Here is a 115,343-nt window from a genome sequence, read left to right on the forward strand (position 1 = left end):
CGCGGAGCTCGGTCTCGGCTCCGAGGGCGCCGACCTGTCGCTGCTCGACCACGAGCGCGAGGGTGAGCTGATCCGCACGATCGGCGAGTACCCGCGCATCCTCGCCAAGGCCGCCGAACTGCGGGAACCGCACCGCGTCGCGCGGTACCTCGAGGAACTCGCCGGCGCCTACCACCGCTTCTACGACTCGTGCCGCATCCTGCCGCAGGGCGACGAGGAGCCGGGACCGCTGCACACGGCGCGGCTCGCGCTGTGCGCGGCGACCCGCCAGGTCCTCGCCAACGGACTCGGACTGCTCGGCGTCAGCGCCCCGGAGCGGATGTGAACGCGCACCCCGCCGGTCCCCGGCACGCCGAGATCCCGCACGCACCGGGCCTGACCGAGCGGCCGGCGAACGCCGCCGAACTGAACCTGCTGCACCCGAACGTGTGGCCACGCAACGCCCGGCGCGGCGACGACGGCGTCGTGACGATCGCCGGTGTGCCCGTCACCGAACTCGCCGAGCGGTACGGCACCCCGCTCTTCGTCGTCGACGAGGACGACTTCCGCTCTCGATGCCGGGAGATCGCGGCCGCGTTCGGGCCGGGCGCGAAGGTCCACTACGCGTCGAAGGCGTTCCTGTGCACCGAGATTGCGCGCTGGGTCGACCAGGAGGGCCTGTCCCTCGACGTCTCGACCGGCGGTGAGCTCGCCGTCGCGCTGCGTTCCGGGTTCCCCGCCGGGAAGATCGCCATGCACGGCAACAACAAGTCCGTGGCCGAGCTGCGGACCGCCGTCGCCGCGGGCGTCGGGCACATCGTGCTGGACTCCATGTCGGAGATCGACCTGCTCGACGCGGTCGCCGGCGAACTCGACGTCGTGCAGGACGTGCTGATCCGCGTCACCGTCGGCGTCGAGGCGCACACCCACGAGTTCATCTCCACCGCGCACGAGGACCAGAAGTTCGGCCTGTCGCTGGCCGGCGGGGTGGCCATGGCCGCCGTCCGCAAGGTGTTCGCGAGCGATCACCTGCGCCTGGTCGGCCTGCACAGCCACATCGGCTCGCAGATCTTCGACGTCGACGGATTCGAGCTCGCGGCGCACCGGGTCATCGGCCTGCTGCGCGACGTCGTCGACGAATTCGGCGTCGACAAGACCGCGCAGATGAACATCGTCGACCTCGGCGGCGGCCTCGGCATCTCCTACGTGCCCAGTGACGACCCGCCGCCCGTGGAGGAACTCGCCGCCAAGCTGCGGCACATCGTGCAGACCGAGTCCACCCTCGCCGGTCTGCCCGAACCGACCCTCGCGGTCGAGCCCGGCCGCGCCATCGCCGGCCCCGGCACCGTGACCCTCTACGAGGTGGGCACCATCAAGGACGTCGCGGTGGGCGCACACCAGATGCGCCGATACATCAGCGTCGACGGCGGCATGAGCGACAACATCCGCACCTCGCTGTACCAGGCCGAGTACGAGACCCGCCTGGTGTCGCGGGCCGGCGACGCCGAACCGGTCGTGTCCCGCGTCGTCGGCAAGCACTGTGAGAGCGGCGACATCGTCATCCGCGATGCCTGGATGCCCGCCGACCTCGAAGCCGGCGACCTGTTGGCCGTCGCCGCGACCGGTGCATACTGCTACTCGATGTCCAGCAGGTACAACCTGCTGCCCCGTCCCGCCGTCGTGGCGGTCAAGGACGGCGCCGCCCGCGTCGTCCTGCGTCGGGAAACCGTGGAAGATCTGCTCAGCTTGGAGGTTACGGAGTGACGACCGAAGCGGTGACCAGCGAACCGGGGCAGCGCCCGATCGGTGTGGCTGTGCTCGGGCACGGCACCGTCGGAGCCGAGGTCGTGCGCATCATTCGCGACGATGCCACCGATCTCGAGGCGCGCATCGGTGCGCCGCTCGAGCTGCGCGGGGTGGCCGTGCGCACCGTCCGCGACGACCGCGGCATCCCACAGGACCTGCTCACCACGGACGCCGAGGGCCTGATCACCCGCGACGACGTGGACATCGTCGTGGAGGTCATCGGCGGCATCGAGCTGCCGCGCAAGCTCGTGCGCGCGGCTCTCGACTCGGGCAAGTCCGTGGTCACCGCCAACAAGGCGCTGCTCGCGGAGTACACCGGCGAACTCGCCGAGGCCGCCGAGGCCAAGCGCGTGGACCTGTACTTCGAGGCGGCCGTCGCGGGCGCCATCCCCGTAATCCGGCCCCTCACCCAGTCGCTGGCCGGTGACAAGGTGAACCGGGTCCTCGGCATCGTCAACGGCACCACCAACTACATCCTCTCGGCCATGGACGAGACCGGCGCCGACTACGCCGAGACGCTCGCCGAGGCGGTCCGGCTCGGATACGCCGAGGCCGACCCCACCGCGGACGTGGAGGGCTTCGACGCCGCATCCAAGGCCGCGATCCTGGCCTCGATCGCGTTCCACACCCGCGTCACCGCCGGTGACGTCTACCGCGAGGGCATCTCGAAGATCACCGCCGCCGACCTGACCACCGCGCGGGCACTGAACTGCACCGTCAAGCTGCTGGCCATCTGCGAGCGGATCACCACCGACGGCCGGGACCGGGTCTCGGCGCGCGTCTACCCGGCGCTGGTGCCGCGTGAGCATCCCCTCGCCGCCGTCAACGGCGCCTTCAACGCGGTCGTCGTCGAGGCCGAGGCGTCGGGACGCCTGATGTTCTACGGCCAGGGAGCCGGCGGCTCGCCCACCGCGTCCGCCGTGATGGGCGACCTGGTGATGGCTGCCCGCAACCGGGTGCACGGGGGCCGGGGGCCGCGGGAATCACGGTACGCGGACCTCGAGATCGCCCCGATGAGCGACATCGTCACCCGCTACTACGTCAACCTGCAGGTCGCGGACCGGGCGGGTGTGCTCTCGGCGGTGGCCGCCGAGTTCGCCAAGCGGGACGTGAGCATCGCCGCCGTGCGCCAGGAGGGCGCCGGTGAGGGCGCCCGCCTCGTGGTGCTGACGCACTGCGCGACCGACAAGGCGCTGTCGGACACCGTCGCAGCGCTCGACCAACTCGAATCCGTGATCGCTGTGACCAGCGTCCTGAGACTGGAGGGATCCGCCGAATGAGCGCGCCCGAGAAGAACACCGCCACCCCCGTGCACACCCCGTGGCCGGGTCTGATCGAGGCGTACCGCGACCGGCTCCCGATCGGTGACAACTGGAAGACCGTCACCCTCCGCGAGGGCGGCACCCCGCTGCTGCCGGCCGCACACCTGTCGGAGCTGACCGGCTGCGAGGTCCACCTGAAGGTCGAGGGCCTGAACCCGACCGGTTCGTTCAAGGACCGCGGCATGACGATGGCCGTCACCGACGCCCTCGCCCGTGGCCAGCAGGCTGTGCTGTGTGCCTCCACCGGCAACACCTCCGCGTCCGCGGCCGCATACGCCGTCAAGGCCGGCATGGGCTGCGCGGTGCTGGTCCCGGACGGCAAGATCGCGATGGGCAAGCTGGCCCAGGCGGTCATGTACGGCGCGAAGATCATCCAGGTCCAGGGCAACTTCGACGACTGCCTCGAGCTCGCCCGCAAGACCACCGCCGAGTTCCCCACGATCGGCCTGGTGAACTCCGTCAACCCCGTGCGCATCGAGGGCCAGAAGACCGCGGCGTTCGAGATCGCCGACGCGCTCGGCGACGCGCCCGATGTGCACGTGCTGCCGGTCGGCAACGCCGGCAACATCACCGCCTACTGGCGCGGCTACACGGAATACTTCGCGGACGGTCTGACCACCCGCAAGCCCCGCATGCTCGGTGTCCAGGCTGCGGGCGCGGCGCCGCTGGTGCACGGTGCCCCCGTCAAGGACCCGGAGACGATCGCCACCGCCATCCGGATCGGCGCCCCGGCGTCGTGGCACGGCGCCGTGACCGCCAAGGAGGAGTCCGGGGGCGCGTTCCGGGCGGCCACCGACGAGGAGATCCTCGAGGCGTACCGGCTCGTCGCCGCCACCGAGGGTGTGTTCGTCGAACCGGCGTCCGCCGCCTCGATCGCCGGTCTGCTCGCCGCCCGCAAGGAGGGCTGGCTCGATTCCGGGTTGAAGGTCGTGTGCACCGTCACCGGCAACGGTCTGAAGGATCCCGACACGGCACTGCTCGGGATGCCCCAGGTGGAGCCGATCCCGGTCGACCCGGTCGCGGTGGCCGCAGCGCTCGAGCTGGCCTAGTGACGGCCGCGCCCTCCTCCGTTGGGAAAGACGACATGACGCAGACGCTGCCCGTCGGGATCTCCGTGACCGCCCGGGTCCCGGCCTCGAGTGCGAATCTGGGACCGGGTTTCGATTCGCTCGGGCTGGCTCTCGGGTTGTACGACGAGATCACGGTCACCACAACCGCATCGGGTCTCGAGGTGCGCGTCGAGGGCGAGGGCGCCGAAGAGGTGCCGTGGGGGCCGTCGCACCTGGTGGTGCGGGCGGTCGAACGCGGCCTCGAAGCCGCCGGCGTGTGGGCGGACGGCCTGGACGTGTTGTGCCGCAACGTTATTCCGCATTCGCGCGGACTGGGTTCGTCGGCGTCGGCGGTCGTCGGGGGCCTGGCGGCCGCCAACGGGCTCGTGCGCAAGGTGGCGCCCGAGCGTGTGCTCGGCGAGTCGCAGCTCGTCCAGCTCGCCTCCGAATTCGAAGGCCACCCGGACAATGCCTCCGCCAGCATCCTGGGCGGGGCGGTCGTGTCGTGGTGCGAATCGACCGTCGGCGACGAGCAGCGCACGTACCGCGCGGTGCCGCTCACGGTCCACCCGACGGTGCGGGTCGTCGTGCTGGTGCCGTCGTCGCGCTCGTCCACCGCCCACACCCGCGGACTGCTCCCGGATCTCGTACCGCACCGCGATGCAGCGTTCAACGTCAGCCGCGCGGCGCTCGCCGTCGTCGCCCTCACGGAGCGTCCGGACCTGCTGATGCCGGCGACCGAGGACCTCCTGCACCAGGCGCAGCGCGCGCCGGCGCTGCCGGCGACCACCAAGTGGATCGCGACCCTGCGCGCCGCGGGGATCCCCGCCGCGGTCTCCGGTGCCGGCCCCACGGTGCTCGCCCTGACGACCGAGCCGTTCCCCGCGGACCTGCGGGCGGCCGCGGAGGCGGACGACATGACCGTGCTCGAACTCGATGTCGCGGACGGCGTGCAGGTCGTGTGACCGAGCCCCAGGGCCTGTCGGGTCGGGTGCCGACCCACGGCGACACGTCCGGGGGTTCTCCTTGCTCAACGTACAGTTCGTCGCTATTCTGTGCTTAGTCCGCACGTCGTGCGTTTCCGTCGCTGGCTTTCCAGGGCATTCACTCCAGATCCATCGGGGCGATCGATCCTGGATCGATCCTCTCCTGACATCGTTTCGGGAAGACGGACCGACCGCATCTGCCGGAGGATGGCGTGATGGCGGACGTGCCGACCGTTCGATCCGTGAACACGTACGGCAATCCCAGATCGACGCCAGATCTGGAACGAACCCTCGACTCTGCGTGGCGCGAGTGAGGGAAGGAAAGGATCTCCGTGACAGATACGGACCTGATCGCTACGCCTGTTCTCGATACCACGGATTCGTCCGCGGGAGCGCAGGCCACCGATCCTGCACAGACTGCACCGCGCGCCGGCGGCCGGCGTGGCGCCGGTCTCTCCGGCATGGTGCTGGCCGAGCTGCGGACTCTCGCGGCCGAACTCGGCATCAAGGGAACCTCCGGGATGCGTAAGGGCGATCTGATCGCCGCCATCAAGGAGCGCCAGAGCGGCGGAGCCGCCGAGCCGGCCCCTGCGGCGGAGCAGCCGGCCCGGCCGGCGCGGACTCGTCGCGCCCGGGTCGCTGCCCAGGACACTGCTTCCACGACCGCCGTCGCCGAGCCGGCCGCGGCTGCGCCGGCCGCGACGACGGCGGCGCCGGAGAAGCCCGCCGAGGCGCCCGAGCAGCCCGCCGAGGGCGAGGCCGAGGGCGGTCGCCGTGGTCGCCAGCGTCGCGGTCGCCGCGGCGGTGACCAGACCGCCGAGACGGTCGAGGCCCCGAAGGAAGCCGCCCAGGTGCGGACCGACGAGAAGCCGCGCGCCGAGGAGAAGACCGAGGAGAAGGCCGAACCCTCCGAGGGGCGGCGGGAACGCGGCCAGCGCGACGGTCAGCGGGACCAGCGCGAGGCTCAGCGCGACGGTCAGCGGGACCAGCGCGAGGCTCAGCGGGACGGTCAGCGGGACCAGCGCGAGGCTCAGCGGGACCAGCGTGACCAGGGCGAACGCGGTCGTGAAGACCGGGGGCCCCGTCAGGACGGCCGTGGCGGCGACGAGGAGGACGGCCGCGGTCGCCGCGGTCGCCGCTTCCGTGAGCGTCGTCGCGGACGCGACCGCGGTGAGGTCGGCGGCGACACCCGCGAGCCCGAGATCCGCGAGGACGACGTCCTGCAGCCGGTCGCCGGCATCCTCGACGTCCTGGACAACTACGCGTTCGTCCGGACCTCCGGGTACCTGGCCGGTCCCAACGACGTGTACGTCTCGATGAACATGGTGCGCAAGAACGGCCTGCGCCGTGGCGACGCCATCACCGGCGCGGTCCGCGTGCCGCGTGAGGGGGAGCAGGGCAACCAGCGGCAGAAGTTCAACCCGCTGGTCCGGCTCGACACGGTCAACGGCGGCGACGTCGAGGCCGCCAAGCGCCGCCCGGAGTTCAACAAGCTCACCCCGCTGTACCCGAACCAGCGGCTGCGGCTCGAGACCACCCCGAACATCCTCACCACCCGAGTGATCGACCTGATCATGCCGATCGGCAAGGGCCAGCGTGCCCTGATCGTCTCGCCGCCGAAGGCGGGCAAGACGACGGTGATGCAGGACATCGCGAACGCGATCACGACCAACAACCCCGAGTGCTACCTGATGGTCGTGCTGGTGGACGAGCGGCCCGAAGAGGTCACCGACATGCAGCGTTCGGTCAAGGGCGAGGTCATCGCCTCGACCTTCGACCGCCCGCCGTCGGACCACACGTCGGTCGCCGAGCTGGCCATCGAGCGGGCCAAGCGGCTCGTCGAGCAGGGTCGCGACGTCGTCGTCCTGCTCGACTCGATCACCCGGCTCGGCCGCGCGTACAACAACTCGTCGCCGGCGTCGGGCCGCATCCTCTCCGGTGGTGTCGACTCGACCGCCCTGTACCCGCCGAAGCGGTTCCTGGGCGCGGCTCGCAACATCGAGAACGGCGGCTCGCTCACCATCATCGCCACGGCCATGGTGGAGACGGGTTCGACGGGCGACACCGTGATCTTCGAGGAGTTCAAGGGCACCGGCAACGCCGAGCTCAAGCTCGACCGCAAGATCGCCGAGCGGCGCGTGTTCCCGGCGGTGGACGTCAACCCCTCCGGCACGCGCAAGGACGAGCTGCTGATGAGCCCGGACGAGTTCGCGGTGGTGCACAAGCTGCGCCGCGTGCTCTCCGGCCTGGACTCGCACCAGGCCATCGATCTGCTCATCGACCGGCTCAAGAAGAGCAAGAGCAACATCGAGTTCCTCCTGCAGGTGTCGAAGACGGCGCCGGGAGCACTCGACGACTGATCGCCGCAGCCGCGGCGGGGCATGCCCCGGGACGGAATTTCTCGTCCCGGGCATGCGTTTGGCATAATCGAACAGCTCAGTCCGGTCCCGGTTCACGTCTTCGATCCGCGAAGGCGACCCGGCGGCCACGAAAGGGACACCATGAAGGCAGGAATCCACCCGAACTACGGGACGACCACCGTCGTCTGCGGTTGCGGGAACACGTTCGAGACGCGCAGCACCGCGGAGTCGGGACGGATCACCGTCGAGGTCTGCTCGCAGTGCCACCCGTTCTACACGGGCAAGCAGAAGATCCTCGACACCGGCGGACGCGTCGCCCGCTTCGAGGCTCGCTACGGCAAGCGCACCTCCAAGAAGGACGCTGCCGACCAGTAGCTGTCTCGCCGACGCCCGGTTCTGTCTCAGTCACAGACCGGGCGTCGGCTTTTTTCTCCGGATCCGTGCGCGGCACGGACCGGCACGACGGACGAGTGGAGCGAATCACATGGCGGGGCAGACCAAGCCGTCGGCCATCGACGACATCCTGGCCGAACACGCCGGACTCGAGCAGCAGCTGTCCGACCCGGCGCTGCACAACGACCCGGCGGCAGCACGCAGGGTCGGCAAGCGGTTCGCCGAGCTCGCCCCCGTCATGGCCACCTACACCAAGCTGCGAGCCGCGCGCGACGATCTCGAAGCCGCGCGGGAACTCGCCGCGGACGACGCCGCGTTCGCCGCCGAGGTGCCGGCACTCGAAGAACGCGTCGGCGAGCTCGACAAGACCCTCACCGACCTGCTCGCCCCGCGTGACCCGCACGACGGCGACGACGTCGTGCTCGAGGTCAAGTCGGGGGAGGGCGGCGAGGAGTCCGCGCTGTTCGCCGCCGACCTCGCCCGCATGTACATCCGGTACGCCGAACGGGCCGGCTGGCGCGTCGAGGTCCTCGGCGCGACCATCTCCGACCTCGGCGGCTACAAGGACGCGACGCTGTCGATCAAGTCGAAGAGCGATGTGCGCGACGGCGTCTGGTCCCGCCTGAAGTTCGAGGGCGGCGTGCACCGCGTCCAGCGCGTCCCCGTCACCGAGTCCCAGGGCCGCGTGCACACCTCCGCGGCCGGCGTGTTCATCTACCCCGAGCCGGACGAGGTCGAGGAAGTCCAGATCGACGAGTCGGATCTGCGCATCGACGTGTACCGCTCATCCGGCAAGGGCGGCCAGGGCGTCAACACCACCGACTCGGCGGTGCGCATCACGCATCTGCCCACGGGCATCGTCGTCACCTGCCAGAACGAGCGGTCCCAGCTGCAGAACAAGGCACGGGCGATGCAGGTCCTCGCCGCGCGGCTGCAGGCGGCGGCGGAGGAGGCCGCCGAGGCGGAGGCGTCCGCGGGACGGGCCAGCCAGGTGCGCACGGTGGACCGCTCCGAACGCATCCGCACCTACAACTTCCCCGAGAACCGGATCACCGATCACCGCATCGGCTTCAAGGCCCACAACCTCGACGCGGTGCTCGACGGTGACATGGACGCCCTGCTCGATGCGCTGGGCACCGCCGACCGGGAGGCCCGGCTCACGGCGGAATGACGCGTGAGCCGGGTACCGGTCCGTTACGGAGCGGGCTCGCCGGGCTCGTCACCCGGGTCGTCGTCCCCGGGCACCTGCGAGATGTCGATGCCGGGAAGCAGGAAGCAGTTCTCGCCCTTCGCGTTCTGATGCGGTCCCCAGACGGCGGACACGACCGTGCCGGGCCCGGTGTCCAGCAGCGCGATCGGGACGTCGCTGCTCTGCGGCGACGCGGTCAACGAGGCGCCCCCGGTCTGCCAGGTGGCCGTGTTGACCCAGTTGAGCTGCCCGTTCTGCGCCTTCTGCTCGCCGACCGCGAAGAACAACCGACCCTCCTCGAGGGCGTCGCTGTCCGTCTCGGTCACGCTGTGGACCGGCGCGACGTAGCTGCAGAGCAGCGGGGTGGGCTGGACGTCGATCGGCGACGCGGACGCGAGTTCGGGCGCCGCGAGGGCGCCGGCGGCGGCGAATGCGACGACGGACGCTGCCCGAACCGTGGATTTCGACTTCGTCACTGGAAGATCCTCTCCGTGGTTCCGTAGTCCTGAGTTCCGTAGTCCAGGTCCGGATCGGACCTTCTCGATCATGCCGCAGACCGAGCCGATGCGTGACCTGTCCGTTTCCGTGGCGTGACCGGCATGGCAGTCTGTACGCCGTGACTCGTCAACCCCTGCGCCTGGCGATCCTCGAAGCGGTGTCGGTGCTCGAGGAAGCCGGTGTCCCCAGTCCGCGTGTGGACGCCGAACTGCTCGCCGCGCACCTGCTCGGCATCGAGCGCACCCGTCTCGGTCTCGTGCCACTCGTCGACCCGGCCATGATCGATGCGTACCGGGCGATGATCGCGCAGCGCGCCAAGCGGATCCCGTTGCAGTACATCACCGGCAGCACGGGGATGGGGGAGATCGACATCGAGGTGGGTCCCGGCGTCTTCGTCCCGCGGCCCGAAACCGAACTGCTGCTGGCCTGGGCGCTGGCGCACCTCGAGGGCCTCCAGGAACATCCGCCGGTCGTGCTCGACCTGTGCACCGGCTCGGGTGCCCTCGCGCTGGCGATCGCGCATGCCCGGCCCGACGCGATCGTGCACGCGGTGGAACTCGAGCCCCACGCCCTCGCCTGGGCACGGCGGAACGCGGAGCGGTGCGCGGCCGCCGGAGACACACCGATCCTCCTGCATCAGGGAGACGTGACGGACCGCAACCTGCTCACCGCCCTCGAGGGCCGGGTCGACGTCGTGGTGTCGAACCCGCCCTACATTCCCGAGGGAACCGACCTTCCGCCCGAGGTGATCGAGCACGATCCGCACACCGCGCTGTTCGGCGGACCGGACGGGATGTCGGTGATCAAGCCGATGGTCGCGAACATCGCCCGCTGGCTGCGCATCGGCGGTGCGGTCGGCATCGAGCACGACGACACCAACGGACCCCTGGTCGCGGAGCTGTTCGCGCAGCGCCGCGTGTTCGGTGAGGTGACCGAGCACCCGGATCTGGCGGGCCGGCCCCGGTTCGTCGTCGCCCGCCGGGTGCCGACCGACGTGGAGGCCCGACGTGCCCGAGCCCAGGGTGAGGCCGGTGTGTGATGCCGGACTCGTTCGCCGCAGTGGAAGGATGAACCCGTGAGCACCGTCTACGACTGCAACAGCCCCGATTCCCGGGCCGCCGGCCTGACGGCCGCCAAGGGCGCGCTGAAGGCAGGCAGGCTCGTCGTCGTCCCCACCGACACGGTGTACGGACTCGCGGCGGACGCCTTCGACAGCGATGCGGTGACCAGCCTGCTGCGTGCCAAGGGCCGGGGCCGGGACATGCCGGTGCCGGTGCTCGTCGGGTCGTGGAACACGATCGACGGTCTGGTGAGCACCGTCCGTCCGCAGGCGCGGGAACTGATCCGCGCATTCTGGCCCGGTGGCCTGAGTCTTGTTGTGCACCAAGCTCCCTCGCTCGCGTGGGACCTGGGGGATACCCGTGGCACCGTGATGCTGCGCATGCCGCTGCACCCCGTGGTGCTCGAGTTGCTGCGCGAGGTGGGCCCCCTGGCGGTGTCGAGCGCGAATGTCTCCGGCCGGCCGCCGGCCACCACGGTGGACGAGGCGCGCGCCCAGCTCGGCGGATCGGCCAGCGTGTACCTCGACGGCGGCCCGGCCGAACACGCCGTCGCCTCCACCATCGTCGACCTGACCGCCGATCGTCCGCGCGTGCTGCGCGAGGGGGCCGTGGCGGTCGAGGACATCGCGGAGGTGCTGGGCGAGGACCCGGCGCAGCTGCGTACCGGCGGGGAGTGACGGCGGGGACCGGACGAAGTGACTGTCGCCGACACGGCATCCCTGGTACTGGCCCAATCGGGCCGCGGCGCCGGCGTGCCCATCCGTGAGCTGCTGCTCGTGCTCCTCACCGCCGCGGTCGTCACCTTCCTCTCGACGGGGGCCGTGCGGATCGCCGCGATCCGGTTCGGCGCCGTCGCGGTACCCCGGGACCGGGACGTGCACGTGCAGCCGACACCGCGCCTGGGCGGCGTCGGAATGTACATCGGCCTGGTGGCGGGCCTGCTGTTCGCCCAGCAACTGCCTGCTCTGACCCGAGGTTTCGAGTACACCCCCGACATGGGGGCGGCGCTGGTGTCGGGCACCATCATCGTGATCGTCGGGATCATCGACGATCGGTGGGGACTCGACGCGCTGACCAAGTTCGTCGGGCAGGTCACGGCGGCGGGGGTGCTCGTCGTCATGGGCGTGAGCTGGATCGTCATCTACGAGCCCTTCGGTGGCAGCACCCTCATCCTCGACCAGTTGCAGGCGGGACTGTTCACCGTCCTGGTCGCGGTGGTGATGATCAACGCGATGAACTTCGTCGACGGCCTCGACGGGCTCGCGGCCGGTCTCGGGCTGATCGCGGCCGTCGCGATCTGTGTGTTCTCCGTCGGACTGCTGCACGATCAGGGCGGGGACGTCGGTGCGTATCCGCCCGCCCTGATCGCCGCGGCCCTCGCAGGGGCCTGCCTGGGCTTCCTACCGCACAACTTCCAGCCGGCCCGGATCTTCATGGGCGACTCCGGGTCGATGCTGATCGGCCTGATGCTGGCGGCGATCTCGACGAGCGCGTCGGGACGCATCCCCTTGGCCGCCTACGGCACCCGCGACCTGCTCGGTCTGCTCTCCCCGCTGATCCTCGTGGGTGCGGTCATGTTCATCCCCATCCTCGACCTGCTGCTGGCGATCGTCCGGCGCACCCGGGCCGGGGTCAGTCCGTTCAGTCCCGACAAGATGCACCTGCACCATCGGCTGCTGCAGATCGGGCACTCGCATCGCCGGGTGGTGCTGCTGATCTACCTGTGGGTCGGGGTGCTCGCCTTCGGCGCCGTCGGTTCCTCGCTGCTCGACCGCCGGGCCGTCGTGCTGCTCGTGGCGGGCGGACTGGTGTTCGCGCTGGTCGTCACGGCGGTGCCGTCGCTGCGTCACGACGACGCCGGCCGTCCCCGGCGGCGGCGGCGCCGCGGACGGGTCCGTTAGGCTTGACTCCCGTGACCTCCCCGGATCAGCCTCTGCCCGCCCTGCCCGACTCCTCCGCGCCGATGCGCGCCGCCGTCCGGTACGGCGTGCTCGGGCTGATCGTGCTGACGGTCGTCGCCACCGTCATCGGTGGCCTCGTCGCCGGCCTGCCGGGGGTGTGGGGTGCGCTGATCGGCGCTGCCGTGGGCGGCGGCTTCATCCTCTTCACCGCGCTCGGCGTGCTGCTCACCGCCCGCCTTCCGGCGACGACGGCGGGTGCGGTGCTGCTGGGCACCTGGCTGCTCAAGCTGATCCTTGCGATCGTGGTGATGATGCTGCTCAGGCCGCTCGACTTCTACGACAAAGGTGCGCTCGTACTCACGATCGTCTTCGCGTTGCTCGTCGTCCTGGGCGCCGAGACCTACGGAGTCTTGTCGCAGCGCGCGCTCTACGTGGAGCCTGCCGGTAGCGCTGAGCAGGGGAACAACGACGAACGGTAGTACCGTCGTTGTCAATGACCTCGCGGTACGGGCACCCGCCTACACAACGTCGTAGAAGTGTTGATAAGGTCGTCCCAAGCGAGTGCGACTGCCTGCGATTCCCGAGGAGTCGAGTGCGGTTGTGTCCTCGCAGGCGGTCGTGTTCGAATGGCCGCCGAGTCGACGAGAGTCGCCGACACCGACAGACGCTGGCCCCGATCGGGAGCCGACAGCAGCTGGCGAATACGCGAGCCGACCTGGTCGACTTGTTGGATCGTCAATGTCCGATCGAACCGCAGACGGCAATGCCTGCGGCCGACTACGGGAGAGAGCGCTGAGCGTCACCACCTTGGCTGCCGGAGAATTCCACGCGCCGTCACTAGCCGATTTCTTCCCCCCAGCAGTTCTGTTCGAAGGCACCCCCTTCGAAATGGACCGCCTGATGCTCATCCGCGTCGTCGTGGCCGTGCTCGTGGCGCTGTTCTTCGCGCTCGCGATGCGCAGCCCGAAGATCGTGCCCCGCGGTGTGCAGAACGTCGCCGAGATCATGATCGACTTCGTGCGGATCAACATCGCCGAGGACATCCTCGGCAAGCAGCAGGGCCGCCGATTCCTTCCGGTTCTCGTGACCATCTTCTTCCTCGTGGTCGGACTCAACCTGACGTCGGTCATCCCGTTCCTGAACATCTCGTCGAACGCGCGTATCGGAATGCCGATCGTGCTGGCGGCCCTCGCCTACGTCGTCTTCAACTACGTGGGCATCAAGAAGTACGGGTTCTTCCGCTACGTCAAGAGCAGCATCGTCGTGCCGAACCTGCCGCCCGCGCTGCACGTGCTGGTCATCCCGATCGAGTTCATCTCGACGTTCCTGCTGCGCCCGTTCACGCTCACCATCCGTCTCATGGCGAACATGCTGGCCGGCCACATCATGCTGGTGCTGTTCTTCAGCGCAACCCAGTTCTTCTTCTTCAGCGCCGACGGCGCGATGAAGATCTTCGGTATCGGCTCGCTGATCGGTGGCATCGCGTTCACCTTCTTCGAGCTGCTGGTGATCGTCCTGCAGGCGTACATCTTCGCGCTGTTGACTGCGGTGTACATCGACCTGGCGCTGCACGCCGAAGAGCACTAGCACGCCGACCGGCACTACCCACACAACACACAGACTGACTCGGTTGCCGATCCCCGGGGCCGAGCCACAAGAAAGGGAATGGAACACCAATGAGCGTTGCGCTTCAGGCAGTTGACGTCCTCGCCCAGACGGAGAGCACCATCAGCGGTCTCGGTGCGGTCGGCTACGGCCTCGCGGCCATCGGCCCCGGCATCGGCATCGGCATCGTCGTCGGCAAGGCGATCGAGGGCATGGCCCGCCAGCCCGAGATGGCCGGCCAGCTGCGCACCACCATGTTCCTCGGTATCGCGTTCACCGAGGCCCTGGCGCTGATCGGTATCGTCGCCGGCTTCATCTTCTGATCTGACGACCATGGCTGACAGCATCCTGTTGCTCGCGGCGGAGGCGGAGGACCAGAATCCTCTGCTCCCTGCGACGTACGACATCGTCTGGTCGCTGGTCGCCCTGATCATCGTCGGGCTCGTCTTCTGGAAGTACGTGCTTCCGCTGTTCCAGAAGGTGCTCGACGAGCGTTCGGAGCTGATCGAAGGCGGCATCAAGAAGGCCGAGGAAGCTCAGGCCGAGGCAAAGGCCGCGCTCGAGCAGTACCGCGCGCAGCTCGCCGAGGCCCGCACCGAGGCGGCGCAGATCCGTGAGGAGGCCCGCGCCCAGGGCCAGCAGATCATCGCGGACATGAAGGCCCAGGCCCAGGAGGAGAGCGACCGCATCGTCGCTGCCGGTCACAACCAGCTGCAGGCCCAGCGCCAGCAGATCGTGACCGAGCTGCGCGGTGACCTCGGCCGCACCGCCGTGGATCTGGCCGAGAAGGTCATCGGGGAGTCCCTCTCCGACGACGTCAGGCGTGCCGGCTCGATCGACCGCTTCCTCAGCGAGCTCGACTCCCTCAGCGCTGACTCTGCATCCCGAAAGTGAGCACCATGTACGCAGCAAGCCGTGAGGCACTCGCTCAGACGCGTTCCGCGCTGCAGGGCGCGTTGGCGTCGAGCACCGCATCCGCTGCCGCGGGTGCCGCAACTGCAGCTGCGGCGCAGGCCGGCTCCGAGCTGTTCTCGGTGGTCGAGGTGCTCGACGATCAGCGCACCCTGCGGAGTGCGCTGGCCGACGCCTCGGCCCCGGCAGCCGGCCGGCAGGCGCTGGCCGAGCGGGTCTTCGGGAGCAAGGTCTCGCCCGTCACCCTCGCGACCCTGAAGGAGGCGGCAGGGCAGGACTGGTCGACCCAGTCCGACCTGACCAACTCCCTCGTTCAGCTGGGTCGCGAAGCCCTCCTGACGGCAGCGGCCGACCAGAATCAGCTCGACACCGTCGAGGACGAGCTGTTCCGGCTCGGTCGCATCGTGGCCGGCAACGCCGAACTCGAACAGGCCCTCTCCGATCGCACCAAGCCGCTGGCGGCCAAGCGCGAGTTCCTCTCGCGGCTGCTCTACGGCAAGTCCACCGCGATCACCGAGGCCCTGGCCGTGCAGGCCGTCGGACGGCTGAAGGACAAGGCCCCGGCCGATGCGTTCGACGAACTGTCGAACCTCGCCGCCACCCAGCGGGACCGCGCCGTCGCCCACGTGCGCAGTGCGGCACCCCTCAGCGCGGCGCAGACCGAACGGCTCACCGGTATCCTGACCAGAACGTACGGCAAGCCGGTCACGGTGCACGTCGAGGTGGTTCCCGAGCTTCTCAGTGGATTGGTCGTCCGGGTGGGCGACGAGGTCATCGACGGCACCGCCGCGGGTCGACTCGCCGCAGTGCGCAAGAGCCTCACGTAGTCCACTACCGAACACACACACATTGCGATCTTTTCGAAGACCAGATACCGAGAGCAGGAAGAACATGGCGGAGCTGACGATCTCCTCCGACGAGATCCGTAGCGCGATCGACAACTACACCGCGAGCTACTCCCCGGAGGCCTCCCGCGAGGAGGTCGGCGTGGTCGCCGACACCAGTGACGGCATCGCGCACATCAGCGGTCTGCCGTCGGCGATGGCCAACGAGCTGCTGGAGTTCCCCGGCGGTGTGCTGGGCGTGGCCCTGAACCTCGACGCCACCGAGATCGGTGCCGTCATCCTCGGCGACTACCAGGACCTCGAAGAGGGCCAGGAAGTCAAGCGCACCGGCGACGTTCTGTCGGTGCCGGTCGGCGACGGCTACCTCGGCCGCGTCGTGAACCCCCTGGGTCAGCCGATCGACGGCCTCGGCGACATCGAGGCGACCGAGAACCGGGCACTGGAGCTGCAGGCCGCGACCGTGCTGCAGCGTCAGCCGGTCGAGGAGCCGCTGCAGACCGGCATCAAGGCCATCGACGCGATGACCCCGATCGGCCGCGGCCAGCGCCAGCTGGTCATCGGTGACCGCAAGACGGGCAAGACCGCCGTCTGCGTCGACGCGATCCTGAACCAGAAGGCCAACTGGGCCACCGGCGACCCGAAGCAGCAGGTCCGCTGCATCTACGTCGCGATCGGCCAGAAGGGCTCCACCATCGCGGGCGTCAAGGCTGCCCTCGAGGAGCACGGCGCGATGGAGTACACCACCATCGTCGCGGCCCCCGCGTCCGACTCCGCCGGCTTCAAGTGGCTCGCCCCCTACACCGGTTCGGCCATCGGCCAGCACTGGATGTACCAGGGCAAGCACGTGCTCATCGTGTTCGACGACCTCACCAAGCAGGCCGAGGCGTACCGCGCGATCTCCCTGCTGCTGCGCCGCCCGCCGGGACGTGAGGCCTACCCGGGCGACGTGTTCTACCTGCACTCGCGTCTGCTGGAGCGCTCGGCCAAGCTGTCCGACGAGCTCGGCGGCGGTTCGCTGACCGCCCTGCCGATCATCGAGACCAAGGCCAACGACGTCTCGGCCTACATTCCGACCAACGTCATCTCCATCACCGACGGCCAGGTCTTCCTCGAGTCCGACCTGTTCAACAAGGGCATCCGTCCTGCCATCAACGTCGGTATCTCGGTTTCCCGAGTCGGTGGCGCCGCGCAGACCAAGGGCATGAAGAAGGTCTCCGGTTCGCTGCGTCTGGAGCTTGCGCAGTTCCGCGAGCTCGAAGCGTTCGCCGCCTTCGCCTCCGACCTCGACGCGGCCTCGAAGGCGCAGCTCGAGCGCGGTCAGCGTCTGGTCGAGCTCCTCAAGCAGGACCAGTACGCCCCGGTCGCCGTCGAGGACCAGATCGTGTCGATCTACCTCGCCGGCCAGGGTGTCTACGACTCGGTGCCCGTCGGTGACGTGCGCCGCTTCGAGACCGAGCTGCTCGAGGACCTGCACCACAGCGCGTCGGGTGTCTACGAGCAGATCGCCGGCGGCAAGGCGCTGACCGACGACTCCGCCTCCGCGCTGCTCGCCGCGACCAACAAGTTCAAGGAGGGCTTCATCGCCTCCGACGGAACCCGCGTCGTGAACGAGGCCGAGGCCGAGGCCCTGGGCGCCGACGAGGTCGAGCAGGAGCAGGTTTCCGTCAAGCGCACCACTGTTCGCAAGTGAGCGTGGAGACCATGACCCAGCGTCCTGTGAAGGGAGTGTGATCGACGAATGGCAAGCCTGCGCGAGCTCCGTTCGCGGATCAAGTCGGTCAACTCGACCAAGAAGATCACCAAGGCGCAGGAGCTGATCGCGACGTCGCGGATCACGAAGGCTCAGGCCCGAGTGGCAGCATCCAAGCCGTACGCCGAGGAGATCACCAAGGTGCTCTCCGAGCTGGCGAGTGCGTCCGCGTCGCTGGATCACCCCCTGCTCAACGAGCGGCCCAACCCGAGGCGTGCTGCGGTCCTGGTCGTCACCAGCGACCGCGGCATGGCCGGTGGCTACAACGCCAACGTCCTCAAGGAGGCCGAGGAGCTGCGTCAGCTGCTGGTCAGCGAGGGCAAGGAACCGGTGCTCTACGTGCTCGGTGCCAAGGGCCTGAGCTACTACACCTTCCGCGGCCGGCAGGTCGCGGGGGCGTGGACCGGGTTCTCGCAGGAGCCGCGCTACACCGATGCGGCCAAGGCGAGCCGTCACCTGGTGGAACTGTTCATGGCCGGCTCCGGCAACGAGGTTCCCGCACCGAACGGTGAGGGCACGATCGAGGGCGTCGACGAACTGCACATCGTCTACACCCGCTTCGTCTCGATGCTGACCCAGTCCCCCGAGGTGCGCCGCATGGCGCCGCTCGAGGTGACCGTCACCGAGGACGAGATCGACCTCGGCGAGGACATGCTCACCGACGGCCGGCACGTCGGCAGCAACGGCGGTCCGCGGCCCGGCTACAACTTCGAGCCGGAGGCCTCGACGCTGCTCGCGGCCCTGCTGCCGAAGTACATCAGCACCCGGATCTTCGCGTCGCTGCTCGATGCCGCGGCGTCGGAGTCGGCCGCTCGGCGTACCGCCATGAAGGCGGCCACCGACAACGCCACGGAACTGGTGAACACCCTCAGCCGCCAGGCCAACCAGGCCCGCCAGGCCCAGATCACCCAGGAAATCAGCGAGATCGTCGGCGGTGCCAACGCGCTCGCCTCGAGTGCAGGAAGTGACTAAGCACATGACCGCAGCAGCAACCGATAACTACGGGGCGGGGGCGGCCTCGGCCACTGCCGGCCGCGTCGTTCGGGTCATCGGGCCCGTCGTGGACGTCGAGTTCCCGCGTGGTGCCGTTCCCGATCTGTTCAACGCCCTGCACGCAGAGGTCACTCTGCCGTCCGTGGCGAAGACCCTGACCTTCGAGGTCGCGCAGCACCTGGGTGACAACCTGGTGCGCACGATCTCCATGCAGCCCACCGACGGCCTGGTGCGTGGCACCTCGGTCGTCGACACGGGCCGCCCGATCTCGGTGCCGGTCGGCGACGTCGTCAAGGGCCACGTGTTCAACGCCCTCGGTGACTGCCTGGACGCCCCGGGCACCGGCCGCGACGGTGAGCAGTGGGGCATCCACCGCAAGCCGCCGGCCTTCGACCAGCTCGAGGGCAAGACCGAGATCCTCGAGACCGGCATCAAGGTCATCGACCTGCTGACCCCGTACGTCAAGGGCGGCAAGATCGGTCTGTTCGGTGGTGCCGGTGTCGGCAAGACCGTTCTGATCCAGGAGATGATCACCCGTATCGCGCGTGAGTTCTCCGGCACGTCGGTGTTTGCCGGCGTCGGCGAGCGCACCCGTGAGGGCACCGACCTCCACCTCGAGATGGAGGAGATGGGCGTCCTCCAGGACACCGCCCTCGTCTTCGGCCAGATGGACGAGCCGCCGGGAACGCGTATGCGCGTCGCCTTGTCCGCGCTGACCATGGCGGAGTACTTCCGCGATGTCCAGGGCCAGGACGTGCTGCTGTTCATCGACAACATCTTCCGCTTCACGCAGGCCGGCTCCGAGGTCTCGACCCTGCTCGGCCGCATGCCGTCGGCCGTGGGTTACCAGCCGACCCTCGCGGACGAGATGGGTGAGCTCCAGGAGCGCATCACCTCGACCCGTGGACGTTCGATCACCTCGCTGCAGGCGATCTACGTGCCCGCCGACGACTACACCGACCCGGCGCCGGCCACGACGTTCGCGCACCTCGATGCGACCACTGAGCTCTCGCGTCCGATCTCGCAGATGGGTATCTACCCCGCTGTGGACCCGCTGACGTCGACCTCGCGCATCCTCGAGCCCGGCATCGTCGGTGCCGAGCACTTCCGGGTCGCGAACGAGGTCAAGCGGATCCTGCAGAAGTACAAGGAACTGCAGGACATCATCGCCATCCTCGGTATGGACGAGCTCTCCGAGGAGGACAAGGTCCTCGTCGGCCGCGCCCGTCGCCTGCAGAAGTTCCTCGGCCAGAACTTCATCGTCGCCGAGAAGTTCACCGGCGAGCCCGGCTCCGTGGTGCCGCTTCGCGACACCATCGAGGCGTTCGACCGCGTCACCAAGGGTGAATTCGACCACCTGCCCGAGCAGGCGTTCAACAGCTGCGGTGGACTCGACGACGTCGAGGCCGCCGCCAAGAAGATCGCCGGGAAGTAGTCCGCGATGGCTGAAATGACCGTGGACCTCGTTGCCGTCGAGGAGCGCCTCTGGTCGGGTACCGCCCGGCTGGTCAGCGCCCAGACGACCGAGGGTGAGATCGGTGTCATGCCGGGCCACGAGCCGGTCCTCGGCCAGCTCGTGGAAGGCGGTGTCGTCTCCATCACCACCGCCGACGGCGAGCGGGTCGTCGCGGCCGTGCACGGCGGTTTCCTCTCGGTGACCGCCACGACGGTGACGATCCTCGCGGAGGCTGCGGAGCTGACGGAGAACATCGACGTCGAGTCCGCGCGCGCCGTCCTGAGCGACAGCCAGGACGAGGCCGAGATCGCGGCGGCCCGGGGCCGACTCCGGGCCGTCGAGCGGGCCTGACGGATACGACAAGCCGCGACGGAGCCGACGAGCAGTGTCAGTTGGAATGATCGTTCTCATCGTTCTGGTGATACTGCTCGCGGTTGCCGTCGCGGCTTTTCTGTATCGGCTCCTCACCCTGCGGAGCGGGGGCACCGCAGCGATACTGCGTCGGCTGCCCAACGGCGCCGGCGCCGGATGGCGGCACGGCGTCATCCGTTACGGCGAGCGTTCGCTCGTCTTCTACAAGCTCTCGAGCCTGCGTCCGGGTCCGGACTCGCGGCTGGCCCGGCAGGGCGTCGAGGTACGCAACCGTCGTGCGCCCGAGGGCAGCGAGCACGACATCATGACCGAGGACATTGTGATCCTCGAAGTCCAGGACGGCGCAAGCAGTTTCGAGATTGCGCTCGACAGCGGCGCACTGACCGCCTTCCTGTCCTGGATCGAATCCCGTCCGTCGGACCGTTCCGTGCGCGGTCGGCCGAACTGACGTCCGGCCGACCGTCCTTCACGCGCCCGCGCCCGGCTTCCAGAGCACATCTCCGTCCGGGTTCGCGACCCGACCGAGGATGAAGAGCAGATCCGACAGCCGGTTGAGGTACTTCGCCGGCAGCACATTCGTATCGTCCGGATGAGCGGCCACCGCCGCCCAGGCCGAGCGCTCCGCCCGCCGTGCCACCGTCCGCGCCGTGTGCAGCTGGGCCGCCAATACGGTGCCGCCGGGAAGTATGAAGGAATCGAGCGGCGCCAGACCCTCGTTGAACTCGTCGCACCAGCGTTCGAGCCGATCGATGTACGCCTGGGTGATCCGCAGCGGCGGATACTTCGGCTCGGGTACCACCGGGGTCGACAGGTCTGCTCCGGCGTCGAACAGGTCGTTCTGGATCTGGCGCAGGACAGGTGCGATCCGCTCCGGTACGTCGGCCGAGGCCAGCGCCACACCGAGCGCCGCGTTCGTCTCGTCGCAGTCCGCGTACGCGATCAGTCTCGGGTCGTTCTTCGATACCCGGGAGAAGTCGCTGAGGCCCGTCGTACCGTCGTCGCCGGTGCGGGTGTAGATCCGTGTGAGGTGGACAGCCATGCAGGTCACGGTACCGCTCCCGTATTCCCGCAGTGTGGTCGATAGGCTGTGGCGTTGTGAGTGATCGCTTTCTTGTCTCCGGTGGTAACCGGCTTGTCGGTGAGGTCGTCGTCGGGGGCGCCAAGAACAGCGTGCTCAAGCTGATGGCAGCCGCCCTCTTGGCGGAGGGGACGAGCGTCATCACCAATTGCCCGGACATCCTCGACGTCCCGCTGATGGCCGAGGTCCTGCGCGGGCTCGGGTGCGAGGTCGAGCTCGAGGGCGACGAGGCGCGCATCACGACACCCGCACAGCCGAAGTACCAGGCCGATTTCGCCGCCGTCCGGCAGTTCCGGGCGTCGGTGTGTGTCCTCGGACCGTTGGTGGCCCGATGCCGCAAGGCCGTCGTCGCGCTGCCGGGCGGAGATGCGATCGGTTCACGCCCACTCGACATGCACCAGACGGGGCTCCGACTGCTGGGGGCGCACAGCACCATCGAGCACGGCTGCGTGGTGGCCGAGGCCGACGCCCTGCACGGCAATGCGATCCGGCTGGCGTTTCCGTCGGTCGGGGCCACCGAGAACATCCTGATGGCCGCCGTCCTGGCGAACGGCGAGACCACGATCGACAATGCGGCCCGGGAGCCGGAGATCGTGGACCTGTGCAACATGCTCGTTCAGATGGGTGCCCGCATCTCCGGGGCCGGCACCTCGACACTGACGATCACGGGCGTTTCGCGTCTCGAACCCACCACCCACCGTGTCATCGGCGATCGCATCGTCGCGGCGACATGGGGGATCGCGGCGGCGATGACGCGCGGTGACGTGCGCGTGCGGGGCATCAACCCGAAGCACCTGAGCCTTGTGCTCGACAAGCTCCGCTCCGCCGGAGCGGAGGTGACGCCTGAAGTCGACGGATTCCGGGTCGTCCAGCACGACCGTCCCCGAGCGGTCAACTTCGCGACCCTGCCGTATCCCGGATTCCCCACCGACCTCCAGCCCATGGCGATCGGTCTCGCGGCAGTCGCCGACGGAACGTCGATGATCACGGAGAACGTCTTCGAGGCGCGGTTCCGGTTCGTCGAGGAGATGATCCGCCTCGGCGCCGATGCGCGTACCGACGGACATCACGCCGTGGTCCGCGGAGTCGAGGAGTTGTCGAGCGCGCCGGTGTGGTCCTCCGACATCCGAGCCGGCGCCGGACTGGTTTTGGCCGGACTGTGTGCCGACGGCGTGACCGAGGTGCACGACGTGTACCACATCGATCGCGGCTACCCGAGGTTCGTGGAGATCATCGAAGAACTCGGTGGCGTCATCGAACGGGTGAACTCCGAGTCCTGAGGCCGTTCCTTGAAAGCGCATGTGCGGCAGGGATTTTCGGGTACCGCGGCTGAGCGGACGCTGTTTCGGTCCCAAGTGTGCCGCGCATCACGAGGGACGGATGACGCGACGACGGGGCCGACGACGCCCGGCCACCTGGGAAAACAGCCCGACATACGGGCTTGACCAGCGGATTTGGCGTCCTGTTGTTCCTCCCGTAACTTATTGCAGGTCAGAGCGACACGGACACCGACCCGGCCCGCAGGGGCTCGGGACAACGAGGTTGGACGCAGGCGCCTGATTGTTCGGTTCGGGATCTTCTGGTAGGGTTCTGGGCCGTTGCTGATCCCACCGAGTGCGTCGGGTTTGTGCCCGTCGGGTGGTGTGGGTAGGCTGGAACGGTTGCCCCGGAGCGCCGCGGACGTTGGTTCGCGGGGTGATGGTGTGTGCGTGTTCTTTGAGAACTCAACAGTGTGCCGATGAATGTCAGTGCCAAATATTTTTGGTGCGGCCGCCCCACAGTCTTGTGGGGTGGTTGTTGCTGGACATCGCATTCTTCCGTCTGTGATGGTCCAGTGTTTTTGCTAGTTTGAGTTTTTTGCTAGTGATTCGGCTCTACGCTTATGGCTGATCAGCCCTTCGGGGTTTGGTTGAGAGTCTTCAACGGAGAGTTTGATCCTGGCTCAGGACGAACGCTGGCGGCGTGCTTAACACATGCAAGTCGAACGATGAAGCCCAGCTTGCTGGGTGGATTAGTGGCGAACGGGTGAGTAACACGTGGGTGATCTGCCCTGCACTTCGGGATAAGCCTGGGAAACTGGGTCTAATACCGGATAGGACCTTCTGCCGCATGGTGGGGGGTGGAAAGGTTTTCCGGTGCAGGATGGGCCCGCGGCCTATCAGCTTGTTGGTGGGGTAACGGCCCACCAAGGCGACGACGGGTAGCCGGCCTGAGAGGGCGACCGGCCACACTGGGACTGAGACACGGCCCAGACTCCTACGGGAGGCAGCAGTGGGGAATATTGCACAATGGGCGCAAGCCTGATGCAGCGACGCCGCGTGAGGGATGACGGCCTTCGGGTTGTAAACCTCTTTCAGTACCGACGAAGCGCAAGTGACGGTAGGTACAGAAGAAGCACCGGCCAACTACGTGCCAGCAGCCGCGGTAATACGTAGGGTGCGAGCGTTGTCCGGAATTACTGGGCGTAAAGAGCTCGTAGGCGGTTTGTCGCGTCGTCTGTGAAAACCCGCAGCTCAACTGCGGGCTTGCAGGCGATACGGGCAGACTTGAGTACTGCAGGGGAGACTGGAATTCCTGGTGTAGCGGTGAAATGCGCAGATATCAGGAGGAACACCGGTGGCGAAGGCGGGTCTCTGGGCAGTAACTGACGCTGAGGAGCGAAAGCGTGGGTAGCGAACAGGATTAGATACCCTGGTAGTCCACGCCGTAAACGGTGGGCGCTAGGTGTGGGTTTCCTTCCACGGGATCCGTGCCGTAGCTAACGCATTAAGCGCCCCGCCTGGGGAGTACGGCCGCAAGGCTAAAACTCAAAGGAATTGACGGGGGCCCGCACAAGCGGCGGAGCATGTGGATTAATTCGATGCAACGCGAAGAACCTTACCTGGGTTTGACATACACCGGACCGCCCCAGAGATGGGGTTTCCCTTGTGGTCGGTGTACAGGTGGTGCATGGCTGTCGTCAGCTCGTGTCGTGAGATGTTGGGTTAAGTCCCGCAACGAGCGCAACCCTTGTCCTGTGTTGCCAGCAAGTAAAGTTGGGGACTCGCAGGAGACTGCCGGGGTCAACTCGGAGGAAGGTGGGGACGACGTCAAGTCATCATGCCCCTTATGTCCAGGGCTTCACACATGCTACAATGGCCGGTACAGAGGGCTGCGATACCGCGAGGTGGAGCGAATCCCTTAAAGCCGGTCTCAGTTCGGATCGGGGTCTGCAACTCGACCCCGTGAAGTCGGAGTCGCTAGTAATCGCAGATCAGCAACGCTGCGGTGAATACGTTCCCGGGCCTTGTACACACCGCCCGTCACGTCATGAAAGTCGGTAACACCCGAAGCCGGTGGCCTAACCCCTCGTGGGAGGGAGCCGTCGAAGGTGGGATCGGCGATTGGGACGAAGTCGTAACAAGGTAGCCGTACCGGAAGGTGCGGCTGGATCACCTCCTTTCTAAGGAGCAACTCCTCGTGCACCCCGAACAGTCGGGGACGGTAAACGCACGCAGGCAGAGCCACTTCGGATTCACACGTAATCCGGTGGTGCTCACGGGTGGAACGCTGACAAGTACTTCTCATCGATTCTTCTCCATGCAGAAGAATCCGGGAGGTTATATCGGTGCACTGTTGGGTCCTGAGAGAACACGCAATGTGTTTTGTCAGCGACGATGACCGGGAACGGGAAGGGTGTTCTTTCTCCAGTATCGGTTGTTGTGTGTTGTTTGAGAACTGCACAGTGGACGCGAGCATCTTTGTTGTAAGTGTTTATGAGCGTACGGTGGATGCCTTGGCACCAGGAGCCGATGAAGGACGTGGGAGGCTGCGATATGCCTCGGGGAGCTGTCAACCGAGCTGTGATCCGAGGATTTCCGAATGGGGAAACCCAGCACGAGTGATGTCGTGTTACCCGCGCCTGAATATATAGGGCGTGTGGAGGGAACGTGGGGAAGTGAAACATCTCAGTACCCACAGGAAGAGAAAACAACATGTGATTCCGTGAGTAGTGGCGAGCGAAAGCGGAAGAGGCTAAACCGCGGGTGTGTGAGAGCTGGCAGGCGTTGCATCCGTGGGGTCGTGGGGCCCTTCTTCCCATCACTGTCATGGTGGGCGAGAGTAAGAAACCGGTGTGTTAGTCGAAGTGGTCTGGAACGGCCTGTCGTAGAGGGTGAGAATCCCGTAGACGAAAACACGCCGGCTCTCGTGGAGGGTACCCGAGTAGCAGCGGGCCCGTGAAATCTGCTGTGAATCCGTCGGGACCACCCGATAAGCCTGAATACTCCCTGGTGACCGATAGCGGACTAGTACCGTGAGGGAAAGGTGAAAAGTACCCCGGGAGGGGAGTGAAATAGTACCTGAAACCGTGCGCTTACAATCCGTCGGAGCCTTCGAGCAGTTTGGTCTGCTGGGGGTGACGGCGTGCCTTTTGAAGAATGAGCCTGCGAGTTAGTGGCATGTCGCGAGGTTAACCCGTGTGGGGTAGTCGTAGCGAAAGCGAGTCCGAACAGGGCGTATCAGTGGCATGTTCTAGACCCGAAGCGGAGTGATCTACCCATGGCCAGGGTGAAGCGACGGTAAGACGTCGTGGAGGCCCGAACCCACTTAGGTTGAAAACTGAGGGGATGAGCTGTGGGTAGGGGTGAAAGGCCAATCAAACTCCGTGATAGCTGGTTCTCCCCGAAATGCATTTAGGTGCAGCGTCGCGTGTTTCTCACCGGAGGTAGAGCTACTGGATGGTCTAGGGGGCCCACAAGCTTACCGAAATCAGCCAAACTCCGAATGCCGGTGAGTGAGAGCGCGGCAGTGAGACTGCGGGGGATAAGCTTCGTAGTCGAGAGGGAAACAGCCCAGATCGCCGGCTAAGGCCCCTAAGCGTGTACTAAGTGGAAAAGGATGTGGGATCGCTGAGACAACCAGGAGGTTGGCTTAGAAGCAGCCACCCTTGAAAGAGTGCGTAATAGCTCACTGGTCAAGTGGTTCTGCGCCGACAATGTAGCGGGGCTCAAGTACACCGCCGAAGCCGCGGCACTCACACAACACCCACTCGTTCCTGCGGGGACGGGTGCAGTGGTGTGGGTGGGTAGGGGAGCGTCGTGCCGCCGGGGAAGCGCCGGAGTGATCCAGGTGTGGAGGCGGCGCGAGTGAGAATGCAGGCATGAGTAGCGAAAGACGAGTGAGAAACTCGTCCGCCGAATGACCAAGGGTTCCTGGGCCAGGTTAATCCGCCCAGGGTGAGTCGGGACCTAAGGCGAGGCCGACAGGCGTAGTCGATGGACAACGGGTTGATATTCCCGTACCCGTGTGAACGCGCCCCTGGTGAATCAGTGATGCTAACCGTCCTGAAGCCGGCCGGTTCCTTCGGGAATCGGTTGTGTGGATGCACGGGACCCGATCTGGTAGTAGCCAAGCGATGGGGTGACGCAGGAAGGTAGTGGGGCCGGTCAGTGGTTGTACCGGTGTAAGCCTGTAGGGCGTGACATAGGCAAATCCGTGTCACATCAAGCCTGAGAGGTGATGCGTAGCCGAATGAGGCGAATTCCATGATCCTATGCTGCCGAGAAAAGCCTCTAGCGAGCTTTCACACGGCCCGTACCCCAAACCGACACAGGTGGTCAGGTAGAGAATACCGAGGCGATCGAGAGAACTGTGGTTAAGGAACTCGGCAAAATGCCCCCGTAACTTCGGGAGAAGGGGGACCACGCCCGGTGAAGACCTTCGCGGTCGGAGCTGGGGGTGGTCGCAGAGACCAGAGAGAAGCGACTGTTTACTAAAAACACAGGTCCGTGCGAAGTCGTAAGACGAGGTATACGGACTGACGCCTGCCCGGTGCTGGAAGGTTAAGAGGACCGGTCAGCGGAGTTCACTCCGCGAAGCTGAGAATTTAAGCCCCAGTAAACGGCGGTGGTAACTATAACCATCCTAAGGTAGCGAAATTCCTTGTCGGGTAAGTTCCGACCTGCACGAATGGCGTAACGACTTCTCTGCTGTCTCAACCACAGACTCGGCGAAATTGCATTACGAGTAAAGATGCTCGTTACGCGCGGCAGGACGAAAAGACCCCGGGACCTTCACTACAGCTTGGTATTGGTGTTCGGTTCGGTTTGTGTAGGATAGGTGGGAGACTGGGAAGCCCGCACGCCAGTGTGGGTGGAGTCGTTGTTGAAATACCACTCTGATCGTATTGGACCTCTAACCTCGGACCCTGATCGGGTTCAGGGACAGTGCCTGGTGGGTAGTTTAACTGGGGCGGTTGCCTCCCAAAATGTAACGGAGGCGCCCAAAGGTTCCCTCAGCCTGGTTGGCAATCAGGTGGCGAGTGCAAGTGCACAAGGGAGCTTGACTGTGAGACCGACAGGTCGAGCAGGGACGAAAGTCGGGACTAGTGATCCGGCACCGGCATGTGGAAGCGGTGTCGCTCAACGGATAAAAGGTACCCCGGGGATAACAGGCTGATCTTCCCCAAGAGTCCATATCGACGGGATGGTTTGGCACCTCGATGTCGGCTCGTCGCATCCTGGGGCTGGAGTAGGTCCCAAGGGTTGGGCTGTTCGCCCATTAAAGCGGCACGCGAGCTGGGTTTAGAACGTCGTGAGACAGTTCGGTCTCTATCCGCCGCGCGCGTTAGAAACTTGAGGAAGGCTGTCCCTAGTACGAGAGGACCGGGACGGACGAACCTCTGGTGTGCCAGTTGTCCCGCCAGGGGCACGGCTGGTTGGCTACGTTCGGAAGGGATAACCGCTGAAAGCATCTAAGCGGGAAGCCTGTTCCAAGATGAGGTTTCTCACCCCCTCGAGGGGGTAAGGCCCCCGGCAGACCACCGGGTTGATAGGCCGGAACTGGAAGTGCGGCAACGCATGCAGGTGACCGGTACTAATAGGCCGAGGACTTACCACGAAGAAGCTACGCGTCCACTGTGCGGTATCTGAAACAGCACACTCGATTCACACGCTTTCCGTGAATCGAGTGAGGGCGAAGCCCCCCAGAAAGGGGGGAACAGCGTTCACTCGATCATTCACGAGCGAAGCGAGTGAGTGTGTGTCGTTTCGCAGAGTTACGGCGGCCATAGCGACAGGGAAACGCCCGGTCCCATTCCGAACCCGGAAGCTAAGCCTGTCTGCGCCGATGGTACTGCACCCGACAGGGTGTGGGAGAGTAGGACACCGCCGAACACCCGTTACCGGAAGCCCCCCGACACTGTCGGGGGGCTTCCGGCATTTCCGGGTCTGTCCGTTGTCTCGACGGACCCTACTCGACCGACCCTGTCGGTGCCGGCGGTATCACTCCGCCGCCGGCACCGCGAGGCGGGTGACTTCCGACCGTCCGCGCAAGGTCACTTCGCCTTGCGGCGACCACCTCGTGCGCTCGTGTTCGGCGGCCGCCCGAACCGCCCGGGACGAGGCGACGACGTGGCCGGGGATCGTCTTGGCCAGATCCGAGAGTCGCGCAGCCTCGTTCACCGGGTCACCGATGACCGTGTACTCGAATCTCTCGTGAGCCCCTACGTTTCCGGCCACCGCGAGTCCGGCTGCGACCCCGATACCGGCCTCGCACTCGGGGACGTCGGTGCGCAGTCGCCGTGCCATCGTCCGGGCTGCCGCGAGGGCGTTGCCTGCGGGATCGTCCATTGCCACCGGTGCACCGAAGATTGCCAGGGCCGCGTCGCCCTCGAACTTGTTGACGAAGCCCCCGGCCCGGTGGACCTCCTCGACTACGACCTCGAAGAAGCGGTTGAGCAACTGTACGACCTCGGTCGGCGGACGATCCGCCGCCATCGCCGTCGAACCGATGATGTCGATGAACAGCACCGCGACATCACGTTCTTCGCCGCCGAGGCGCGGTGACGACGCCAGCGCCGCCCGGGCGACGTCCTGACCGACGTGCCGACCGAAGACATCGCGGATCCGCTCGCGCTCGCGCAGGCCGTCGACCATGCGATTGAATCCGGCCTGCAGCTCTCCGAGTTCCGTCCCGTCGTAGACGACGACCTCCGCATCGAGGTCACCCCGCTCGATACGGGCCATGCCGGCCCGCACGGACTCGATCGGCGCGACGCTCCTCCGGGCGGTGAGGAACATGAGCAGCGATCCCAGCACCAACGCCAGTCCGCCGATCGTCAGGATTGTCACCGCGAAGCGTACGGGCGACACGGGACGGACGAAGCTGAAGACCGCGACGAGCATCAATCCGATGACGGGAACGGCGCTGCCCAGCACCCACGCCACCATGATGCGTCCGCTGGTACCGGTGAGGCGGCGCCGCGGGGTCGCGCCGGCCTCGAGGGCCCGGGCCGCGATCGGCCGCAGTGCGAACTCGCTGAAGAGGAAGACGAAACCGCACACCGTCAGTCCCGCGAGAGCGATGGTGAATGCGACCTTCGGGATGGTGCGCGGATCGAGCACCCCGAAGGCGGTCGCGAACAGCACCAGCCCCAGGACCCAGAACGCGCCCTGCTGGGCGGTGAGCCGCATCGGCAACCGCATGGTGGCGCGACGTTCCTCCGGTGTGGGATCCCGGTCCTCGAGGATCCAGCGCAGTTGCGCGAGCCCACGCCGCGTCCCGACGATCGTTCCCAGGACGATCGCCCCCACGACGTAGACCGGCGCGACGACACCGGTGACGACGACGAACTCCGGGCGCAGCACCGAGGGACCCGGGATGACGACATTGATCAGCACCGCCGTGATCGCGGCTCCCGCGATGTTCGTGCCGAGCAACAGCAGGGTGAGCAACGTCTGCACGCGAACCCGTTGGCGCTGGACGGATTCCGCGGGTGCGCCGAGCAGCGGCGAGCCGAGTGGCGAGATGCGGCGAGTGCGAGGCATGGTCGTTCGAGAGTAGTCCGGGGCGATCCTCTAGGGTGGCAACGTGCGCCTTGTGATTGCCCGCTGTCGAGTCGACTACATCGGACGTCTGACGGCACACCTGCCGATGGCGCGTCGGCTGCTCCTGGTCAAAGCCGACGGATCGGTCAGTGTGCATGCCGACGACCGCGCCTACAAGCCCCTGAACTGGATGAGTCCGCCGTGTCGGCTGGTCGAGGAGTCTGCGGAGGAGGCGCACGCTCTGTGGGTGGTGACGAACAAGGCGGGTGAGCAACTGCGCATCACCATCGAGGAGATCGAGCACGATTCCAGCCACGAACTGGGCGTGGATCCCGGCCTGATCAAGGACGGGGTGGAGGCGCACCTGCAGGAACTGCTGGCCGAGCACGTCGAAACCCTCGGGCGCGGCTACACCCTCGTCCGGCGTGAGTACCCGACGGCCATCGGCCCGGTGGATCTGCTGTGCCGGGACGCGGACGGCGGCACGGTAGCCGTCGAGATCAAGCGACGCGGCGAGATCGACGGCGTCGAACAGCTCACGCGCTACCTCGAGCTGCTCAACCGGGACCCGCTGCTCGCCCCGGTCAGCGGAGTCTTCGCGGCACAACAGATCAAGCCGCAGGCCAAGACCCTGGCGACCGACCGCGGCATCCGCTGCCTCGTACTCGACTACGAGGCGCTGCGCGGCACCGAGAGCAACGAGTTCCGGCTGTTCTGAGATGCCTCGCCGCAACACCCCCCGATCACAGCGCAGGCGCCGGCCCGAGACCGGCACGTCGACGTTCTCCGGGGCGACGTCCCGTACCGAATCGGGCCCGTCGGGTGCGGAATCCGAGCGCTACACCGTGCGCACTGTCCCTGGCTCGCGAGCCACGAAGGCCTACCGGTGCCCCGGATGCGATCACGAGATCGCGCCGGGAACGCCGCATGTGGTCGCCTGGCCCACCGACGACATAGGGGGAGCAGACGAACGCCGGCACTGGCACAACGGCTGCTGGGCCGGCCGCGGGACCCGCGGCCCGACCCGTCGTTGGTCCTGACGGCTCGCCGTCGTTGGTCCTGACGGCGACTCAGTCGTGGTCCTGACGGCGACTCAGTTGCGGACCTTGCTGGCCACCGCGGGTGACCGGCCGAGCCGGTCGGTTGCAGGTGCTTGTGCTTCGTTGCCGGTTCGCTTCTCCTGCTCGCCCGCGCCGCTCTTCCGGCCGCTGTCCTCGGACGTGCCGCCCGCCGGTAGTTCCTTGGTGGCCGGTTCCTTCTCGGATTCTTCGGTGGCGATCTCCGTGGTCGCCTCGGTGTCGCCGTCGGTGGTGGATGTGTCCCGGTCGCGGTCGAGCAGCTCACCCTCGCGCGTCACAGCCGCCAGCATCGACGGCACCGCCTCGAGCTGACCGCGCACCCCGTCCAGCTGGCTGAGGATGCGGCCACGCAGCACCCGCAGCTCCTCGGTCAGATCGCGAGCGTTGGCGACCTTCCGTTCGGACTGTTCGGTGGCGATCTCGAGCCGGCGCGCCGCCTCGCGTGAGGCGATCTCGAGACGCTGTTCGGCCTCGGCCTTGCTGGATCGTTCGAGTTCGTCGAGAGCGCCGAGGACCTTGCTGCGGCGCTCGCTCATGGCGATCTCGAAATCCTGCTGAACCTGGTCCCGCTTGGCCTCCGCCTCCGCCGCGAGACGATCGCGCTCGGCTTCGGCGGCCGCAATGATCCGGGCGGCATGGGCACGCGCCTCGGACATCGTCCGGGCATGCTCGGCTTCGAACGCCTTACGCCGCTCGGCGAGCTCGGCGATCATCGCCTCGTAGTCCCCGCGCAACCGGATGCCCTCCTGTTCGGCCAGGGAGATCATCTCGGCGGCATCGGCCTCGGCCCGGGCCCGCAGCTCGGACGCTTCGTCGGAGGCGAGGCGCAGCATGCGGGAGATTCGGTCGCTCATACCCTCGGCCGTGGTGGGCGGCACCGAGAGACGATCGACATCCTTGCGCAACTCGTCGATCTCGTTGCGAGCGTTCTCCAGCTGTCTCGCCAGGTCGCGAGCCTGGGCGGCGGCCGCATCCCGGTCCGTCGCGGTCACGCGCAGCTCGGCTTCGAATCTGGCGAAGTAGTTGGTCACCTCGTCGCGGTCGAAACCCTTGCGCACGATGGAGAAGGGCAGGTGGCTGGGGGTGCGATCGCGATCGAAAACCATGGCGCCAATCTACCTGCTCGCGGCAGCCGGAGCTGCGCGTGCCGCGTCGTTGTGCTAATGCTGCGGCAGCGCAAACCGGGTGGGTCGGCCGGGCGAGACGCGGGTTGTCAGTGCGATCCGTGTGCGGCCGGTTCGACGAGTTCGACCAGTACGCCGCCGGCGTCCTTGGGGTGGAGGAAGTTGATGCGCGAATCGGCGGTGCCACGTCGCGGGGCGTCGTAGAGCAGGCGCACGCCCCGAGCGCGGAGCTCGGTGGACACGGCATCGATGTCGCTGACGCGGTAGGCGAGCTGCTGCAGGCCGGGGCCGCTGCGGTCGATGAACTTCGCGATCGTCGAGTTCTCGTTCAGCGGGGCGAGCAGCTGGATCGCGGTCGCGCCCGCCGGCGAGCCGGGAACCGACAGCATCGCCTCGCGCACGCCCTGCTCCTCGTTGACCTCCTCATGGGTCGAGACGAGTCCGAGGTTCTCGGCGTACCAGGTGAGAGCGGCGTCGAGGTCGGGGACCGCGATGCCGACGTGATCGATGGCGGTCACGAGCCCGGAGCTCAGAGCCGCAAGCGGAGTCGAAGTGGGGGACGTCTCAGTCATGAACAAAGACGTTAGCGCTAACGTTAGATCAGTATGCGTCGGGATGGGGCTCGTCCGCCCGCAGCCCCGCGCAGGAGCCGTGACCCCACCACCGGAGGAACCCTCGTGACCAGTTCTGTCATCGTTGCCGGAGCCCGGACCCCGATGGGGCGTCTGCAGGGCGCCTTGAAGGACTTCTCCGGCTCGGACCTCGGCGGGGTCGCCATCGCCGGGGCCCTGGCCAAGGCCGGGGTCGCCCCCGAGCAGGTCGAGTACGTGATCATGGGGCAGGTGCTCACCGCCGGCGCCGGGCAGATCCCGGCCCGGCAGGCCGCCGTCGCCGCCGGCATCCCGATGGACGTCCCCGCCCTGACCATCAACAAGGTGTGCCTGTCGGGCATCGACGCGATCGCGATGGCCGACCAGCTCATCCGCGCGGGCGAGTTCGACGTCGTCGTCGCCGGCGGCCAGGAATCGATGAGCCAGGCCCCGCACCTGCTCGAAAAGTCCCGCGCCGGGTTCAAGTACGGCGATGTCACCCTGCGCGACCACCTGGCCTTCGACGGGCTGCACGACATCTTCACCGACCAGGCCATGGGCGCCCTGACCGAGTCCGCCAACACCGGCGCGGCGGCGGTCTCGCGCGCCGAGCAGGACGCCTTCGCCGCCGCCAGCCACCAGCGGGCGGCCCGCGCGCACAAGGACGGGCTGTTCGACGCCGAGGTGGTGCCGGTGTCGATCCCGCAGCGCAAGGGCGACCCGCTCGTCGTCGCCGCCGACGAGGGCATCCGCCCGGACACCACCGCCGAGTCCCTGGCGAAGCTGCGTCCGGCGTTCGCCCCGGACGGCACCGTCACCGCCGGGTCGGCCTCGCAGATCTCCGACGGCGCGGCGGCGGTGGTGGTGATGTCCAAGGCCAAGGCCGAGGAACTCGGGCTGTCCTGGCTGGCCGAGATCGGCGCGCACGGGGTGGTCGCCGGTCCGGACTCGACGCTGCAGTCGCAGCCGGCGCGGGCGATCGCGAAGGCCTGTGAGCGGGAGGGCATCGACCCGAAGGATCTGGACCTGGTGGAGATCAACGAGGCGTTCGCCGCGGTGGGGATCGCCTCGACCCGCGAGCTGGGCCTGGACCCGGAGCGGGTCAACGTCAACGGCGGGGCGATCGCGCTGGGGCACCCGCTGGGGATGTCCGGGGCGCGGATCGTGCTGCACCTGGCCCTCGAGCTGGCCCGCCGCGGCGGCGGGGTCGGGGCCGCGGCCCTGTGCGGCGGCGGCGGGCAGGGCGACGCCCTCATCGTCCGCGTCCCCAAGGCGTAAACCGCTACTCACTACTCCTGTCACGGCCTCGGCGCAGCGCGTCGGGGCCGTGACGTCTCTCACAGCGACGACAGGTCGTCGTAGTCGATCGGCACAATGGTGTACATGGCGAACTTCTTCGATCTCAGCACCCCGGCCAAGCGGTTCCGCTTCGTCGCAATTCTCGAGGCCTTCACCTGGGCCGGCCTGCTCGTCGGTATGGCGTTCAAGTACCTGCCGGAGAACGGCAACGAGATCGGCGTGAAGATCTTCGGGCCGCTGCACGGCGGCGTGTTCGTCGCTTTCGTCCTCGTTGCTCTCCTCACCGCACGGGCGCTGAAGTGGAACCTGGTCACCACGGGCTTGGCTCTGATCTCGTCCATCCCGCCGTTCGGCACGATCGTCTTCGAGTGGTGGGCCGTGCGTACCGGGCGTCTCGCGGAGTTGTCCGCGCAAACGCGTCCGGCCGACGCGCCCGCACTCGCCTGACCTGCTGTCACCTGTCGCGCGGAACGTGACAGACTGGACACCGTGACTCGACCAGGTTCCCGTCCGTCAGCACGTTCCGCCGCGACCGCCGCGGCAATGTCCGGCGCGGTGGATCTCGCGCCCCTCAAAGAGCGGGCCACCGCACCCCCATCTCCGCCGCCGTCCGACTCCGGCGCCGGCACCGCGACCGGCCTCGCGCCCGTCGTCGACGTCACCGAGGCCACGTTCGAGGCCGAGGTGCTGCAGCGCTCGATGCAGGTCCCGGTCATCGTGGACCTGTGGGCCACCTGGTGCGGCCCGTGCAAGCAGCTCTCACCGGTTCTCGAGAAGCTGGCGCACGAGGGCGGCGGCAACTGGGTTCTCGCGAAGGTCGACGTGGACGCCAACCCGCGGATCGCTCAGGCGTTCGGCGTGCAGTCCGTGCCGACCGTCGTCGCGATCGCCGCGGGACAACCCCTCGCCGACTTCCAGGGCGTCCAGCCCGAACCGCAGCTCCGGCAATGGCTCGACGCCATCCAGGACGCGGTCGCCGGCAAGCTGTCCGGTCCGCCCGGTGCCGACGCCGCGGAGGAACCGGCGGAGGATCCGCGATTCGTCGCCGCCGAGCAGGCCCTCGAAGCGGGGGACCTGGCCGGTGCCGAAGCGGCGTACGAGCTGATCCTCAACTCCGAGCCCGCCAATGCCGACGCTCTGGCCGCGTTGCGGCAGGTCCGGTTCCTCGCCCGCGCGCAGTCGGTGCCGGCCGACGCGATCGCCCGGGCGGACGCCGCCCCGGCCGATCTCGAGTCGCAGCTCGCTGCGGCCGACGCCGAACTGTTCGCGCAGCAGCCCGAGGCCGCGTTTGCGCGGCTGATCGGGTTCGTGACCCGCAGTGCGGGTGACGAGAGGAACGCCGCCCGTGCGCGGCTGCTCGAACTGTTCGAGCTGTTCGACCCGGCGGAGCCGTTCGTCGTCGCGGCGCGGCGCAAGCTGGCGTCGGCACTGTACTGAGGCGTCCCCTGTGCGGTGGGCGGTCCGTTTTCCGGATCGTCCACCGCACTGAGTTCTTTCAGCGGTGGCGTTCTTTCAGCGGGGGCGTTCTTCAGCGGTGGCGGATCAGTGGTAGCGCCCTGAGCAGGCGGCCTCCCCGCCGAGGACTCCGGTGCGGAACGCGTCGACCCGGGAGAATCCGCTCGGGACGGTGTTGCCGTTGACATCGCTGGCGGCGAGACCGTCGGCCAGCAGACCGGAGACGGCCTCGTCCAGGTCTCCCGGCGACAGCCACACCATGTCCTCGGCCGGTTGCGAGCCGGTGCTGTCGGGGCTCAGTTCGGCGCTGATCACACCGGCGAGGCAGGCCGCCCGCAGCGCCGTGCGTGGCTCGACGAGCGACTGACCGGCGGCGTTCTGCACTGCCAGCGCGTAGCGCGAGGCGAGCAGGACGTACGCGGCGTAGTCGCCCCGCACGTCGGTCGTGATGCCCCCGGCGCCGGTGTGCAACGGGGTGCCGCGGTCCGCCAATTCCTCGACGTCGACGCCGATGGTGTTCGTGGCGGGACAGTACGACACGGGCGACGTGGGCTTCGCGTCCGGACAGCCGAGGTCGGCCCCGGACAGGTCCAGTTCCGGCTGCTGCGGCAGATCGAACACCCGGCGGAACGACGCCATCAGCGCCTCCACCGATTCCTCGGTCACCGGAAGCTCGCCGTCGTCGGAACTGTCGAAGAACTGCGGCAGATCGGCACGCCGGGACTCGATCTCGCCGGCGTCGATGCGGGTGCACGATCCCGCACCGTCGGTGAAGCCGATCTGGAACGCGGTGACGCGTTCGAATGCCGACCCGTGGATCGCGCCCGGGTCGTTGGGGTCGCTGTCGCGGAAGGACACCATCGACGCCAGCACCGAGTTCAGCCCGTCCGAGGTGTTGAGCCGGAAGTGCTCCGAGTTGCCGGCGGCGACGTGCCGCATGAATGCGCCCGCGAAGCAGTCCGCCTGTTGTTCGAACACGATGCCCGGATCGTCCTCGGCGACCGTCCCGGCCTTGAACTGCACGGCGTGGCCGTACTCGTGGGCGAGCACTGTCACGGCCGCCATGGGACCGAACGTCTCGATGAGCTGCGGCATCAGGTAGGTGCGGTCCCAGCCGATGACGTCGTCGCGGTTGCAGTATGCGGCGTTGACGAATTCGAAGGTGGATTCCCCGCAGAACTTCGGGCCGCGCTCGTCGGGATCCCACGAGACGATCGTGCCGACGGGCTCGAACCCTCCTCGGGCGATGCGGGGGAACTCTTCTTCCCAGTAGGCCTCGATGTCGGCGACGGCATTGCCGGCGAGCACGTCGACGTCCCCGCCGTCCGAGTTCTCGATCGTCACCTGCGCGTCCGTGGCGCCGGGCCGCGGACCGCTGGGGCCCGAGGACACCGGCAGGCCGGCCACGGAGAACGGGTTGTCGTAGATGGACATGGCGGTGCCCTCGATGCGAGCGGCACATCCGGCGAGCACCATCACGGCCAGCGCCGGTACCGCGAGGCGGAACGGCAGCCGCGTCCGAGTCACCTGGTCTTCTCCTGTCGTCCGAGGACGGCGGTCACCGCTGCAGCGTCAGCCAGATCGCACCGTAAGCAGGCAGCGTCACCTCCGCCGACGCCGGGCGCCCGTGCCAGGAGCGTGCCGTGGCCGTCACGGAACCGAGGTTGCCGATGCCGTTGCCCTGGTAAGCCGTCGAATCCGTGTTGAGGATCTCCGACCACTGTCCTGTTTCGGGTAATCCGACACGATAGTCCGAATGGGTCGATCCGGAGAAGTTGAACAGACACGCGACGACCGAACCGTCGCTTCCGTGCCGCAGGAAGCTCAGCACATTGTTGGCCGAGTCGTTGGCGTCGATCCACGAGTACCCGCTCGGCGAGGTGTCCAGCGTCCAGAGTGCGGGATGCTCCCGATAGATCCGGTTGAGGTCGGCCACGAGCCGGTGGACGCCCTGGTGCAGCGGTCCGTTGTGCGGATCGTCGAGCTGCCACCAGTCCAGGCCCCGCTCCTCGGACCACTCCGCAGTCTGGCCGAACTCCTGTCCCATGAACAGCAGCTGCTTGCCGGGGTGGGCCCACATGTACGCGAGCAGTCCGCGCAGACCGGCGGCCTGCTCGCGGTCGCCGCCCGGCATCCGGGTCCAGAGCGTGCCCTTGCCGTGCACGACCTCGTCGTGGCTGATGGGCAGGACGAAGTTCTCACTCCACGCGTACACCAGGGAGAAGGTGATCTCGTGATGGTGGTACGTGCGATGCACAGGGTCCCGGCCGATGTACCCGAGCGTGTCGTGCATCCACCCCATGTTCCATTTCATGGAGAAGCCGAGACCGCCCGCATGGGTCGGCCGGGTCACGCCGGGCCAGGCCGTGGACTCCTCGGCGATCGTGACGACACCGGGGTGGAGCTTGTGCACGGTCGCGTTCATCTCCTGCAGGAACGCCACCGCTTCGAGATTCTCCCGCCCGCCGTACACGTTGGGTGTCCAGCCGCCCTCGGGCCGCGAATAGTCGAGGTAGAGCATCGAGGCGACGGCGTCGACACGCAGACCGTCGATGTGGAACTCGTCGATCCAGTACAGCGCGTTGGCGACGAGGAAGTTTCGCACCTCCCGGCGCCCGAAGTCGAACACGTACGTGCCCCAGTCCAGCTGTTCGCCGCGGCGCGGGTCCGGATGTTCGTAGAGGGCGCTGCCGTCGAACCGGGCCAGCGCCCACTCGTCCTTCGGGAAATGCGCGGGCACCCAGTCCACGAGCACGCCGATGCCGGCGGCGTGCAGCCGGTCGACGAACGCACGGAACTCGTCGGGCGTGCCGAACCGCGCCGTGGGTGCGTAGTACGAGGTGACCTGGTAGCCCCACGAGCCGCCGAAGGGGTGCTCGGCGACTGGCAGCAGCTCGACATGGGTGAAACCAGCCTCCGCGACGTAGTCGGCGAGTTGGTCGGCCAGCTCCCGGTATCCGAGACCGGGACGCCACGAGCCGAGGTGCACCTCGTAGACGCTCATCGGCTCCTGCCACGGGCGCGAGTCGGCCCGGGCGGCGAGCCACGCGTCGTCGCTCCACTCGTAGCTGCTCTCGTTGACCACCGAGGCCGTCGCCGGTGGTACCTCGGTGGCGAACGCCATCGGGTCGGCCTTGTCCTGGACGGAACCGTCGCGGCCGTGGATCCGGAACTTGTACAGCGCACCCGGCTCCACGTCGGGCAGGAACAGTTCCCACACGCCGCTGGAACCGAGGACCCGCATCGGCGCGAGCCGGCCGCCCCAGCCGTCGAAGTCGCCGACGACCGTGACGCCGCGCGCGCCGGGCGCCCACACCGCGAACGACGTGCCCCGGACCGGGCCGTCCGGGGTCTCGTACGCACGCTGATGCGCCCCGAGGATCTCCCACAGCCGCTCGTGCCGGCCCTCGGCGAACAAGTGCAGGTCCAGCTCCCCGAGTGTGGGCAGGAAGCGGTACGGGTCCGCGACGACGACGGTGTGCTCGAACGGGTAGGTCACCACGAGCCGGTAGTCCGACAGGTCGTGCACCGGGACGAGTGCGCTGAAGAGGTCGTGACCGAGGGGCTCGAGCGGATGATCGATGCCACCGATGCGCACTGCCACCTTCTCCGCGTGCGGACGCAGAGCCCGGATGATCGTGCCTTCGGGATGTGGATGGGCGCCGAGCACCGAGTGCGGATCGTGGTGCTCGCCGGCCGCCAGCCGGGCCAGGTCGTGCGGGCTGGGGGAGTGGCGTCGAATCGGGGGCACGGTCACGAGTTCCTCCTGTAGGCGAGGGTGGTTCGCGTCGGCACCCCGATCGGCGGCAACGCCAGAATGTGCGCGACCGCGCGCCAGGGTTCGAGCCGGACGAAATTGGCCTGACCCCACGAGTACTGCGCGCCGGACACCTCGTCGAACACCGTGAGCTGGTCGTGCCATTCGTGACCGAGCGCCGGCATGTCCAGCCAGATGGTGCCCTGCTCGGCCCCGAAAGGGTTGAGGTTGATCACGGTGAGAACCGAATCCCCGGTCCGGGGATCGAATTTCGAGTACGCGATCAGGGCGTCGTTGTCGATGTGGTGGAAGTGGATGTTGCGCAGCTGCTGCAGTGCCGGGTGGGCCCGCCGGATGCGGTTGAGCGTCGCTATCCACGGCTCGAGCGACTCCCCGCGGCGGCGGGCCTCGTCGAACCGTCGCGGACGCAGCTGGTACTTCTCCGAGTCCAGATACTCCTCGCTGCCAGGTCGCAGCGGGACGTGCTCGTAGAGTTCGTAACCGGAGTACACCCCCCACGACGGGGCGAGCGTGGCGGCCAGTGCCGCGCGCAGCGCGAACATTCCGGGGCCGCCGTGCTGCAGCGTCTCGTGCAGGATGTCGGGGGTGTTGACGAACAGGTTCGGCCGCGCCTCGTCCGCCTTCGCCGCGATCTCCTGACCGAACTCGGTCAGCTCCCACTTGGCGACGCGCCACGTGAAGTACGTGTAGGACTGCGTGAACCCGCGCCGGGCGAGCCCGTACATGCGGGCGGGCCGGGTGAAGGCCTCGGACAGGAACAGTACGTCGGGGTCGGTGCGCTTGACCTCGGCGATCAGCCACTCCCAGAAGTTCGGTGGTTTGGTGTGCGGGTTGTCGACGCGGAAGATCTTGACGCCGAGGCTGATCCAGTGCCGCACCACGCGCAGTACCTCGGCATAGATGCCGTCCGGATCGTTGTCGAAGTTGACCGGATAGATGTCCTGGTACTTCTTGGGCGGGTTCTCCGCGTAGGCGATCGTGCCGTCCGGCAGGACCGTGAACCACTCCGGATGCTCCTTCGCCCACGGGTGGTCCGGGGCGCACTGCAGCGCCAGGTCGAGGGCGACTTCGAGATCCAGTTCGCGCGCACGTGCGACGAAGGCGCGGAAGTCGTCCTCCGTGCCGAGCTGGGGATGGATCGCGTCGTGGCCGCCCTCGTCGGAACCGATGGCCCAGGGCGAGCCCACGTCGTCGGGGCCGGCGGTGAGGGTGTTGTTCGGCCCCTTCCGATTGATCTTGCCGATGGGATGGATGGGCGGCAGGTACACCACGTCGAATCCCATCGCGGCGACCCGCGGCAGCTCCGCCGCGGCGGTGGCGAAGGTACCGTGCCGGGGTGTGCCGTCCTCGTTCCAGCCGCCCGTCGAGCGGGGAAAGAACTCGTACCAGGAACCGAACAGGGCCCGTTCCCGGTCGACCACGGCGGTGTACGCCTTCCCGCGGGTGACCAGCTCACGTAGGGGATTGGCCCGCAGGATCTCGGTGATGTCCGCGGCGAACGCGGGCGCGATCCGGTCGGACAGCGGCCGCTCCGAACGCAGCGCCGCGGCGACGGCGAGCAGGGCCGGCCGATTGGGACGCGGCGCGGTCCTGGCGGCCTTCTCGAACAACCGGGCGCCGGTCTCGATGTCGTTCGCCAGGTCTTCCGGGCCCTGCCCGGCGTCGACCTTCGCGTCCACCGCGTGCCGCCACGTGGTCACCGGGTCGCTCCAGGCCTCGACGCGGTAGGTCCACAGTCCCGGACTGGTGGGGGTGAACACGGCGTGGAAGGTGTCGGGTGCCTCACCGGGAACCATCGGGATCCGGATCAGCTTTCCCTCGCTCTCCGGGTCCGAGCCCGGGCCGCGCACGGCCAGGGTGGCGGCGACGGCGTCGTGGCCCTCTCGCCACACGACCGCCGACACGGGAAGCACCTCCCCGACAACGGCCTTCACCGGATGTCGCCCTCCCGAGATGTCGGGACGGACATCGTCGATGCCGATTCGACCTGTCACGCTCGCTCCGTTCCGTCTGTCACGCTGGCTCCGTTTCCTCGCACGGACTGCTGACGAGCCCGTCGGACGCGGCCCGTCTCCAACCGTAGTGGAGGGGCGCACCGCCGTCCCCTCGTGCGACGTGCTGTGTCGCCGGAGTTCCGACACAGCTGTTACCCGGGGTCGACGTGACTAAACGAAAGGAACGTCGGCACGTTCGTCGGGATCACCCGGTGGCACGAACCGCCCCGTCGAGACGCGGTGCGGAAACGCCCCCGGCCTGTCCTCCGAACACCCGGCCCGGCCGGCGGACACCTGCCGTATTTGCCGGTCTTCGCATACGGCGGATTGTCGGTAGTCTTCCCGGGGTGAGAGCCTTGCGTCGGTTCACCGTACGAGCCCACCTTCCCCAGCGGCTGGCCGGACTGGGCCCGCTCGCCGTCAACCTGCGCTGGTCGTGGCACACGCCCACGCAGGACCTGTTCGCCTCGATCGATCCCGGCCTGTGGCGCCGCGTCGAGCAGGACCCGGTGCGGATGCTCGGCGAGGTGCCGCCGGCCCGCCTCGACGCGCTCGCCGCGGACGAGGAGTTCCTCGCGCGGCTCGACGCCGAGTCGGCCGATCTCGACGACTATCTCGCGAGACCGCGCTGGTACCAGCACGAACAGAACGAGGGCGTCCGGCTGCCGTCCGGCATCGCCTACTTCTCCATGGAGTTCGGCGTGTCCGAGGTCCTGCCGAACTACTCCGGCGGACTCGGCATCCTGGCCGGTGACCACCTCAAGGCGGCCTCGGACCTCGGGCTGCCGCTCATCGGTGTCGGCCTGCTCTACCGTTCCGGCTACTTCCGGCAGTCCCTGACCGCCGACGGATGGCAGAGCGAGCACTACCCGAACTACGACCCGCAGGGACTGCCGTTGCGGCTGCTGACCGAGGCGGACGGCACCCCCGCGCTGATCCAGGTCGCCATGCCCGGCCATCGCACCCTCACCGCCAGAGTGTGGATCGCCCAGGTCGGTCGCGTCCCGCTGCTGCTGCTCGACTCGGACATCGCGGAGAACGACGAGGAGCTGCGCGGGGTCACCGACCGTCTCTACGGCGGCGACCAGGACCATCGCATCAAGCAGGAGATCCTGGCCGGGGTCGGCGGCGTGCGCGCCGTCCGGGCCTACACGCGCATCGCGGGACTGCCCGATCCCGAGGTGTTCCACATGAACGAGGGACACGCCGGGTTCCTGGGCGCCGAACGCATCCGCGAACTGGTCACGGGCGCCGGTCTGGACTTCGACGAGGCGCTCGCCGCCGTCCGCGCCGGCACCGTCTTCACCACGCACACCCCGGTTCCCGCAGGCATCGACCGGTTCCCTGCGGACCTCGTCCGGCACTACTTCTCCGGCCCGAACGGCGAGAACGAGTCGGCACTGCTGCCGGGCCTGGGGGTGGACCGCATCCTCGCCCTCGGCCGGGAATCGGATTCCCGGGTGTTCAACATGGCTCATCTCGGTCTGCGGCTCGGCCAGCGCTGCAACGGCGTGTCGAAGCTGCACGGCCGGGTCAGCCGCGAGATGTTCGTCGAGCTGTGGCCCGGCTTCGACGCCCGCGAAGTCCCGATCGGGTCGGTGACCAACGGCGTGCACGCGCACACCTGGGCCGCCCGTGAGTGGCTCGAGTTCGCCAACCGCCTCGCCGGTCCCGACCGGGTGGAGGAGGCCAAGGGCTGGGAACTGCTGCAGACGGTCGAACCGCGCGAGCTGTGGGCCACCCGCAACACGTTGCGCGCGCAGCTGGTGGAGGAGATCCGCCGGCGGCTGCGCCGGTCCTGGCTCCAGCGCGGCGCCACCGAGGCGGAACTCGGGTGGGTGGACGGGGTGTTCGACCCGCACGTCCTCACCGTCGGTTTCGCGCGCCGGGTGCCGACCTACAAGCGGCTCACCCTGATGCTGCGCGACCCGGAACGACTGCGTGCCCTGCTGCTCGACGAGGAACGCCCCGTGCAGCTCGTCGTCGCCGGCAAGAGTCACCCGGCCGACGACGGCGGGAAGGCACTGATCCAGCAGGTGGTGCGGTTCGCCGATGCCGCCGACGTGCGGCACCGCATCGTCTTCCTGCCGGACTACGACATGTCCATGGCCCGGTACCTCTACTGGGGCTGCGACGTGTGGCTGAACAATCCGCTGCGCCCGCTCGAGGCATGCGGGACGTCCGGGATGAAGTCGGCCCTCAACGGCGGGCTCAACCTCTCCATCCGCGACGGCTGGTGGGACGAGATGTACGACGGCGAGAACGGGTGGGCCATTCCCACCGCCGACGGGGTGATGGACGAACATCGCCGGGACGATCTCGAGGCCAGTGCCCTGTACGAGTTGCTCGAGCGGTCGGTCCTGCCGCGGTTCTACGACCGGGACGGCAGCGGGGTGCCCACGCGATGGATCGAGATGGTGCGGCACACGCTCCAGAACCTCGGTCCGAAGGTGCTCGCTTCCCGCATGGTCCGGGACTACACCGTGCAGTACTACGCGCCGGCCGCCGCCGCCGCACGGGAGGCGGTCGCCCACGGGTTCGCGGGGGCGCGGCAGCTCGCCCACTACCGGCGCCGCGTCGAGGCCGCATGGCCGGCCGTGCGGGTGGCCCAGGTCGACAGCGCCGGACTGCCGGACATCCCGGAAATCGGGTCCAAGCTCGCCCTGACGGCTCACGTGTACCTCGGCGGTCTGCGCGCCGACGACGTAGTCGTGCAGGCCGTCGTCGGCCGGGTCGGGCCCGACGACACCCTGTCCGACGTGGTGACGGTGCCGATGCGGCACACCGGTACGGACCCGCTCGGCGAGGTCTTCGAGGTCGAGGGCGCGTTGCCGATGGCGGGGTCGGTCGGCTACACGGTGCGGGCGCTGCCGCATCACGAGCTGCTCGCGTCGGACGCCGAACTCGGCAAGGTCGTGCTCGCCTAGCTAGCCCGCGGGCCCGCGGCCGCTCGCGTCGAGCAGGACGCACGCGGCATCGCGGGCCTGCCGGGCGACGGCGGGAGAACCGGAGATCGCCGCCGTTGCCATCGCCCCGTTGGCCAGGATCGCCAGCTGGTCGCCCAGTTCCGGCGGACTGCCCGCGTCCGCCACGAGTCCGCGCAGGTAGCGCCGGAATGCGTCCTTGTGCGTGCGGGCGATCTCGGCGACCTCGCTGGAGATTCCGCCGAGTTCGCCGAACGTGTTGATGAACGTGCAGCCGCGGAAGTCGCTGCAGGCGAACCATTCCTCGAGAAAGTCGAACACCGCGAGGACCCGTTCGCGCGGATCGGTACGGGCGTCGACATACCGGCGCAGATCCGTGAGCACGGTGTGATCGCGCCGGGTCAGCACGGCCTCCACGAGCCGGTCCTTGGCGGGGTAGAGCTGATAGAGACGCTTGAGCGACACTCCGGAGCGGGACCGGATCGTGTCCATGCCGACGGCCTGGATGCCGTGCTCGTTGAACAGTTCCTCGGCGGCATCGAGCAGCCGGGTCTGCGCGGTGTCCGCGTCCATCGGAGCCCTCCCTCTTGCATCGAGAACCATCGTTCTCTACGCTACACCCTGTAACGGAGAACGACCGTTCTCCAGCTGATCCGAGGAGGACTCCATGTCCGCTTCTGTTGTCCGACACCGCACCGAGACCATCGACGGGCTCGCCGTCGCCTATCGCGAGGCCGGAGACCCGGGTGCGCCGGCTCTCGTTCTGTTGCACGGCTTCCCGTCCAGCTCGCACATGTTCCGGAACCTGATCGCCGACCTCGCCGACACGTACCACCTCGTCGCTCCCGATCACATCGGATTCGGCCGATCGGCGATGCCCGCCGTCGACGAGTTCGACTACAGTTTCGACCGCCTCGCGCAGATCACCGCCGCGCTACTCGACCGGATCGGGCTCACGCGCTTCGCCCTCTACCTCCACGACTACGGCGCCCCGATCGGCCTGCGGATCGCGGCCGCGAATCCCGAGCGTGTCACCGCGCTGATCAGTCAGAGCGGCAATGCCTACCGCGAGGGGTTCACCCCGTTCTGGGAGGTTCTCTTCGCCCACGCGCAGGACCGCGCCGCCCACGAACCCGCCGTCCGTGCCCTCCTCGAGCCCGAGGCCACCCGGTGGCAGTACGCCCACGGCGTCCCTGAGGACCGGCTCGACCGGATCGCGCCGGAAGCCTGGCTGCTCGACCAGCTGGGCCTCGATCGGCCGGGCAACAAGGAGATCCAACTCCAGTTGTTCTGGGACTACCAGTTCAACCTGGACGCGTACCCGGCGTTCCAGGAGTACTTCCGCACCTGGCAGCCGCCGACCCTGGTGGCGTGGGGCCGTGGTGACGAGATCTTCGGTCCCGCCGGTGCGGAAGCATTCGGCCGCGACCTCCCCGAGGCGGAGATTCACCTGCTCGACGCAGGGCACTTCGCCCTGGAGACCCACGGGCCGGAGATCGCGGACCTCGTCCGGGGATTCCTGAGCCGCACCCTGACCGGCCGCACACTGACCGGCCACACCCTCTGAGACCGAAGGAGTGGAATCGGATGCCACCGCTTCTCGGCGAGGCGCCGGACCGGTCCCGCCGTGCCCTGGCGGCCGCCCTCGCCCCGGGGGCCGTCGCGCTCGGCTCGGCCGGCGCGCTCGCCGCCCTCGAGAACCTCGCACACTGGGCGGTGTTCGGGCTGCCGTATGTCGCCTCGGCAGCCCTCATCGCCCTCGCACCCGGCACCCCGGCCGCCCGGCCCGGAGCGATCGTGCGGGCCTATCCCGCGGCCGCGGCCGCGGCACTCGTCGTCGCGGCCGTCACCGGTCCGTCGCAGGCAGGTGCCGCCGTCGCGGCGGGACTCGCGGTCGTCGCCATGGCGCTGCTGCGGGCACCGCATGTGCCCGCCGCCGTGTGCGCCGGGGCGATCGGGCTCACGGACCCGGGAATCGGCTACGTGGGAACCACGCTGGTGCCGGCGCTTCTCGTCGTCGTCGTCGCGACCGTCGCCGGGCGGGTGCTGCCCGGATTCGTCTATCCGGTGCGGGTCGCCCAGGCCGGCTGACCCGGACGGGCGCCCGGCGCTGTGCGCACGTCGAGGCATAGCACCGCACGGCGGTGGGTATACACCCGTTGCGCCCGACTGGGTGTATCGGAGATCCGAGGAGGAGGATGTACTCGCGAGAAGGCTCGCCAGCGTTCACATCGACCGGGTTGTTCTACCGCGGGGTCCGCGCCGAGCCGGGCCAGGTGACGATGCTGCGTCAGGCTCTGGACCGCTGGCTCGGCCGCCTCCGTCTCGGAGCGGAAGTAGGCCAGGACGTGCTGCTGGCAAGCTACGAAGCGCTGGCCAACGTCGTCGAGCACGCCTACTCCGACGGGCATGGAGATCGCCTCGGTGCGGTCGACCTGGAGGCCGTGTACCGACCCGACGAGTGCTCCGTCGAGGTGATCGTCACCGACCACGGCCGATGGCGTACCCCGGACGACGCGTCCGGCGACAGCTGCCGGGGCCGCGGGCTCGCGCTGATCCGGACTCTGACGTCGCACACTGATGTCGTCTCCGTCCCCGACGGCACCTCGGTCACGATGAAGTGGGACGTGTCGGGTTGTCCCGCGCTCGTCGCGGCACCGTGACAGTGACGGATCACCGGCTTCCGTTAGCGCCCCCCTGCGGCGCTGTCCGGAAGCCGGTGATCCGGTCGGAGACCACCGGCGCCGGGAGAACGCCGGTGGTCAGCTTCCGGTGCCGCGCCGGCTCGACGCCCATCCCGGGCGCCGCCGGGCCGCGGCGGGTGTGCGGTCGGCGCGCGTGTGGTCGTCCGCGAACATCGCGTCGATACGAGCCTTGATTTCGATCGTGCTCATCGCCGAACCCGGGGCTGTGCTCCGGTGGGCGAGGTGATCAGGGTGGTTCATCGCGTCCTTGCTCGGGTGGGCCCGGCAGAGCCGGTCGGATCGGGTGATCAGGGGCGGATCATCAGGGCCGCGCCCGCGACGGTTGCGACGGTGAGAAGCGCCGCAAGCACGCCGAGGGCGAGAGACTGGCTGATCGCGACGACGAGCCCGCACGAGAGGGCGCCCGCGCCGGTGACGATCACCGGCACCGAGAGCAGCGGCGAGCCGTCGGTGTGAGTCGAGCGAGGAGCGACGTAAACCATGGGTGTTCCTTCTTCGCGGAGCATGTCCGGGAGGTACACCGACGTGGAACGGCGAGCAGCCGGCCTGGCGCGGTGTTCTCCGAGACCTGTCCACACGATGCGTGGAGAGCGAGAGGGGGAGCACCGGGGGTCGGGGCGGCTCCGATTCGAGCGTCGCCGGGATCTGGGGCGGAAGCTCTGGCTACCAGGGTAGAGGATGTGATGTAGGCGGTGCCAGGGAACTTGTGTGATTTGTGTCACTATCGAGGGGGTGACCGGAAGGAGCGCACCGGTGTTCGACCAGGACGAATTCATGGCGGTACTGTCTCGATTTGCGCGCCGGCTGCCGACCTCCTATGACGTCGGCGCGGCCCTCGACGAACTCGTCGACGGCGTGACCGCCGTTCTGGGCCTGCTCGGTTGCGGGGTGAGCCTGCAGTGCGAGGGCCGGCTGCAGTTCGTCACCGCGGCCGCGGAAGTGGTCGGGAAGATGGAACGCTGCCAGGAGGACGCCGGTGTAGGACCGTGCCGGTACGCGTTCGATCGGGGCGAACCCATCGCGGTCGCCGATGTACGGACACGGCCGGACCTGTGGCCGGAGTTCGCGGAGAAGGCGCGGGAGTACGGAATCGCGGCGGTGGCCGGGATCCCGATGCAGCTCGCGGACGACAAGATCGGCGCCCTCGACATGTACGCCTGCGAACCGCGTGACTGGGCGGATCGCGAGATCGCGGCGGCGCAGGTGTGCGCCGACATGGCCACCGGCTACATCGTCAACGCCAACAAGCTTCGGCAGCACGAGCAGTTGAACGCGCAACTGCAGGCCGCGCTCGATTCGCGCATCGTCATCGAACAGGCGAAGGGCGTCATCGCGCAGGCCCGGAACATCACCCCGGACGAGGCGTTCCAGCTGATCCGTGGCCACGCCCGGCGGAATCAGGCACCCGTGCGATCGGTCGCCGAGGCCGTTGTCGAGGTGGGCCTGCGGGTCTGAATGTCGTGGCGACGGCCGCGGTTCTCACACCGGGCGGACGTTCTCCGCCTGAGGGCCCTTCACACCCAGCCCGACCTCGAACTCCACGCGCTGGCCTTCCTCCAGCGAGCGGAAGCCCGTGCCGGCGATCTCCGAGTAGTGGACGAAGATGTCGGGGCCCCCGCCGTCCTGGGCGATGAACCCGAACCCCTTTTCCTCGTCGAACCACTTGACGATGCCCTGTGGCATATCCGAAAGCCCCCTGTCCCTGCGCCCCTTCGAAACCGGCCGCTGCACCTTCTCCGATGCTGCCGCGAAATAGCCGTAAATTCAGGGGATCTCGGGAACATCTCGGGATCGGACCTGTGACGGCACGATCAGCCGCGCAGCCGGGTGAGCGCTTTGCGCACCACCTGTGGATCGGCGGTCTCCCAGAACGGCGGCAGCGACGCGCGCAGGTATCCGCCGTACCGTGCGGTCGCCAGGCGGGGATCGAGCACCGCCACGACCCCCCGATCGTCCGTGCTCCGCAGCAGCCGCCCGACGCCCTGCGCGAGCAGCAGCGCCGCATGGGTGGCCGCCACCGACAGGAAACCGTTGCCCCCGCGCGCCTCCACGGCCCGCTGCCGCGCGACCAGCAGCGGATCGTCCGGCCGCGGGAACGGAATCCGGTCCAGGATCACGAGTGAGAGTGACGGCCCCGGGACGTCCACGCCCTGCCACAGCGACAGAGTCCCGAACAGCGACGTCGGTTCGTCCGCTGCGAACCTGTCCACCAGGGCGCCGGTCGCGTCCTCGCCCTGGCACAGAATGGGTGTGTCCAGACGCTCCCGCATCGCCTCCGCGGCCGCCTTCGCGGCCCGCATCGACGAGAAGAGGCCGAGCGTGCGCCCACCGGCCGCCTCGACCAGCTCCGCGATCTCGTCCAGGTACGCGGGGGAGAGCCCGTCGCGGCCCGGCGGCGGCAGATGCCTGGCGACGTACAGGATGCCGGACTTGGCGTGGTCGAACGGCGATCCCACGTCCAGGGAGTTCCACCGCAGGTCCCCGTCGTCCGACGGAGGTTCGGTCCCCGACGCTGCACCCGTGTCGCTGCGTGCCGGCGACTCCGGCGGCAGCCCCCAGTTGACGGCGAGCGCGTCGAACGAACCGCCCACCGTCAACGTCGCCGACGTCAGGACGACCGTCGCCTCGGCGAACAGCCGGGAGCGCAGCAGGCCACCGACGGACAGCGGCGCCATCCGCACCGTGTGACGGACGTTGCCGCGGAACTCGTCGGCGGCGTGCCACACGACGTCCCGACGCGCGGCGGGATCGGTCTCCTCGAAGGCGGTCAGCACCCGCACCGCGCAGTCGTGCACCTCGTCGACGTCCGCGAGCGCCTGGTTGCGGGCGGCGGCGGCCTCGGCGTCGAGGCCGGGCTTGGGCGGCCCCAGCGCGGTGCGCACGGACCAGGCCGCGTCCCGGATCGCGGCCAGTGCCGCGCCCGCCCCCTCTGGCAACTCGTCCCACCGTCCCGGCGGCAGCTCCTCGAGCAGCGCCTCCCAGTTCTCGGCGGCGCCCTCGAGGCGGTCCACGTCCGCGTCCTCGATCAGTTTCACGCAGCGCCGGGCGGCGGCCGAGACGGTGCCGCCGGACAGCTCGGCCGTCGCGACCCCGGTGACGCGGTCCACGAGCTCGTGCGCCTCGTCGACCACCACCACGTCGTGCTCGGGGAGGATCGACAGACCGCTGATCGCATCGATCGCCAGCAGGGCGTGATTGGTGACGACCACGTCGACCTGCCCAGCCTCGGCCCGGGCGATCTCCGCGAAGCAGTCCTCACCGACCGGGCAGCGCGACTTGCCCAGGCACTCGCGGGCACTCACACTCACCTGACGCCACGCCTGATCCGACACGCCCGGGACGAGGTCGTCCCGGTCGCCGGTGTCGGTGGTCGACGACCACTCCGTGACCCGCCGCACCTCCCGGCCGATCCGCGACAGCGCGAACGCGTCGAACAACTGGTCGTCCGCCGGAGGCTCCTCCGCCAGACCGGTGTGAATCTTGTTCAGGCACAGGTAGTTACCGCGGCCTTTGAGAATCGCGAACCGGGGGCGCCGGCCCAGCTCCGTCGCCAGCGCGTCGGCCAGTCGCGGCAGATCCCGGTCCACCAGCTGGCGCTGCAGCGCGATCGTCGCGGTGGAGACCACCACGGTCCGGCCCGTCTGCACCGCATACCGCACCGCCGGCACGAGATAGGCGAGCGACTTGCCGGTGCCGGTGCCGGCCTGGACGGCCAGGTGCTCACCGGTGTCCAGCGAATGCGCCACGGCCGACGCCATGGTCAGCTGGTTGCGCCGTTCCTTGCCGCCCAGCGCGTGCACCGCGGTGCGCAGCAGTTCCGGCACATTCGGGAGTTCGGGCACCGCGCCAGGGTACTGGGCACCACCGTCAGGCTCGCGGACCGACCTGTCCCACCAGCTCCACACCCGCCTCCCGGAGCGACGAGAGTGCCGACTCGACGGTCGTCGCGCTCACCCCCGCGGTGTACGGCAGCAGCACGCGGGTCTCGAACCCCGCGGCCGCCGCGTCGAGCGCGGTCGCGCGCACGCAATGATCGGTAGCGATGCCCACGACGTCGACCTCGGTGACGCCGTGCCGGCGAAGCCACTCGTCGAGCGACTCGCCCGTGTCGTGACTGCCCTCGAAGCCCGAGTACGCGGCCTCGAACGCCCCCTTGGAGAAGATCGCCTCCACGCGGGTGGTGTCGAACGCCGGGTGGAACTCGGCACCCGGGGTTCCCACGCGGCAGTGCGGCGGCCACGAGTCGACGAAGTCCGGCTCGTCGGAGAAGTGCGCCCCCGGATCGACGTGGTGGTCCCGGGTGGCGACCACGTGCGCGTAGTCCTGCGCGTGCGCGGTCAGGTACCGGCTGATATCGGCGGCGACCGCGGCGCCGCCGGCCACGGCCAGCGACCCGCCCTCGCAGAAGTCGTTCTGAACGTCGACGACGACCAACGCCCGCGACATCGTCCTCACCTCACGAATCGGGTCGGCACCGCCGCGTCACCCGCCGACAGGGTCAGGCCCTCCCAGGGGAGACTGATCAGCCCGTGGGCGAGCAACGCCCGGCTCTCCTCCAGCGTAGCCACGTCGTCGACCCGTTCGCCGTCGCAGATCAGAGGCACCATCAGCTCGTGCACCACCTCGCCGTCACCCTCCGGGACGGGTGCTTCCGCCGGGTAGATCACCTCTTCCACCAACGTGCCGGTCGGGCGCGCGAACCGCACCGCCCGCTTGGCGCCGCCCCGGGACTCCTTGTGGGCACTGCGCTTCTCCACCGGGATGCCGTCGACCTCGACCAGCTTGTAGACCATTCCCGCCGTCGGTGCGCCCGACCCGGTGACCAGCGACGTGCCCACGCCGTACACGTCGACCGGCTCGGCGCGCAGACCCGCGATCGCGTACTCGTCCAGGTCACCCGACAACACGATCTTCGTGTTCGTCGCGCCCAGCCCGTCGAGCTGCTCACGCACCTGCCGGGCCAGCACGCCGAGATCACCCGAATCGATCCGGACGGCCCCGAGACCGGTGCCGGCCACCTCGACGGCCGTGCGCACCCCGTTGGTGATGTCGTACGTGTCCACCAGCAGCGTGGTTCCCACCCCGAGCGTCTCGACCTGGCTGCGGAACGCCGCCGCCTCGTCGCGACCCGCACCCGTCGTGTGCACCAGCGTGAATGCGTGCGCCGCGGTACCCGTGCCCGGCACCCCGTGCCGGCGCACCGCCTCGAGATTCGACGTCGCATCGAAGCCCGCCAGGTACGCGGCCCGCGCACACGCGACCGCCGCCTCCTCGTGGGTGCGGCGCGACCCCATCTCGATCAGGGTGCGGCCGTCCGCGGCGCTGACCATCCGGGCCGCCGCCGAGGCCACCGCGCTGTCGTGATTGAGGATCGACAGGATCAGCGTCTCGAGCAGGACGCACTCGGCGAACGTGCCGCGCACCGCCAGCACCGGCGAACCGGGAAAGTAGAAGTCGCCTTCGCGGTAGCCCTCGATGTCGCCGGAGAACCGGTAGCCCCGCAGCCACTCCACGGTCGACGCGTCGAGGAACCGTCCCGCCACCGCGAGTTCCTCCTCGCCGAAGCGGAACGTCTCGAGCGCATCGACGAGCCGGCCGGTCCCACCGACCACGCCGTACCGGCGCCCGGGCGGCAGACGCCTCGCGAACACCTCGAACGTGCAAGGGCGGGAACCGGTACCGTCCGCAAGCGCAGCCTCGAGCATCGTCAGCTCGTAGACGTCCGTGAACAGGGCGGTACTCGCCGTCGTGGTCGACCGAAGAAGGGAATCGGGCACCCGCTCACTGTAGAGGGGCACGGTGGGATGCCGCTGTATCGGCGGGCGCGGACGCCGTACCCTGGAGACATGGCGATGTGTTCCTCGACAAGCCCGTTCGACACCGCCCCCACGGAGCTGTCCGACGCAGTTACCGTGGCCTCGTTCCCCACGGTCACCCTGGCGGCAGGGCAGGCAATGCCGGCGGAAGCCGAAGCCGTCGAGGAGATCGAAGCCGTCGACCGGCCCTGGGTCACCGTCGTATGGGACGACCCGGTCAACCTGATGCACTACGTCGCATACATATTCCAGAAGCTGTTCGGGTACAGCAAGGCCAAGGCCACCGAACTGATGCTCAAGGTGCACAACGAAGGCAAGGCCGTCGTCTCGAGCGGTTCGCGTGACAAGATGGAACACGACGTGCAACGCCTGCACGCCGCCGGGCTGTGGGCGACGATGCAGCGGGCCGAGTGACCGGCCGCCCGCTCGCCGACAATTCCGACCGCGGAGCCAGGAGGAGCCGACCGACGTGCGGCAGTGGAGCAGGAAGAACTCGCTCGGAGGCGTGAAGCTGCGATCCGAGATGGACGCACACGAAGCGTCGGTGCTGCGCTCGCTCGTCGCATCCGTACTCGGCATGCTCGAGGAACGCGCCGCCGGCGCCCCACAGGACGACCTCGCCGCGCTCACCGGTCTGCGCACCGGCAACTCCACCCCGCCGGACGTCCCCGCCCTGCAACGGCTGCTGCCCGACTTCCACCGACCCGACGCCGACGCCACCGTGCATCCCGACGACGAATCGGCCGACCTCAACGGCGCCCTGCGCAGCCTGCACGAACCCGACATCATCGACGCCAAGCTCGCCGCCGGAGCTGTCATCCTGCGCACCGTCCCCGAATCCGGTGGGAAGGTGGTTCTCAGCCCCGAGCAGGCCGACGCCTGGTTGTACGGGCTCAACGACCTGCGGCTTGCGCTCGGCACCACCCTCGGCATCGACGACGACACCCCCGAAGTGCTCGACGAGGACGACCCGCGAGCCCCCCACCTCGACGTCTACCACTGGCTGACCTGGATGCAGGACTCCCTCGTCCAGGCGCTCATGCCGTGACGGCCGCGCCCGGACCCACCGACTCGCTCACCGACGTCGCGGGTATGCGCGTGGGGCACTGGCACGCCCTCGACACCGACGTCACCCTCGGCTCCGACGACACCTACGGCACCGGACGGGCCACCGGGTGCACCGTCGTCGTCCCCGACCGCGCCGCCACCGCCGCCGTCGACGTCCGCGGCGGCGGCCCCGGCACCCGGGAAACCGACCTGCTCGACCCCAGCCACTCCGTGCAGCGCGTCGACGCCGTACTCCTCACCGGCGGCAGCGCCTACGGTCTCGCCGCCGCCGACGGCGTGATGCGGTGGCTCGAGGAACACGGGCGCGGCATCGCGATGGGACCGCCGGGAGCCGTCGTGCCCATCGTGCCGGGCGCAGTCGTCTTCGACCTGCCCGTGGGGGAGTGGACCGCGCGCCCCTCCGCCGACAGCGGATACCGGGCCGCCGCGGCCGCCGGCACGACCGTCGCGCGCGGCACCGTCGGCGCCGGGGTCGGCGCCCGCGCCGGCACCCTCAAGGGCGGCATCGGCACCGCGAGCCTGGCCCTGACCGACGGCCCCGCCGCCGGCGTCACCGTCGCCGCACTCGTCGTCGCCAACCCCGTCGGGGCCGTGTTCGATCCCGAAACGGGCCTGCCGTGGGGCCTCGGGCCCACCCGGGCCGCTCAGCTCGGACTCGTCGCCCCGGCCGCCGCCGAGATCGCCGCCGCCAACGCCCTCGCGCCGAAGGGCACCGCCCTCAACACCACCATCGGCGTCGTCGCCACCGATGCCGACCTGACCGCCGCCGCCTGCCGCCGGGTCGCCGTCGCCGGACACGACGGACTCGCGCGGGCCGTTCGCCCCGCGCACTCCCCGCTCGACGGCGACACCCTCTTCGCCCTTGCCACCGGCACCGCGACGGTGCCCGCGTCGGCACGTCCGATCCCCGACGCCTTCGCGCCCGAACTACCCGTGCTGGCCGCCGTCTGCGAGGTGGCCGCCGAGGTCGTCCAGCGCGCCGTCGTGGACGCGGTGCTGCACGCGACCGCGGTCGCAGGCATCCCCGCCTACCGCGACCTGTTCCCCTCCGCCTTCGCGACCGGGACCACCACGTCGCGCTGACGCGCTCAGCCCGGCGCACCCTCCGACACGCGCTTCATCTGGCCACCGCAACAGATCTCCGAATGTGCCATCTCCTCGTTGCACGGGCACGCCTTCTCGTAGACGAGCTGCGCACCGCACTTCTCGCAGATGTAGCGATCTCCGACGCTTCTGGGCACGACTGCCTCCCCGGGTCGACGGTGACCTCCACGGTAGCCACCGCACCGCCGGGATAGTGCGGTTTCACGCGGTCGCGCCCGGTGCCGAGCAGGGCGCCCACGCCCGGTGCCGATCAGGGCCCCCGTCGGTAGGCTCGAAAGTCAGGAACACCATGCAGGACACACGCGAAGGGCGAGCGCATGACCGTACCCGACGGTTCCCGTCCCGGGCTCCGGCCCGTCTGGCAACGCGCGGCGCTGCTGATCGCCGGGTTCGTCGCCCTGCTCTACGCAATCGAGGCCGTCGACGCCGCCGCGCCCGCCGAGCTCGACACCGCCGGCATCGAACCGAGAAGCGCCGACGGACTGTGGGGCGTGCTGTTCGCCCCCGTGCTCCACGCCGACTGGGCGCACCTGAGCGCGAACACCATCCCCCTGCTCGTGCTCGGATTCCTCGTGCTCGTCTCCGGAATCGGCCGCGGCCTGGCCGCCACCGCGATCATCTGGGTCGTCGGGGGACTCGGGACGTGGCTCACCGCCGGAGCCGGCTTCGTGCACATCGGGGCGTCCATCCTCGTCTTCGGATGGCTCACCTACCTGATCACGCGCGGCATCTTCACCCGGCAGGCGAATCAGATCGTCATCGGGGTGATCGTGCTGTTCGTCTACGGCAGCATCCTGTGGGGCGTGCTGCCCAGCGACCCCCGCGTCTCTTGGCAGGGGCACCTCTTCGGTGCCGTCGGCGGCGTCCTGGCCGCCTGGCTGCTCTCCGCCGACGAGCGTCGCCGGCGGCGTTCCCCAGCTGTGCCGAGCTCCCCGTTCGGGTGAGACGCACCCCCGCCAGGCAACTGACCGATCGGTAGGATCACAGCGTCGGCGCGACTGTGACATCTCTCGATCAAAACCCGTGTTGGCTTCGTCGCAACCACAGGGACGTGGCAGCATGAGCCCATGCGCATGACCGTCCTGGGGTGTTCCGGCAGCGTGGCCGGGCCGGATTCCGCCGCGTCGGGCTACCTGATCACCGCCCCCGGCACCCCGCCCCTGGTGATCGACTTCGGTCCCGGGGTCCTCGGGGCCCTGCAGCGGTACGCCGATCCCGGCGAGGTCTCGCTGTTGCTCTCGCACCTGCACGCCGACCACTGCCTCGACATACCGGGCCTGCTCGTCTGGCGGCGCTACTCCCCGAACCGCCCGACCGGACGCACCCTCGTCTACGGCCCCGCGGACACCAGCGTCCGCGTCGGAGCCGCCTCCGCCGAGATCGCCGGTGAGATGGACGATGTCAGCGACACCCTGGACGTGCGAACCCTCGCGGACGGGGAAGCCTTCCGCTTCGGCGCGCTCACCATCCGCCCCGGCCGGGTCAACCACCCGCCCGAGGCCTACGGATTCCGCATCACCAGCGACTCCGGACGCACCGTCGTCTACACCGGTGACACCGGCATGTGCGACGAGGTCGTCGACCTCGCGCGCGGTGCCGACGTCCTGCTGTCCGAAGCCTCCTGGACCCATGCGCCCGATGACCGGCCCGACGGCATCCACCTCTCCGGCGCCGAAGCCGGGCTCGTTGCCGCGCGTGCCGAGGTGGGAGAGTTGCTGCTCACCCACATCCCGCCGTGGACCTCGCGCGAGGACGTCATCGCCGAAGCCAAGGAGCAGTATTCCGGGCCCGTCCACGCGGTGTCCGCCGGAGACGTCTACCGCATCTAATAGGCTCGTCCGGGTGACCACACGAGAAGACGGCAGAGCGGACGACGAACTCCGCCCCATCCGGATCACCCGAGGATTCACCAACCACCCCGCGGGCTCGGTGCTCGTGGAATTCGGCCAGACCCGCGTCATGTGCACCGCCAGCGTCGAAGAGGGCGTACCGCGCTGGCGCAAGGGCTCCGGTCTCGGCTGGCTCACCGCCGAATACGCGATGCTCCCCGCCGCCACGCACACCCGTAGCGGACGCGAATCGGTCAAGGGCAAGCTCGGCGGCCGCACCCAGGAGATCAGCCGCCTCGTCGGCCGCGCCCTGCGCGCCTGCATCGACCTCGCCGCCCTCGGCGAGAACACCATTGCCATCGACTGCGACGTCCTGCAGGCCGACGGCGGCACCCGCACCGCCGCCATCACCGGCGCCTACGTGGCGCTCGCCGACGCCGTCACCTGGCTGAGCGCGGCAGGGCGCCTGACCGACCCGCAGCCCATCTCCTGTGCCATCGCCGCCGTGAGCGTCGGCGTCGTCGACGGCCGCGTCCGTCTCGACCTGCCCTACGAGGAGGACGTGCGCGCCGAGGTCGACATGAACGTCATCGCCACCGACACCGGCACCCTCGTCGAGGTCCAGGGCACCGGCGAAGGCGCGACGTTCGCACGCTCCACCCTCGACAAGATGCTCGACTCCGCGCTCGCCGGCATCGCCGAACTGTGCGAGATCCAGAAGCAGGCGCTCGAAGCGCCCTACCCGGGCACGCTCCCGCAGCCCGTGACACCCGAGCGCACCCGGAAGAAGTTCGGTGTCTGAGATGGTGCGGGTGCTCGTGGCCAGTCGCAACGCGAAGAAGCTGCGCGAGTTGCAGCGCGTCCTCGACTCCGCCGGAATCGACGGGATCGACCTCGTCGGCCTCGACGCGGTGCCGCCCTACGACGAAGCGCCCGAGACGGGCGCGACGTTCGAGGAGAACGCGGCCGCCAAGGCGCGCGACGGCGCAGCAGCAACCGGAATGCCGTGCGTCGCAGACGATTCCGGTATCGAGGTCGACGCGCTCAATGCGATGCCCGGGGTGCTGTCCGCCCGCTGGTCGGGACGGCACGGCGACGACCACGCCAACACCGAACTGCTGCTCGGGCAGCTGCAGGACGTCCCCGACGAGCGGCGCGGCGCGGCATTCGTCTCCGCCTGCGCCCTCGCCGTCCCCGGTGACGACGGCGAGATCGCGGTGCACGTCGTGCGCGGGGAGTGGCGCGGCGCCATCGTCCACAGCCCCCGCGGTGGCAACGGGTTCGGCTACGACCCGGTGTTCCGGCCGGAAGGCGAGGACCGCACCGCAGCCGAACTCAGCGCCGAGGAGAAGGACGCGTCGTCGCACCGCGGGCGGGCGCTGGCGCAGCTCGTACCGGACCTCGCCGCGCTCGCGCGCTAGAGGACCGTCGCGCCGAGCTGGGATTCGAGCGGAGAATCGGAATCCGCCTACGCCGTGGCGTGGGCGGATTCCGGTCGATCGCGTAAATATGGGCCGGCGTCAGACGCCGAAGTCGGACTTGACCTGCTTAGTGCGCTGGTGCTCGACGAAGAACGACAGGAACGGGATGGTGCCGGCGAGGAGGGTGCCGATCGTGCGGCCCGCGGGCCAGCGCACCTTGATCGCCAGGTCGAGCGTGAGCACGAGATACACCGCGTAGACCCAGCCGTGGACCACGGCGATCCAGCCGGGAACGTTCTCGACCTTCAGGATGTACTTCGCGACCATCTCGCCGGTGAGCACGAGCAGCCACACGCCGGTGATCCAGGCGAGCGCGCGGTACCGGGTCAGGGCCGAGGCGATCTTCTTCCGGTCGGCTTCCGGTCGGGACTGCGGCGCGGTCGAACCGCCCGTCTGGTCGGGTGCCTGCTCGGGGGTCGTGCTCACTGAGCGCTCCTATCGGACCTGCGCGCCAGCTGCGCGAGGTAATCGTTGTACTCCAGCATCTGCCGGGCCTCGGGGTCGTCCGGATCGACATCCGCATTCGGGTCAATCTGTGCTCGGGGCCGCTGGGGGAGGAGATCCTCGGGAATCTCGGTGGGTTCCTTCGGTTCCGACGCGCGCGGCGCTCCCGTGGCCTGACTCTCGGCGTCCTCGGTCTCGAGCTTCACGAACCGGCGGTAGGCGTAGATGCAGAAGAAGGCGAACGCGGGCCACTGCAGTGCGTAGCCGAGGTTCTGGAACGTGCCGCCCACTGCCTCGAACCGCGTCCACTGCCAGAAGCCGAGACCGAGACAACCGGCCGCGGCGACCGTCACCAGTACGACGAGGGCAAGGCGACGCGGCGGACGGTTTTCGGACACGTCATCAAAAGTACCCGAGCGGCCCCTCGACCTGCCAAGAGCGGTCGAGGGCCGTGGGGGAGGTCACGTGGTGCGCGAGGGGGGACTCGAACCCCCACGTCCTTTCGGACACCTGGACCTAAACCAGGCGCGGCTGCCGTTACGCCACTCGCGCAAGCACGTGTCACATTACGCGATATCGCTGTCCGGGCACGATTCGGCACTCCGATCCCCGAAGCGCCGCCGCCCGGCCCAGGTAGGCGTCTGGCTGTGGCAGTTGGGGCAGAGGAAGCGGACGTTCTCGGGACGGGAGTCGTTCGGATTGCCGTCGATGTGGTCGACGTGGAGCGTCAGGCTCCTCCCGTTCCAGTGTGGCTCGATGCCGCACGATTCGCACTGGTGGGGACGGCCGGACTCGAGCAATGCCCGGCGAAGCATCTTGGGTTTCGCGCGGGCCGCGCCGATTGGTTTGCAGACGAGGACAGCGGTCCATTCCATGCGGTTCCGCGGCGGTCGGCCAATCATGTGTCCTTGACCTGTGAAGTGGGAGGTGTCGATTCCGAACTTCTTGATTCGCCGGCTCAGATGCGCGTGAGCACCGCCGCTCGGGACCAGTCCGAGATAGCGCATGACCCCCGCCACGCTCACCGACTCGGCCACGGCCTCCTCCAGGACTTCCCGCGTGTACTTCATCCATACCCCCCTGGATCGAATGTGTGTTCGATACGAGGATCGTATCCGGCTGTTCTGACAAACCGCGGAAAACGCCCTCATGCACGCGTTTCACGGCCCGTCAAGATGGTAACGATTGTGTAACGATAAACGTGAGGCTTCCCTCAGGTTGATGGACGTCCACGTAGCCGTGCAGCCTGCGCCGACTCTCCCTACCGGCGAGTCACTTCTCTCGGCCGCTGTGAGTGATCTCACGCGCCCTTCCGCTGCCGGTAACCCGCGCGGAACAAAACATGAGGAACCCCTCATGATTTTGTGTCACTCTTGGGTAGCCCGAACGAGCAGATCAGAGCCATCAGAACGCCAACGGCGGCGCGGGCGGCCAACGAGAGAACCACGCCCTCGAGGTGTTCAGGAGAGGAACTACACGCGTGACGATCGACGAGACCACACCAGCCGACAACGGACGGAACTCGAAGGCATCACGACGCACCAGCGACCGGGGGATCGGCCCCGCCTCCCGAAAGGGTGCGCTGGTCGACAAGCTCCTCGCCGGGGAGCCGTACGCCCTCGCCTTCGGTGGCCAGGGTGCCCCGTGGCTCAGCTCCCTCGAGGAGCTCAGCCGCGACAACGGACTCGAGCCGGTCCTGACCGAACTGGTCAACGAGGCCGACGCGCTGCTCGCGCCCGTCGCACACGACCTCGTCGTGGTGCGCCCGAGCGGCTTCGACCCCATCGCCTGGATGCTCGAGCAGGAAGTCGCCGACGAGGACGAGACGCCCGTCGCCGGCCCCTCCGAGACCACACTGACCTCCGCCGCGGTGTCGTTGCCCGGCGTGTTCCTGACCCAGGTGGCCGCGCTGCGCGCGCTGGCCAATCAGGGCCTCGACGTGACCGCGCAGGCCCCGGCCGCCGTGATCGGCCATTCCCAGGGCGTGCTCGCCGTCGCGGCCACCGAGGCCGCCGGCGCCAAGGACGGGCAGATCCTCGCGATCGCCCAGCTCATCGGTGCCGCTGCCACCCTCGTCGGCCGCCGCCGCGGCATCATCGCGGGCGCCGAGCGCTTCCCGATGCTCGCCGTCGCGAACGTCGACCCCGAGCGTCTGCGCGCCGTCGTCGCCGAGGTCTTCGCCGACCAGGATCCGCAGCGTTCCGCGGTCGTCGCCATCCGCAACGCCCGTCGCCGCGTCGTGCTGTCCGGCCCGCCGGCCGCCCTGGCGCGCGTGCAGCAGCGCTGCGAGGAGATCTCGGCCGCGGAGACCCGCGAGCGTGAGGCGAAGAAGCGCGGCGGTGCCGTGTTCGCCCCCACCTTCGAGCCGGTCTCCGCCGAGATCGGATTCCATCACCCCGCGCTGGCCGACGCGGTCGAGCAGGTCGCCGACTGGGCTTCTCGCTGCGGCCTGGACGCCGACCTCGCCCGTTCGCTGGCGCAGGAAGTGCTCGTCGACCCGGTCGACTGGGTCGCCCTCGTCGACGACGCCGTCGCGGCCGGTGCCTCGTGGATCCTGGATCTGGGTCCCGGTGAGCTGCTGACGCGTATGACCAGCTCGGGCCTGCGCGGCCAGGGTGTGGGCATCATCGCCGCCGCCACCCGCGGTGGTCAGCGCAACCTGCTGACCCCGGGCGCCGAGCCCGAGGTGCCGCAGCCGTGGTCCGCGTTCGCGCCGAAGCCGGTCACCCTGCCCGACGGCCGCCAGGGCGTCGAGACGTCCTTCACGCGCCTGACCGGCCGCTCGCCGATCCTGCTGGCCGGCATGACGCCGACCACCGTCGATCCGAAGATCGTCGCCGCCGCGGCCAACGCCGGCCACTGGGCCGAGCTCGCCGGCGGTGGCCAGGTCACCGAGCAGATTTTCGCCGACCACGTCGAGGAGCTGAAGGGGCTGCTCGAGCCGGGCCGCGCCGTGCAGTTCAACTCGATGTTCCTCGACCCGTACCTGTGGAAGCTGCACGTGGGCGGCAAGCGGCTCGTGCCGCGGGCCCGCGCCGCGGGCGCGCCGTTCGACGGTGTGGTCGTCACCGCCGGCATCCCCGAACTCGAGGAAGCCGTCTCGATCATCGAGGAGCTGACCGAGGCCGGCATCAGCTACGTCGCGTTCAAGCCGGGCACCGTGGCGCAGATCCGCTCGGTGATCCGCATCGCGAACGAGGTGCCGAACTACCCGGTCATCGTCCACATCGAGGGCGGCCGCGCCGGCGGCCACCACTCGTGGGAGGACCTCGACGACCTGCTGCTCGCCACCTACGCCGAGCTGCGCACCCGGTCCAACCTGGTGCTGTGCGTCGGCGGTGGCATCGGCACCCCCGAGCGGGCCGCCGACTACCTGACCGGCCGCTGGTCCACCGCCCACGGCTTCCCGGCGATGCCGCTCGACGGCATCCTGGTCGGCACCGCGGCGATGGCGACGCTCGAGGCGACCACGTCGCCCGAGGTCAAGCGGATGCTCGTCGAGACCCCCGGCACCCCGGACTGGGTCGGCGCCGGCACCGCCTCCGGCGGCATGGCCTCCGGCCGTAGCCAGCTGGGCGCGGACATCCACGAGATCGACAACGCGGCGTCCCGCACCGGCCGCCTGCTCGACGAGGTCGCCGGCGACGCCGAGGCCGTGGCCGCGCGCCGCGACGAGATCATCGCTGCGCTGGACGTCACCGCGAAGCCGTACTTCGGCGACGTCGCCGAGATGACCTACGGGCAGTGGCTCGCCCGCTACCTCGAGCTCGCAGTCGGCTCGCAGGAGGTGGCCGACGCGGCCGAGAACCCGTGGATCGACGTCACCTGGCGCGAGCGCTTCCGCGAGATGCTGCAGCGTGCCGAGTCCCGTCTGCATCCGGCCGATCGTGGCCCCATCCCGACGCTGTTCGCCGACGACGCGGCCCTCGACCGGCCGTACGCGGCGCTGGCGACGCTGACCGGGCAGTTCCCGGATGCCGATTCGGTGGTCCTGCACCCGGCCGACGTCCCGTTCTTCGTCGCGCTGTGCCGCACCCCGGGCAAGCCGGTGAACTTCGTGCCGGTGGTCGATCAGGACGTGCGTCGCTGGTGGCGGTCCGATTCCCTGTGGCAGGCCCACGATCCGCGCTACAGCGCAGATCAGGTCTGCATCATCCCGGGCACCGTCGCCGTCGCGGGCATCACCCGCGCCGACGAGCCCGTCGGTGAGCTGCTCGACCGGTTCGAGAAGGCCACCGTCGACGAGCTGGTCGCGGCCGGCGTCGAGCCGGTGCAGATCGCGGCTCGTCGTCACCAGGACTTCGCGTCCGGTCTGCTCGACGCGGTGCTGTCGGCTCCGGATGTGAACTGGGCCGGCCGCCAGACCGTGAACCCGGTGCACCGCCTCGGTGACCTGGACGAGTGGTCCGTCGAATCCGACACCGCCGCCGTGCACGCCGCGACGGGCGCCACCCTGAGCGTTCTCGACGCCGAGCACGTGGGCCTGACGGTGCCGCTCGCGGGGGACAAGACCGTCGAGATCCGCCTGACCGTGCCGGCCACCGTGCACACCGGTGGCGCTCCCGTCGTCACCGCGGAGGACGCGTCGGCGTCCATGTCGGCGCTGCTCGGTGTCGCCGCGGGCCAGGAGCTGCCCGCTGTGAAGAAGGGCGCAGCCCGCATCACGCTCGGCTGGCTGCCGGAGAAGATCGCCGACCATGCCGGTGTCACGGGTTCGGGACTGCCGTCGACGCTGACCCCGAGTACCCACGGTGTGCCCGACGTCCTCGTCGGCGCGTGCTGGCCGGCGGTGTTCGCCGCGCTCGGCGCCGCGCAGACCGACGACAGCCTGTCGGTGATCGAGGGCATGCTCGACCTGGTCCATCTCGACCACGCCGTCGACGTGAAGGACGGTCTGCCGACCGAGCCGTCGATCCTGGGTGTCAAGGCCGAGGTGCAGGACGTGGTCGACACCGACCTCGGCCGGGTGGTCGAGGTGCATGTCGAGATCACCGCCGACAACGGCAACGGTTCCGGGGACGCCACGGTCGCGACGCTGATCGAGCGCTTCGCGATCCGCGGCCGCACCGGTAAGGCAGAGCTGGCCGATCCGGTTCGCGCCGGCGGTGCCGTGAGCGAGGACGCGGTGGAGACCCCACGTCGCCGCCGCCGCGACGCCGTGATCGTCGCCCCGATCGACATGAGCGCCTTTGCGCGTGTCTCGGGCGACCACAACCCGATCCACACCTCGGACAACGCTGCCCTGCTGGCCGGTCTGGGCACCCCGATCGTGCACGGCATGTGGCTCTCGGCCGCCGCCCAGCAGGTCGTGACCGCCCTCGAGTCCGACGCCAAGCTGCCGGCCCGCCGCCTGACGGCGTGGACCGCCCGGTTCCTCGGCATGGTGCGCCCCGGCGCGCAGATCGACGTGCGGGTCGACCGCATCGCGACCGACCGCGGCGCCGAGATCGTCGAGGTGGGCTGCCGCGTGGACGGCGACCTGGTGATGGTCGCCACCGGCCGCACCGCTGCCCCGCGCACGGTGTACGCGTTCCCCGGCCAGGGCATCCAGCGTCCCGGCATGGGCCTGGACGCCCGTGCCCGCAGCAAGGCCGCCCGGGAGATCTGGGATCGCGCCGACAAGCACACCCGAAAGGCCCTGGGCTTCTCCATCCTGGCCGTGGTGCGCGACAACCCGACCGTGCTCAAGGCCCGCGGGGTCACCCACAAGCATCCGGACGGCGTGCTGCACCTGACCCAGTTCACGCAGGTCGCGATGGCGACCCTGGGCGTCGCCCAGATCGCGGAACTGCGTGAGGCCGGCGCCTTCGTCGAGGGCGCGTTCCTGGCCGGACACTCGGTGGGCGAGTACAACGCCCTCGCCGCCGTGGCCGGGGTGCTGCCGCTCGAGGCGGTGCTCGAGGTGGTGTTCAGCCGCGGATCGGCGATGCACGCCCTCGTGCCGCGCGACGAGCACGGCCGTTCGGACTACCGCATGGCCGCGATCCGCCCGTCGCAGTTCGGTGTCGCCGACGCCGATCTCGAGGCGTTCGTCGCCGGGGTCGCCGAGGAGACCGGCGAGTTCCTGCAGATCGTCAACCTGAACCTGCGCGGCTCGCAGTACGCGATCGCCGGCACGGTCGCCGGCCTCGAGGTCCTCGAGTCCGTGATCGAGCGCAAGGTCGCCGAGTTCGGTGGCAAGCGTGCGTTCATCCTGGTCCCGGGGATCGACGTGCCGTTCCACTCGACCGTCCTGCGCGGCGGCGTGGACGACTTCCGGGAGCGCCTGCTGAACCTGCTGCCCGAGCAGATCGATCCCGACATCCTCATCGGCCGCTACATCCCGAACCTGGTGCCCAAGCCGTTCGACCTGGGCCGGGAGTTTGTCCAGGAGATCGCCGACCTGGTGCCGTCCGAGCCGCTGGCCGAGGTCCTCGCGGACTTCGACACCTGGGCGGCCGATCGCTCGAAGCTGTGCCGCGTCGTGCTCGCCGAGCTGCTCGCGTGGCAGTTCGCGTCCCCGGTCCGCTGGATCGAGACGCAGGACCTGCTGTTCGCCGACGAGGCCGACGGCGGCCTGGGCGTCGAGCGGTTCGTCGAGGTCGGCCTCGGTGCCGCCCCGACGGTGGCGAACCTGGCGTCGCAGACGCTGAAGCTGCCGGGCCGCTTCGGGCAGCCGGTCGAGGTGCTCAACATCGAGCGCGAGGCCTCGGTCGTGTACTCCACGGACGTCGATCCGGCGCCGGTGGAGGACGACGAGCCGGCCTCGGCCGAGACGTCCGCGGCCGCCCCGGCTGCGGCTGCCGCTCCGGCCGCCGCACCTGCCGCTCCGGCGGGTGGCCCGCGTCCGGACGACATCGCGTTCAAGGCCGCCGACGCCACGAAGGTGCTCATCGCCCTGTGGACGAAGCTGCGCCCGGATCAGGTCGGTCCCGCCGACACGATCGAGGCGCTGTGCGACGGTGTGTCCTCGCGGCGCAACCAGCTGCTCGTCGACCTGGGTTCGGAGCTGTCGCTCGGTGCCATCGACGGTGCCGCCGACGCCGACATGGGCGCGCTCGCCGCCACGGTCGATCGCCTGGCCCGCACCTACCGGCCCTTCGGTCCGGTGCTGTCGGATTCCGTCAACGACCACCTGCGCAAGGTGTTCGGTCCGTCGGGCAAGCGTCCCGCCTACGTCGCCGACCGCGTCACCAAGGTGTGGGGCCTGGGCGAGGGCTGGGCGTCGCACGTGACCGCGGAGGTCGCGCTCGGCAGCCGGGACGGTTCGTCCGTCCGCGGCGGTGCGCTCGGCGGCCTGTCCGACGGCACGCTGTCCGACGGCGGCGCCGTCGACAAGCTGATCGATGCTGCGGTGCAGTCGGTCGCCGGCCGCCGCGGTGTCGCGGTGTCGATGCCGTCCGCCGGTGGCGGCGGCGGTGCCACCGTCGACGCTGCCGCGCTCGGCGAGTTCGCCGAGGGCATCACCGGCTCGAACGGTGTGCTCGCCAAGACCGCGCGTCTGATCCTGTCCGAGCTGGGCCTGGCCGACGCGGCCTCGGACCTCGCGGACAAGGCGGACACGGAACTGGTCGACCTGGTCTCGGCGGAGCTGGGCTCCGACTGGCCGCGGCTGGTCGCGCCGGCGTTCGACGCCCGCAAGGCCGTGCTGATCGACGACCGGTGGGCGACGGCTCGTGAGGACCTGGCCCGCGTGTGGCTCGGTGCCGAGATCGCCGCGGAGCGCTTCGCCGGTGCGGGCGCCACGGTGGCTGCGCACGCCATGTTCTGGGCGGGCAAGGCCACCGAGGCCGGCCGCACGGAACTCGCGCGGACCTTCGAGGCGATCGCGACGGCTGCCCGGCAGACCGGCGACGCCGAGTACGCCGGCGAGGTCGCCGTCGTCACCGGCGCCAGCAAGGGCGGGATCGCGGCCGCGGTCGCGGCGAAGCTGCTCGCCGGCGGCGCGACGGTCGTGGTCACCACCTCGAGCCTGAACGACAGCCGCCTCGGCTTCTACAAGGAGCTGTACGCAGGCAACGCGCGGTCCGGTGCGGCCCTGTGGGTGGTTCCGGCCAACATGGCGTCCTACTCCGACGTCGACGCCCTGGTGCAGTGGCTCGGCACCGAGACCGTGGAGACCGCGGGCGGCGCCAAGAAGCTGATCAAGGAGGCCCTGACCCCGACGCTGCTGTTCCCGTTCGCCGCGCCGCGCGTGGTCGGGTCGATGGCCGACGCCGGTGCCCGCGCCGAGATGGAGATGCGGGTCCTGCTGTGGTCGGTGGAGCGCCTCATCGCGGGGCTGGCCGACATCGGCTACGACCGCGACGTCGACACCCACCTGCACGTCGTGCTGCCGGGTTCGCCGAACCGCGGCAAGTTCGGCGGCGACGGTGCGTACGGCGAGGCGAAGGCCGCGCTGGACGCGATCGTCAACCGCTGGCACGCCGAGCGCACGTGGGCCGAGCGGGTCACCCTCGCTCACGCCCTCATCGGCTGGGTCCGGGGCACGGGCCTGATGGGCGGCAACGATCCGCTGGTCGAGGCCGCCGAGGCCGCCGGTGTGCGCACCTGGTCGACCGACGAGATGGCCGTCGAGCTGCTGAAGCTCGTCACCGCCGGCTCCAAGGAGTCCGCTGCGGTCGAGCCGCTGGTGGCGGACCTGACCGGCGGCCTGTCCGAGGCCGACATCGACCTGCCGGCGCTGGCCAAGCAGGCTCAGGAGGAGGCCGAGGCGCAGGCCGCGGCCGAGACCGAGTCCGACGAGGTCACCATCGCGGCGCTGCCCGCGCCGCCGCGCCTGGACGCGACGGCGCCCGCGCCGGAGTGGAAGCCGCTCGACGTCGATCCCGCCGATCTGGTGGTCATCGTCGGCGCCGGCGAGCTCGGCCCGTACGGCTCGGCCCGCACCCGCTTCGAGATGGAGGTCGACGAGGAACTGTCGGCCGCCGGTGTGCTCGAGCTGGCCTGGGTCACGGGTCTGGTGGCATGGGAGAACGATCCCACCCCGGGCTGGTACGACGCGGAGACCGGCGAGCTGGTGCCCGAGGCGGAGATCGCCGACCGGTACCACGATGCGGTGGTCGAGCGCTGCGGCATCCGCCGCTACGGCGACGACGGCGCGATGATCGACAATGCGGCGCCGCTGCTGACCTCGGTGTTCCTGGACAAGGACCTGTCCTTCGTGGTCGGGTCCGAGGCCGAGGCCCGCGCGTTCGTCGACGCCGACCCGGAGAACACCGTCGCGCAGTCGGTTCCGGACAGCGGTGACTGGACCGTCACCCGTAAGGCCGGCACCGAGATCCGGGTGCCCCGCAAGATGAACCTGACGCGCACGGTCGGTGGCCAGATCCCGACCGGGTTCGACGTCACCAAGTGGGGCATCCCCGCCGACATGGCCGAGTCCGTGGACCGGGTGGGCCTGTGGAACATCGTGACCACGGTGGACGCGTTCCTCTCGAGCGGTTTCACCCCGTCGGAGCTCATGCGCTGGGTGCACCCCTCGTACGTGGCGAACACCCAGGGCACCGGCATGGGCGGCATGACCTCGATGCGGTCGCTGTACATCGACACGCTGCTCGGCGAGTCCCGCGCGAACGACATCCTGCAGGAGGCCCTGCCGAACGTCATCGCCGCGCACGTCGTGCAGTCGTACGTCGGTGGCTACGGCGCGATGGTGCACCCGGTGGCGGCGTGCGCGACGGCCGCGGTGTCGGTCGAGGAGGGTGTCGACAAGATCAAGCTGGGCAAGGCGCAGCTGGTCGTCGCCGGCGGCTTCGACGACCTCGGTATCGAGGGCATCGTCGGGTTCGGTGACATGTCGGCCACCGCGAAGTCGGACGACATGACGGCCAAGGGCATCAGCGATCGCCGGTTCTCCCGCGCCAACGATCGCCGGCGCGGTGGGTTCGTCGAGTCCGCCGGTGGCGGCACGGTCCTGCTCGCCCGCGGCGACCTGGCACTGGAGATGGGCCTGCCCGTCCTCGGTGTGGTCGCGTGGGCCGGCTCCTTCGCCGACGGCGTGCACACCTCGATCCCGGCCCCGGGCATCGGTGCCCTCGGCGCCGGCCGCGGCGGGCTCGAGTCGGGCCTGGCGCGGGAGCTGCGCAAGCTCGGTGTCACCGCAGACGACATCGCGGTGATCTCCAAGCACGACACCTCCACTGCGGCCAACGACCCGAACGAGGCGGAGCTGCACGAGCGCCTGGCGGGGTCGCTGGGCCGCAGCGACGGTGCGCCGATGTTCGTGGTGTCGCAGAAGTCGCTGACCGGTCACGCCAAGGGCGGCGCGGCGGCGTTCCAGCTGATCGGCCTGTGCCAGGTCCTCAGCCAGGGCATCGTCCCGCCGAACCGCAGCCTGGACTGCGTCGACGACAAGATGGCCGGGTTCGAGCACCTGGTGTGGCCGCGCACCCCGCTCCGCTTCGGCGAGCAGTACGCGCTCAAGGCCGGTCTGCTGACCAGCCTCGGGTTCGGCCACGTGTCGGGGCTGATCGCGGTGGTCCACCCGCAGGCGTTCGTCGAGGCGATCCCGGCGGAGCGCCGGCAGGCCTACGTCGAGCAGGCTCAGGCCCGCGCCGTCGCCGGTAAGCGCCGCCTCGCGGAGGCCATGACCGGGGGTGCGGCCCTGTACCAGCGGCCCGCCGACCGCCGCTTCGGCGGGGACTCGGTGCCGGCCGACGCGGCACGCCAGCTCGAAGCGGACGTGCTGCTCTCGCCGCAGGCACGACTGGGCGACGGCGACGTGTACCGTTCGGGTCTGCCCGGCTGCAAGTAGCCGCCGGCCGCACGGTCACAGAGAGCGGGTCACAGGACGGATGGGAGTTGCGGGGATCGGGTTCGACCTGGTCACGGTGTCGGAGTTCGAGGAGCAGCTGGGCCGCGCAGGCACGGCGATGCTCTCGAACTTCACGCCGGGCGAGCGTCGGGACGCGAACACCCGCAGCTCCCGTCCCGGCCGCCACTTCGCGGCCCGGTGGGCTGCGAAGGAGGCGCTGATCAAGGCGTGGTCGGCGTCGCTGTTCGGCAGCCCGCCGGTGCTGCCGGAGACCGTGCACCGGCAGATCGAGGTGGTCTCCGATGCGTGGGGCCGACCCGGGATCCGGCTGCACGGCGATGTCGCCGCGCACCTGACCGGGGTGCGGATCCACGTCTCGCTCACGCACGACGGAGACATGGCGGGGGCGTTCGTCGTGCTCGAGGAGGACCCACAGGCGTAGGGCCCGGGTGGTGGTTTCAGGCGGAGGAAGTGCGGACTTCCTCCGCCTGTTGCGTTTCGGAGTCGCGGTCGTCGGCCCGGCGGGACTCCTCCGCCCGGGCGGCCTCTTCGCGGCGCTTGCGCCGCTTGGCGCTCGTCCGCGACTCCTTCTCGGCCACCATCAGGTACGCGCCCATCAGCCGCTTGAGTTCGACGACCGCGTCGGCGTGGCTCTGGTTGTCCTGCACGGAGAAGTTCAGCATCGAGTACACGACGTGCACGAGCACCTCGGCCATCAGGGTGCGGCGCTCGCGCGGGGTGTCGGGCATGAGCGGAGCCAGCATCCGCGCGATCTGCTCGGCGAACTCCTTCTCGTGGATCGCGCCGGTCGCCCGCGTCGACGGGGTGGACTGCATCGCGAGCCACACCTCCCGCCGCGACGGGTCCGACATCCACAGACCGGCGAGATGGTCGACGAAGGCGTTGAGGAACCGCAGCCAGTCCACGGACGGGACGACGCCGTCGAACTTGGCGAGTTCGTCCTGCACGCCCACCAGGTCCTGCCGGTTCAGTTCACAGACGATGACGTACTTGTTGGCGAAGAACTGGTAGAGGGTGCCGATGGGTACGTCGGCCCGGGCGGCCACCTCTTCGCAGGTGAACGACTCGAAGCCGACCTCGGTGAGCAGTTCGCGGGACGCGGCGAGCAGCGCGTCGAACTTGCGCCGGCTGCGCTCCTGCGTCGGGCGGCGGCGCGGCACGAGCTCCTGGGGCGCCGCCTGGACCTCCAGCGCCGGGTCGATTCGGCGTGGGGTACGGCCGCGCTTCGTTGCAGACTCCACGCGCCCAGGCTAGCCGGAGGTTGTCCGAATTCCGAACTTCTAGCTGTGAGGGCGAGTCCCAGCTAACACCTCCGGAGTCGCCGTCGGCTCACTTGACGAGGGTGAACTGCATGACGTCGATGTGGCCGGTCCGGAAGTGCTCGGCGGAACCGTTCAGGTACTTCATGAACCGCGCGTACATCTCCTCCGACGACAGGGCGATCGCCTCGTCGCGGCGGGCCGACAGGGCCGCGGCCCAGTGTTCGAGGGTGCGGACGTAGTGCGGAGCCAGGGCCTGGATGCGTTCGACCCGGAACCCGGCCCGCTCCGCGCCTTCGACCACGGTCTCGGGCTGCGGCAACTGCCCGCCGGGGAAGATCTCCCGTTTGATGAAGATGTGGAACAGCGCGTTCTCGCGGGTCACCGGGATTCCCCGCTCGCGCAGTGTGGTGAGCCGGTGCCCCACGATGGTGTGCAGCAGCATCCTCCCGTCCGGCGGCAACATGTCGTGGCACTTGGTGAAGAACTGGTCGTAGCGTTCGCTCCGGAAGTGCTCGAATGCGCCGATGCTCACGATGCGGTCCACCCGCCCGTCGAATTCCTCCCAGCCCTGCAGGCGCACGTCCACGGTGCGGGGGCCGGGCAGTCGCGCAGCGAGGTCGCGGACGTGCTCGTACTGGTTGCGGCTGAGGGTGAGCCCGATCGTGTCCACGTCGTAGTGCGTGGCCGCGCGCAGCATCGTCGAGCCCCAGCCGCATCCGACGTCGAGCAGTGTCATGCCCGGGTGCAGGTCGCACTTGCCGAGCGACAGGTCGACCTTCGCGGCCTGGGCCTGCTCGAGCGTCATGTCGTCCCGCTCGAAGTATGCGCAGCTGTAGGTCATGGACGGATCGAGGAACAGGGTGAAGAACTCGTCCGAGAGGTCGTAGTGGGACTGGACCTGCCGGTAGAAGGGCGTGAGTGCGGTCTGCGGACTGGGTGGCATCGCAGTGCCTTCCGTTCGAGGGTCGGCCGGCCCCCTGCCTCTTGTGGACCGTTCCGCCCGTTGGCGACCCCGACATCGCGAAATGTACGCCGGAAACCGGCGGGACGAGCATGCTTCGATCCGGACGGGCTGTACCCGTACCGAAAACGAGACACAACGATCGGGAGGTGCCGTGGACGTCGCGGAGATGTGCGAGCGGGTGCGCCGGCTCATGCCGGCGGCACGCGAGGACCTCGAGGAACTGGTGGCCTTCCGGTCGGTGGCGGATCCGCGTCTGTTCCCGCCCGAGCAGTGCGTCGCGGCCGCGGAATGGGTGCGCGACGCGTTCGCCGCCGTCGGCATCGAGGGCACGGAGCTGATCGAGACCTCCGACGGCTCCCTCGCGGTGTTCGGGCACACCCCCGCACCGCCGGGGGCGCCGACCGTGCTGCTCTACAGCCACTACGACGTGCAGCCCCCGGGCGACGAGTCGCTGTGGCACAGCCCGCCGTTCGAGCTCACCGAACGCGACGGCCGCTGGTACGGCCGTGGCGCCGCGGACTGCAAGGGCAACCTGGTGATGCATCTGCTCGCGCTGCGGGCGCTGCGTGAACTCGGGCCACTGCCGGTGGGGGTCCGGATCGTCGGTGACGGCTCGGAGGAGACCGGCGGCGGTGGTCTCGAAGACCTCGCCCGGGCACGGCCCGAGTTGTTCGCCGCCGACCTGGTTCTCGTCGCGGACTGCGGTAACGCCGAGGCGGGACGGCCCACCCTCACGACGTCGCTACGCGGCCTGGCGAACGTCGTCGTCCACATCGAAGCCCTGGCCGGGGAAATCCACTCGGGGCAGTTCGGCGGCGCGGCCCCCGATGCCCTCGCTGCGTTGGTACGCCTGCTGTCGAGCCTGCGCGACGAGGCCGGCGACACCGTGATCGACGGCCTCGACTCCCACGGCACGTGGGCGGGCGAACCCTATCCGGACCAGACGTTCCGCGCGGATGCCGGTGTACTCGAGGGGGTCTCGCTGCTCTCGGCCGGGACGGTCGCCGACGCCGTGTGGGCGCGGCCCGCCGTGACGATCCTCGGAATCGACGCGCCCCCCGTCGTCGGCTCGGCGGCCGCGGTCGTGCCGCGCGCATCCGCGCGGCTGAACCTGCGGGTCCCGCCGGGGACGGATCCGCTCGCCGCGCAGGATGCCCTCGTCGCGCACCTGCACGCGCACGCGCCCTGGAACGTGCGGGTACGGGTCGACCGGGAGGGTGTGAGCGAACCGTTCCGGGCGGCGACCGACGGGCCGGGATACGCCGCGCTGCGACGGGCGCTCGCCGCTGTCTACGGACGCGAGGTCGGCACGGTCGGGCAGGGCGGCTCGATCCCGCTGTGCACCGTGCTGCAGCAGGTGCTGCCGGACGCGGAGATCGCGCTGCTGGGCGTGGAGGAACCCGCCGCCCGCATCCACGGGCCCGACGAGAGCGTGGACCCGTCCGAACTCGAGCGCATGGCCGTCGCGGAGGCGCTGGTGCTCGCCTCACTCGGCCGGTGAGCGGGGAGTCAGACCGACAGGTCGCGGCGCAGTTTCGCGACGTGCCCCGTGGCGCGGACGTTGTACTGCGCGACCTCGATCCGGCCGTCCTCGTCGACGACGAACGTCGAACGGATCACCCCGGTGACGGTCTTGCCGTACATCTTCTTCTCGCCGAACGCACCCCATGCCGTCAGCGTGGCCTTGTCCGGATCCGACAGCAGCGGGAACGTCAGCTGCTCGGCGTCCCGGAACTTGGCGAGCTTGGCCGGCTTGTCGGGGGAGATGCCCACGACGGCGAGCCCGGCGCCGTTCAGGTCGGCGAGACTGTCGCGGAAATCGCAGGCTTGCTTGGTGCACCCGGGAGTGCTTGCCGCGGGGTAGAAGTACACGATCACCTTGCGTCCGCGGTAGTCCGACAGGGACACCTCGTTGCCGTCCGCGTCGGGGAGGGTGAATTCGGGAGCCGTGTCGCCGGGAGCGAGCCTGCTGCTGTTTTCCGTCACCTCCGAGAGGGTAACGGACCTGTGCGTCCACTACCGTGGTCGCAGCACAGTGCAGCGACCAACTGGAGGATCACGTGGGTAGGGACACCGAGGCCATCGAACGGGACATCGAGAACGCCCGCAACCAGCTTGCGAGCACCCTCGACGAATTGAGTGTGCGCGCCAGCCCGAAGAACGTGATGGCCCATACCAAGCAGACCGTGATGGAGAAGGTGAACCAGCCCAACGTCAAGTACGCGCTCGTCGCCGTGGGCGCCGTCGTCGGCGCGCTGGTGCTGCGCAAGCTGTTGCGCTGAGTTCTGTTGCGCTGAGTTCCGGCCCGAAGGGCACCGTCGTCCGGCGTATCGGACCGCGGTGCCTTTCGTCGTCTCCCGGCGACGTCGTCGCGCGGGGCCGATGTGACCTTGGACCGTTCCGAGTTCGATCATGACGTGATTGACTGAGGGTGAGCCAACCGCGCCATCTCGGAGGGGGCTGACGGCCATGCCGAACGCACAGCGGGTTGCACGACTTCTTCTCGTCTCGATCCTGACCGCCGTGGCCCTGCTCGGCTCCGGGGTTGCGGCCACTGCGGGGACGCTCGGCGGTGCTCCGCCGACACGGCTGCCCACGTCGGCGCTCGAGCCGGCGAACGGCGCGGTGGTGGGGGTCGGACACCCGGTGACCGTCCGGTTCGGCGCCCCCGTCGCCGACCGCGCCCGCGCCGAGCGGGCCGTCGAGATCACGACGTCGAAGCCGGTGAGCGGCCACTTCACGTGGCTCGACGACCGCCGGGTGCAGTGGGTTCCCGACGGTCTCTGGCCGGGGCACACCACCGTGACCGTCGCCGTGGCTGGAGCGCGGACCCAGTTCCAGGTCGGCGACGAGTTCGTCGCCGTCGCGAACCGCTCGACGCACCAGTTCACGGTCATCCTCAACGGCGAGGTGGTCCGGACGATGCCGGCGTCGATGGGCAAGCCCGGCTACGAGACGCCCGTCGGCACGTTCTCGGTGCTCGAGAAGTTCCGCGACCTCGTCATGGACTCGTCCACCTACGGCGTCCCGATCGACGCCCCGGAGGGCTACCGCATCGACACCGAGTACGCCGTGCGACTCACGTGGGGCGGCATCTTCGTCCATGCGGCGCCGTGGTCGGTGGACTCGCAGGGTTACGCGAACGTGAGCCACGGGTGCATCAACCTGAGCACCGAGAACGCGCAGTGGTACTTCGACCGGGTGAAGATCGGCGATCCCGTGATCGTGGAGGGCTGACCGGTGACCTGCTCCCGCCGGCACACCGGACCCGGGACGGCTACTTGATCACTGCGCCCGCGTCGATCGGCAGCTGCACACCGGTGACGTAGCGACCCGCGTCGCTGACCAGGAACAGGATCGCGTTGCTGATGTCGACCGGTTCGACCCATTCGATCGGCAGGGCGTTCATGGTCTTGAACGACTCGCCCGCTTCCTCCCGGGTGATCTCGGACGGCTTCTTGTCCGGGTTGAAGACCGCGTAGGTCTGCTCGTTGTGGATCATGTCCGTATCCACCGACGTGGGATGCACCGAATTGACCCGGATCATGTGCGGGGCGAGTTCGTTGGCGAGGGTCTTCGTCAATCCCACCACGCCGTGCTTGGCCGCGACGTAGTGCGCGAGGTTCGCCAGTCCCTTGATGCCCGCGGTCGAACTGGTGAGCACGATCGCGCCGCCGCCGTCGTTGGCCTTCAGGTGCGGCACGGTCGCCCGCACCGTCTTGAACACCCCCGTGAGATTGATGTCGATCATGTCGTCCCACATCTCGTCGGTGAGTTCCTCGACGGGCGCGAAGCTGGCGATGCCGGCGTTCGCGAGGACGATGTCGAGCCGGCCGAGCTGGGCCACGCCGTCGTCGACCGCCGACTTCAGGGCGGCACTGTCGCGGACGTCGGCCTGGGTGGCGACGATCCGGCGGTCCAGCGCCTCGACCTGCCGGACCGTCTCGGCGAGGTCGTCCGACGTGGCGAGGGGATAACCCACGGAATCGACCTGCGCGCAGAGATCGATCGCGATGATGTCGGCGCCCTCCTCGGCCAGCCGGACCGCGTGACTGCGGCCCTGCCCGCGTGCAGCACCGGTGATGAATGCGACCTTGCCCTCGAGCTGACCCATGGTGGTACTCCTCCGGCGTTCGGTGTGATGTTCGTCCCACAGTAGGTGGGTTCGACGGGCATCGGACCGAAATCGCAAGGCGGCTCGGCACACTCAGTCGTCGCGGCATGCCGGTGCGAGTCGGACACGCACGCCTCGTCGTCATGGGAGGAAGTCGAGGATCACGGCAGCTGTCTGCGCGGGCTGCCCCAGCCAGGGCACGTGTCCGCCCGGGAGGACCGCCGACGTCGCCGACGGGATCAGGTCGGTCACCCCACGGGCCACGGCGACGCCGCCGAGCGGCTCGTCGCGGCCCCAGACGAGCAGCGTAGGCATGGTCAGGCGGCCGAGTTCCTCGGGACGTACGCGCGTCCGCCGGCGGAACCCGGTCGGCGTCAGCAATGCCACGGGCGACACGAGTGCATGTATCTCGTCGCGCGCGGCCGACTCGGCGACGGGGTCTCTGCGCGTGGCAACGAGCAGATCGATCAGGTCGGGATGCCGGACCAGCGTCGCGCGTTCCCCCATGACGGCGGCAAACCGGAGTACGGACTCCCGGCCGGGCGGAACGAGACCGGCCGCCAGCCTGCCGAGCCCCGGAGTGGCGAGTACCCGGTGCGGCAGCGGGCACCGCGTCCCCGGAAAGGCGGGCGGCCCGACGAGTACGAGCCGGCCGACCCGCTCCGGGTGCGCGAGTGCGTACCAGGTGGCCCACACACCGCCCGCGGAGTGCCCGAGCAGCACGGTCTCTTCGAGGCCGAGGACGTCGAGCAGGCGATCCAGCCACCCGATCGCCGCTGTGCGGAAGTGCCGTCGGGGGTGGTCGATCGGGTCGCTGAGGCCCCGGCCGGGCAGGTCCGGGGCAATCGCGCGGACGCCGTCGAGTTCGGCGAGTAGCGGCAGAAAGAATCCGGCAGCGACCCCAGTGCCGTGGAGCAGGATCATCGGCGGTCCGGCGCCCTTCTCCAGGACGTGCACTCGGGTGGGCAAGTCCGATTCCACCCTGCGGCTGTATCCCGAGCCGTCCGGAAGCACTCGTTCGTACCATGCCCGCAGGCCCGCGTGGCCGTCGTCCGCCGACGTCCCAGCGTCTCGCACAGTGCTCTTCGTGAACATGGCCCCAGTTTGTTCGCGACGGCCGAACGCTCGCATCGGGCGAATTGTGCAGTCCGCCATCCCGCACAGGGGAAATCTGTGTACGACACCGCCGGCGAAGTGCCCGGTCGGCGGGACCTGCTTCGCGGGAGGCACGAGTTCGTGTCGGGCTGGACGGGGATGACAGCGGACACGACGGAAAGAAGAAGGAAGGCCGGCGATCTCGCAGATCGCCGGCCTTCCTTCGTGCTGTGCGCCATCAGGGACTCGAACCCCGAACCCGCTGATTAAGAGTCAGCTGCTCTGCCAATTGAGCTAATGGCGCTTGGCGGTGCGTCTCCGGTCCGTTGTCCCGGCGACGAAGGAAAGACTACACATCTTCCAGGAGCGCACCAAATCGGCAGGTCATGCTGCATTTCGGCGGACGCGGGACGTAACGCAGAAGGGGTCGGCGGCGATTGGTATTCGAACGTTATTCGCGTCGTCGACGTCGCGGCAGCTGTGTCTCGAGCAGGGCTGGCATCATCGAGCGCACGCGCATCGACGTGCAGTTTTGCGGCCCGGGGGAGGCCCGGAATCGGAGGGTGAGAGTGGTTGGGAACAGTGCGGCGCCGGGCCGTCGGCGGAATCGGCGTGCCGTCGCGGCGGTGCTCGGGGCGGTGTTGGTCGGAGTCATGACCTTCGTCACGGCCTGCTCCGGCGCGTCCGGCGCCGGCGGGGCCGAGGAGGTGCCGATCGATTCGAATCCCCTCGCCGCGCTCATCAAGCCCACGGTCTCGGCGAGCGTGGTCGACGGGGGAGTCGGCTTCTCGCCCATCGAGCCGGTGACCGTCTCGGTGGTCAACGGCAAGCTCGAGTCCGTCACCCTGCTCAATCCGGACGGGGAAGCGGTCGCCGGGGCACTCGGGCCGGACGGAGCCACGTGGGCGAACACCGAGCCGCTCGGCTACAGCCGGCAGTACCGGCTCGAGGCCGTCGCGTACGGGCTCGGCGGAGCGACGACGACCGTCGCCTCGTTCACCACCAGCGCTCCGGGGAACCTCACCCAGCCGTACGTGATGCCGGGCGAGGGTGCGGTCGTCGGCATCGGCCAGCCCGTCGCGATCCAGTTCGACGAGAACATCCCCGATCGTCTCGCTGCCGAGCAGGCCATCACCGTCGTCACCGAGCCGCCGGTGGAGGGCGCGTTCTACTGGCTGAGCAACCGCGAGGTGCGGTGGCGGCCCGAGAACTACTGGGCGCCGGGCACCAGGGTGACCGTGGATGTGAAGGTCTACGGTCGCGATCTGGGTGACGGCCTGTTCGGCCAGTCGGACGTGCACTCGAGCTTCACGATCGGTGATGCGGTGGTCATCACCGCCGACGACAACACCAAGCAGGTCACCGTCAACCGCAACGGGGTCGACGTGATGACGATGCCCACGTCCATGGGCAAGGACAGCACGCCCACCCCCAACGGCGTGTACACGATCGGCGACCGGTTCGAGCATCTGGTGATGGACTCGTCGACCTACGGCGTCGCCGTCGACTCCGCGGAGGGTTACCGGACCCCGGTGGACTGGGCGACGCGGATGTCCTACAGCGGCATCTTCTTCCACTCGGCGCCGTGGTCCCTCGGCGACCAGGGCGTGCGCAACGTCAGTCACGGCTGCCTCAACCTGAGCCCGGCCAACGCCAAGTGGATCTTCGACAACACCAAACGCGGCGACATCGTCGTCGTGCAGAACACCGTCGGCGGCATCCTCTCGGGCACCGAGGGGCTCGGGGACTGGAACATCCCGTGGTCGACGTGGAAGGCCGGGAACGCGCGCACCTGATCGGCCGCCCGGCGCGGGCAGGCTGGGGCCGCGTCCTGTGGTAGGGATCGGCACGAGACCCCCGGGATCGACGATCCCGGGGGTCTTCCCATGTCCGACGCCGACTTCCGGGCAGCCCGTCCCGCGCGGAAGGTCGACATGCGGTCCCGCGCGGCGGAGAATCAGGGAAAGGGCATGCCTACCTGTGACATCGACCGAGCGTGGACCACCGAGGGTGGCCCGGCGGACAGGTCCGAGTCGAGGAGGATTCATGCCTGCGACGACAGATCCCACGTTCTACCGCAGCCCGAGTGAGGCCGTGGCTGCCGCGCCCGAGCTGCTTGCCTATGTGGCTGCGTTCGATCCGGCCGGCCGGGCGAAGGACGCGATCGCAGTGGTCGATTGCGAGACGGGTTCGCCGACGTTCGGTGGCGTGGTCGGCTGGACCGAGCTGCCGACGGCGGGCAACGAGTTGCACCACTTCGGGTGGAACGCCTGCTCGAGCGCGCTGTGTCACGAGGGGCACGGTCACGAGGGGCACGGTCACGAGGGGCACGGTCACGAGGGGCACGGCGATCAGCACGGGCAGCCGCTCGAACGGCGATACCTGGTGGTGCCGGGCATCCGCTCGTCGAGAACGTACATCCTCGACACCAAGCCCGATGCGCGGCACCCGGTGGTGACACACACGATCGAGGCCGCCGAGCTCGCCGCGAAGGCCGGATACTCGCGTCCGCACACGGTGCACTGTGGACCGGGTGGCATCTTCATGTCCGCCCTGGGAAGCGCCGACGGCGCCGAGGGTCCGGGTGGTGTCGCGCTGCTCGACCACGACACGTTCGACGTCGTCGGGGCCTGGGAGGCCGAGCACGGCGAGCAGTTCCTGGCGTACGACGTGTGGTGGCACCTGAAGTACGACACGGTGATCACCTCCGAGTGGGCCACGCCGTCGATGATCGAGAACGGACTGAACCCCGAAGACCTCCTCGGCCGCAGGTTCGGACACCATCTGAACTTCTGGAGTATGTCCGAGCGCAAGCTGACCCAGCGCATCGATCTCGGCGACGAACATCAGATGGTTCTCGAACTCCGCCCGGCGCACAATCCCTCCCAGGCGTTCGGGTTCGTGGGAGTCGTCGTCAGCGTGGAGGATCTGTCGGCCTCCGTGTGGATGTGGCACAAGAGCGACGACCGGTGGGCGGTCGAGAAGGTGATCACCATTCCGGCGGAGCCGGCCGACACCGACGATCTGCCGCCGGCACTGAAACCCTTCGGCGCGGTACCGCCGCTCGTCTCCGACATCGACCTGTCGGTCGACGACCGTTGGCTGTACGTCTCGTGCTGGGGCACAGGAGAGCTCAAGCAGTACGACGTCGCCGACCCGTTCCATCCGCGGGAGACGGCATCGGTGCGCCTGGGCGGGATCGTTCGCCGCGCGCCGCACCCGGCGGTTCCTGACCTCCCGATCTCGGGAGGCCCGCAGATGGTGGAGATCAGTCGCGACGGGCGCCGGGTCTACGCCACCAACTCGCTGTACGCGGCCTGGGACGAGGTCTTCTACCCGGACGGCGTCGGAGCGTGGATGGCGAAGTTCGATGCCGATGTCTCCGCCGGCGGCCTCGTCGTCGACCGCGGGTTCTTCCCGCACGGCGACGACTTCCACGGACTCAGGGTGCATCAGACGCGCCTGCAGGGCGGGGATGCGTCCAGCGACTCGTACTGCTTCACCGGATGACCGCCGTGGCACGCCACTGAATAAGGCAAGTCCCTGACCGGATACCGGTCAGGGACTTGCCCTGTGGGGGTGAGTGACGGGACTCGAACCCGCGACAGCCAGGATCACAACCTGGTGCTCTACCAACTGAACTACACTCACCATCGCATTCGCGATCGGCCTGGGCCGGTTGCGCCTGCGGTACAGATACTAGCCTGTGTTTGCCGGAAAGGGCGAATCCGCAGGTCAGGCCGGACCCAACTCCTTCGTGACGGCGGCGATCTCGGCCGACGGAGGGCCCGGAGGCGCGACGAACGCGGTCCGCCGGTAGTACCGCAATTCGCGAATCGACTCCTTGATGTCGGCGAGCGCCCGGTGCGAAAGGCCCTTCGCCGGTTGCCCGAAGTAGATCCGCGGATACCAGCGGCGGCACAGCTCCTTGACGGAGCTGACGTCCACCATCCGGTAGTGAAGGTAGGCGTCGAGCTCGGGCATGTCACGAGCGATGAACCCGCGGTCCGTCGCGATCGAGTTGCCGGCCAGCGGCGCGGTACCGGCCTCCGGGACGTGAGCCCGGATGTAGTCGAGCACCATCTTCTCCGCCTCTGCGACGCTGACCGTGGACTTGCGCACCTCCTCGGTGAGCCCGGAGCGCTCGTGCATCTCGGTGACGACGTCGGGCATCGCGGCGAGTGCCTCGTCGTCGGCGTGGATGACGATGTCCACCCCGTCTCCGAGCACGTTGAGATCACTGTCGGTGACGAGGGCGGCGATCTCGATCAGCTGGTCGCTGTCGATCTGCAAGCCGGTCATTTCGCAATCGATCCATACAAGTTTGTCCTGCACGAAACACAGCGTAGTCAGCCCGGTCGCGGCGATATGGTCACGGTGACCATTCCGCGGCCGCATGTGGACGAGGAGGACACCGGATGACAGCCGATCCGACACCGCCGGCATCGTCGCCGGCCGAGAAGGCGGCGGCCGCCCGCGCGGCCGCCGAGGAAGCGGCGCGCGTCGCCGCCGCTGCCCTGGAAGCCGCCGAGCAGGCGCAGCGAGCGGCCGAGGCGGCCCAGCGCGAGGCCGACGCGGCGGACGTCGCGCCCGGCCCGGCCGGACAGATCGCCGCGGCATACTCCGTCGACGGGGTCGCCCTCGACCTCGGCGCTGTCGTCCACGACGGGGTGGTCGATTCGTCGGCTCGGATACGGATCCCGCTCGCCACGATGAACCGGCACGGACTGATCGCCGGTGCCACCGGTACCGGCAAGACCAAGACCGTGCAGGGCATCGCCGAGCAGCTCTCCGCCGCCGGAGTCCCGGTGGTGATGGCCGACATGAAAGGCGACCTGTCGGGCCTGTCGGCGCCCGGCGAGGACACCGACAGGGTGCGGACCCGCGCCGCCGAGACCGGCGATTCCGAATGGGTGCCGAGCACCTACCCGGTGCAGTTTCTCTCCCTCGGCACCGAGGGGATGGGCGTTCCGGTCCGAGCCACGGTCACCGCGTTCGGTCCGATCCTGCTCGGCAAGGTCCTCGGCCTCAACCCCACCCAGGAGTCCACCCTGGGGCTGATCTTCCACTGGGCCGACCGCCGGGGACTGCCGCTGCTCGACCTGAAGGACCTGCGGCAGGTCGTCACCCATCTGACCAGTGACGAGGGGAAGGCCGACCTGAAGGGCATCGGCGGAGTCTCCCGGGCCACCGCCGGCGTGATCCTGCGGGCGCTGGTCAATCTCGAGGCCGACGGCGGGGACACCTTCTTCGGGGAACCGGAGTTCGAGACCGAGGACTTACTGCGCGTCGACGGTGGACGCGGCGTGATCAGTCTGTTCGAGCTCGGCACCCACGCCGCCCGGCCGGTGCTGTTCTCGACGTTCCTGATGTGGGTGCTCGCGGACCTGTTCCAGACGTTGCCGGAGGAGGGCGACCTCGACAAACCGAAGCTCGTGTTCGTCTTCGACGAGGCCCACCTGCTGTTCGCGGACGCCTCCAAGGTGTTCCTGCAGCAGATCGAGCAGACGGTCAAGCTCATCCGTTCGAAGGGCGTGGGAGTGTTCTTCTGCACGCAGCTGCCCGCGGATGTGCCCGACGCGGTGCTGTCCCAGCTCGGTGCGCGGGTGCAGCACGCCTTGCGCGCGTTCACCCCGGACGATCAGAAGGCGCTGGCCAAGACCGTCCGGACGTATCCGGAGACGGACTTCTACGATCTCGAGGAGGCACTGACCACCCTCGGGATCGGCGAGGCCGTCGTCACGGTGCTCTCCGAGAAGGGCGCGCCGACACCTGTCGCGTGGACGCGGATCCGGCCGCCGCGCTCGCTGATGGACACGATCGGCGAGCCGGCGATCCGCGCGGCCGCGCAGGGCAGCGCGCTGTACGGCAGGTACGGGCGGACGGTGGACCGCGAGTCGGCGTACGAGCTGCTCACCGCCAAGGTGTCCGGCGCGCCCGCGCCGGACCCGCGGGTGGACCTGCCGCCGCTGCCGGACCTGCCCAGCGCGCCGCCGCCGCGGGACGAAGGGCCGAGCGTTGTCGAGCAGGTCCTCGGCAATGCGGCCGTCAAGAGTTTCCTGCGCTCGGCGGCGTCGGCCGCGGGACGCGAGATCAGTCGCAGCATCTTCGGCACCGGCCGGCGCCGCCGGCGCTGACGCCCCCGGTGTGTCGTTTGGGCTACTCCCGCAGCCCAAACGGCACACCGGCGCTATGCGCCCAGCTTCTTGTAGAAGGCGCCGACGATCGGCGCGACGACACCGCGCGGGGTGTAGTTGCCGGCGACGGACATCGCCTTGCTGATCAGGCCCGGCACGATGCGCATCTTGTTCTCGGCGAGCGCGTCGAGCGACACCTTCGCGGTGTGCTCGCTCGAAATCCACAGGAAGTCCGGCACGAGCCTGTCGACGATCGACGCCTCGGTCGGGTCCGGGGTCTCGGTGCGTACCGGGCCCGGCGCCAGCAGCGTCACGTGCACGCCGCTGTCCTTCAGTTCCCCGCGCAGCGACTCGGAGAAGGTGTTGACGAACGCCTTCGTCGCCGCATAGGTCGCGTTGTTGGGGATCGGCATGTTGCCCGCCGCGGAACCGACCATCAGGATCGCCCCGGATCGGCGCTCGACCATCTGCGGCAGCACCGCGAGGGTCAGGTCGTGCACGGCGACGGCGTTCAGTTCGACTTGGGCCCGTTCGTAGGCCGGATCGAGCTGGGCCACCGGGCCGAACGTCGCGATGCCGGCGTTGTTGCACAGGATGCTGATCGGGCGCTTGCCGAGTTCGTCGACGAGCTCGGTTCGTGCGTCGCGGTCGGACAGGTCGCAGGCGCGGACCTCGACGGTGACGCCGTGCTTCGCCCGCAGCGTCGCCGCGAGCTCCGCCATCACGTCGCCGCGGCGGGCGACGAGGATCAGCGAGTGCCCGCGCGCGGCGAGTTCGGCGGCGAGAGCCTCGCCGATGCCGGAGGAGGCGCCGGTCACGACGGCTCGGGCGTCGGGGGTGGGAGTCGGCAGAGTCATGGTCGCTCAGCGTAGCGGCGGCCGGTTCAGATGCGGTCCGCGAGGCGGGTGCCCTGCTCGATCGCGCGCTTGGCGTCGAGTTCCGCGGCGACGTCGGCCCCGCCGATGACGTGGGTGGTCACGCCCGCAGCGGTGAGCCGATCGACCAGGTCACGGACCGGTTCCTGCCCTGCACAGATCACCACGTTGTCCACGTCGAGCACCTTCGGGTCCCGGCGATCCTCGCCGAAGCTGATGTGCAGGCCGGCGTCGTCGATCCGCTCGTAGTTGACCCCGCAGACCTCGTGCACCTTCTTGTGCTTCAGGGACGCCCGGTGCACCCATCCGCTGGTCTTGCCGAGGCCCTTCCCGATCGGGCCGGGCTTGCGCTGCAACAGGAACACCTCCCGCGGCGACGGCGACGGGCGGGGCTCGGTGAGCGCCCCCGGGGCGGTCTTCGGGTCGGTGACGCCCCACTCGCGTTTCCATTCGGCCAGGTCGAGGGTGGGGGAGTGGTCGTGGGTGAGGAACTCGGAGACGTCGACGCCGATCCCGCCCGCCCCGATCACGGCGACGCGCGCCCCGACGGGCGCCCCGTCCCGGACGACCTGCGGGTAGGACAGCACGCTCGGATGGTCGATGCCCGGGATGGCGGGCACGCGGGGGGTGACGCCGGTCGCGACGACCACCTCGTCGTACGCGCCGATCAGATCGTCGGCGCTCGCGCGGGTACCGAGACGGAGTTGCACCTTCGTCAGCTCCAGCTGGCGGCGGAAGTACCGTACGGTCTCGGCGAACTCCTCCTTGCCGGGGATGCGGCGGGCGATGCCGAACTGGCCGCCGATCTCGTCGTCGGCTTCGAACAGGGTGACGGAGTGGCCGCGACGGGCCAGGTTCACGGCCGCCGCGAGCCCGGCAGGACCGGCGCCGACGACCGCGACGGTCTTGCGGCGGCGGGTGGGGGCGAGCAGCAGTTCGGTCTCCCGGCCGGCTCGGGGGTTGAGCAGGCACGAGACGTGCTTGTTGACGAACGCGTGGTCGAGGCAGGCCTGATTGCAGGCGATGCAGGTGTTGATCTCGTCGGGTACGCCGGCGGCGGCCTTGCGGACCCATTCCGGGTCGGCCAGCATCGGCCGCGCCATCGAGATCAGTTGTGCGTCGCCGCGGGCGAGGATTTCCTCGGCCGTCTCGGGCATATTGATCCGGTTGGACGCGGCGACCGGGATCCCGACGTGCTTCGCCAACTCGGCGGTCACGTCCGCGAACGCGGCACGCGGGACGGACGTGACGATGGTGGGCACCCGCGACTCGTGCCAGCCGATGTCGGTGTTGATCAGCGTGGCGCCCGCGCGTTCGAGTTCCTGAGCGAGGGCGACGATCTCGTCCCAGTGCTGGCCGCCTTCGACGAGGTCGGCCATGGACAGCCGGAAGCAGATCGCGAAGTTCGGTCCGACGGCTTCGCGGGTGCGGCGGACGATCTCGACGGGCAGCCGGCGACGGTTCTCGGCGCTGCCGCCCCACGCGTCGGTGCGGCGGTTGGTGCGCTCGGCGAGGAACTGGTTGATGAAGTAGCCTTCGCCGCCCATGATCTCGACGCCGTCGTAACCGGCCTGCTGGGCGAGGCGGGCGCAGCGGACGTAGGCGCGGATCTGCCGGCGCACACCCCACGAGGTCAGCCTGCGCGGGCGGAACGGGTTGATCGGTGCCTTGATCGACGACGCAGACACGCTCAGGGGCCAGTAGCTGTAGCGCCCGGCGTGCAGGATTTGCAGCAGGATACGGCCACCTTCGGTGTGGACCGCATCGGTGATCGTCCGGTGCCGGCGGGCCTCGAGCCGGTTGGTGAGTTTGGCGCCGAACGGCAGCAGCCAGCCGGTCCGGTTGGGGGCGTAGCCGCCGGTGACGATGAGGCCGACGCCGCCGCGGGCGCGCTCGGCGAAGTACGCGGCGAGGCGACCGGTGTTCTTGGCCCGGTCCTCGAGACCGGTGTGCATCGAGCCCATGACGACCCGGTTGGGGACGGTGAAGGGTCCGAGGTCGAGAGGGGAGAGCAGGTGGGGGTACGGGTTCGTCACGAGTTGTCCTCGGTGGTGAGGGCGTCGAGCACTTCCTGGCACCAGTCCGCGAATCCCTGTTCGACGCGGATGCCGCCGCGCAGAACCAGATACTGGTGCAGTGAGGGCCCGGTGAGCCGGTCAGGTGCGGGGAAGTCGCGCTTCTCGATGGTGCGGTACACCTCGAGACGTGCGGCGTGGGCGTCGCGGTGGCGGGTGAGCTCCGCGAGGAGGGCGGGGAGGGTGGCGGGCCCGGCGGCGCGGATCTTCACCGCCAGGTCGCTGCGTAGCTGCTCGGGGTCGGAGGGCTGGGAGATCCAGCGGTCCAGTTCGGTGCGTCCGGCGGCGCTGACGCGGTAGACCTTCTTGTCGGGTCGCCCGTCCTGGGGCACGGTGCGGCCGGTGATCCAGCCGCGCTCGTCCATCCGCCGCAGGACGCGGTAGATCTGCTGGTGGGTTGCGCTGTGGAAGAAGCCGATCGACTTGTCGAACCGGCGAGCGAGTTCGTAGCCGGAGCCGGACCGCTCGTCGAGTGCGGCGAGCAGCGCGTGTTCCAGTGCCATATCGCGAGTATGCACCGAGGTGCATATGCAATCAAGTGCACACCGGAGTCGACGTCCGCGAACCTCCCAGTCGGCCGCGAACGCGATTGCGTTCGCGGCCGACCGCGGAGCGCGCGGATCGTCAGAGGCCGGTTCTCGGCGCGGCGATCTCCTAGGCTGCGGGCATGAGCGCGCACACGGACGCCGTCGCCGGGATCGGGGAGGCTACCTCGCGGCGCCAGGTCTTCGCCTGGGGCATGTGGGACTTCGGGTCGTCGGCCTACCACGCGGTGGTGCTGACCTTCGTCTTCTCCGTGTATCTCACCGATGCCGTGGGCGACGACCTGCCGGGGTCGATGTCGGCGAGCACGTGGCTGGGGTGGGCGCTGGGCCTCTCGGGGTTCTTCATCGCGATCACCGCCCCCGTCTCGGGCCAGCGCTACGACGCGACCGGCCGACGCAAGCGGTCCCTCGCGGTGCTGTCCTACGCCGGCGTCGCGCTGATGGCGGCAATGGTTTTCGTGCGTGACGACCACCGCTACCTGTGGCTCGGCCTCGTGCTGCTGGGGGTGTCGTCCGTCGTCGTCGAACTCGCGCAAGTGCCCTACAACGCCATGCTCCGTCAGGTCTCCACCGACGAGAACATGGGCCGGGTCTCCGGTCTGGGCTGGGCCATGGGCTACGTCGGCGGACTGCTGCTGTTGCTGCTCGGGTACTTCGGTTTCATCGCCGGCGACGGCGACACCCGCGGCTTCCTCGGGGTGAGCACCGAAGCCGGTCTCAACATCCGCCTGGTGGTGCTGGCCGCGGCGGTGTGGTTCGCGATCTTCGCCGTCCCGGTGCTGCTCGCGGTGCCCGAGGTTCGGCCCACCGGCGTCGATCCCGGCGCGGAACGGGCCGGGATCGTGCAGTCCTACCGGGTGCTGCTGCGCGACCTGCGCGAGCTGTGGGCGATGGACCGGCGCACCGTCGGCTACCTCGGCGCATCGGCACTGTTCCGCGACGGATTGGCAGGGGTGTTCACGTTCGGCGCGGTGCTCGCGGTGAACGTGTACGACATCGACGCCGCCGACGTGCTGCTGTTCGGTGTGGCGGCGAACGTGGTGTCGGCGCTCGGCGCCCTCGCGGCGGGTCGCTTCGACGACCGGGTCGGACCCAAGGCGGTGATCGTCACCTCGCTCGCCGCGATGATGGCCGTCGGCATCGTGCTGCTCGTGGTGTCGGGGCCGGTGATGTTCTGGATCTTCGGTCTGCTGCTGTGCCTGTTCGTCGGACCCGCCCAGTCGTCGGCCCGCACCTTCCTCGCGCGCATCACCCCCGCCGGGCGGGAAGGCCAGATGTTCGGGCTCTACGCGACGACGGGCCGCGCCGTCTCGTTCCTGGCTCCGACCCTGTTCGCTCTCTTCGCCTGGACGTTCGGCGCGGACCGGGCCGGCATCGGCGGTCTGCTCGTCGTGCTCGGTGCCGGGCTGGTGGCGCTGCTCGCGGTGCGGGCCCCGGAGAGTCAGTCCTTGAAGTAGACGAGCTGGTGGCTCGTGGCGAGCAGCGTGCCGTCGCGGCCCCACAGCTGGGCGGCCTGGTCGAAGTAGCCCTGCGAGAAGCGGTGGGTGCGCGCGGTGCCCAGGACGAAGTCGTCGCCCTGGGTGTCGAGTTGCGCGGCGTCGGCGTGGAAGTACACCGTCAGAGACACGGTCCCGGCCGGCATGTACCGGCCGCGCCGCAGGAACACCCTCGGGTAGAAGACGTCGCTCAGCGCCGTCAGGGCCGGGAAGTCGAGCGGGCGGGCCGGAGTGTCGCGCACCCACAGCGTGGTGGTGGAGTCGGGGTGCTCGCCGGCGTCCTGCTCGGGCACCGCGCCCTCGACGAACCGCATCTCGTAGTTGCGGGCCCAGGCGATGAACTCCGGAAGGGTCTGCGCCGGAACCGTCTCCGCCGACGGCACCTCCGGAACGTCGAGCTCGGTATCCGACCAGGTGTCGCGGCGGGTGCCGAACACGGCGGTGGCGGTGGTGGCGACCACGCCGTCCTGGGTCAGCTCGAGCTGCCAGTGCTGATTGGTGCGGTTGGTGCGGACCGCTCGCACGGTGATGTCGAAGTCGCCGTCGGCGACCGGTCCGGCGTAGTTGACGGTCAGGGAGATCGGGTCACCGAGCCGGTCCGGGTGCTGTTGAACGGCCCGCAGCAGGGCGGCAGCGGTGACGCCACCGAACGGACCGACCATGTTCGTGTAGTCGGGGGTGGTCCGACCCCGCGTGCGGCCGTCCTCCGCGGGCCGGAGGGTCACGGCGGCGTCGAAGGGGTGGGGCGGGGCGGCGATCTCGGTCACGACGACTCCTCGGGAAGAACGGGTCCGTTCCGGCGCGAACCGGATCTAAGTATGACAACATACATAGAAACCGGCAGCAAGAGCGGAGCAGGAACATGGCCAGGCGTAGCGACCCGACCAGCGGTCCCCGTGCCGCGATGATCCGCAGCGCGATCCGGCTCATCCGGGAGCGGGGCGTCGCCGCGACCTCGTTCGCCGACGTGCTCGCCCACAGCGGCGCGCCGCGCGGGTCGGTCTACCACCATTTCCCCGGCGGAAAAGCGCAGCTCGTCGAGGAGGCCACGCGCAGCGCCGCCGAGCACCTGGGCGACGGGATGACCCGGGTGCTGGAAGCCTCGGACACCCCCGACGCGCTGCAGGCGCTCGCCGACCTGTGGCGCCGCGGGCTCGAGGACGGCGACTACGCGGTGGGCTGCCCGATCGTCGCGGCGGCCCTGGGCACCGAACGCGGCGCCCGCGACGTCGCCGGGGAGGCGTTCGGGACCTGGTCCGACCTGCTCGGCGACGCCCTCGTCGCGGACGGGGTCGGTCCGGAACGCGCACGGTCGCTGGCGGTGCTCGTCGTCGGCGCCCTCGAGGGCGCGTTGGTGCTCGCCCAGGCGCAACGCAGCTCGGCGCCGCTCGACGCGGTGGTCGACGAGCTCTCGGCCCTGTGCCGGTCGGCGATCGGCCAGGCTTAGAGCATGTCTCATTTTGGTGCGTTTCTCGAGGCAGGTCAACGCGGCGGCGAGTTGCAGAATCCGGCGAAGTGCACTCCGTGCCGTTCGTAGCGGATGGTCAGTCGGCGGTAGCCGGTCAGCCAGGGGTACCGAGGAGGTAGTGCCGCACGAGCGAGTGCGGTAACCACCTCTCTGGTGAAGGACCCAACGGCTCGGCGGGTCCTTCACCAGACGCCCCGGCGCACAAGGGGACAGCAATCGAGCTGAATGTCACCGCATACGAGTGGCGGCACATACCACCCGAACCAGCGGCCTTACAGGTGACTCACGATGCACAAAGGTCAGTGCCGCGGCGAGCGCTATTCGAGGACAGTGACATTCGCTGGGTTGGGTGCCACCGAAGGATGGCGGCTGCGGTTCGGTGCCCGCGGCCGACACACACCGCTGTTCGCGAATATCACGGGCGGACAACTCGTCGAGGTCGATATCGAGCACCGGCGCGCGCAGGCCCCGCACCACGGAGTATCTGCTGCGCACCCTTGGCCGATGGGTGCGCGGGCGCGATCACGTCGAGTTGGCCAGCGATCTCAGCGTGCAGGGTGACGCACAGGGCGTGAACCACGTCGATACAGGGTGGCCGTAGACCGAACGCAACGACGTCCTCATCTACGGGCACAACGCTTTCGGTGTCGTCATCAGGTTCGTCTGAGTGATGGGTCCTGGCACGGGCCGGCAACGCTTCCGGACCATTCTGTGGCTCTGATCAATGTGCAATGTACTTCGTGGCGAGGTACTCGTCGATTCCTTCGACGGATCCTTCGCGGCCGAAGCCGGATTCCTTCACCCCTCCGAAGGGTGCGGCCGCATCGGCGATGATGCCTCGGTTGATCCCGACCATGCCGGTCTCGAGTGCGTCGGCGACTCGGGAGGCACGGTCGAGACTCCGGGTGTAGAAGTACGCAGCGAGCCCGTATTCGGTGTTGTTTGCCGTCGCGATCGCTTCGTCCTCCGTGTCGAAGGTGGTGATCGCGGCAACCGGGCCGAAAATCTCCTCCCGCAGCAGACGTGCATCGAGACTCACGTCGTCGAGAACTGTCGGGGCGTAGAACGTTCCCGGGCCGTCGGGACGGACACCGCCGGTGCGGAGGCGTGCACCCTTCGCGACGGCGTCTTCGACCAGAGCATCGACGGTGGCGCACTGTTTCGCGGTGATCAGCGGTCCGATGTCGGTTCCCGCTTCGAGACCGTGTCCCGTGCGCAATGCACCGATGCGTGCCGTGAACTTCTCGCTGAACTCTTCTGCGACGCTACGTGCGACGTGGAATCGGTTGGCTGCTGTGCATGCTTGGCCGCCGTTGCGGAATTTTGCTGCCATCGCGCCGTCGACCGCTGCATCGACATCGGCGTCGTCGAACACGAGGAAGGGGGCATTGCCTCCGAGTTCCATCGACGTTCGCAGGAGTCGGTCCGCTGATCGGCGAACCAGCAGCTTGCCGACGCCGGTGGATCCGGTGAACGTGATCTTGCGCAGTTCAGCGCTGTCGATCAGTGGAGCGGTCAGTGCTGCGGCATCGGAGGTGGGCAGAATCGACAGCACACCATCGGGCAGACCCGCATCTGCGAAAATTTGGCCGACCAGCAGCATCGTCAGGGGCGTTTCGGCCGCTGGTTTGACGATGATCGGACAGCCGGCAGCCAGTGCTGGACCGATCTTGCGCGTGGCCATGGCCAGCGGAAAGTTCCAGGGGGTGATGGCCAGTACCGGTCCAACCGGTTCTCTGGTGACGACAATGGTGCCGGTTCCCGACGGGGACGGGGAGATTCGCCCGCTGATACGGGTTGCTTCCTCGGAAAACCAGTGCAGGAATGACGCGCCGTATTCGACCTCCGCATACGCTTCGTGGAGCGGTTTACCCATCTCGAGAGTGATGGTGCGCGCGAAGTCGTCTGCCCGCCTGCGGATGAGTTCGAATGCGGTGCGCAAGATTTCGCCGCGTCGACGCGATGGGGTCCGCGCCCATTCCCCTTGCGCGGTGGTGGCGCGTTCGAGAGCGCGGAGTCCGTCTTCGGGCGCGGCGTCGGCGACGTGCGCAATCGCGGCACCGGTGGCGGGATCCTCCACGGAGAAGGTGATACCGGTAGACGAATCGACGAGCTTTCCACCGATCCAGAGTTGGGTCGGGACGCCCGCGGGGAGAGTGTGGGTCATGGCTCCTGCCGAGTTTGTGGAGGCTGAACGCCGCGCCGAGTAGCCGGCACGAAAGGGGCGCCGAGGCCGATTCCGTCGCCCGGGGTGTGGCCCCCATTGTTCAGCGACCACACCCGAGCGAGCGGCGGATTCTAGCTGGTGGCGACTGCCTTGCCGGCCTTGTCCTGGAGGACTTCGAGAGCCCGGATGAGGTATCCGCGGAAGACAGCGTGGTTCTCGCTCATCGGGAAGTGGCCGATCTCCTTCATCTCGATGAACTCGGCGTTCGGGATCTGCGCCGCGGTGCGTGCACTGTCCTCGGGGGTAGTGAGGTAGTCGTAGTCACCGGTCAGCATCACGACCGGGCACCGGTCCCCGTCGATGTCTGCGAGCTTTCCGCGCAGGTCGTGATCGACCGAGTAGAAGTGCAGGTCACCGCGGAAGGACTCGGAGCCCTGGCTGTAGTAGAACCAGGTCTTCCAGCGGTCGGCCTCCGGCGACTGCGGGGCCATGAGGTCCCACACGCCGCTGGCGCAGACCTGTGCCGCGTTGGCGTGAGGGTGCTGCCACCAGTCGAGGTAGAAGCCGGGCGAGTAGTCGGCACCCTCGACGGGAATGACGCCGGCGAAGCGGTCGGGGTGACGAAGCGCAAGTTGCAGTGCGATGTTCCCACCGAACGATGAGCCCATGAAGATGGGGTTCTCGAGTTCGAGCGCGTCGCACAGTGCCACGATGAAGTGGGCGTAGTGGTCCGCGGAGAGCTTGTACTCCTCGGTCCACCATTCGGTGTTCTCCGGCGGATCCGACTTGCCGTGCCGCGGCAGGTCGTAGGCGATGACACGGTAGTTCTCGGTGATCTCCTCGTCTTCGAGGAGACCGCGCCACTGGTGGTTGTGGCAGCCGGCGGTGTGCTGGCACACGAGGGGTTGCCCGGTGCCGTTCTCGAGGTAGAAGACCTTGTACAGCAGTCCGTCGACGTCCACGTCGACGTAGTGGCCGGTGACCGGGGAAATCTTGCTCATGAGTGTTCCTTACGGCTCGAGGGGGGTGAGAGGATCAGACCGGGACGCCGACGGCGCGCAGAAGCTCGATCTGGCGGGTGATACACCGCAGGTTCTGCATCAGCACCAGAATGTCGCCTTCGAGCTTCATGTCTCGCTGGAAGCTCGCAGCCCAGATGCCGTGGTACATCGGGGCGGGAACCGGGACGCCGAAGTTGCGCCAGGTGTCCGCGCTGGCACGCAGCGCGAACTGGTACGGCACATCCAACGGACCGGGGTCGATCGCGATGTCCACCACGTTGCCGCGGCTCATCTGGATGACGAACGTGTGGTCGGTCATGTCGAGCAGGTACGAGCAGGTGAAGTACTTGCCGTGCGCCTGGATCTCGGGGTCGGTGTTGTTCGCCTGGGTGAACGAGGCAGTCCAGTCGGCCGTGTCGAGGGCACGCGTAGTGACGGTCATATGGGATTCCTTCGATGAGGGAGACAGCGAGGCCGAGTGCGAGCACTCGCTCCGGTGGGCCGGGCCGAATCCGAGGAAGTGCTGCACTCCCGGATGCCGCGTCGGCCATGACAGCCATCACACCCCGTAGCTGCCGGGTGCGTCCAATACCTATCCAGCCCGGATCGATAGGCAACGACTACTGGTCTCCTCCGGAGGCGTTGTCTAACCTCGGTAACATGTACCCCCAGCTCGACCTGCGACTTCTGTCCTATTTCGTGGCAGTTGCCGAAGAGCTGCACTTCGGGCGCGCAGCCGCTCGCCTGCACATCGCTCAACCCTCACTGAGCGTGCAGATCCGCAAGCTCGAGCAGAACCTCGGCGCAGTGCTACTACTGCGCAGCAGCAGACACGTCGAACTGACCCCCGCCGGCCAGATCCTGCTCGACGAAAGCCGCCGGCTACTGGCGAACGCCGAACGAGCAATCAACCTCACCCGCGAGGCCGCCCACGGTATCAGTACCCGCAAATTGGTCATCGGCTTCCAAGGCAACGCAGCTGCCGAGCTCACACCCCACATCCTCAGCACGTTCCAGTCGCTGTATCCGGACATGCAGGTCCAGATGCATTCGCACGATTTCTCCGACCCATATGTCGGGTTGGCCGACGGATCCTCCGATGTAGCCTTCGTCCGGCCCCCGCTGCTGATGCAGGACTGGCTGGGCATGGAAACCCTGTTCGTCGAACCCCGTGTGATGGTCGTGTCAGCCAATCACCCGCTCGCCCAGTTGCCCGAGGTAAGCGTCCAACAGGTCACCAACGAGTTCTTCGTCGCACGCAAAGCACCCGAGAACTGGCGTAACTACTGGCTGGCCACAGAATCACGACAAGGCGAACCCGTCCGGGTCGGCGCAGACGTGGCCACCGTCGACGAATGTTTCGAAGCGATCCTCGCCGAGCGCGGCGTTGCATTCTCGCAAGCATCGACGCAACGCTTCTACAGCAGACCGAGCCTGGCCTTCGTGCCGGTGACCGACATTCCGCCCACAGCGCTGTCCATCGCCTGGCGGACGGACGTCGCGTCGAAGGCCGTACGCGACTTCATCGACACAGCACGTGCTGTGGCCTCACTCCACACCGTGCCCGGAGCGTGGTCCACCCGGCCTCACAACTCGATCACCGATGTCGCTCATCGCACGACAGGCTGACTTTCGCCTGACCCGTCGAGTCAGCGTTCCGCTCACGATGGTGCCTTCTCACCGAACTCACTGCTCGGCATGCGAGACCTGACCACCGCTATCTCCACCGGTCCGCGTCTTCGATGCTCCCGCCGCCGGATTCGCCGAGTGCAACTATCCCGCCTCGCTCGTCTCCTCCATGCGTTGCCGCTGCCGGACCCCGTACGCCGCCTCTCTGACGGCGGCGTCGTCCTCGAGACCCGACCCAAGGGTCACAGTTTCACGCAGGACGACAACAGATCTCAATATGGGATCGTTTCCACGGGAGGAAATCCAATTAGTCCGCGATCGTGACCAGCACCTGCTCGGCGGCGTTGCGATGGCCGTCCGCGTTGGGGTGCAGCGGGGCCGCCGGCTGGGACGGGAACAGGCCCTCGGTCCAGCGTTGCGCTGCCGGCTGGCACGCATCGTGCCCCACCGTGGACTCGCGCAGGTCGACGTAGTCGACACCCGCCGCGTCGGCCTGCTGCTGCATCACGGCATTGAGCCGGTCGATCTTCGCCTGCAGATACGTCGCGTCGTCCGGCAGGATCGGCTGGTCGGGATAGCAGCCGCCGTCCCGGATCCCGGTCGGGTAGCCGACCAGCAGGATGCGCGCCCGTGGGGCACGGTCGTGGATCTCGCGCACGATCGCGCCGTAGGTCGGGGCGAAGTCGTCGATCGCGCGATCCACGAGATCGACGCCGCCGCGGACGTTCGCGGTCGCGCACAGGGGCCCGGCCGGTGCCGCGGCCCTCCCGGACGAGCGGTCGAGCGCGAGACACGACCCGGCCAGGGCGACCAGACCGATGTCGTTGCCACCGATCCCGACGGTGACCAGCTCGGTGTCCGGGGTGAGCGCCTCGTACTGCGCGGCGACGGTGGCGCCCGACGAAACGACCTGGGGTCCGGCCAGATTCGCTGTCGTCGCCGAACTGCACGACACGTCGCGGAAGTCGTCGACGCCGAGCGTCTCGGCCACGGCGTGGGGATAGTTGCTGCCCGAGCGCGCGCACGCGGGGTCCACCTGGGGCGGAATCATCGGGCCTGCGGTGAACGAATCCCCCAGGGCCACATAGGAACTGTAGGCGGGGGCGGGATCGGACTCGGCCCCGGACCCGGCCGACGGCCCGGTGCCGGTACAGGCCGTGGCGGCCAGCACGGAGAGGGCGGCGGCCGCGACCACGCCGATCCGGCGGTGCGCTGTCGCGGTCACGGCCCCTCCTGCCGACATCCGCTCACGGCCGGTCGTCGATCCGGGCGAGGATCGTCTTCGCCAGCGCGTCCGGTGCCTCCTCCGGAATCCAGTGGCTGACGTCGTCGAGAACGACGAATTCGTACGGCGCGTCGACGAACTCGCCGCAGCGCTCGGCGCCCGCCCGGCCGAGTGCCGAATCGGCTGTGCTCCACACGTAGGTGGTGGGTACTCGCACCGGCGCGAGTTCGGAGAATTCGCGGGTCATCGCGCGGTACCAGTTGAGCGCGGCAGTCAGGGCGCCGGGCTCGGACAGCACGCGCACGTACTCGTCGATCGACTCGCGGCTGACCCGGTCGCCGTACATCGCGCGCAGCCGACGAGCATCGTCCTCGAGCAGGACGTGCTCGGCCTTTCCCTCCTGCCGGAGCAGCTTGATGTAGGCGGCGCGGGCCTGCTGATCGGCATCCTCGCGCAGCGCCCAGCCGTAGGCCGCGAGGTGCGGCACCGACACCGCGGTCAGGGTGCTGATGCGGTCGGGGTGGCGCGCCGCGACCTGCCAGGCCACGGCCGCCCCCCAGTCGTGCCCCACCAGGTGCACCCGGTCGAGCCCGGTCGCGTCGAGCAGTCCGATGACGTCGCCGACCAGCAGGTCGATGGTGTAGGCGGCCACGCCGTCCGGGCGGGCGCCGGGGGAGTATCCCCGCTGGTCGGGCACGAGTACCCGCAGTCCCGCCTCCGCGAGCCGTGGGGCGACGGACTCCCAGCTGCGGGCGGTCTCCGGGAAGCCGTGCAGCAGCACGACCGGCGTGCCGTCGACGGGCCCGGCGGTGTGGGCGTCGAAGGTGAGGTCTCCGAGGGTGACGCGAGTGGTCTCGAGCATGGCGCCCACCGTACGGCCTGTCGTCAGCGGTGGGTAGGTTTCCAGGCCCCCATGCCGAGGACGATGAGCCGCATCTGCTTCTCCGCGCGCGCCAGGACCTCGGCTTCCGCCGGTCCGCCGGGCCGGTCCGCGTCGAGCAGTTCGAGCACCACCTCGAGCATGGCGGTGACCAGGAGGTCGGCCGCCATCTCGAGGTCGTCGACATCCCACTCCGCCATGCCGGGCATGCGGGAGAGGTCGACGGACAGTTCGCTGGTGATCAGCCGCAATTCGACGGTGACGGTGCGCGCGACGGCCGGCTGGCCGCCGTGGCGTTCGCGGGCGAGGAAACGAAACGCCTGTTCGTGGGCGCGGACCTGCCGCACCAGGGTCTCGAGCGATGTCCGCGCCGAGGACGGGCTGCGCGTGCGCCGGGCCTCGCGCAGCAGCCGGCGGAGCATGCGCATGGTGTCGGCGGCGAGCGCGACACCGAGTTCTTCCATCGAGTCGAAGTGACGGTAGAACGCCGTCGGCACGATTCCGGCCCGCCGGGCCACCTCGCGCAGGCTCACCGTGGCGAAGCTGCGATCGGCCGAGAGTTCGAGCGCCGCGTCGAGCAGGGCCTGGCGGGTGCGCTCCTTGCGCGCAGCCCGCGTCGCGGGTTCGGGAACGGGGGCTGCGGACACGGATCCGAGTCTAGGCAGTGCGGTGAACCGGCGGCCGAGGATGGGGGTGACGGCGGCCACATCGACGTTGACAGCGGACCGGGCCGCCCTGTCACACTGAGTTCAGTGCACGTTTGTACACTGAAATTGGATTCTCGCTCGAGAGGAGCGACGCCATGACACTGCTTCACCGCGCCCGACGCGCCGCGGGGCCGGACATCGGACGAAAAGTCATGCTCGAGGCGCTGCGGGTGCTCTCCGCGCCGCATCACCCGGACCGGTACCTCGAACTGGCCGATCCTCTCCTGGCTGTGCAGCGCACCCGGGCCCGGATCACGCACGTTGACCGAACCGTCCCCGGGTCGGTGACGCTCGAGTTGCGTCCGGCCCGGCCCCTCGAATTCCGGGCCGGCCAGCACCTGCAACTCGGTGTGGTGGTGGACGGCGTGCGGCACAGCCGCACCTACTCGCCGGTGAGTTCCCAGCATCGCGCCGACGGGCACATCCAGCTCACCGTCGGAGTGCGGCCGGACGGTGTCGTCTCACGGCACCTGCGCGAGCACGCCGCCGCGGGCGACGTCGTCGATCTCACGGCCGCCGCGGGCGAATTCTGCCTGCCGGCGCAGCGACCGGAACGGCTCGTGCTCGTCAGCGGCGGCAGTGGCATCACTCCGGTGCTGTCGATGCTGCGCACCCTCGCCGACGAGGGTTACTCCGGGACCGTCGCCTTCCTGCACTACGCGCCCACTGCCGCGCACGTGCCGCACCGCGAGTCCATCGAATCCCTGGCCGGCACCCACCCCGGCATCGACGTGACCTTCGCCTACACCCGGGTGGCGGACGGTGCCGTGCGGGGTCACTTCGAGCAGGGCCATCTCGAGCGGGTCGCACCCTGGTTCGCCGGCGCGCCCGCCTACGTCTGTGGCCCAGTCGGCCTCGTCGACGGCGTGCGGGCCGTCTACGGCGACGCCGCGCATCTGCTGCACACCGAGCAGTTCACCCCGCCCGTCGTGGTCCGCGACGACGACGCGACCGGCACCGTGACCTTCGCCGCCTCCGGGATCCACGCCGACAACAGCGGCGTCACCGCCCTCGAACAGGCCGAGGCGGCCGGACTCACCCCCGAGCACGGCTGCCGCATGGGAATCTGCCACTCCTGCACGGTGACCCGGTTGTCCGGCTGCACCCGCGACGTGCGCACCGGCGAGACCGACGACGAGCCCGGCGCCGAGGTGCAGATCTGCGTCAACGTCCCCCTCGGCGACGCGGCCTTCGACCTCTGACCCAAACGAAAACACCTGGAGGACAGCATGTTCGGTTTGTCCCTTCCCCTTCCCGCCTTCCTGGCCGGCCGTCGCGAACCCGACCCGTCACCGGTCGTGCTGCGCCGCGAGCAGGTCGAGGAGATCGGCCGTGAACTCGACGCGTTGCGCGAACGCACCGTCGCCTCGCTCGGCACGGCCGACCGTGAGTACATCTACCGCATCGTCGGGACGCAGCGCCGCTTCGAGATCGCCGGTCGCGCACTGCTGTTCGTGGGATTCCTGCCGCCGGCCTGGGTGGCGGGGGTGGCCGCCCTGAGCGTGTCGAAGATCCTCGACAACATGGAGATCGGCCACAATGTGATGCACGGCCAGTACGACTGGATGCGGGAACCGGAACTGAACTCCCGCAACTTCGAGTGGGACACCGTATGTCCCGCCGACCAGTGGCGGCACTCGCACAACTTCCTGCACCACACCTACACCAACATCCTCGGCATGGACCGCGACGTCGGCTACGGCATCCTGCGGATGGACCCGGCGCAGCGCTGGCACCCGTACTACCTCGGCAATCCCGTCTACGCGACGGCGCTGATGCTGTTGTTCGAGTGGGGCGTGATGCTGCACGACGCCGAGGTCGAGAACGTGGTCGCCGGTAAACGCAGCTGGCGCGACGTGATCCCGCTCGCCCGGGGCTGGTGGCGCAAGGTGCGGGGCCAGGTGATCAAGGACTATGTCGCCTTCCCGCTGCTGTCCGGGCCGATGTTCGTGCCGACGCTGCTCGGCAACGCTGCCGCCAACCTCGTCCGCAACGTGTGGGCCTTCTCCATCATCTTCTGCGGGCACTTCCCGTCGGGGGTGCAGTCCTTCACCGAGGAGGAGACCGCGCACGAGACCCGCGGCGAGTGGTATGTGCGCCAGTTGCTCGGCAGCGCGAACATCACCGGCACCCCGTTGTTCCACATCATGTCCGGCAACCTCTCGCACCAGATCGAGCACCACCTGTTCCCGGACCTGCCGGCGCACCGGTACCCGGAACTGGCACCCCAGGTGCGGGAGCTGTGCGAGCGGCACGGCCTGCCCTACAACACCGGCGGTCTGCTCGCCCAGGTCGGCTCGGTGTGGCGCAAGATCGTGAAGCTTGCCCTGCCGCCGAGCTGGGTCACGGAGGAACCCACGACGTCGGTGCTCATCGAGCGCAGCGTTCCGGTCGCGGGTACCCTCGCCCACGACAGCGCCTGAAGGGGGTACCGCCATGGTGGGTAGGTTCGAACGCAACAAGGACACGCTTCAGGAACTGACCGAGTCCGCGGCGACGCACGTCGGCAACATCGCGGGCATCATCACCGGTGCGGTCCGCGAGGTCACCCGGGAGATCGGGGACTGGATCAGCGACGGCATCGAGATGCGCGAAGCCGCCCGCAAGGCCGGAGCCGACGACGAGCGCAGCGCGGGTCCGTCGTCGTCCGAGCCGTCCGGCGGGCAGGTGTAGGTAGCCGATCCGAGAACGCAGACACGGCGAGGGGCGGGCACCGGAATCCGGGTGCCCGCCCCTCGCCGTCGGCGTGGGTTCGGATCAGATGACGCCGAGCGCGAACATCGCGTCGGCCACCTTCACGAAGCCGGCGATGTTGGCGCCGTGGACGTAGTCGCCGGGCTTGCCGTACTCGGCGGCGGTGTCCACGCAGTTCTGGTGGATGTCGCGCATGATGCCGGCGAGGCGCTCGTCGGTGTAGTCGAAGTGCCACGAGTCGCGGGAGGCGTTCTGCTGCATCTCGAGGGCGGAGGTCGCCACGCCACCGGCGTTGGCGGCCTTGCCCGGGGCGAAGGCGACGCCCGCCTCGCGGAACACCGCGATGCCACCGGGGGTGGTGGGCATGTTCGCGCCCTCGGCGACGACGCGCACGCCGTTGTTCACCAGGGTCTTCGCGGCGGTCTCGTCCAGCTCGTTCTGGGTGGCGCAGGGGATCGCGACGTCGCACGGCACGTCCCAGATCGAACCACCGGGGAAGTACTGCGCGTCGGGACGCTCGTCGACGTACTCGCTGATGCGGGCGCGACGGACTTCCTTGATGTCCTTGAGCAGCTCGAGGTCGATGCCGTTCTGGTCGACGATGTAGCCGGAGGAGTCGGAGCAGGCGATGGCGATGCCGCCGAGCTGGTGCACCTTCTGGATCGCGTAGATCGCCACGTTGCCCGACCCGGACACGACGACCTTGCGGCCCTCGAGCGAGGAGTTGACGGACTTGGCCATCTCCGCCACGAAGTAGGCGACGCCGTAGCCGGTCGCCTCCTTGCGCACCTGCGAACCGCCCCAGGTCAGGCCCTTGCCGGTGAGCACGCCCGACTCGTAGGAGTTGGTCAGGCGCTTGTACTGGCCGAACAGGTAGCCGATCTCGCGTCCACCGACACCGATGTCGCCGGCCGGGACGTCGGTGTACTCGCCGACGTGACGGTGCAGCTCGGTCATGAAGGACTGGCAGAAGCGCATGATCTCCTGCTCCGACCGTCCCTTGGGGTCGAAGTCCGAGCCGCCCTTGCCTCCGCCGATGGGCAGGCCGGTGAGGGCGTTCTTGAAGATCTGCTCGAACCCGAGGAACTTCACGATGCCGAGGTTGACGCTCGGGTGGAAGCGCAGGCCGCCCTTGTACGGGCCGAGCACGCTGTTGTACTGCACCCGGAAGCCGCGGTTGACGTGCACATTGCCCTGGTCGTCGGTCCACGGCACCCGGAAGATGATCTGCCGCTCGGGTTCGGTGAGTCGCTCGATGAGTCCGGACTCGAAGTACCGGGGGTGGCGCTCGAGAACGACGTGCAGGGACTCGAACACCTCGGCGGCTGCCTGATGGAACTCGGGTTCACCGGCGTTACGCGCCTTCACCTGTTCGTAGATCTCTGCAATGCGGTCCGCGGTCGACACGCTCACCTACCTGACTGTGAGGAGACTGTTACATGGCGTTAACACGTTGATTCTAGGCGCAGGCACGAGACGTCCCGTCGAGGGGTGGCGACCACCCCCCACGCACGCGGCGTCTGCCCGGTGCGGCAGGGAGGCGGCTACGCCGGTTCCGGGAGGGTGGCTTCCGGACCCGGGTTGCCGCCGAGCGCGGCGACGAGGCGTTCCCGGGCGCGCCCGAGGTGGCGGGTGATCGCCTCGACGGCCGCCTCGCCGTCGCCGGCCAGGACGGCGTCGAGGATCTGCTGGTGTTCGGCGGCGATGCTCGCGGTGGTGAGCAGCTGCTTGCCCTGGACCTGCACCATGCACAGCCGGACCTCGGAAACGAGCGAGCCGAACATGCGGCTGGTGCGCGGGCTGCCCAGTGCGTCCACCAGGGCGGTGTGGAAGCGCATGTCGGGTTCGACGACGGTGAGTGGGTCCGCCTCGGTCATGGCGGCGATCTCGGCATTGGCAGCCGCCGCCGCCGGCGGCGCCGTGCGGGTCTCGGCCAGCGCCCGCAGCACCACGGATTCCAGGTGGGCGCGGGTGCGGTAGATGTCGCGTACGTCCTCGGGACCCAGGTGGGGCACGCGGGCGGTCTTGTGGGCACTGCGCTGCAGCAGGCCCTCGCCCACGAGCTTCTCGATGGCCGCCTTGGCGGTCGGCCTGGCGACTTCGTAGGCGCGGGACACCTCGGCCTCGGTGAGCGCATCCTCGTGTGTCAGCTCACCGGCGAAGACCCGCCGGCGGAGCTCGAGGGCGAGGGCGTCGACGATCGACAGGGCTTCGACGCGTCCGGCCAACGCTCCGCTCCTTCCGGCTCTCCGCGCACCCGCACGGACCTGCACGAACACCTGCATTCTCGCACGACGCCGCACATGCACCCTTGACAGGTATGTGTACTTGTCTGACAATTTCTCCCGATCGGTGACAGGCATCACAACGAGAGGGCGTTATGTACCAACAGACACTCGACCCGATCGGCGGTTCCCTCGCCTGGTCGGCCGTGGTCGCGGCGATTCCGCTGGCCGCGATGTTCGTCATGCTCGGCGTCTTCCGGTGGAAAGCGCATCGTGCGGCTCTCGTCGGCCTGGCGCTCGCCGTGCTCGTGGCCGTCGCCGGGTGGGGTATGCCGCTCGGCCAGGCGGCTGCCGCCACCGCCGAGGGCGCCTTCTACGGCCTGTTCCCGATCCTGTGGATCCTGATCAACGCCCTCTTCGTCTACCGGCTCACGGTGGTCACCGGCTGGTTCGAGGAGCTCGGCCGGGTCGTCCGGTCCGTCTCCGACGACCAGCGCATCCTGGCCATCCTCATCGCCTTCTGCTTCGGCGCGCTGCTCGAGTCGCTCGCCGGATTCGGCGCACCCGTCGCGATCTCCGCGGCGATGCTCCTGGCTGCGGGCATGGCACCGCTGAAGGCCGCGTGCACGTCCCTGCTGGCGAACACTGCTCCGGTGGCCTTCGGCGCGATGGGCGCCCCCATCCTCGCGCTCGCCGGGGTCACCGGCCTGCCGCTCGACGACCTGTCCGCGATGGCCGGCCGGCAGACACCCTTCGTCGCGGCCGTCGTGCCGATGGTCATGGTGTTCCTCGTCGACGGACGCCGCGGAGTTCGGCAGACCTGGCCCGTCGCGGTCGTCGCGGGACTGACCTTCGGCCTCGCCCAGTTCGTCACCGCTAACTACCTCACCGTCGAACTCACCGACGTCGTCGCCGCGATCGTCACGGTCGGCGCGGTACTGGGCATGCTGAAGGTGTGGCAGCCGGGCGAGCGCCTGGTCGCCACGCCCGACTCCGCCCTCGCCGCACCGGTCGGCGCCGGAACGGGTGTCGGCATCGCCGCCCCGCCGTCGCGTTTCGACGGATACAGCCGGACCCGGCGCACCCTGCTGGCCCTCGCCCCGTACCTGACGATCATCGCGATCTTCACCGCGGCTCAGATCCCGGTCGTCAAGGCGTGGCTCGGCGAGATCGGCACCGTGTCGTTCCGCTGGCCCGGCCTCGACATCGTCGATGTCGACGGCACACCGCTGGCCGCGCAGACGTTCAAGCTCGACCACCTGAAGGCCACCGGCACCCTGCTGCTGCTCGCCGGAGCCCTCACGGCCGCGATGTACGGGATCGGGGTGCGCCGCGCCGTCCGCGCCTACGTCGACACGCTCGTGCAGCTGCGCTGGACCGTCGTCACCGTCACCTCGGTGCTCGCGCTGGCCTTCGTGATGAACCTGTCCGGTCAGACCGCCGGCCTCGGCATGGCACTCGCGTCCGCGGGCGGTGTGTTCGCCCTGGTCTCGCCGTTGATCGGCTGGATCGGCGTGGCCGTCACCGGCTCCGACACGTCGTCGAACTCGCTGTTCGGTGTCATGCAGGCGACTGCGGCGCAGCAGGCCGGTCTCGACCCGGTGCTCATGGCGTCGGCCAACTCGTCCGCGGGGGTGCTCGGCAAGATGCTCTCGCCGCAGAACCTCTCGGTCGCGGTCGCCGCAGTCGGCCTGGCCGGGGCGGAGGGCGTCGTCCTGCGCCGCCTGATCGGCTGGAGCCTCGGGTTGCTCGTGTTCCTCACCGTCGTCATCTATCTGCAGTCCACCCCCGTTCTCGATTGGATGGTTCCGTGAACCCCGGCGCCGTAACTTCTGTCCCCGACACCGAGCCGGCCGTTGCCGCACTCGTCGACATTCTCGGCGACGCCGTCGTCACCGACCCGGACCGGATGCTTGCCTACCGGCGCGACCAGTCGCTGCTCACGCCCGCCGGAATGCCGCTCGCCCTGGTGCGGGCGCGGGACACCGACGACGTCGTCGCCACCCTGACCGTCGCGCACCGGCACGGCATTCCCGTCGTCACCCGCGGTGCGGGCACCGGTCTCGCGGGCGCGGCCAACGCCCTCGACGGCGGCATCGTGCTCAGCGTCGAGAAGATGAACGCCATCCTCGAGATCGACCCTGAATCACGCACGGCTACAGTGCAACCCGGGGTGATCAACGGTGATCTCGCCGCGGCGGCGGCGGAGCAGGGGCTGTGGTACGTGCCGGACCCCGGCAGCCGCGCCGTCTCCACCATCGGCGGCAACCTCGCCACCAACGCCGGCGGCACCTGCTGCGCGAAGTACGGCGTCACGGCCGACCATGTCGCCCGCATCAAGGCGGTGCTCGCCGACGGGCAGATCATCCACACCGGTGCCACCACCCGGAAGAACGTGGCGGGACTGAACCTCACGCAACTGCTCGTCGGCTCCGAGGGCACCCTCGCCGTCATCGTCGAGGCCACGGTGCGGCTGCGCGCCGCCGCAACCGCGGCGGCCACGGTGGTCGCGAGCTTCCCGGACACCGCGCAGGCCGTCGCCGCGGTCCTGGCGATCCGCGAGCAGGCCGAACCGTGCCTCGTCGAGCTGATGGACCGGACCACCATCGCCGCCGTCGAGGACATGACGCACATGGGGCTCGACCAGACGGCCGGCGCGCTGCTGCTCGTCCAGTGCGACGGGCGCGACGCCGCCGCCGAAGCCGAGGTGTGCGCACTGGCCTGCACCGCGGCGGGCGCGACGGAGGTGTACGACACCGCCGACCCGGTCGAGGGGGAGGAGTTCATGGCTGCTCGGCGGGTGGCGCTCACCGCGCTCGAGCGGTGCGGCAGCACCCTCCTCGACGACCTGGCTGTCCCCGTGCCCCGGCTGCCCGAGATGCTCGCGGCCGTCGAGACGATCGCCGCGCGGCACGACCTGCTCATCGGCACGTTCGGGCACGCGGCGGACGGGAACCTGCACCCCACCATCGTGTTCGACGCCGCCGACGAGTCCGTCGCGCGACGCGCCCGGCAGGCGTTCGACGAGATGGTCGCCGAATGCCTGGCGCTCGGCGGGTCGATCAGCGGAGAGCACGGCATCGGGGTGCTCAAGCAGCCGTACCTGGAAACGCAGGTCGGCACCGTCGAACGTGCCCTCATGCACCGCATCAAGGCGGCGTTCGACCCGACCGGGATTCTCAACCCGGGACGCGGGATCTGACGACCCCGTTTCCTGCCGGCGAAGCCTGGGGGTCAGATACCGACGAAGTTCATCACTCGGGACACGGTCGTCGCGGTACCGGTCAGAGCGACCGCAGTCACCATCACCGCAGCGGCACCCGTCGAGACCGCGGCGCCGAGCGCGCCCCCCAGATTCGAGCGCCATCGGGACGTCGCGAGGGCGGCCTCCGCGGACGATATTCCCAGTGGGACAGCGTCGGGGCCGACGGTGGGCAATCGGAGCGAATCGGAGGTGGCCGGCTCGCGAATCGAATCGTCGGTGTCCACTATGTAACCTTTCGGTACTTCGGTGATTTCACCTCACGCCTCGAGGTATGAATCCGTTGTAGTCGAACAGGTTTCCGTGTGCCACCAGGACGAGTGTCCAATGCCCGACCGCCTCGGCTGGACCGTGCCGGTAACGTCGATGCGGAGCAGTCCGACCCGAACCGAGACGAGGTAGGGGGGCGTCATGACTGTCACGCCGGCCCTCGAGGCTCCGTGGCGGGAGCGGGTGCGCACGTGGGTCGAGCCGATCTTCCTCGCCGTGACCCTCACCGCGCTGGTGGCCGGCATCGTCGCCACGCTGTTCGATGCGGACGACGTCGCCGACGCGTGCTGGATCGCCGGCACCGTCGTCGCGATCCTGCCCGCCGTCTGGTGGGTGATCGACGCGCTGCGGCGCGGGCGCGTCGGGGTGGACCTGATCGCGGTGCTGTCCCTGGTCGGCACCCTGCTCGTCGGCGAATACGTCGCCGGGGCGCTCATCGGCGTGATGCTCGCGTCCGGGCAGGCCCTCGACGCTGCCGCGGAACGTCGCGCCACCAAGGACTTGCGCGCCCTGCTCGAGCACGCGCCGCACACCGCCCGTCGCCGCGTCGGCGACGAGGTAGAGGTCGTGCCGCTCGGCGACGTGGTGCCCGGAGACACCCTGGTCGTCGGACCGGGCGAGGTGGTGCCGGTCGACGGCTGGGTCACCTCCGAGCTGGCGGTGCTCGACGAGTCGGTCCTCACCGGCGAGCCGATGCACGTGCAGCGTCGCACCGGGGAGGCCGTGCGCAGCGGCGTCGTCGCCGCCGGCGGCGCCTTCGAACTCCACGCCCGCGCCACCGCCGAGGACAGTACCTACGCCGGGATCGTGCGTCTGGCCCGCGAGGCCGCCGCCGAGAGCGCGCCGGTGGTGCGGATCGCCGACCGGGTCGCCGCGTGGTTCCTGCCGCTGTCGCTGACGGTGGCGGGGCTCGCGTGGCTGATCAGCGGCTCGGCCACCCGCGCCGTCGCCGTGCTGGTGGTGGCGACCCCGTGCCCACTTCTGCTCGCCGCGCCCGTCGCGATCGTCTCCGGTCTCTCCCGCGCTTCGCGTCTGGGGGTGGTGATCCGCAGTGGCGGCGCACTCGAGAACCTCGGGCACGCGACCACCCTGGTGATGGACAAGACGGGAACGCTCACCAGTGGCCGGCCCGCCGGCACCGACATCGTCACCGCACCCGGCGGCGACGGCACCGAGGTGCTGCGCCTGGCGGCGTCCGCCGATCAGCTGTCCCCGCACGTGCTCGCCGAGGCGATCGTGCAGGAGGCGAAGATGCGCGGGCTGCCCCTGTCGCTGCCCACCGACGTCGCCGAGGAGGCCGGTACCGGCGTGGCCGCGACCGTCGACGGCCGCCGCGTCACCGTCGGCAGCTTGGTCCTGCCCGACGACGCGCCGGGCTGGGCGCGGGCGGTGCTCAGCCGCGCCGCCCTCGACGGCGCGGTCGTCGCCTGGGTCACCGTGGACGGCGATCTGGCGGGCGCCCTGCTGCTCGTGGACCCCCTGCGCCGCGACGCCGCGCGCACCCTGCGGCGGCTGCGCGCGGCCGGCCTGGACCGCCTGGTCATGCTCACCGGCGACCGTCGCGAACCGGCCGAGGAGATCGGTTCCGTCCTCGGCCTCGACGGCGTGTACGCCGAGCAGACCCCGGCCGACAAGGTGAACGGCGTCCGTGCCGAGCGGGAGGCGGCGGTCACGGTGATGGTCGGCGACGGCGTCAACGACGCACCGGCCCTCGCCGCGGCGACCGTCGGAGTCGCGATGGGTGCCCGCGGATCCACGGCGAGCTCGGAGGCGGCGGACATCGTGCTCACCACCGACCGGCTCGACCGGCTCGCCGACGCCATGGAGATCGCCCGCCGCTCCCGGCGCATCGCCGTGCAGAGCGCGGTCGTCGGCATGAGCCTGTCGCTGGTCGCCATGGGATTCGCCGCGTTCGGATACCTGCCCCCCGCGGTGGGTGCGCTGCTGCAGGAGGGCATCGATGTCGCGGTCATCCTCAACGCGCTGCGCGCCCTACGCGGCGACCGGGACCGGGAGCTGGCGCTGCCCGACGACACCGAGGCGATGCTGCACCGGTTCTCGGCCGAACACGACGTCCTGCGCGACGACCTGTCGCTCCTGCGCGACACCGCCCAGCTGCTCGCCTCCGGTGATCTGCCCGCCGCTCACACCGCGCTGCGCCGCACCGACACGTTCCTGTTCGACACGCTGCTGCCGCACGAACGGGCCGAGGACACCGAGCTGTACCCGGCGCTCGCGGTCCCGCTCGGTAGCGGGGAGGCGACCGCGACGATGAGCCGGATGCACGCGGAGATCGACCGCCTCAGCCGCCGCATGCGTACACATCTGGCGCAGGCCGACGCCGCCGGCGGGCTGAGCCCGGACCAGTGCGACGACCTGCTCGCCTGCCTGTACGGGCTGCACGCGCTGCTGCGGCTGCACTTCGTGCAGGAAGAGGAGAACTACTTCACCCTCGCCCCCGAGGCCGAACGGCCGGACGACTCGGTCTGACCGGCGCGGGCGGCCGGTTGCGGCGGCTCACACCCGGTTCCGCCGGTGCGATGTCTGCGCGGGGACTTCCGGTCGGCGCCGAGCCTCGGCCGCGATCATCGACAGAATCGGCCGGGCCATGGCCCGCACGAACGGTCCGACCGCCGTCCAGTATCGGCGGAAGAGTCTGCGGGCGCGTTCGTCGGTGCCGTGCACCCGGATCTCGGTGAGCAGGACGCAGGTCCGCGCGTCGTACGGTAGGACGGTGAAACTCCATGTGCCGATTCCGCATTCGGGAACCGAGATGCTCGACAGGGGCGCCCCGGGATCCCAGTCGACGCGGCCGTAGTCCGGCTCCCACCATCGGCCGACGAAGCCGAGCACGAGTTCGCGCCCCGGTTCCTCGGCGATGACCTCGAAACCGCCCTGCGGACCGATCAGGTCCGCAAGGCGGACCGAGCGGTGCGCCCGCACCTCCCGGCGCCGTGGTGTGCGCAGGGCGTCGACGGCGAGCCGGGCCAGATTGGGGGCGGCGATCACCGGGGACCGCATGAAGTCGACGCGCCGGATCGCGGCGAAGGTGTCCGGGGCCGGGGCGTCGACCACCCGCGCGCGTACGACCCGCTGTTCGAAGACCGGCAGCTGCCGTTCGGTTGCCGGAGGTTCACCGTGCGGCATCGGTGCTCCCGGCGATCTGCGCTGCGCGGTTCGCCGACAGTTGCCGGACCATCACCCAGCGAGCGACGAGGTAGCCGAGGACACCGCCGTAGACGGCCTTCAGCACCAGGAACCACCCCGTCGACAGCCCGGACACACCGAGGAGGTGCAGCAACCAGATCGCGACCACGGAGACGACGGCGGCGGCCACCCCGAGCGACAAGCCGAGAGCGGACGCACCGGATGGCAACCGTGCCAGCCACCGACCGGGCTGCGGACCGTCGACCGCGTCGAGTCCTGTGCGCAGCGCCCGGCGTACCCCGGCGGCGGAGAACCAGGCGACGAGCACCGAGAGGATGATCGCGGTCAGCGCGATGTCGACGACGATCCCATCCGCCGACCACAGCGGCACGAACGATGTGCCGCGTTTGCCCGCCCAGGCCAGCAGCGGATTGACGACGACGTTGACCAGGCCGGTGACGACGGCCTGCTTCCGGACATACGAGGCAGCAGAATCCACGGTCCATCCTCCCCGTCCCGGCCCGCGGGAGCCGGCTCGTTCTCATCGTGAACCGCGGAACCGTGCTCGTTCCAGGGCCGTTGGTCCCGAGAGGTCGGCGCCGACGGGACTCGGCGTCCTATCCTCGGACATGTCGTCCGCCGCACCAGGAGGAGAGTCGTGTATCTGCTGGCAGGTGCAGTCGCGCTCGTCGCCGCGGTGCTGCTGCTCGATCAGCTCGGGTTGTGGGCGGAGCGGCGAGGCTGGGTCTACTGGCGCAAGAGGCGACCTCCGCTGGACGGGGGCGGTGCCGCGGGCGTGTTCGGGGAGATGCAGACACTGTTCTCGCCCTCGCACCGGCACGTGATCGACGAGGGCCGTTCCAAGCAGATGGCGCGGTCGGACACGGCCACCGGGGAAACCGAACGGATGACCCTCGACCTGCACGCGGGAATTGTGGCAATCGACGTTCGCAGTCGCGCGCCGCAGGACGGTCCGTCGTCGCACTAGCTCAGGCGAACCGTGCCTCCCGGATGCAGGTGAGCGACGCGTCCGCGGCATTCGATCTCGATCGGCGCCTGGTTCCCGGGGCCCGCGCTCACCTGTACCTCTCTGCCCTTGATGCGCAGGCGAAGTCGGTAGCCCCGATAGAAGATGGGGAACTCCAGGGCGCCCAGCGGCTCGGGCCACTGCGGGGAGAACAGGAGCCGGCCACCTCTGGTCTCGAGGCCGGGCACGCACCGCTGCAGGAAGTCGACGCTGCCGGCCATGGCGGCGAGATGGATGCCTTCCATGGTGGTGCCGCCCTGGATGTCGGCGATATCGGACTTCAGTGCCTGGTAGAAGTAGTCCACGGCCTCGTCCCGGTGGGCTCGGGCCAGCACCCAGGAATGGACCACCCCGCTCAGGGTGGAGCCGTGCGAGGTTCGCGCCATGTAGTAGTCGATGGTCCGCGGGATGTCCTCGGTCGGGAACCGGTAGCCGAGCCGTCCCAGCAGTTCCTGCAGTTCGTCGGAGGACAGCAGATAGAACAGCATCAGCACGTCGGCCTGCTTCGACGCCCGGTAGCGGTTGACGTCGTCGCCTTCGGCCTCGAGGATCCGGTCGAGTCGCTGGATGTCGCCGTAGCGCCGCCGGTAGCCGTCCCAGTCCAGCTCGGCCAGCTCTTCGTACCCCTCGAACTGGCTGAGGACACGGTCGTGGAACGGGACGAACATCTTGTGCGTGATGTCTTCCCAGCGTGTCGTCTCCTGCGCGTGCAGCCCCAGCGCCTGGGTCAGATACGAGCGGATCTGCAGCGGGAGCAGTTCGAGTGTCTCGAGGGCCCGCAGGATCACCCAGACCGACATGACATTGGTGTACGCGTTGTTGTCGATCCCGTCGTACGGTGCGTCGGGGTAGCCGGAATGGAACTCGTCGGGGCCGATGACTCCCCGGATGCTGTACCGGCCGCGATCCTCGTCGTAGGAGGCGAGATCGGCGTAGAAGCGGGCGATCTCGACGAGCATCTCGGCGCCGTACTCGATCAGGAACTCCAGGTCGCCGGTGACCTGGTAGTACTGCCACACGTTGTAGGCGATCGCGATGCCGATGTGGTGCTGGCGCCGGCTCGGATCCGGGTTCCACCGTCCGGATCTGGGATTGAGGTGGAGCTGCGGGCTCTCCTCCCGGCCGTCGCTGCCCGACTGCCACGGGAACATCGCACCCCGGTGACCGGCCTCGCGTGCCATCCGGCGCGCCTCCCGCAGGCGACGGTAGCGGTAGCGCAGCAGCGACCGGGTCAGCGCGGGCAGCCGCAGGTTGAGCACCGGGAACACGAACAACTCGTCCCAGAAGACGTGTCCGCGGTACGCCTCACCGTGCAGCCCCCGGGCCGGCACGCCCACGTCGAGGTCGGTGGTGTTCGCCGAGACCGTCTGCAGCAGATGCAGAAGATGGAACCGGACGACGCGCAGGGCGTGGCCGTGACCCGGACCCTCGTAGTCGATGCCCAGGTGATCCCACAGATATCCCCAGGCGAGTACGTGGCCGTCGAGCAGTTCGTCGAACCGGCCCAGCCGGGGGAGCCAGCGGGCGGCTTCGTCGGCCGGTTCGGACACCGCCGGGTCGCGCCCGGTGAACACCGTCACGATCTTCTCGAGCGTCACGGGCCGGTCCGGCTCGACGTCGACGACGATCTCGTGTCCGATCCGGCCGTCGCCGCCGAGCAACCGGCACTCGCCAGCGACCGGCTCCCCGCCGCACCACACCGTGTTCCGGGCCGCCATCGCCACCGGTATCCGCGACTGGTTGGTCTGCACCGCCAGCAGCACCGAATCAGCCGACAGAGAGGTGGTCTGCAGCGGTTCGAGGTGCTCGTCGGCCAGGTCGCGGTAGCGCTCGACGAGGGAATTCCGGACCGTGCCGTCCAGCAGGGAACGGATCTCGACCCGGCCCGACCAGTCCTCGGCCACGATCGTCGTCTCGAGGGCACAGGCGTGCGGGACGTTCATGGCGACGAACCGGCGCTGCCGCACCGAGGTGGTGCGGCCCGCGGCGTCGCGGAAACGCAGCCGCCGGGTGAGGACGGCGCGGCGCAGATCGAGGTACTGGTGGTAGTCGAGCAGTTCGGCCGAGTCGAGGTCGAACCACTGCCCGCCGTCGACGCGGAAGGTCACCGGTAGCCAGTTCGGCAGGTTCACCAGACTCTCGTGGTCGACGATGCTCCCCGATACCTCGTCGTCGAGACGGTTGAAGATCCCGGCCACATAGGTGCCGGGGTAGTGCACGCCGTCGGCCCGGGATTCCGGAGCGCAGCCACGGGTGGCGAAGTAGCCGTTGCCGACGGTGCAGAGGGCCTCGCGCAGCTTCTCGGTGGACGGGTCGTAACCGTCGAAGAACATCGTCCACGCGTCGTCCGGGGGCGGCGCGATCCCCGGATCGCTGCCGAGCAGATCCGCCAGCCGCTGCAGGATCTCGCGCACCCGGTCCGGACCGTCGACCGCGAACTGGGCCGTCGACCGCCGATCACCCTCCCCCGGGTGTCGCACGACGACGCCGATCCCGGTCGACGGCAGGGCCCCGAACGCATCTTCACCGGCGAGGTCGTCGCCGATGTAGACCGGCATGGGGTCGCCTGCGCCGCGGACGTGCTCGAGTACCCAGGCCACCGCCCGGCCCTTGTCCCACTCGACGTCGGGGCGCAGTTCGGTGACATCGCGTCCGTGCGTGACGCGGAGCGCGCCGTCCCGGCCGGCCGCATCGCGCACCGCCGCAAGGACCTCGCCCATCCGGTCCGCGGCGACGTGGCGGTGATGAACGGCGACGGCGAAACGCTTGGGTTCCACCAGAACGCCGGGCACGTCGGCCAGGCGGTCCCGGAGGGCGACGGCGATCCGCCCGAGGTCGGGCACCGCACGATCGGCGGCCTCGTGCCGGTGGTACGTGCCGTCCGGACCCACGAGCTCGAAGCCGTGGTTACCCGCGTACCAGAGGCCGGGCACGCCGACCCGTGCCTGCAGGTCGGCCACATCGCGGCCGCTGATCACGCCGACCGGGCAGTATCGGGCGAGCCGGGCGAGTTCGTCCGACGCGCCGTCGACGAGGGTGGCCGCACCGGGATCGTCCACGAGGTGGGCGAGGGTGCCGTCGAAGTCCAGGAACACGGCGTAGCGACGGGTGCGCAGCATGGCGGTCGCCTGGTGCCGGGATGCCAACGCATCCGGGATCTCCGACAGCCGGCGGTCGTGGGGGCGCGATTCGACCGGGGGCCGCGTCATCGGCCCGGCTCGGATGGTGAGTACATGGCAGTCTGTCCCTCGGCGCCGTTGCGGAACAGGCCCACAGGAGTTTTCCCGATTCTACGATGTGCTCGCCGACGGGCAGGCCCGTTTCGATCGCCGGAACCCGCCCCTCGATGATCACCGGCGGACACCCGCCGCGCAGGCGTACGCGCGAACCGGCACCGCTGTCCGGAGTCAGACCTCCAGCTGCTCGGCCTCCTCGATCGCCGCCTGCAGCTGGTCCAGCAGCGCGCGGGCCTGCGCGATGTCGAGAGCGACACCGAGGCCTTCCGGCAGGTCGAGCACGACGCCGGGTCCGTTCGCGCGGGCGGTGACGGGATGATCGCCGGTCGTATCGGTCACGGCTGGGTCCTTCCGGTTCGGGGCACGGTTGCCGGGTCTCAGTCTGCCCGGAAGAACTACCGTGTGGGTGCGGGCGCACAGGCCGGTGCCGGAAGGGTGGATCGATGGCTGTCATGAGCGCCGGGATTCTGCTGTACCGGATCGACGGTGCCGGTGTGCTCGAGGTGTGGATCGTGCATCCGGGTGGCCCGTACTGGACCGGCAAGGACGAGGCGGCCTGGTCGATTCCCAAGGGTGTGTACGGCGACGACGAGGATCCGTTCGCCGTGGCGCTACGGGAGTTCGAGGAGGAATGCGGGATGACCGCGCCCGCGGTGGACTACGAGATGCTCGGCCGGTTCAAGCAGCCCTCCGGGAAGATCGTCACCGTCTACGCCGCCGAGACCGCCGCGGATCTCGCCTTCGTCGGCAGCAACACCTTCGACCTGGAGTGGCCGCCGCGGTCCGGAAAGGTGCAGAGCTTCCCCGAGGTGGACGACGCTCGCTGGTTCCCGCTCGCAGTCGCGGACGTCAAGCTCGTGAAGGGGCAGCGCCCGATCCTCGCCCGGCTCCGTGAGCAGGTGCCCGCGGCCGGCCGGTCGTCCACGGGGACGCCCAGGAGCGGAACGGAGGACGCGGGCAAGTGAGCAAGACCGTGCTGATCACCGGGGGCGGGCGGGGGCTCGGCCGGGTCACGGCCGGGAAGCTCGCCGCCCGAGGGCATAACGTCCTGCTCACCGCGCGTACCCGGGCCGCTGCGGAGGACGCCACCGACGCGATACAGCGCACGAATCCCGACGCGCGGGTCGAGCCGCGCTGGGTCGAGCTGTCCTCCCTGCAACAGGTCCGGTCCTTCGCCGTCGCGGAAGCCGAGCGCGGCGAACCGATCGACGTGCTGCTGCACGTCGCCGGCATCCTGCAGACGAGCAAGGAACGCCGGCTCACCGTCGACGGGTACGAAGAGACCCTCGCCGTCAACGTCCTGGCCCCGTTCCTGCTCACCGAACTGCTCATGCCCGCACTCGCGCGCAGCCCGTCGGCGCGTATCGTCACCGTCGCCTCGCGGTTGCACCTGCCCGGATCTCGCGGCGCGCCGGTGGATTTCGACTTCGCCGACGTCCAGCTCGAACACGGTTACAACCCCGACCGGGCATACAAGAATTCGAAGCTGGCGGTGCTGTGGTTCACCTACGAACTCCAGCGCCGCCTCGAGGGGCGTCCGATCACCGCAAACGCCGTGTGCCCCGGTTTCGTGCCCACCACCGCGGCCGCGAGCACTCGCGGCCTGATGCGGCTGTTCATGGCGCACGTATTGCCGCACATGCCCTTCGCCACGTCCGTCGACGCGGCTACCGATTCGCTGGTCTTCATGGCGGTCGACCCGTCGCTCGACGGGATCGGCGGCCGGTTCTACGGCGAGTACCACGAGATCGACTCGAGCCCGCAGTCCCACGACGTCGCGCAGGCCCGGCAGTTCTGGGAACTCGCCGAACGCCTCACCCGCGTGGTGTGACCGCACAGCCCACGACCGGCACAGCCGCGCGGGCGCCGGTCAGCCGCGGCGACAATAGGGGGCGCGGCTGACCGGGAACGCCGCCGATGCTGACGGTGCCCCCGGCAGGACTCGAACCTGCGACCTAGAGATTAGAAGGCTCTTGCTCTATCCAGCTGAGCTACGGAGGCGCGGCCAAAATCTTAACCGCTTGCCGGTACGGG

The 115,343-nt window shown here is 69.2% G+C and carries 101 protein-coding genes, 4 tRNA genes and 3 rRNA genes (1 of these 108 only partly in view); 62 read left to right on the forward strand and 46 right to left on the reverse strand.

Annotated features, from left to right (window positions below):
• The 8 genes from argS to prfA form a co-directional block, all read left to right on the forward strand.
• Positions 1-325, forward strand: partial view of an arginine--tRNA ligase gene (gene argS / locus AC2IPW_RS09050; RefSeq protein WP_486376731.1) — the 3' end only. It extends 1,328 nt beyond the left edge of the window; only the last 325 of its 1,653 coding nucleotides appear in the window; its start codon lies beyond the left edge, outside the window; the stop codon is at positions 323-325.
• Entirely contained in the window at positions 322-1,743 is a 1,422-nt protein-coding gene (gene lysA, locus AC2IPW_RS09055) for a diaminopimelate decarboxylase (protein WP_003935241.1), read from the forward strand. Before argS ends, lysA begins: the two co-directional genes overlap by 4 nt.
• Positions 1,744-1,754: 11 nt before the next feature.
• A complete protein-coding gene (locus tag AC2IPW_RS09060; RefSeq protein ID WP_054373249.1) occupies positions 1,755-3,065 on the forward strand; it encodes a homoserine dehydrogenase in 1,311 nt (436 codons plus the stop codon).
• On the forward strand, positions 3,062-4,156 hold the full coding sequence (gene thrC, locus AC2IPW_RS09065; protein ID WP_003935243.1) for a threonine synthase: 1,095 nt from the start codon (positions 3,062-3,064) through the stop codon (positions 4,154-4,156). The genes AC2IPW_RS09060 and thrC overlap by 4 nt, the downstream gene beginning before the upstream one ends.
• A 35-nt stretch (positions 4,157-4,191) precedes the next feature.
• Positions 4,192-5,121 carry a homoserine kinase gene (gene thrB, locus AC2IPW_RS09070; protein WP_003935244.1) on the forward strand — a complete coding sequence of 310 codons (930 nt, stop codon included), beginning with the start codon at positions 4,192-4,194 and terminating at the stop codon, positions 5,119-5,121.
• Positions 5,122-5,474: 353 nt separating this feature from the next.
• Positions 5,475-7,502: a transcription termination factor Rho gene (gene rho, locus AC2IPW_RS09075; RefSeq protein WP_416063281.1), complete on the forward strand. Its 2,028-nt coding sequence runs from the start codon at positions 5,475-5,477 to the stop codon at positions 7,500-7,502.
• Between the two features lie 141 nt (positions 7,503-7,643).
• A complete protein-coding gene (rpmE, locus tag AC2IPW_RS09080; protein WP_003935764.1) occupies positions 7,644-7,877 on the forward strand; it encodes a 50S ribosomal protein L31 in 234 nt (77 codons plus the stop codon).
• Positions 7,878-7,986: 109 nt separating this feature from the next.
• Positions 7,987-9,066 (forward strand): peptide chain release factor 1, encoded by a 1,080-nt coding sequence (gene prfA / locus AC2IPW_RS09085; RefSeq protein WP_003935763.1) that lies wholly within the window; start codon positions 7,987-7,989, stop codon positions 9,064-9,066.
• Between the two features lie 23 nt (positions 9,067-9,089).
• On the opposite strand, the gene AC2IPW_RS09090 is transcribed toward prfA, so the two are convergent.
• Entirely contained in the window at positions 9,090-9,560 is a 471-nt protein-coding gene (locus tag AC2IPW_RS09090; RefSeq protein ID WP_416063282.1) for a hypothetical protein, read from the reverse strand.
• A 140-nt stretch (positions 9,561-9,700) separates the two neighbouring features.
• Between AC2IPW_RS09090 and prmC the strand changes: the two genes are divergently transcribed.
• The 13 genes from prmC (at position 9,701) to AC2IPW_RS09155 (ending at position 20,925) form a co-directional block, all read left to right on the forward strand.
• Positions 9,701-10,621, forward strand: a complete 921-nt coding sequence (prmC, locus tag AC2IPW_RS09095) for a peptide chain release factor N(5)-glutamine methyltransferase (protein ID WP_040781832.1) — start codon at positions 9,701-9,703, stop codon at positions 10,619-10,621.
• A 36-nt stretch (positions 10,622-10,657) separates the two neighbouring features.
• Positions 10,658-11,320, forward strand: a complete 663-nt coding sequence (locus AC2IPW_RS09100; protein WP_416063283.1) for an L-threonylcarbamoyladenylate synthase — start codon at positions 10,658-10,660, stop codon at positions 11,318-11,320.
• A gap of 18 nt (positions 11,321-11,338) precedes the next feature.
• Positions 11,339-12,544, forward strand: a complete 1,206-nt coding sequence (locus AC2IPW_RS09105; protein WP_003935759.1) for an MraY family glycosyltransferase — start codon at positions 11,339-11,341, stop codon at positions 12,542-12,544.
• 62 nt (positions 12,545-12,606) lie between these two features.
• Entirely contained in the window at positions 12,607-13,023 is a 417-nt protein-coding gene (locus AC2IPW_RS09110) for a Cg1360 family ATP-synthase-associated protein (protein WP_081005225.1), read from the forward strand.
• A 259-nt stretch (positions 13,024-13,282) separates the two neighbouring features.
• Entirely contained in the window at positions 13,283-14,131 is an 849-nt protein-coding gene (gene atpB / locus AC2IPW_RS09115; RefSeq protein WP_172603547.1) for a F0F1 ATP synthase subunit A, read from the forward strand.
• A gap of 89 nt (positions 14,132-14,220) precedes the next feature.
• Positions 14,221-14,472: an ATP synthase F0 subunit C gene (locus AC2IPW_RS09120; protein ID WP_003935756.1), complete on the forward strand. Its 252-nt coding sequence runs from the start codon at positions 14,221-14,223 to the stop codon at positions 14,470-14,472.
• Positions 14,473-14,482: 10 nt separating this feature from the next.
• Positions 14,483-15,043: a F0F1 ATP synthase subunit B gene (locus tag AC2IPW_RS09125; RefSeq protein ID WP_003935755.1), complete on the forward strand. Its 561-nt coding sequence runs from the start codon at positions 14,483-14,485 to the stop codon at positions 15,041-15,043.
• 5 nt (positions 15,044-15,048) lie between these two features.
• Positions 15,049-15,888 carry a F0F1 ATP synthase subunit delta gene (locus AC2IPW_RS09130; protein WP_040781830.1) on the forward strand — a complete coding sequence of 280 codons (840 nt, stop codon included), beginning with the start codon at positions 15,049-15,051 and terminating at the stop codon, positions 15,886-15,888.
• 64 nt (positions 15,889-15,952) lie between these two features.
• Entirely contained in the window at positions 15,953-17,596 is a 1,644-nt protein-coding gene (gene atpA / locus AC2IPW_RS09135) for a F0F1 ATP synthase subunit alpha (protein WP_003935753.1), read from the forward strand.
• 48 nt (positions 17,597-17,644) lie between these two features.
• Complete coding sequence (locus tag AC2IPW_RS09140) at positions 17,645-18,628, forward strand: F0F1 ATP synthase subunit gamma (RefSeq protein ID WP_003935752.1); 984 nt, start codon at positions 17,645-17,647, stop codon at positions 18,626-18,628.
• 4 nt (positions 18,629-18,632) lie between these two features.
• Entirely contained in the window at positions 18,633-20,084 is a 1,452-nt protein-coding gene (gene atpD / locus AC2IPW_RS09145; RefSeq protein ID WP_003935751.1) for a F0F1 ATP synthase subunit beta, read from the forward strand.
• 6 nt (positions 20,085-20,090) lie between these two features.
• The gene (locus tag AC2IPW_RS09150) at positions 20,091-20,456 is read left to right on the forward strand and encodes a F0F1 ATP synthase subunit epsilon (protein ID WP_040781827.1); all 366 of its coding nucleotides are present in this window, start codon (positions 20,091-20,093) and stop codon (positions 20,454-20,456) included.
• A gap of 46 nt (positions 20,457-20,502) precedes the next feature.
• On the forward strand, positions 20,503-20,925 hold the full coding sequence (locus AC2IPW_RS09155) for a DUF2550 domain-containing protein (protein WP_003935749.1): 423 nt from the start codon (positions 20,503-20,505) through the stop codon (positions 20,923-20,925).
• 18 nt (positions 20,926-20,943) lie between these two features.
• Here the strand turns inward: AC2IPW_RS09155 and AC2IPW_RS09160 are convergent, their stop codons facing one another.
• A complete protein-coding gene (locus AC2IPW_RS09160) occupies positions 20,944-21,516 on the reverse strand; it encodes a cob(I)yrinic acid a,c-diamide adenosyltransferase (RefSeq protein ID WP_003935748.1) in 573 nt (190 codons plus the stop codon).
• 56 nt (positions 21,517-21,572) lie between these two features.
• Between AC2IPW_RS09160 and murA the strand changes: the two genes are divergently transcribed.
• From murA to rrf, 4 genes are all read left to right on the forward strand, one after another.
• Positions 21,573-22,835 (forward strand): UDP-N-acetylglucosamine 1-carboxyvinyltransferase, encoded by a 1,263-nt coding sequence (gene murA, locus AC2IPW_RS09165; RefSeq protein ID WP_003935747.1) that lies wholly within the window; start codon positions 21,573-21,575, stop codon positions 22,833-22,835.
• A 639-nt stretch (positions 22,836-23,474) separates the two neighbouring features.
• A 16S ribosomal RNA gene (locus AC2IPW_RS09170) occupies positions 23,475-24,997 on the forward strand.
• Between the two features lie 301 nt (positions 24,998-25,298).
• Positions 25,299-28,434 (forward strand): 23S ribosomal RNA (locus tag AC2IPW_RS09175).
• A 158-nt stretch (positions 28,435-28,592) separates the two neighbouring features.
• Positions 28,593-28,709: ribosomal RNA gene (rrf, locus tag AC2IPW_RS09180) — 5S ribosomal RNA — on the forward strand.
• Together the 16S, 23S and 5S rRNA genes form the textbook arrangement of a ribosomal RNA operon.
• Before the next feature lie 108 nt (positions 28,710-28,817).
• Here the strand turns inward: rrf and AC2IPW_RS09185 are convergent.
• Positions 28,818-30,362: an adenylate/guanylate cyclase domain-containing protein gene (locus AC2IPW_RS09185; RefSeq protein WP_486376732.1), complete on the reverse strand. Its 1,545-nt coding sequence runs from the start codon at positions 30,360-30,362 to the stop codon at positions 28,818-28,820.
• A 43-nt stretch (positions 30,363-30,405) separates the two neighbouring features.
• Between AC2IPW_RS09185 and nucS the strand changes: the two genes are divergently transcribed.
• Both nucS and AC2IPW_RS09195 read left to right on the forward strand, forming a co-directional pair.
• Positions 30,406-31,080, forward strand: a complete 675-nt coding sequence (nucS, locus tag AC2IPW_RS09190; protein ID WP_054375343.1) for an endonuclease NucS — start codon at positions 30,406-30,408, stop codon at positions 31,078-31,080.
• A gap of 1 nt (position 31,081) precedes the next feature.
• On the forward strand, positions 31,082-31,402 hold the full coding sequence (locus tag AC2IPW_RS09195) for an ATP/GTP-binding protein (RefSeq protein ID WP_486376733.1): 321 nt from the start codon (positions 31,082-31,084) through the stop codon (positions 31,400-31,402).
• A 53-nt stretch (positions 31,403-31,455) separates the two neighbouring features.
• On the opposite strand, the gene AC2IPW_RS09200 is transcribed toward AC2IPW_RS09195, so the two are convergent.
• Together AC2IPW_RS09200 and mce are read right to left on the reverse strand one after the other, a co-directional pair.
• Complete coding sequence (locus tag AC2IPW_RS09200) at positions 31,456-32,547, reverse strand: coiled-coil domain-containing protein (protein ID WP_371383393.1); 1,092 nt, start codon at positions 32,545-32,547, stop codon at positions 31,456-31,458.
• 107 nt (positions 32,548-32,654) lie between these two features.
• Entirely contained in the window at positions 32,655-33,137 is a 483-nt protein-coding gene (mce, locus tag AC2IPW_RS09205) for a methylmalonyl-CoA epimerase (RefSeq protein ID WP_054375345.1), read from the reverse strand.
• 105 nt (positions 33,138-33,242) lie between these two features.
• Here mce and AC2IPW_RS09210 point away from each other — a divergent pair, with 105 nt between their 5' ends.
• From AC2IPW_RS09210 to AC2IPW_RS09220, 3 genes are all read left to right on the forward strand, one after another.
• Positions 33,243-34,433, forward strand: a complete 1,191-nt coding sequence (locus AC2IPW_RS09210; RefSeq protein WP_486376734.1) for an acetyl-CoA C-acetyltransferase — start codon at positions 33,243-33,245, stop codon at positions 34,431-34,433.
• A gap of 96 nt (positions 34,434-34,529) precedes the next feature.
• Positions 34,530-34,901, forward strand: coding sequence for a DUF3817 domain-containing protein (locus AC2IPW_RS09215; RefSeq protein WP_416063290.1), 372 nt, complete (start codon positions 34,530-34,532; stop codon positions 34,899-34,901).
• Between the two features lie 96 nt (positions 34,902-34,997).
• Positions 34,998-35,891, forward strand: coding sequence for a tetratricopeptide repeat protein (locus AC2IPW_RS09220; protein WP_486376987.1), 894 nt, complete (start codon positions 34,998-35,000; stop codon positions 35,889-35,891).
• 105 nt (positions 35,892-35,996) lie between these two features.
• On the opposite strand, the gene AC2IPW_RS09225 is transcribed toward AC2IPW_RS09220, so the two are convergent.
• Genes AC2IPW_RS09225 through AC2IPW_RS09235 form a run of 3 tightly spaced genes read right to left on the reverse strand, consistent with a single transcriptional unit; the run spans position 35,997 to position 41,681 of the window.
• Positions 35,997-37,436: a neutral zinc metallopeptidase gene (locus AC2IPW_RS09225; protein ID WP_486376735.1), complete on the reverse strand. Its 1,440-nt coding sequence runs from the start codon at positions 37,434-37,436 to the stop codon at positions 35,997-35,999.
• Between the two features lie 31 nt (positions 37,437-37,467).
• The gene (gene glgB / locus AC2IPW_RS09230) at positions 37,468-39,666 is read right to left on the reverse strand and encodes a 1,4-alpha-glucan branching protein GlgB (protein WP_054374499.1); all 2,199 of its coding nucleotides are present in this window, start codon (positions 39,664-39,666) and stop codon (positions 37,468-37,470) included.
• Positions 39,663-41,681: an alpha-1,4-glucan--maltose-1-phosphate maltosyltransferase gene (locus AC2IPW_RS09235; RefSeq protein WP_003938806.1), complete on the reverse strand. Its 2,019-nt coding sequence runs from the start codon at positions 41,679-41,681 to the stop codon at positions 39,663-39,665. Before AC2IPW_RS09235 ends, glgB begins: the two co-directional genes overlap by 4 nt.
• A gap of 347 nt (positions 41,682-42,028) precedes the next feature.
• Between AC2IPW_RS09235 and glgP the strand changes: the two genes are divergently transcribed.
• The gene (gene glgP, locus AC2IPW_RS09240; RefSeq protein WP_486376736.1) at positions 42,029-44,608 is read left to right on the forward strand and encodes an alpha-glucan family phosphorylase; all 2,580 of its coding nucleotides are present in this window, start codon (positions 42,029-42,031) and stop codon (positions 44,606-44,608) included.
• Here glgP and AC2IPW_RS09245 read toward each other — a convergent pair whose 3' ends face one another.
• The gene (locus AC2IPW_RS09245) at positions 44,609-45,178 is read right to left on the reverse strand and encodes a TetR/AcrR family transcriptional regulator (RefSeq protein WP_486376737.1); all 570 of its coding nucleotides are present in this window, start codon (positions 45,176-45,178) and stop codon (positions 44,609-44,611) included.
• Between the two features lie 94 nt (positions 45,179-45,272).
• On the opposite strand from AC2IPW_RS09245, the gene AC2IPW_RS09250 reads away from it, so the two are divergent.
• From AC2IPW_RS09250 to AC2IPW_RS09260, 3 genes are all read left to right on the forward strand, one after another.
• A complete protein-coding gene (locus tag AC2IPW_RS09250) occupies positions 45,273-46,172 on the forward strand; it encodes an alpha/beta fold hydrolase (protein WP_486376738.1) in 900 nt (299 codons plus the stop codon).
• A 20-nt stretch (positions 46,173-46,192) separates the two neighbouring features.
• Positions 46,193-46,696, forward strand: a complete 504-nt coding sequence (locus tag AC2IPW_RS09255) for an HPP family protein (RefSeq protein WP_486376739.1) — start codon at positions 46,193-46,195, stop codon at positions 46,694-46,696.
• 107 nt (positions 46,697-46,803) lie between these two features.
• Positions 46,804-47,268: an ATP-binding protein gene (locus AC2IPW_RS09260; RefSeq protein WP_486376740.1), complete on the forward strand. Its 465-nt coding sequence runs from the start codon at positions 46,804-46,806 to the stop codon at positions 47,266-47,268.
• A gap of 99 nt (positions 47,269-47,367) precedes the next feature.
• Here AC2IPW_RS09260 and AC2IPW_RS09265 read toward each other — a convergent pair whose 3' ends face one another.
• The gene (locus AC2IPW_RS09265) at positions 47,368-47,499 is read right to left on the reverse strand and encodes an AMP-binding protein (RefSeq protein WP_235157647.1); all 132 of its coding nucleotides are present in this window, start codon (positions 47,497-47,499) and stop codon (positions 47,368-47,370) included.
• A 98-nt stretch (positions 47,500-47,597) separates the two neighbouring features.
• Positions 47,598-47,792, reverse strand: coding sequence for a hypothetical protein (locus AC2IPW_RS09270; protein WP_003938813.1), 195 nt, complete (start codon positions 47,790-47,792; stop codon positions 47,598-47,600).
• 271 nt (positions 47,793-48,063) lie between these two features.
• On the opposite strand from AC2IPW_RS09270, the gene AC2IPW_RS09275 reads away from it, so the two are divergent.
• Complete coding sequence (locus AC2IPW_RS09275; protein ID WP_486376741.1) at positions 48,064-48,765, forward strand: ANTAR domain-containing protein; 702 nt, start codon at positions 48,064-48,066, stop codon at positions 48,763-48,765.
• A 24-nt stretch (positions 48,766-48,789) separates the two neighbouring features.
• Here AC2IPW_RS09275 and AC2IPW_RS09280 read toward each other — a convergent pair whose 3' ends face one another.
• From AC2IPW_RS09280 to AC2IPW_RS09295, 4 genes are all read right to left on the reverse strand, one after another.
• Positions 48,790-48,993 carry a cold-shock protein gene (locus AC2IPW_RS09280; protein ID WP_486376742.1) on the reverse strand — a complete coding sequence of 68 codons (204 nt, stop codon included), beginning with the start codon at positions 48,991-48,993 and terminating at the stop codon, positions 48,790-48,792.
• Between the two features lie 128 nt (positions 48,994-49,121).
• Positions 49,122-51,152 (reverse strand): ATP-dependent DNA helicase, encoded by a 2,031-nt coding sequence (locus AC2IPW_RS09285; protein ID WP_289377477.1) that lies wholly within the window; start codon positions 51,150-51,152, stop codon positions 49,122-49,124.
• 25 nt (positions 51,153-51,177) lie between these two features.
• Entirely contained in the window at positions 51,178-51,756 is a 579-nt protein-coding gene (locus AC2IPW_RS09290) for an isochorismatase family protein (RefSeq protein ID WP_003938817.1), read from the reverse strand.
• Between the two features lie 5 nt (positions 51,757-51,761).
• On the reverse strand, positions 51,762-53,108 hold the full coding sequence (locus AC2IPW_RS09295; protein WP_054374486.1) for a nicotinate phosphoribosyltransferase: 1,347 nt from the start codon (positions 53,106-53,108) through the stop codon (positions 51,762-51,764).
• A gap of 48 nt (positions 53,109-53,156) precedes the next feature.
• On the opposite strand from AC2IPW_RS09295, the gene clpS reads away from it, so the two are divergent.
• From clpS to AC2IPW_RS09310, 3 genes are read left to right on the forward strand one after another with little or no spacing between them, the layout of a single operon-like run.
• On the forward strand, positions 53,157-53,540 hold the full coding sequence (gene clpS, locus AC2IPW_RS09300) for an ATP-dependent Clp protease adapter ClpS (protein ID WP_003938819.1): 384 nt from the start codon (positions 53,157-53,159) through the stop codon (positions 53,538-53,540).
• A gap of 55 nt (positions 53,541-53,595) precedes the next feature.
• Complete coding sequence (gene aosR, locus AC2IPW_RS09305) at positions 53,596-54,174, forward strand: oxidative stress transcriptional regulator AosR (protein ID WP_003938820.1); 579 nt, start codon at positions 53,596-53,598, stop codon at positions 54,172-54,174.
• Positions 54,171-55,277, forward strand: coding sequence for a P1 family peptidase (locus AC2IPW_RS09310; protein WP_416063299.1), 1,107 nt, complete (start codon positions 54,171-54,173; stop codon positions 55,275-55,277). Before aosR ends, AC2IPW_RS09310 begins: the two co-directional genes overlap by 4 nt.
• Before the next feature lie 5 nt (positions 55,278-55,282).
• Here AC2IPW_RS09310 and AC2IPW_RS09315 read toward each other — a convergent pair whose 3' ends face one another.
• Positions 55,283-55,435, reverse strand: a complete 153-nt coding sequence (locus AC2IPW_RS09315; protein WP_193788823.1) for a hypothetical protein — start codon at positions 55,433-55,435, stop codon at positions 55,283-55,285.
• A gap of 180 nt (positions 55,436-55,615) precedes the next feature.
• Between AC2IPW_RS09315 and AC2IPW_RS09320 the strand changes: the two genes are divergently transcribed.
• The 4 genes from AC2IPW_RS09320 to rdgB all read left to right on the forward strand — a co-directional run bounded on the left by AC2IPW_RS09320 (position 55,616) and on the right by rdgB (position 58,548).
• Complete coding sequence (locus tag AC2IPW_RS09320) at positions 55,616-56,242, forward strand: rhomboid family intramembrane serine protease (RefSeq protein ID WP_371383377.1); 627 nt, start codon at positions 55,616-55,618, stop codon at positions 56,240-56,242.
• A 123-nt stretch (positions 56,243-56,365) separates the two neighbouring features.
• A complete protein-coding gene (locus AC2IPW_RS09325; RefSeq protein WP_054374482.1) occupies positions 56,366-57,127 on the forward strand; it encodes a cyclic nucleotide-degrading phosphodiesterase in 762 nt (253 codons plus the stop codon).
• A 13-nt stretch (positions 57,128-57,140) separates the two neighbouring features.
• Positions 57,141-57,929: a ribonuclease PH gene (gene rph, locus AC2IPW_RS09330; RefSeq protein ID WP_010596763.1), complete on the forward strand. Its 789-nt coding sequence runs from the start codon at positions 57,141-57,143 to the stop codon at positions 57,927-57,929.
• A gap of 1 nt (position 57,930) precedes the next feature.
• Positions 57,931-58,548 carry an RdgB/HAM1 family non-canonical purine NTP pyrophosphatase gene (gene rdgB, locus AC2IPW_RS09335; RefSeq protein ID WP_054374480.1) on the forward strand — a complete coding sequence of 206 codons (618 nt, stop codon included), beginning with the start codon at positions 57,931-57,933 and terminating at the stop codon, positions 58,546-58,548.
• Positions 58,549-58,647: 99 nt separating this feature from the next.
• Here rdgB and AC2IPW_RS09340 read toward each other — a convergent pair whose 3' ends face one another.
• The 4 genes from AC2IPW_RS09340 to AC2IPW_RS09355 all read right to left on the reverse strand — a co-directional run bounded on the left by AC2IPW_RS09340 (position 58,648) and on the right by AC2IPW_RS09355 (position 60,122).
• Positions 58,648-59,034, reverse strand: coding sequence for a DUF3817 domain-containing protein (locus AC2IPW_RS09340; protein WP_486376743.1), 387 nt, complete (start codon positions 59,032-59,034; stop codon positions 58,648-58,650).
• Entirely contained in the window at positions 59,031-59,450 is a 420-nt protein-coding gene (locus AC2IPW_RS09345) for a transcriptional regulator (protein ID WP_486376744.1), read from the reverse strand. Before AC2IPW_RS09345 ends, AC2IPW_RS09340 begins: the two co-directional genes overlap by 4 nt.
• A gap of 68 nt (positions 59,451-59,518) precedes the next feature.
• Positions 59,519-59,604 (reverse strand) — tRNA-Leu (locus AC2IPW_RS09350).
• Between the two features lie 14 nt (positions 59,605-59,618).
• Positions 59,619-60,122: an HNH endonuclease gene (locus tag AC2IPW_RS09355; protein ID WP_486376745.1), complete on the reverse strand. Its 504-nt coding sequence runs from the start codon at positions 60,120-60,122 to the stop codon at positions 59,619-59,621.
• A 410-nt stretch (positions 60,123-60,532) separates the two neighbouring features.
• Here AC2IPW_RS09355 and AC2IPW_RS09360 point away from each other — a divergent pair, with 410 nt between their 5' ends.
• Positions 60,533-69,787, forward strand: coding sequence for a fatty acid synthase subunit beta domain-containing protein (locus AC2IPW_RS09360; protein ID WP_486376746.1), 9,255 nt, complete (start codon positions 60,533-60,535; stop codon positions 69,785-69,787).
• 40 nt (positions 69,788-69,827) lie between these two features.
• Positions 69,828-70,229: a holo-ACP synthase AcpS gene (gene acpS / locus AC2IPW_RS09365; RefSeq protein ID WP_054373802.1), complete on the forward strand. Its 402-nt coding sequence runs from the start codon at positions 69,828-69,830 to the stop codon at positions 70,227-70,229.
• 16 nt (positions 70,230-70,245) lie between these two features.
• Here acpS and AC2IPW_RS09370 read toward each other — a convergent pair whose 3' ends face one another.
• Positions 70,246-71,049, reverse strand: coding sequence for a TetR family transcriptional regulator (locus AC2IPW_RS09370; protein WP_040784145.1), 804 nt, complete (start codon positions 71,047-71,049; stop codon positions 70,246-70,248).
• A gap of 88 nt (positions 71,050-71,137) precedes the next feature.
• On the reverse strand, positions 71,138-72,013 hold the full coding sequence (locus AC2IPW_RS09375; protein WP_416063304.1) for a cyclopropane mycolic acid synthase family methyltransferase: 876 nt from the start codon (positions 72,011-72,013) through the stop codon (positions 71,138-71,140).
• 187 nt (positions 72,014-72,200) lie between these two features.
• Here AC2IPW_RS09375 and AC2IPW_RS09380 point away from each other — a divergent pair, with 187 nt between their 5' ends.
• Entirely contained in the window at positions 72,201-73,535 is a 1,335-nt protein-coding gene (locus AC2IPW_RS09380; RefSeq protein WP_486376988.1) for a M20/M25/M40 family metallo-hydrolase, read from the forward strand.
• Positions 73,536-73,543: 8 nt separating this feature from the next.
• Here AC2IPW_RS09380 and bcp read toward each other — a convergent pair whose 3' ends face one another.
• Positions 73,544-74,020, reverse strand: coding sequence for a thioredoxin-dependent thiol peroxidase (gene bcp / locus AC2IPW_RS09385; RefSeq protein ID WP_486376747.1), 477 nt, complete (start codon positions 74,018-74,020; stop codon positions 73,544-73,546).
• Positions 74,021-74,094: 74 nt separating this feature from the next.
• Between bcp and AC2IPW_RS09390 the strand changes: the two genes are divergently transcribed.
• Positions 74,095-74,316, forward strand: a complete 222-nt coding sequence (locus AC2IPW_RS09390; protein WP_003938940.1) for a DUF3618 domain-containing protein — start codon at positions 74,095-74,097, stop codon at positions 74,314-74,316.
• A gap of 187 nt (positions 74,317-74,503) precedes the next feature.
• Positions 74,504-75,271, forward strand: a complete 768-nt coding sequence (locus AC2IPW_RS09395; protein WP_486376748.1) for a L,D-transpeptidase — start codon at positions 74,504-74,506, stop codon at positions 75,269-75,271.
• A gap of 40 nt (positions 75,272-75,311) precedes the next feature.
• On the opposite strand, the gene AC2IPW_RS09400 is transcribed toward AC2IPW_RS09395, so the two are convergent.
• The 3 genes from AC2IPW_RS09400 to AC2IPW_RS09410 form a co-directional block, all read right to left on the reverse strand.
• On the reverse strand, positions 75,312-76,148 hold the full coding sequence (locus tag AC2IPW_RS09400) for a mycofactocin-coupled SDR family oxidoreductase (protein WP_003938938.1): 837 nt from the start codon (positions 76,146-76,148) through the stop codon (positions 75,312-75,314).
• 141 nt (positions 76,149-76,289) lie between these two features.
• A complete protein-coding gene (locus AC2IPW_RS09405; RefSeq protein ID WP_486376749.1) occupies positions 76,290-77,129 on the reverse strand; it encodes an alpha/beta fold hydrolase in 840 nt (279 codons plus the stop codon).
• A 345-nt stretch (positions 77,130-77,474) separates the two neighbouring features.
• Positions 77,475-77,547, reverse strand: a tRNA-Lys gene (locus tag AC2IPW_RS09410).
• Positions 77,548-77,896: 349 nt separating this feature from the next.
• Between AC2IPW_RS09410 and AC2IPW_RS09415 the strand changes: the two genes are divergently transcribed.
• A complete protein-coding gene (locus tag AC2IPW_RS09415) occupies positions 77,897-79,039 on the forward strand; it encodes a L,D-transpeptidase (RefSeq protein ID WP_054373841.1) in 1,143 nt (380 codons plus the stop codon).
• Positions 79,040-79,289: 250 nt separating this feature from the next.
• Entirely contained in the window at positions 79,290-80,753 is a 1,464-nt protein-coding gene (locus tag AC2IPW_RS09420; RefSeq protein WP_486376750.1) for a selenium-binding protein SBP56-related protein, read from the forward strand.
• Between the two features lie 64 nt (positions 80,754-80,817).
• Here the strand turns inward: AC2IPW_RS09420 and AC2IPW_RS09425 are convergent.
• Both AC2IPW_RS09425 and orn read right to left on the reverse strand, forming a co-directional pair.
• Positions 80,818-80,895, reverse strand: a tRNA-His gene (locus tag AC2IPW_RS09425).
• Between the two features lie 83 nt (positions 80,896-80,978).
• The gene (orn, locus tag AC2IPW_RS09430) at positions 80,979-81,578 is read right to left on the reverse strand and encodes an oligoribonuclease (RefSeq protein ID WP_289381859.1); all 600 of its coding nucleotides are present in this window, start codon (positions 81,576-81,578) and stop codon (positions 80,979-80,981) included.
• 83 nt (positions 81,579-81,661) lie between these two features.
• Between orn and AC2IPW_RS09435 the strand changes: the two genes are divergently transcribed.
• Complete coding sequence (locus tag AC2IPW_RS09435) at positions 81,662-83,380, forward strand: helicase HerA-like domain-containing protein (protein WP_289381856.1); 1,719 nt, start codon at positions 81,662-81,664, stop codon at positions 83,378-83,380.
• A gap of 53 nt (positions 83,381-83,433) precedes the next feature.
• On the opposite strand, the gene cmrA is transcribed toward AC2IPW_RS09435, so the two are convergent.
• The 3 genes from cmrA to AC2IPW_RS09450 are packed head-to-tail and all read right to left on the reverse strand — an operon-like array spanning position 83,434 to position 86,833.
• The gene (cmrA, locus tag AC2IPW_RS09440; RefSeq protein ID WP_289381855.1) at positions 83,434-84,237 is read right to left on the reverse strand and encodes a mycolate reductase; all 804 of its coding nucleotides are present in this window, start codon (positions 84,235-84,237) and stop codon (positions 83,434-83,436) included.
• A 26-nt stretch (positions 84,238-84,263) separates the two neighbouring features.
• Positions 84,264-86,291, reverse strand: a complete 2,028-nt coding sequence (locus AC2IPW_RS09445) for an NADPH-dependent 2,4-dienoyl-CoA reductase (RefSeq protein WP_289381853.1) — start codon at positions 86,289-86,291, stop codon at positions 84,264-84,266.
• Complete coding sequence (locus AC2IPW_RS09450) at positions 86,288-86,833, reverse strand: PadR family transcriptional regulator (RefSeq protein ID WP_416063308.1); 546 nt, start codon at positions 86,831-86,833, stop codon at positions 86,288-86,290. Before AC2IPW_RS09450 ends, AC2IPW_RS09445 begins: the two co-directional genes overlap by 4 nt.
• 164 nt (positions 86,834-86,997) lie before the next feature.
• Between AC2IPW_RS09450 and AC2IPW_RS09455 the strand changes: the two genes are divergently transcribed.
• Positions 86,998-88,332: an MFS transporter gene (locus AC2IPW_RS09455; protein WP_416063309.1), complete on the forward strand. Its 1,335-nt coding sequence runs from the start codon at positions 86,998-87,000 to the stop codon at positions 88,330-88,332.
• Here the strand turns inward: AC2IPW_RS09455 and AC2IPW_RS09460 are convergent.
• Complete coding sequence (locus AC2IPW_RS09460) at positions 88,317-89,138, reverse strand: acyl-CoA thioesterase (RefSeq protein ID WP_371383366.1); 822 nt, start codon at positions 89,136-89,138, stop codon at positions 88,317-88,319. The two genes, AC2IPW_RS09455 and AC2IPW_RS09460, sit on opposite strands and share 16 nt — an antisense overlap.
• A 95-nt stretch (positions 89,139-89,233) precedes the next feature.
• Between AC2IPW_RS09460 and AC2IPW_RS09465 the strand changes: the two genes are divergently transcribed.
• Positions 89,234-89,818 (forward strand): TetR/AcrR family transcriptional regulator, encoded by a 585-nt coding sequence (locus AC2IPW_RS09465; protein WP_003936831.1) that lies wholly within the window; start codon positions 89,234-89,236, stop codon positions 89,816-89,818.
• A gap of 742 nt (positions 89,819-90,560) precedes the next feature.
• On the opposite strand, the gene AC2IPW_RS09470 is transcribed toward AC2IPW_RS09465, so the two are convergent.
• The 3 genes from AC2IPW_RS09470 to AC2IPW_RS09480 all read right to left on the reverse strand — a co-directional run bounded on the left by AC2IPW_RS09470 (position 90,561) and on the right by AC2IPW_RS09480 (position 93,449).
• Positions 90,561-92,006, reverse strand: a complete 1,446-nt coding sequence (locus tag AC2IPW_RS09470; protein WP_416063310.1) for an NAD-dependent succinate-semialdehyde dehydrogenase — start codon at positions 92,004-92,006, stop codon at positions 90,561-90,563.
• Positions 92,007-92,137: 131 nt separating this feature from the next.
• Positions 92,138-93,007: an alpha/beta fold hydrolase gene (locus AC2IPW_RS09475; protein WP_371383363.1), complete on the reverse strand. Its 870-nt coding sequence runs from the start codon at positions 93,005-93,007 to the stop codon at positions 92,138-92,140.
• A gap of 34 nt (positions 93,008-93,041) precedes the next feature.
• Positions 93,042-93,449 (reverse strand): hypothetical protein, encoded by a 408-nt coding sequence (locus AC2IPW_RS09480; protein ID WP_416063311.1) that lies wholly within the window; start codon positions 93,447-93,449, stop codon positions 93,042-93,044.
• A 218-nt stretch (positions 93,450-93,667) separates the two neighbouring features.
• On the opposite strand from AC2IPW_RS09480, the gene AC2IPW_RS09485 reads away from it, so the two are divergent.
• On the forward strand, positions 93,668-94,636 hold the full coding sequence (locus AC2IPW_RS09485; protein WP_040782521.1) for a LysR family transcriptional regulator: 969 nt from the start codon (positions 93,668-93,670) through the stop codon (positions 94,634-94,636).
• A 307-nt stretch (positions 94,637-94,943) separates the two neighbouring features.
• On the opposite strand, the gene AC2IPW_RS09490 is transcribed toward AC2IPW_RS09485, so the two are convergent.
• From AC2IPW_RS09490 to AC2IPW_RS09500, 3 genes are read right to left on the reverse strand one after another with little or no spacing between them, the layout of a single operon-like run.
• Positions 94,944-95,861, reverse strand: coding sequence for an SGNH/GDSL hydrolase family protein (locus tag AC2IPW_RS09490; protein ID WP_416063312.1), 918 nt, complete (start codon positions 95,859-95,861; stop codon positions 94,944-94,946).
• A 22-nt stretch (positions 95,862-95,883) separates the two neighbouring features.
• On the reverse strand, positions 95,884-96,723 hold the full coding sequence (locus AC2IPW_RS09495) for an alpha/beta fold hydrolase (protein WP_450121352.1): 840 nt from the start codon (positions 96,721-96,723) through the stop codon (positions 95,884-95,886).
• Positions 96,724-96,746: 23 nt separating this feature from the next.
• On the reverse strand, positions 96,747-97,448 hold the full coding sequence (locus AC2IPW_RS09500) for a TetR family transcriptional regulator (protein WP_486376751.1): 702 nt from the start codon (positions 97,446-97,448) through the stop codon (positions 96,747-96,749).
• A gap of 95 nt (positions 97,449-97,543) precedes the next feature.
• On the opposite strand from AC2IPW_RS09500, the gene AC2IPW_RS09505 reads away from it, so the two are divergent.
• The 3 genes from AC2IPW_RS09505 to AC2IPW_RS09515 are packed head-to-tail and all read left to right on the forward strand — an operon-like array spanning position 97,544 to position 100,121.
• Positions 97,544-98,650: a ferredoxin reductase gene (locus AC2IPW_RS09505; protein WP_486376752.1), complete on the forward strand. Its 1,107-nt coding sequence runs from the start codon at positions 97,544-97,546 to the stop codon at positions 98,648-98,650.
• A gap of 27 nt (positions 98,651-98,677) precedes the next feature.
• Positions 98,678-99,871, forward strand: a complete 1,194-nt coding sequence (locus AC2IPW_RS09510) for a fatty acid desaturase family protein (protein WP_486376753.1) — start codon at positions 98,678-98,680, stop codon at positions 99,869-99,871.
• A gap of 13 nt (positions 99,872-99,884) precedes the next feature.
• Positions 99,885-100,121 carry a hypothetical protein gene (locus tag AC2IPW_RS09515; protein ID WP_003936842.1) on the forward strand — a complete coding sequence of 79 codons (237 nt, stop codon included), beginning with the start codon at positions 99,885-99,887 and terminating at the stop codon, positions 100,119-100,121.
• Between the two features lie 84 nt (positions 100,122-100,205).
• Here AC2IPW_RS09515 and gdhA read toward each other — a convergent pair whose 3' ends face one another.
• Together gdhA and AC2IPW_RS09525 are read right to left on the reverse strand one after the other, a co-directional pair.
• Positions 100,206-101,549: an NADP-specific glutamate dehydrogenase gene (gdhA, locus tag AC2IPW_RS09520; protein WP_003936843.1), complete on the reverse strand. Its 1,344-nt coding sequence runs from the start codon at positions 101,547-101,549 to the stop codon at positions 100,206-100,208.
• A gap of 137 nt (positions 101,550-101,686) precedes the next feature.
• Positions 101,687-102,370, reverse strand: a complete 684-nt coding sequence (locus AC2IPW_RS09525) for a GntR family transcriptional regulator (RefSeq protein ID WP_003936844.1) — start codon at positions 102,368-102,370, stop codon at positions 101,687-101,689.
• 152 nt (positions 102,371-102,522) lie between these two features.
• Between AC2IPW_RS09525 and AC2IPW_RS09530 the strand changes: the two genes are divergently transcribed.
• Positions 102,523-104,181: an L-lactate permease gene (locus AC2IPW_RS09530; RefSeq protein ID WP_054373834.1), complete on the forward strand. Its 1,659-nt coding sequence runs from the start codon at positions 102,523-102,525 to the stop codon at positions 104,179-104,181.
• Entirely contained in the window at positions 104,178-105,569 is a 1,392-nt protein-coding gene (locus tag AC2IPW_RS09535; protein ID WP_003936846.1) for an FAD-binding oxidoreductase, read from the forward strand. The genes AC2IPW_RS09530 and AC2IPW_RS09535 overlap by 4 nt, the downstream gene beginning before the upstream one ends.
• Positions 105,570-105,601: 32 nt before the next feature.
• Here AC2IPW_RS09535 and AC2IPW_RS09540 read toward each other — a convergent pair whose 3' ends face one another.
• A complete protein-coding gene (locus tag AC2IPW_RS09540) occupies positions 105,602-105,856 on the reverse strand; it encodes a hypothetical protein (protein WP_416063316.1) in 255 nt (84 codons plus the stop codon).
• Between the two features lie 184 nt (positions 105,857-106,040).
• Between AC2IPW_RS09540 and AC2IPW_RS09545 the strand changes: the two genes are divergently transcribed.
• Positions 106,041-108,389, forward strand: coding sequence for a heavy metal translocating P-type ATPase (locus AC2IPW_RS09545; protein WP_486376754.1), 2,349 nt, complete (start codon positions 106,041-106,043; stop codon positions 108,387-108,389).
• A 27-nt stretch (positions 108,390-108,416) separates the two neighbouring features.
• Here AC2IPW_RS09545 and AC2IPW_RS09550 read toward each other — a convergent pair whose 3' ends face one another.
• A complete protein-coding gene (locus AC2IPW_RS09550) occupies positions 108,417-109,046 on the reverse strand; it encodes a hypothetical protein (protein ID WP_486376755.1) in 630 nt (209 codons plus the stop codon).
• The gene (locus AC2IPW_RS09555) at positions 109,033-109,545 is read right to left on the reverse strand and encodes a hypothetical protein (RefSeq protein ID WP_486376756.1); all 513 of its coding nucleotides are present in this window, start codon (positions 109,543-109,545) and stop codon (positions 109,033-109,035) included. Before AC2IPW_RS09555 ends, AC2IPW_RS09550 begins: the two co-directional genes overlap by 14 nt.
• A gap of 159 nt (positions 109,546-109,704) precedes the next feature.
• Here AC2IPW_RS09555 and AC2IPW_RS09560 point away from each other — a divergent pair, with 159 nt between their 5' ends.
• A complete protein-coding gene (locus AC2IPW_RS09560) occupies positions 109,705-110,034 on the forward strand; it encodes a DUF6191 domain-containing protein (RefSeq protein WP_003936851.1) in 330 nt (109 codons plus the stop codon).
• Here AC2IPW_RS09560 and otsB read toward each other — a convergent pair.
• Together otsB and AC2IPW_RS09570 are read right to left on the reverse strand one after the other, a co-directional pair.
• Complete coding sequence (otsB, locus tag AC2IPW_RS09565) at positions 110,031-113,282, reverse strand: trehalose-phosphatase (RefSeq protein WP_486376757.1); 3,252 nt, start codon at positions 113,280-113,282, stop codon at positions 110,031-110,033. The genes AC2IPW_RS09560 and otsB overlap by 4 nt on opposite strands.
• A 198-nt stretch (positions 113,283-113,480) precedes the next feature.
• The gene (locus tag AC2IPW_RS09570; protein ID WP_017681093.1) at positions 113,481-113,648 is read right to left on the reverse strand and encodes a hypothetical protein; all 168 of its coding nucleotides are present in this window, start codon (positions 113,646-113,648) and stop codon (positions 113,481-113,483) included.
• A gap of 104 nt (positions 113,649-113,752) precedes the next feature.
• Here AC2IPW_RS09570 and AC2IPW_RS09575 point away from each other — a divergent pair, with 104 nt between their 5' ends.
• Positions 113,753-114,274, forward strand: a complete 522-nt coding sequence (locus AC2IPW_RS09575; protein ID WP_486376758.1) for an NUDIX hydrolase — start codon at positions 113,753-113,755, stop codon at positions 114,272-114,274.
• The gene (locus AC2IPW_RS09580; protein WP_486376759.1) at positions 114,271-115,140 is read left to right on the forward strand and encodes an SDR family NAD(P)-dependent oxidoreductase; all 870 of its coding nucleotides are present in this window, start codon (positions 114,271-114,273) and stop codon (positions 115,138-115,140) included. The genes AC2IPW_RS09575 and AC2IPW_RS09580 overlap by 4 nt, the downstream gene beginning before the upstream one ends.
• A 96-nt stretch (positions 115,141-115,236) precedes the next feature.
• Here AC2IPW_RS09580 and AC2IPW_RS09585 read toward each other — a convergent pair.
• Positions 115,237-115,310, reverse strand: a tRNA-Arg gene (locus AC2IPW_RS09585).
• Positions 115,311-115,343 lie beyond the last annotated feature (33 nt).

The organism is Rhodococcus sp. NS-SX18, from assembly GCF_057367935.1.

What these genes read in the sequence shown, in the direction of transcription:
- thrC (WP_003935243.1), top strand. Translation starts at nt 3,062, where the DNA reads ATGAGCGCGCCCGAGAAGAACACCGCCACCCCCGTGCACACCCCGTGG.
- thrB (WP_003935244.1), top strand. Translation starts at nt 4,192, where the DNA reads ATGACGCAGACGCTGCCCGTCGGGATCTCCGTGACCGCCCGGGTCCCG.
- rpmE (WP_003935764.1), top strand. Translation starts at nt 7,644, where the DNA reads ATGAAGGCAGGAATCCACCCGAACTACGGGACGACCACCGTCGTCTGC.
- prfA (WP_003935763.1), top strand. Translation starts at nt 7,987, where the DNA reads ATGGCGGGGCAGACCAAGCCGTCGGCCATCGACGACATCCTGGCCGAA.
- AC2IPW_RS09110 (WP_081005225.1), top strand. Translation starts at nt 12,607, where the DNA reads ATGCGCGCCGCCGTCCGGTACGGCGTGCTCGGGCTGATCGTGCTGACG.
- atpB (WP_172603547.1), top strand. Translation starts at nt 13,283, where the DNA reads ATGTCCGATCGAACCGCAGACGGCAATGCCTGCGGCCGACTACGGGAG.
- AC2IPW_RS09120 (WP_003935756.1), top strand. Translation starts at nt 14,221, where the DNA reads ATGAGCGTTGCGCTTCAGGCAGTTGACGTCCTCGCCCAGACGGAGAGC.
- AC2IPW_RS09125 (WP_003935755.1), top strand. Translation starts at nt 14,483, where the DNA reads ATGGCTGACAGCATCCTGTTGCTCGCGGCGGAGGCGGAGGACCAGAAT.
- AC2IPW_RS09130 (WP_040781830.1), top strand. Translation starts at nt 15,049, where the DNA reads ATGTACGCAGCAAGCCGTGAGGCACTCGCTCAGACGCGTTCCGCGCTG.
- atpA (WP_003935753.1), top strand. Translation starts at nt 15,953, where the DNA reads ATGGCGGAGCTGACGATCTCCTCCGACGAGATCCGTAGCGCGATCGAC.
- AC2IPW_RS09140 (WP_003935752.1), top strand. Translation starts at nt 17,645, where the DNA reads ATGGCAAGCCTGCGCGAGCTCCGTTCGCGGATCAAGTCGGTCAACTCG.
- atpD (WP_003935751.1), top strand. Translation starts at nt 18,633, where the DNA reads ATGACCGCAGCAGCAACCGATAACTACGGGGCGGGGGCGGCCTCGGCC.
- AC2IPW_RS09150 (WP_040781827.1), top strand. Translation starts at nt 20,091, where the DNA reads ATGGCTGAAATGACCGTGGACCTCGTTGCCGTCGAGGAGCGCCTCTGG.
- AC2IPW_RS09155 (WP_003935749.1), top strand. Translation starts at nt 20,503, where the DNA reads ATGATCGTTCTCATCGTTCTGGTGATACTGCTCGCGGTTGCCGTCGCG.
- AC2IPW_RS09160 (WP_003935748.1), bottom strand. Translation starts at nt 21,516, where the DNA reads ATGGCTGTCCACCTCACACGGATCTACACCCGCACCGGCGACGACGGT.
- AC2IPW_RS09185 (WP_486376732.1), bottom strand. Translation starts at nt 30,362, where the DNA reads ATGCCTCGCACTCGCCGCATCTCGCCACTCGGCTCGCCGCTGCTCGGC.
- AC2IPW_RS09195 (WP_486376733.1), top strand. Translation starts at nt 31,082, where the DNA reads ATGCCTCGCCGCAACACCCCCCGATCACAGCGCAGGCGCCGGCCCGAG.
- AC2IPW_RS09200 (WP_371383393.1), bottom strand. Translation starts at nt 32,547, where the DNA reads ATGGTTTTCGATCGCGATCGCACCCCCAGCCACCTGCCCTTCTCCATC.
- mce (WP_054375345.1), bottom strand. Translation starts at nt 33,137, where the DNA reads ATGACTGAGACGTCCCCCACTTCGACTCCGCTTGCGGCTCTGAGCTCC.
- AC2IPW_RS09215 (WP_416063290.1), top strand. Translation starts at nt 34,530, where the DNA reads ATGGTGTACATGGCGAACTTCTTCGATCTCAGCACCCCGGCCAAGCGG.
- AC2IPW_RS09220 (WP_486376987.1), top strand. Translation starts at nt 34,998, where the DNA reads ATGTCCGGCGCGGTGGATCTCGCGCCCCTCAAAGAGCGGGCCACCGCA.
- AC2IPW_RS09245 (WP_486376737.1), bottom strand. Translation starts at nt 45,178, where the DNA reads ATGGACGCGGACACCGCGCAGACCCGGCTGCTCGATGCCGCCGAGGAA.
- AC2IPW_RS09250 (WP_486376738.1), top strand. Translation starts at nt 45,273, where the DNA reads ATGTCCGCTTCTGTTGTCCGACACCGCACCGAGACCATCGACGGGCTC.
- AC2IPW_RS09255 (WP_486376739.1), top strand. Translation starts at nt 46,193, where the DNA reads ATGCCACCGCTTCTCGGCGAGGCGCCGGACCGGTCCCGCCGTGCCCTG.
- AC2IPW_RS09260 (WP_486376740.1), top strand. Translation starts at nt 46,804, where the DNA reads ATGTACTCGCGAGAAGGCTCGCCAGCGTTCACATCGACCGGGTTGTTC.
- AC2IPW_RS09265 (WP_235157647.1), bottom strand. Translation starts at nt 47,499, where the DNA reads ATGAGCACGATCGAAATCAAGGCTCGTATCGACGCGATGTTCGCGGAC.
- AC2IPW_RS09270 (WP_003938813.1), bottom strand. Translation starts at nt 47,792, where the DNA reads ATGGTTTACGTCGCTCCTCGCTCGACTCACACCGACGGCTCGCCGCTG.
- AC2IPW_RS09280 (WP_486376742.1), bottom strand. Translation starts at nt 48,993, where the DNA reads ATGCCACAGGGCATCGTCAAGTGGTTCGACGAGGAAAAGGGGTTCGGG.
- AC2IPW_RS09290 (WP_003938817.1), bottom strand. Translation starts at nt 51,756, where the DNA reads ATGTCGCGGGCGTTGGTCGTCGTCGACGTTCAGAACGACTTCTGCGAG.
- clpS (WP_003938819.1), top strand. Translation starts at nt 53,157, where the DNA reads ATGGCGATGTGTTCCTCGACAAGCCCGTTCGACACCGCCCCCACGGAG.
- AC2IPW_RS09320 (WP_371383377.1), top strand. Translation starts at nt 55,616, where the DNA reads ATGACCGTACCCGACGGTTCCCGTCCCGGGCTCCGGCCCGTCTGGCAA.
- AC2IPW_RS09325 (WP_054374482.1), top strand. Translation starts at nt 56,366, where the DNA reads ATGCGCATGACCGTCCTGGGGTGTTCCGGCAGCGTGGCCGGGCCGGAT.
- rdgB (WP_054374480.1), top strand. Translation starts at nt 57,931, where the DNA reads ATGGTGCGGGTGCTCGTGGCCAGTCGCAACGCGAAGAAGCTGCGCGAG.
- AC2IPW_RS09355 (WP_486376745.1), bottom strand. Translation starts at nt 60,122, where the DNA reads ATGAAGTACACGCGGGAAGTCCTGGAGGAGGCCGTGGCCGAGTCGGTG.
- acpS (WP_054373802.1), top strand. Translation starts at nt 69,828, where the DNA reads ATGGGAGTTGCGGGGATCGGGTTCGACCTGGTCACGGTGTCGGAGTTC.
- AC2IPW_RS09375 (WP_416063304.1), bottom strand. Translation starts at nt 72,013, where the DNA reads ATGCCACCCAGTCCGCAGACCGCACTCACGCCCTTCTACCGGCAGGTC.
- AC2IPW_RS09380 (WP_486376988.1), top strand. Translation starts at nt 72,201, where the DNA reads ATGTGCGAGCGGGTGCGCCGGCTCATGCCGGCGGCACGCGAGGACCTC.
- AC2IPW_RS09395 (WP_486376748.1), top strand. Translation starts at nt 74,504, where the DNA reads ATGCCGAACGCACAGCGGGTTGCACGACTTCTTCTCGTCTCGATCCTG.
- AC2IPW_RS09400 (WP_003938938.1), bottom strand. Translation starts at nt 76,148, where the DNA reads ATGGGTCAGCTCGAGGGCAAGGTCGCATTCATCACCGGTGCTGCACGC.
- AC2IPW_RS09415 (WP_054373841.1), top strand. Translation starts at nt 77,897, where the DNA reads ATGACCTTCGTCACGGCCTGCTCCGGCGCGTCCGGCGCCGGCGGGGCC.
- AC2IPW_RS09420 (WP_486376750.1), top strand. Translation starts at nt 79,290, where the DNA reads ATGCCTGCGACGACAGATCCCACGTTCTACCGCAGCCCGAGTGAGGCC.
- AC2IPW_RS09435 (WP_289381856.1), top strand. Translation starts at nt 81,662, where the DNA reads ATGACAGCCGATCCGACACCGCCGGCATCGTCGCCGGCCGAGAAGGCG.
- cmrA (WP_289381855.1), bottom strand. Translation starts at nt 84,237, where the DNA reads ATGACTCTGCCGACTCCCACCCCCGACGCCCGAGCCGTCGTGACCGGC.
- AC2IPW_RS09450 (WP_416063308.1), bottom strand. Translation starts at nt 86,833, where the DNA reads ATGGCACTGGAACACGCGCTGCTCGCCGCACTCGACGAGCGGTCCGGC.
- AC2IPW_RS09455 (WP_416063309.1), top strand. Translation starts at nt 86,998, where the DNA reads ATGAGCGCGCACACGGACGCCGTCGCCGGGATCGGGGAGGCTACCTCG.
- AC2IPW_RS09465 (WP_003936831.1), top strand. Translation starts at nt 89,234, where the DNA reads ATGGCCAGGCGTAGCGACCCGACCAGCGGTCCCCGTGCCGCGATGATC.
- AC2IPW_RS09470 (WP_416063310.1), bottom strand. Translation starts at nt 92,006, where the DNA reads ATGACCCACACTCTCCCCGCGGGCGTCCCGACCCAACTCTGGATCGGT.
- AC2IPW_RS09475 (WP_371383363.1), bottom strand. Translation starts at nt 93,007, where the DNA reads ATGAGCAAGATTTCCCCGGTCACCGGCCACTACGTCGACGTGGACGTC.
- AC2IPW_RS09480 (WP_416063311.1), bottom strand. Translation starts at nt 93,449, where the DNA reads ATGACCGTCACTACGCGTGCCCTCGACACGGCCGACTGGACTGCCTCG.
- AC2IPW_RS09485 (WP_040782521.1), top strand. Translation starts at nt 93,668, where the DNA reads ATGTACCCCCAGCTCGACCTGCGACTTCTGTCCTATTTCGTGGCAGTT.
- AC2IPW_RS09495 (WP_450121352.1), bottom strand. Translation starts at nt 96,723, where the DNA reads ATGCTCGAGACCACTCGCGTCACCCTCGGAGACCTCACCTTCGACGCC.
- AC2IPW_RS09505 (WP_486376752.1), top strand. Translation starts at nt 97,544, where the DNA reads ATGACACTGCTTCACCGCGCCCGACGCGCCGCGGGGCCGGACATCGGA.
- AC2IPW_RS09510 (WP_486376753.1), top strand. Translation starts at nt 98,678, where the DNA reads ATGTTCGGTTTGTCCCTTCCCCTTCCCGCCTTCCTGGCCGGCCGTCGC.
- AC2IPW_RS09515 (WP_003936842.1), top strand. Translation starts at nt 99,885, where the DNA reads ATGGTGGGTAGGTTCGAACGCAACAAGGACACGCTTCAGGAACTGACC.
- AC2IPW_RS09530 (WP_054373834.1), top strand. Translation starts at nt 102,523, where the DNA reads ATGTACCAACAGACACTCGACCCGATCGGCGGTTCCCTCGCCTGGTCG.
- AC2IPW_RS09545 (WP_486376754.1), top strand. Translation starts at nt 106,041, where the DNA reads ATGACTGTCACGCCGGCCCTCGAGGCTCCGTGGCGGGAGCGGGTGCGC.
- AC2IPW_RS09550 (WP_486376755.1), bottom strand. Translation starts at nt 109,046, where the DNA reads ATGCCGCACGGTGAACCTCCGGCAACCGAACGGCAGCTGCCGGTCTTC.
- otsB (WP_486376757.1), bottom strand. Translation starts at nt 113,282, where the DNA reads ATGACGCGGCCCCCGGTCGAATCGCGCCCCCACGACCGCCGGCTGTCG.
- AC2IPW_RS09575 (WP_486376758.1), top strand. Translation starts at nt 113,753, where the DNA reads ATGGCTGTCATGAGCGCCGGGATTCTGCTGTACCGGATCGACGGTGCC.